Origin of the sequence: Mycolicibacter engbaekii (genome assembly GCF_002101585.1) — a bacterium.
Lineage (GTDB): Bacteria > Actinomycetota > Actinomycetes > Mycobacteriales > Mycobacteriaceae > Mycobacterium > Mycobacterium engbaekii.
The window spans coordinates 1-114,586 of sequence record NZ_LQOT01000076.1 but is presented as its reverse complement, the minus strand read 5'-3'; the positions used below and the strand labels follow the sequence as shown (position 1 = coordinate 114,586).

Genomic DNA, 114,586 nt, shown 5'->3' with positions numbered 1-114,586 from the left:
TCGACGTTGGCCACCAGGCGCTTGACGAAGGTCCCGTCCTGAATGTCGGCGAGGATCTCGCGCATCCGCTGCTTGGTGCCGGCGTCGATGACCCGCGGCCCGGACAGGTAGCCACCGAACTCCGCGGTGTCGCTCACCGAGTAGTTCATCCGCGCGATGCCGCCCTCATACATCAGGTCGACGATCAGCTTGAGCTCGTGCAGCACCTCGAAGTAGGCCATCTCCGGGGCATAGCCCGCCTCGACCATGACCTCGAAACCGGTCTTGACCAGCTCTTCGGTGCCACCGCACAGCACGGCCTGCTCTCCGAACAGGTCCGTCTCGGTCTCTTCCTTGAAGGTCGTCTTGATGACTCCGGCCCGGGTACCGCCGATGCCCTTGGCATACGACAGCGCCAACGCCTCGCCCTCGCCGGTGGGGTCCTGTGCTACCGCGATCAGGGAGGGCACCCCCTTGCCGTCGACGAACTGCCGGCGAACCAGGTGCCCCGGCCCCTTCGGTGCGACCATCCCGACGGTGATGTCGGCGGCGGGCTTGATCAGGCCGAAGTGGATGTTCAGGCCGTGGCCGAAGAACAGCGCATTGCCGGCCACCAGGTTGGGCTCGATGTCGTTGGCGAAGATCTCCGCCTGAGCGGTGTCGGGAGCCAGCAGCATGATCACATCCGCCCACTTGGCAACCTCGGCCGGGGTGTCGACCTCCAGGCCCTGCTCGGTGGCCTTCTCGCGCGACTTCGAGCCCTTCTTGAGGCCCACCTTCACCTGCACACCGGAGTCGCGCAGGCTCAGCGAGTGCGCGTGCCCCTGACTGCCGTAGCCGATCACGCCGACCTTGCGGCCCTGGATGATCGACAGGTCGGCGTCGTCGTCGTAGAACATCTCAACTGCCACTGTGTTGCTTCCTTACTATCTCTTCGTTGGGGAACTATGTCTTCGCTGGGACTATTTGGCCGCGCCGATGCCGCGCGGACCGCGAGACAACGATACGAGACCTGACTGGACGATCTCCCGAATGCCATAGGGCTCGAGCACCCGCAGCAGCGCATCGAACTTCGCCGGTGTACCGGTGGCCTCGATGATCAACGACTCCGGCGAGACATCGATCACCCTGGCCCGGAACAGGTTCACCGCCTCGACGATCTGTCCGCGAGTGCTGGCATCGGCACGGACTTTGATCAAGGCGATCTCGCGGGAGACGGAGTTGTCCTCCTCCTGCTCAACGATCTTGATGACGTTGATCAGTTTGTTGAGCTGCTTGGTGATCTGCTCCAGCGGAGTGTCCTCCACCGAGACGACGATCGTCATCCGCGACATGTTCTTGGTCTCGGTCGCGCCGACGGCCAGCGACTCGATGTTGAAGCCCCGCCGGGAGAACAGGGCCGCCACCCGCGCCAGGACGCCGGGCTTGTCCTCGACGAGCACCGAGAGCGTGTGGGTCTTCCAGCCGGTTGCCATCACGCGTGCCCCTCGTTGTTCTCGTCGTCGAACAGCGGCCGGATGCCGCGTGCGGCTTGGATCTCGTCGTTGCTGGTGCCGGCCGCCACCATGGGCCACACCTGGGCGTCGGCTCCGACGATGAAGTCGATCACCACCGGGCGGTCGGTGACAGCGCGGGCCTGGTTGATGACGTCTTCGACGTCTTCCTCGCGCTCGCAGCGCAACCCGACGCAGCCGAGCGCCTCGGCCAGCAGCACGAAGTCGGGAATGCGGCGTGAGTGGGTGGCCAGGTCGGTCTGCGAGTAGCGCTCCTCGTAGAACAGCGTCTGCCACTGCCGCACCATGCCGAGATTGCCGTTGTTGATCAGCGCCACCTTGATCGGCATACCTTCGATGGCACAGGTGGCAAGTTCCTGATTGGTCATCTGGAAGCAGCCGTCGCCGTCGATGGCCCAGACCTCGGCGTCCGGGCGGCCCATCTGGGCGCCCATCGCCGCGGGGATCGCGAAGCCCATGGTGCCCAGGCCACCGGAGTTCAGCCAGGTGCGCGGCTTCTCGTACTGCACGAACTGCGCGGCCCACATCTGGTGCTGGCCGACTCCGGCGACGTAGAGCGCGTCGGGTCCGGCGATGCGGCCCAGCGTCTCGATCACGTATTCCGGCGACAGGCTGCCGTCGCTCTGCGGCCCGTAGCTCAAGGGGTAGGTAGAGCGCACCTCATCGAGGTAGGTCCACCAGTCCGACAGGTCCAGTGCGAACTTCTCCCGGCGAAGCACCTCGAGCAGTTCGGTGATGACAGCCTTGACGTCACCGACGATCGGGACGTCGGCGTGGCGGTTCTTGCCGATCTCGGCGGGGTCGATGTCGGCGTGAATCACCTTGGCGTCCGGGGCGAACGAGTCCAGCTGGCCGGTGACCCGGTCGTCGAAACGGGCTCCCAGTGTGATCAGCAGATCCGAGCGCTGCAGCCCGGCCACCGCCGCCACCGTGCCGTGCATGCCGGGCATGCCCAGGTGCTGGCGGTGACTGTCCGGGAAAGCGCCGCGCGCCATCAGGGTGGTGACCACGGGGATGCCGGTCAACTCGGCCAGTTCGGCCAGCTCCTGGCAGGCGTCACCGCGGACGACCCCGCCGCCGACGTAGAGCACCGGCCGGCGTGCTGCGGCGATCAGCTTGGCGGCTTCCCGGACCTGCCGGCTGTGCGGCTTGGTGGTGGGCTTGTAACCGGGCAGATCCAGCCGGGGAGGCCAGGCGAAGGTGCACTGGCCCTGCAGCACATCCTTGGGGATATCGACGAGGACTGCTCCGGGCCGTCCGCTTGCCGCGATGTGGAATGCCTCGGCGAGCGCACGCGGGATGTCGTCACCGTTGCGGACCAGGAAGTTGTGCTTGGTGATCGGCATCGTGATGCCGGAGATGTCGGCCTCCTGGAAGGCATCGGTGCCGATCAGCTGGCGGCCGACCTGCCCGGTGATCGCGACCACCGGGATGGAGTCCATCTGGGCGTCGGCCAGCGGGGTGACCAGGTTGGTGGCCCCCGGCCCCGAGGTGGCCATCATGACGCCGACCCGCCCGGTGGCGTGCGCGTAGCCGCTGGCGGCGTGCCCGGCGCCCTGCTCATGGCGGACCAGCACGTGGCGCAGCTTCTTGGAGTCGAACAGCGGGTCATAAACCGGCAGGACCGCGCCACCGGGGATGCCGAAGATGACGTCCACGTCGAGTTCTTCCAGCGATCGGATGACCGACTGGGCACCGGTCATCTGCTCCGGCGCGACGCGCCTACCGGGCGATTTGGCTTTTTCTGAAGCTGCGTCCGGAGCCGAAGCCCCGTTTGCGGCGGGCGGCGGCGCCGACCGCTCCGACGATCGGCTGGTGGGTGCGCTCACGGTTTCCTCTTCAATTCCTCGGGTGCAGAACTGGTGGCAACAAAAAACCCCCGCCAGCTCAGCTGCTGCACGAGGGTTGCGCGTCGGTGGTTGGAAGTCAGGCAACAACCAACGCGCAGTGGGCTACTACGAGCATGCCGTTGTCCATAGCAGACGACGGTAGCCGCTGAACCGAGCGTGCGTCAAATGAGCAGCCGCTTAGCTGAGGTGGTCGACCAGCGATCCCTGCTCGCCGAACAGCTCCGCCTCCCAGTGCTCAAGCAGCGCGGTGTTGTCGTGGTCGTCGGGATGGAAGCCGGGGCGCAGGTATTCACCCAGCCGACTAAAGACGGTGCGGGTCAGAAACGGCGAATGCCGCAGGGCGGCGAAGCTGCGGACAAGCCGGACCGGGTTGTAAGCGGCCCGGTCGCCGAAGAGCGAGATCAGCGTGTTCGCCAAGACGGCGAGGGGGAAACTGAAGCGGATGATCCGCATTGTCCGGATGCGCCGGGTCTCATCGCCCCCGACCGCGCGATAGAGGTCGAAGGCCACCGAGCGGTGCTCGGATTCCTCGATGGCGTGCCACAGCAGCATGGACCGCACTTCGCTCGTGCCCAGCACAGCCTGCGCCCTCTCGTCCGAGAGCAGGGTCTCGGCGAACACGGCGGTGAAATGTTCGAGTGCGGCGGTGATGGCCAGGCAGGTCAGCGGTGAGAACCGTCGTTCGATGGCCTGCTGGCGGCGATCGACCAGCCGGTCGACCTTGCGGGTCGGATAACCCATCTCCTGCAGGCGCTCATTGAGTGCGCGGTGCTCGCGACCGTGGGTCACCTCCTGACCGATGAATCCCTTGACCTGTTCTTTGAGGTCGGGGTCGGTGATCTGGTCGGCGTAGCGACGCACCGAACGAATGAAGAAGTCCTCACCCGCGGGGAACACCGCCGACAGGTGCGCGATCACGTGGCTCATCACCAGGTCGCCCTGAACGAAGTGGCGGTCCAGGGCCGCCACCGGGTAATTGAACCGGATGCGACGCGGCTGTACCGCCGGGTGGCGGTTGTCGTTGGGGCTCATGGCTCTCTCTCGGGTTGAGGGTCTGCAAGGCCGGTCGCCAGAGGACGAACCAGCCGTTTGAAGGCGTCGAGGATGTCGGCGGCGGGCAGCGCCTCGTAGCCGGCGATCGACCGGGACATCGCCAGGCCGTTCATCAGCGCGAAGGTCATCTGCGGCCCGAGCCGCGACTGCGCGGTGTCGGCGGTGTCGGCCGTGGCGAGCAGTCCGGTGTAGATCCGGTCGCACGCGTCGGCGAACTGCCGATCGGTCTCGATCACCGCGGGCGCCAGGTCGGGGTCGGTTCGGGCCGCCACCCACAGTTCGTGGGTCGCGGTGAATGTCGGACCGCAATACATCGACCACAGCAGATCGATGGCTTCGTCGAGCTTGTCCGCAGCAGAATCCAGCCCCGCCATCAACACCTCGAACTCTTGAATACGGCGATTCAGGGCGAATTCGACGGCGGCGCTCAGCAGCCCCACCTTGGTGGGGAAATGCCCCTGCAACGCCCCTACCGAGACCCCGGCGCGGCGGGCAACCTCGGTGGTGGTGGTCCCTTTGAAACCGACGTCCACCAGCGCCTCGAGCGTCGCATCCAGCAGCGCGCGCCGGGTCTCGGCAGTACGCTCCGCCTGGGTTCGGCGGGGCTTGGTCGGTGGCACGCGACCATGATGCGACAGAAAAAATAAGTAGTCAATATTTTTTATCGCAGCGTCCGCCGCCCACCCCGCGTTACCGACGGTGACATCATGCGGTGGTGGCCTCTGCAGCATCCGACCCGCAGCCCGTGGTGATCCGCGTTTCGCCGATGGCGCATTTCGCCGTCGGCTTCCTGACGCTGGGGCTGCTGATCCCCGTGTTGACCTGGCCCGTCACCGCCCCGCTGTTGGCGCTGCCCGTGGTGGCATCGGCGCTGATCGTCCGGTGGCGAACCGTGGCCGACTCCCACCGGCTCACCGTGCGAACCCTGCTCGGCAGCCGCTCGGTGGACTGGGACGCCGTCGACGGCCTGGGCTTCACCCGGGGATCGTGGGCGCGGGCGCATCTGCGCGACGGCGAGTCGTTGCGGTTGCCCGCGGTCAGTTTTGCCACCCTGCCGTTACTGAGCCAAGCCAGCGGCGGCCGGGTGCCGAACCCGTATCGCTGAGCAGCCGGTCCGGTCAGCCCAGCGGGTTGGCCCCGTTGAGGAACACCCACATCGCGACGCCTCCGGCGATCCCCAGCACGAGCGCCACCACGGATCCGATGAAGGGCCGTCGCGCCCAGCCGCGGTCACCGTCGAGTCCGTACCGGCCCGGGCCGGCCAGCACGATCGCCACCGCCACCACGATCAACAGCAGGTGGAATTCGTGGCCGTCGGGCAGAAAGAGACTGAACCGGCCCTCGCCGTTGGAGGAGACACCCACGAGAACGGCGTTGATGAAGTAGGCCAGCGCCCCGGCCGCCGCAACGGGGGTGAACAGACCGAGCGCCAGCAGCAGGCCCGCGGCAATCTGACCACCGCCCGCCGCATAGGTCAGGATGTCGGCGTGCTGGTAGCCGGCTTCGGCGATGGAATTCTTGAACCCGCTCAGGCCCTGGCCACCCCACCAGCCGAACAGCTTGCGCAGCCCGTGAGCCACCAGCAGCACGCCCAGGCCCAGTCGCAGCACCAGCAGGCCCAGATCCTGGGTACCGCGCCGGTCCACCGCCCGGAACGGTTCGTCGGCGTCGGCGTCCGGGCCGACGGAGACTCCGACGCGGCCGGGGCCGGCGGGCGGCGCCGCATAGGGCAGCGGGTGGTAGCCCCCCGCCAGGGGACGTACGCCGGAGGGGTCATAGGCCGGGATGGCGGTGGTCTCGAAGTCACCGGTATAGGTCGGCGATGGCATGTCGTCCTCCGGATCTACCAGACGTGCCGACTTGGGACGTCCTTTGCCTGCGTCGGCAGTCTCACCCGGCCGACGCCAGTGTGAGCCCTCACCATGACTGGTCACCCTGCAAGAGTAAGGGCAAGCTCGGCGGGATTGGGGATTTGACCGGGTTCGTTAGCGAATCGAATCCGGCCCGGCCGCCGCCCTGCGGTGGGCATCGTGGCGAGATCGGGGCCGGTGTCCGTAACCTGACGGGCATGCAGATGCGCGGGGCAGTTCGCCGAGTGCCTGTCGTACTGGGCGCGGCATTGCTGATGCTGACCGGTTGTGCACACTTCGACGACGCCCAGTCACAGCCGTTCACCACTGTGCCGCGGCGCGGCATGGCGCCGTCCACGACTCCCCCGCCGCCGCCACCGCTGCCTGCCAACCCGTTCCCCAAGCAGTGCCCGGCTCCCGGGGTGATGCAAGGCTGCCTGGAGAGCACCAGCGGCCTGATCATGCACGGCGACAGCAAGTCGGCACTGGTCGCCGAACGGACCACCGGCGCCGTCAAGGAGGTGTCGCTGACCGCCGAACCCAAGGTGAAGACCGTGATCGGCGTCGACCCTGCCGGGGACGGCGGCTTGATGGACATCGTGTTGTCGCCGACCTACACCCAGGACCGGCTGATGTACGCCTACATCAGCACGCCCACCGACAACCGGGTGATCCGGATCGCCGACGGCGACGTCCCGAAGGACATCTTGACCGGAATCCCCAAAGGCCCGACCGGCAACACCGGGGCCCTGATCTTCACCAGCCCCACCACCCTGGTGGTGCTGACCGGCGATGCGGGCAATCCGGCTGCGGCCGCCGATCCCGGCTCCACCGCGGGCAAGGTCCTGCGCATCGAGCAGCCCACGACCATCGATCAGGCTGCGCCGACCACCGCCCTGAGCGGCATGGGCTCCGGCGGCGGACTGTGCACCGATCCCGTCGACGGCTCGCTCTATGTGACCGACCGGTCACCCAGTGGCGACCGCCTGCAGCGCATCACCAAAGACTCGCGGGTGTCGACGGTGTGGACGTGGCCCGACAAGCCCGGCGTCGCGGGGTGTGCAGCCATGGACGGCGTGGTGCTGGTCAATCTGGTCAACACCAAACAGACGGTGGCGGTCCGCCTGGCCGCCGGCACCGGTTCGGTCACCAGCGAACCGGAGGTCATGCGCCAGGACACCCACGGGCACGTCTGGGCCGTCAAGATGTCACCGGACGGCAACGTCTGGGGCGCGACGGTGAACAAGACCGCCGGAGATGCCGAGAAACTCGACGACGTGGTCTTCCCGCTGTTCCCGTCCGGTGGCGGGTTCCCCCGCGCCAACGACGACAAAGACTAGCGACCACCGCCCGCCAACCGCGGGAGTTCGCCGCCGAATTTCGGCACCCCACCTGCGACGATGTTAAGGGCGCTTCAGCGCAATGATTTCCTATGAAGACTCAGCTTAGCCTTAGCTTTGTCGGGCCGGCCGGGACTGCAGGACGCCCCGGCGCACCCTTTCCATGGACGCCTCGGCCATAGCCGCAACCCTGGGACACCTGGCCGTTTCCGCCGCAGGCTAAGACGTACTCGCCGGTAACCGCCATCCCGCCGCTCACGGCGCCAGCGCCTGCGCCGTGGGCCCGCACGCCCGTAGGCCCCGAGGGTCGGCCACGAAAAATATTGACGAAAACAAAGACTTCTCAGCATTAGCTAAGTTATGGTAGCTTCCTCGCAGCGGTATCGAGAGCCAACCAAAAGGAGAATCGCACTGTGCAGTCGCTAACCACCCGTCCCTGGATCACCTCCGGGATTGCCGTAGTCGGCGCGGGCTTGATCGCCGTCGCCCCGGTCGCACCCCACAGCACCACCGACCTGCACCTGCCGGACGTGCAACTCACCGCGTTCGACCCCTTCGGCGCCTGGATCGACGTGTTCAACACCTCGTCCGCCAACGCCGAGACCCTGGCGGACACCTACTTCCTGGCTCCGGGCGCCGTCCTGCAGCAGATCCTGGTCAACCAGTTCGGGTACCTCGGTGACATCCTCAACAACCCGGCCAGCATCTTCGACGTGTTCTCCAACATCGGCGACAACATCGGAAATGTGTTTGGCGATCTCACCCTGCTCGGGGTGGAATTCGACCTTGAGGACTGGAGCACCCTGACGCCGCTGGCACAGGCCAACGACGCCATGCACAGCCTGATGACCCTGGCATTCCCGGACATCATGGGCGCTGACATGGACCCGGAGACCCTCGCGATCGTCACCGAGGTCCTGAACTTCCTCGCCTCGCCGCTGACCGGCGCCCTGATCGGCGCGCTCGGTCCGGTGCTGAGCCCGCTGGTGGAGTTCGGCAACGTCGTCGGTGACATCGTCGCCGACCTGGGCGAAGACCCGTCCGCGGCGCTGCAGGACCTCTTCGACCTGCCGGCCCGGGTGATCGGTTCGTTCTTCAACGGCAGCGAACTCGACCTCAGCTTCCTGATCCCGCTCATCGCCGACGCGGGCATTCTGCCCGAGGGCATCACGATCGACGCGCTGGGCCTGTCGCTGGGCGGGCTGCTGACCCCCGGCCAGACCATCTTGCCGATCGGCGCCGACGTCCAGGAGGCTGTCGACTCGGGCGAGAACCTCTTCATCGGTGGCTCGCTGTGGAACGCCCTGAGCCTCAACGTCATCGGGCTCGACATCGTGGGCAATCCCGTAGGCCCGCTCGGTTCGCTGGTGGCGCTGCCGCAGATCATCGCCGGAGCAATCGGCTGGGAGGGTGGGGGCAACCCGCTCGCCGACCTGAGCTTCCCGATCCTGGACTGGTTCGGCGGCGAAGGCTAATCCAAGTCGGCCCATCCCGTTGGGCAGAACCGATGGCCCCCTTTCCTCGGAAAGGGGGCCATCGGCCTTTCATACCGAGTCGTCCCGTGTGGCCCTTCCGTCCCGAGGGCGGCCCCACCGACCCGCTGTATCAATCGCTCGACTCCACCGTCAACAGCACCGGAACCGGCCTGCCCGACCTCCTGGAGCCGCTTGGCCTCGACGCATCGGCCCTGCCCCTAGGCGAGCCACTGCTGCGCGCCGGCGGCATCCTCGCCGGACTGTTCTGACAGGCCCGATCCTCGCTCGCCACCGGGTGGTCCGCTTGGGGGCCACCCGGTTGTGGAAGTGCGCGATTCCGCCCGGCACGGCCCCGCCCTGCCGGGCCGAACAGCTGACCCCGTCCCGAAGAAAAAGGGGCGCGAGCCGGTCCCACCCTCTTGACGAATCTATATAACTTAGCTTACTTTTTTCTATGTTACTTTCAGGTAGGTTATCTGGGACCGCCCCTGACCACCACTTATACGTACTTAGGAGACCAATGCAGAACGCTGCCGCTCGCCCCTGGCTCATCACCGGCGTCGCCCTCCTCAGCGCCGGAGCCATCGCCTCGGGCCCCGTCACTGCGCCCGTGCCCGCGCTGGCCGGCCCGCAATCACTCGCCGTGCAGCTGACAGCTGGGTGGGATGACGTCTGGCAGACCGCGGAGGCCAACGCCACGGCGATCTGGAACCACTTCTCTGCCGTTCCGTTCCCGGCCCTGCAGCAGGTTCTGGCCAACCAGATCGGCTATGTCCACGGCGTCTTCGACGGTTCGAAGAGCTTCGGGGACATCGCGCAGGAGGTCCACACCCACCTGGGGGCCCTGTTCGGCACACCCGCCGACGGCGACACGCCCGCCTCCCCCGGCGCACTGTTCGGCCCGTTCCTGCCCGCGGGCGGCGCCACCGACACCCTGTACCAATCGCTCGACGATGTGGTCACCGGACCCGGGATGATCGGATCGGTCATGACCCACGCGGCCCTCTTCACGCTCCTCACCGACCCGGCCATCCTTCCCGACATCGCCGCCTCCCTCGGCTTCGACGAGAGCATGGTGCCCGTGTTGGGTTCGGTGCTGGAGTTCGCGGCGTCCCCGTTGAGCGGCATCCTGATCGGCCAGGTCTCCACCATGCTCAGTCCGGTGCTGCAGTTCAACGAGGACCTCGGCAACATCTGGGAATCGTTGTCCGCCGGCAGCCCCGACTGGAGTGCGGCGTTCGACTCTCTGATCAGCATGCCTGCCAATCTCGCCGATGCCTACCTCAACGGTTACGGGGAGGTCGACCTGATGCCGATCCTGGATCAGCTGGGGATCACGTTGCCCGCCTTGACCCTTCTGGACCTGCCCACCGAAATCACCGCCCTGAGCGTGAACCTGGGCGGCCTGCTCAGCCCGGCGGGCTCGATCTTCGACGCCATCGGCATGGGCACCACCACCGACGCACTGGGCGACCCGGAACTCCTGTTCGACCTGCCCGGCCTCGGAGTGGGTCCGATCGCCTCCATGGTCGCCATGAGCCAGGCCATCGCCGAAGCCTTCGGCTGGGACGGGAGCAGCGACCTCCTGGCAAGCCTGTTCTAGAACGCAGCGCCCCGCACCACCAAGTGGCCCCCTCCCCGGAGGGGGCCACTTTGGCGCGCGCCGGTTCTCACAGAAGTATTACTGACTCCGCCCGAGCTCCTTAAAAGTCCGGTCTAGGTTGGAAGTCGGGTCGAGAGGCCGCAGCAGGACCGTCGAACGAAGGGATGGCAGGCGATGTTGATCGATGTTCGATGGCTGAAGTTCGTGTTGGGCCGCTGGGCCAGTCGGCCCGTTCACGCCCTGCCGTAGATTCGCGGCGGCGCCGCGAACGCAGGGATGCGGCGGGGTCTACCCGCAGGCAGCCAGCACCAGTTCGCGCACCCGGGCCGCATCGGCTTGGCCTTTGGTGGCCTTCATCACCGCGCCGACGATGGCGCCGGCGGCCTGCACCTTGCCGCCCCGGATCTTCTCGGCCACATCGGGATTGGCAGCCAGAGCCTCGTCAATGGCGGCCTGGATCACCGAGTCGTCACGCACCACGACCAGGCCCCGGTCAGCCATCACCTGAGCGGGCTCGCCCTCACCGGCGAGCACCCCCTCCACCACCTGCCGGGCCAGCTTGTTGGACAGCTCACCCGAATCCACCAGTGCCACCACCTCGGCGACCTGGTTGGGCGTGATGCCCAGAGCGTCGAGCTCGACTCCGGCTTCGTTGGCCTTCTGCACCAGGAAGTTTCCCCACCAGGCCCGGGCCGCCTCACTGGACGCCCCGGCCGCAACGGTGGCTGCCACCAACTCCACCGCACCCGCGTTGACCAGGTCGCGCATCACCTCATCGGAGACGCCCCACTGCTCCTGGATTCGCCGGCGCGACAGCCACGGCAACTCAGGGATGGTGTCGCGCAGTTGCGCGACCAGCTCCGCCGACGGCGCGACCGGTTCCAGGTCCGGCTCGGGGAAGTACCGGTAGTCCTCCGCGGTCTCCTTGGCCCGGCCCGGACTGGTGTAGCCGGCTTCGTGGAAATGCCGAGTTTCCTGAACCACAGTGCCACCAGCGGAGAGCACCGCACCCTGGCGCCGCATCTCGTAGCTCACCGCCACCTCGACGCTCTTGAGCGAGTTGACGTTCTTGGTCTCGGTGCGGGTCCCGAATTCGGCTGCGCCGCTGGGCTTGAGAGACACGTTCGCGTCGCAGCGCATCGAACCCTGGTCCATCCGCACGTCGGAGACATCCAATGAGCGCAGCAGATCCCGCAGCGCGGTCACATAGGCCCGGGCGATCTGCGGGGCACGCTCTCCGGCGCCGACTATCGGCTTGGTGACGATCTCGATCAGCGGCACTCCGGCCCGGTTGTAGTCGACCAGCGATTCGCTGGCGCCCTCGATGCGTCCGGTGTCGCTGCCCACGTGGGTGAGCTTGCCGGTGTCTTCCTCCATGTGGGCGCGCTCGATGTCCACCCGCCACACCGAGCCGTCCTCGAGCGGCACGTCGAGGTAGCCGTTGAAGGCGATCGGCTCGTCGTACTGGGAGATCTGGTAGTTCTTCGGCTGGTCGGGATAAAAGTAGTTCTTCCGGGCGAACCGGCACCACGAGGCGATTTCGCAGTTGAGCGCCAGCCCGATCCGAATCGCCGATTCGACGGCGGCGCCGTTGAGCACCGGCAGCGAACCGGGCAACCCGAGACACACCGGACACACCTGGGTGTTCGGATCGGCGCCGAACACTGTCGCGCATCCGCAGAACATCTTGGTGGCCGTGGACAGCTCGACGTGCACTTCCAGGCCAAGAACCGGGTCGAAGCGGGAAATGACGTCGGCGTAGTCGAGCAGTTCGGCGACAGCAGCGGTCATGGCGCAAAGTCTAGGTGACCCGGCCGGCCCGCCTCGTCACACCGGCCAGTCCTCCATGCGGTAGGCGGCGTCGAAGAACATCCATTCATAGCGCGCGGCGGTCCGCAGATGCCGGCACATCAGATTCCACTCCGGACCCTGCGCTTGGGCGCCGATCCGTTCGGCGACGGCCAGCACCGCTTCGACCACCGCCGCGAAGTCCTGGCTCGCGTAGGTATCGATCCAGCGCTGGTACAGCGGCTCCGGGGACCCGTGACGCTGTAGGTGCTCACCCACCCGGGCGTAGATCCAGTAGCAGGGCAGCACGGCGGCGACGGCTTCGGCATAGGAACCCGACGCGGTGACGGCCAACAGGTAGCTGGCGTAGGCCTGGGTGGTGGGAGTGACCGGCAGCGCGGCAGCGGTCTCGACGTCGAGTCCAAGCTCCGCCAGCAGTCCCGCATGCAGCTCGGCTTCGGCCAACGCCGCGCCGGCGTGCTCGGCGAACATCGCCAGCTCCGCTTCGATCGGCGCCTTGGCCGCGCAGGCCGCCAAAGCCCGCGCATAGCTATGCAGGTAGTGCGCGTCCTGGACGAGGTAGTGGCGAAACCGGCTCGGCTCCAAGGAACCTTCGGTCAACCCGGTAACGAAGGGGTGCTCGCAGATCCGCCGGTAAATGCCGTCGATACTGGCCCACAACCGCTCCCGGTTCCGCTCGGTCATACCTCACGGTAGGCGACGCCGCCCTAGACTGTCCCCCATGCCCGACCGCAACGTACTCGGCGGCCCGCTGGAGCCGTGCGGCAGCGACCCGATCACCGGCTTCTACCGCGACGGCTGTTGTTCCTCGGGCCCGGAGGACATTGGGCTGCACACGATTTGCGCCGTCGTCACCGGCGAGTTCCTGGACCATCAGCGCTCGATCGGCAACGATCTGACCACCCCGATTCCGGCTTACCGGTTTCCTGGTCTGACGCCCGGCGATCGCTGGTGTGTGACCGCGCCGAACTGGCTACGGGCCCACCGCGACGGCTGTGCCGCTCCGGTGGTGCTCGCCGCCACCCATGAACGCACCCTGGAAGTGGTCAGCCTGGAGATACTGGCCGACTACGCCGTCGACGTACCCGACGATCCGGGTGATCTGTGACCGCTGACGGCGCCGACCGCGTGCATCAGGATCCGATCGCCCCGACACCGCCGCTGCTCTGCTGCCGGCGCCTCTCGTAATAGACGAATTCCTGGACCAGTTGCCCGTCTTCGGGGCAGTCCGCCATCACCGACCCGGCGAGCAGCCGACCGGTCTGGTCGGCGGGCAGACCACTGGTGGCCAGAATGTGTCCCACCGCGTTGCGCACACCGACCAGACTCGGCTGGTCCTGGATGAGCGCGCAGACATCGCGGCCGTGATCGGTGACGTAATCGCTGATCAGATCACCGGTGGCCTGGACCGGTGCGGACAGCACCAGCCCCATCGGCAGTCCACACAGCACTGCGGCAGACAACGCTAACTTCCCCATACCCCACCCCCAGCCGTCGACCGTCCGGCAACACAAACCACAACCTCACCATTGTGCGGCAACACACCTGCTGCTGTCACCTCAGCCCGGGGTTACCCGAAGAACGCCGCCGCGTCGTCGTAGCGGCTCTGCGGCACCACTTTGAGCTGTCGCACCGCGTCGGCCAACGCCACCCGGCCGATCTCCTGGCCCTGCAGCGCCACCATCATGCCGTATTCGCCGGCGTGGGCCGCATCGGCGGCGTTGACGCCGAACCGGGTCGCGAGCACCCGGTCATAGGCGGTCGGGGTGCCACCGCGCTGCACATGACCCAAGACGGTGGTCCGGACTTCCTTTTTGACGCGCCTTTCGATTTCCACGGCCAGCTGGGCGGCGACACCGGTGAATCTCTCGTGGCCGAACTCATCGACGCCGCCCGCCCGCAGCTCCATCGAACCGGCCGCGGGCTTGGCCCCTTCGGCGACCACACAGATGAAATGCGAGGAACCATGCTGGAAGCGCTGCTTGACCAAGCGGCACACCTCTTCGACGTCGAAGGGCTGCTCGGGGATCAGGGTCATGTGCGCCCCGGTGGCCAAGCCCGCGTTGAGCGCGATCCAGCCGGCGTGGCGGCCCATCACCTCGACCAGCATCACTCGCTGGTGAGATTCCGCGGTGGAGTGCAGCCGATCGATCGCGTCGGTGGCGACCTGCAAGGCGGTGTCGTGGCCGAACGTGACATCGGTGCAGTCGATGTCGTTGTCGATGGTCTTGGGCACCCCGACCACCGGAACGTTCTCCTGCGACAGCCAGTGCGCCGCAGTCAAAGTGCCCTCCCCGCCGATGGGAATGAGCACGTCGATGCCGTTGTCGTCGAGAGTCTGCTTCACCTGATCCAGGCCGGCGCGCAGCTTGTCCGGATTCACCCGGGCGGTGCCGAGCATGGTCCCGCCCTTGGCGAGCAGGCGGTCGTTGCGGTCGTCGTTGGCCAACTGGACGCGCCGATTCTCCAGCAGTCCGCGCCAGCCGTCCTGAAACCCGACCACCGTCGAGCCGTAGCGCGAGTCGCAGGTGCGCACCACCGCCCTGATCACCGCGTTCAATCCGGGGCAGTCACCGCCACCGGTCAGGAGTCCGATCCGCATGAGTCCATTTTGCCGGGTGCCGCGGGCGACTGGGGCGCAGACGCCGAATCATGGCCGTCCGCCGGCGCGGGCGCCGGCTAGATTGCGCTGGCCAGTTTCCCGCGGGCGGCTTCGTAGGCGGCACCCACCCGGTAGAGCCGGTCGTCGGCCAACGCGGGAGCCATGATCTGCAGGCCCACCGGAAGGCCGTCGTCGGCGGATGGCCCGCAGGGCACCGACATGCCGCAGTGCCCGGCCAGGTTCAGCGGCAGCGTGCACAAGTCGAACAGATACATCGCCAGCGGGTCGTCGACCTTCTCCCCCAACCGGAACGCCGTCGTGGGTGTCGTCGGCGAGATCAGTACGTCGACGGAGGTGTATGCCTCGTCCAGGTCGCGGGCGATCAGCGTGCGGACCTTCTGCGCCTGGTTGTAGTAGGCGTCGTAATAGCCCGCCGACAGCGCATAGGTCCCGAGCATGATGCGCCGCTTGACCTCCGGACCGAAACCGGCCGCGCGGGTGAGCGCCATCACCTCTTCGGCACTGTGGGTGCCGTCGTCGCCGACCCGCAGACCGAAGCGCATCGCGTCGAAGCGGGCCAGGTTGGACGAGACCTCGGACGGCAGGATCAGGTAATAGGCCGACAACGAGTAGTCCAGGTGCGGGCAGTCCACCTCGGAGATCTGCGCGCCTAACGCCTTCAACTGGTCGACGGCGGCGTGAAACGCTGCCAGCACACCCGGCTGGTAGCCCTCCCCGCTGTGCAGCTGGCGCACCACGCCGATGCGCACGCCCGACAGGTCGCCGTCGGCGCCGAAGCGTGCGGCGCCGACCACGTCCGGCACCGGCACATCCAGCGAGGTGGAGTCGCGCGGGTCATGCCCGGCGATCACCGAGTGCAGCAGCGCGGTGTCGAGCACCGTGCGGGCGCACGGTCCGCCCTGATCCAGCGACGACGCGCAGGCGACCAGTCCGTAGCGGCTCACCGTGCCGTAGGTGGGCTTGACGCCGACCGTGGCGGTCAGCGCGGCCGGCTGGCGGATCGAGCCGCCGGTGTCGGTACCGATGGCCAGCGGCGCCTGGAACGCCGCCAGGGCTGCGGCGCTGCCGCCGCCGGAGCCGCCCGGGACCCGCTCCACATCCCAGGGATTGCGGGTCGGCCCGAAGGCGGAGTTCTCCGTCGACGAACCCATGGCGAACTCGTCCATGTTGGTCTTGCCCAGGATCGGGATGCCGGCCGCGCGGAGCCGGGCGGTGACCGTCGCGTCGTAGGGCGCCCGCCACCCTTCCAGGATCTTGGAGCCGCAGGTGGTGGGTGCGTCGACGGTGGTGAACACGTCTTTGAGCGCCAGCGGCACACCGGCCAGCGCCGAGGGTGCGTCGCCGGCGGCGATGGCCTGGTCGGCGGCCTCCGCCGCGGCCAGCGCCGCGTCGGCGCCCACGTGCAGGAACGCCCCGTACCGGTCGTCGGTCGCCGCGATCTGCTCGAGGTGGGCACGGGTGACCTCGACCGAGGACACCTCGCGCGCGGCGATCTGGGCCGCCAGTGTGGCCGCGTCGGACCGGATCAGCTCGCTCACTGGCTCTCCCCCAGGATCTGCGGGACCGCGAAGCGGTTCTCGGCGGCCCGCGGTGCGGCGGCCAGGGCCTCGTCCTGGGACAATCCGGCGACCACCGTGTCGGGCCGCGTGACGTTGACGTCCTTGAGCGGGTTGTCGGTCGCCTCGACTCCGGTGACGTCAACCGCCTGAATCGCGCTGACATGGTTGAGGATCGCGTCGAGCTGGCCTGCGAAGCCGTCCAGTTCGGCGTCGGTGAGCGCCAACCGGGCCAGCCGGGCCAGGTGGGCTACGTCGTCACGGGAGATCTGGGACACGACTCGAAAGCCTAGTCGGCCCCTCGCGCCGACGGTAAAGGCAGCATCGCCTGCGGCAGCCCGGCAGGCACTGTGGGAAAGTTGCCCATGCCTTCCTATCTGCTGCGTGTCGAACTCGACGACCGCCCCGGCAGCCTGGGTTCGCTGGCCGTGGGTCTGGGCTCGGTGGGTGCTGACATCTTGTCGCTGGACGTCGTGGAACGCGGCAGCGGCTCGGCGATCGACGACTTGGTGGTCGAGCTGCCGCAGGGTTCGATGCCCGACGTGCTGATCACCGCCGCCGAGCGGCTACCCGGGGTGCGGGTGCACAGCGTCCGTCCGCACACCGGACTGCTGGACGCGCACCGCGAACTCGAACTCATCGATCACGTCGCAGCAGCCGGGGACCGCAGCGCCAAATTGCAGAAGCTGGCCGACGAAGCGCCGCGGGTGCTTCGGGTGAGCTGGTGCACCGTGCTGCGCAGCGAGGGAGACGATGGGGCGTTCCGCCGGCTCGCGGGCAGCCGTGGAACCCCGGAGACCGAGGTCGGCACGGTGCCGTGGTTGCCGATCGAGCGCGCCACCGCGTTGGACAACACCGCCGCCTGGGTGCCCGCGGTGTGGCGGGAGATGGACGTCGCTTTGGCGGCGGCACCGCTGGGCAACCCCAACACCGCGGTTGTCCTGGGCCGCACCGGGGGTCCGGCGTTTCTGCCCGCCGAGGTGGTCCGGCTGGGTTATCTGGCCGGCATCGTGGCGACCCTGCTGCGCTGATCGGGCCGGGTATGCGCTGACACACCGGCGAGCCCGCCCGGAGTCAGTCGCCGGCGGCAGTCAGCGCCTTGCGCAGTACGAGTCGGGTCTGCGCGATGGCGTCATCGGGCGCAACACCGCCGCGCGCGATCAAGGTGGCAGCGGCGATAACCTGCACACCGAAAGTGGTTGCCGCGACGATCGGCGATATCCGCCGGTCGACTTCGCCGCCCCGCTGGGCACGGTGCACCGCGGCGGCCAGCACCTCCACCGACTGCGCCTCGGCGACCAATCGGCTGGGGTCGGCGATCGGAGCCAGAATCAGCACCCGGTAACGGCTGGCGACTTCGACGGTGGGCCCCACCAGCTCTATCAGGCTCGGCAACACCGGGCCGGACTTCGGCAGGGACAGGTAGAGCTCGCGCATGTTGGTCACCGCAGCCTCGTGGATGGCACCCACGAGTTGCTCCCGGCTCGGAAAGTGCCGGTAGAGGGTCCCCCGGTTGAGGGCCGCGGCGTCGGCGATCTCCTGCATCGACGCGTTCGGGTCTCCCGCGAGGACCGCGGTGGCCGCCTCGATGATCCGCAGCCGGTTCTCGATCACGTCGGATCGCATCCGGGTCGTGTCGACCGACGAAGCCCCACGCGCCATGGTTGACAGGGTAATCGATGCATGCCAGACTTCCAGCACCGAAATGCGACACTATGTTGCACTTCAGCGATCTGGGGCCGCACGTCGGTCGTGCGTCATTCCCGAGCCGACACAGCGAGGAACTCATGGCCACAAGCGATCACGCCTTGTCCGCGCCGGGCACCGAGGCCGACGGCGCCGGGCCGGCGCAGCGCGGTGTCCCCGACCACGAGATCGTGATCGTCGGCGCCGGCTTCTCCGGTATCGGCTCGGCGATCAAGCTCGTCGAGGCGGGGTTCGCCGATTTCGTGATGCTCGACGATGGGAATGGCGTGGGTGGCACCTGGCATTGGAACAGGTATCCCGGGGTGGCGGTCGACATCCCGTCCTACAGCTATCAGTTCTCGTTCGAGAAGCGGGCCACCTGGTCGCGCACCTATGCCAACGGCGGGGAACTGGCGGACTACGCCCGGCACTGCGTGGACAAGTACGGCCTGCGCGGCCGGCTGCGGCTGAACACGAGCGTGCAGTCGGCCCGGTTCGACGAAACCCACGCGCTGTGGCGCCTGAGCACCGACCAGGGCGACATCAGCGCCCGCTTTGTCATCAACGCGTCCGGGGCGCTGACAACGCCCAAGATGCCCGACATCGAGGGCATCGAACTCTTCGCCGGATCGGTCATGCACAGCGCCCGCTGGGATGACTCGGTCGACTTCACCGACGCCCGGGTCGGGATCATCGGAACGGGCGCCTCTGCCGTCCAGATCATTCCGGCCATCGCGGCGCGAACCAGACACCTCACGGTGTTCCAACGCACCCCGATATGGTGCATGCCAAAGCTCGACCTCAAGATCCCCGGTGCCGTGCAGACCCTGATCGGCAAGATCCCCGCCCTGGAACTGGCGCTACGCGTCGCCAGCGAGGCGTTCGTCGAGATCACCTTCCCCATCGTGGCCCATTATCACAAGTTCTTCCCGGTCGGAAAGCTCGCCCAGCAGCAGGCGAAGCTCTATCTGTACAGCCAGGTGAAAGATCCCGGGCTACGCGAAAAGCTCTTGCCCTCCTACACGCTCGGTTGCAAACGCCCGAGTTTCCACAACAGCTACTACGCGGCCTACAACCGAGACAACGTGCACCTGGAGACCAACGCCATCTCCCACATCGATGAGCGCGGTGTCGTCACGGCCGACGGCGCGACCCACGAACTGGATGTCCTCATCCTGGCCACCGGTTTCAAAATCGCGGACCCCGATGCGAATCCGACCTACGAGCTGATCGGCAACTCCGGACAACGGTTGGCCGACTGGTGGGATGCGAACAGACTGCAGGCCTATGAGGGAGTCAGCGTTCCCGGTTTCCCCAACCACTTCTCCGTCTACGGACCCTACGGGTATAACGGCTCCTCGTATTTCAACCTCATCGAAGCGCAGGCGGGGCATATCGTGCGCTGCTTGACCCACGCGCGAGCCACGGCCAGCACGCTCGTCGAGATCAAACCCGAGGCCAATGCCCGCTTTTTCCAGGACATGCTCTCTCGCCGTTACCGTCAGATCTTTTGGCAGAAGGGCTGCGGCGGGTCGAACAGCTACTACTTCGACAAGCACGGCGATGTCCCCATCCGGCCCACCACGACGTGGAATACCGCCCGCCGCGCCAAGCGTTTCCCGCTGGACGACTACCGGTTCACCACCGCTCACGCGTCCGGCAATGACCGGCCGGCCAGCCCGGACGCCGCCGTTGCCGGTTCGGCCCGGCGACGCTGACCGCCCCTAGACTCCGGACATCGACCAACCCGAGACAGGCTGGAAAGATCGTGAAAGCAGTTGTTTGCCAGAACGGCGCATTGTCGGTTTCAGACCTCCCGGCACCCCGGCCCGGCCGCGGCCAAGTTCGGCTGAAAGTGCTGCGTTGCGGCATATGCGGTTCTGACCTGCACGCGCGCCACCACAGCGACGAACTCGCCGACGTGGCCGCCGACATGGGCTACCTGCAGTCGATGCGCTCGACCGAGCGCACGGTGTTCGGCCACGAGTTCTGCGGAGAAATCCTGGAATACGGCCCCCGATGCAAGCGGCGGGCTCCGGTCGGCAGCCGCGTCGTGGCGTTTCCGCTGCGGCGCGCGGAGGAAGGAATCCACCCGATCGGGCTGTCGGCCTCGGCGCCCGGCGCCTACGCCGAGGAAGTTCTCGTCGAAGAGTCGCTGATGGTGCCGGTGCCCGATGCCCTGCGCACCGATATCGCCGCGATGACCGAGCCCATGGCGGTGGGCCTGCATGCGGTGCGGCGGGCGAAGATTCGGCGGGGACAGATCGCTGTTGTCATCGGCGCCGGCCCCATCGGGCTCGCGGTGGTGCTGATGCTCAAGGCGCAGGGCGTTCGGACGGTGATCGCCAGCGACTACAGCGCGGCACGGCGTGCGTTGGCCAAGAGATGCGGGGCCGATATCGTCGTCGACCCGGCGACCGAATCGCCCATCGACTACGTCGAGCAACGGCGCGGATATTTCACCAGTTCGGTGGCCGCGATGAGCCTGCTGCTGCGCGCCACCGAAGCGGCGAACACTCTGCCGATCCCGCTGTGGCAGGCCTGGAGGGTGCTCGAGTCCATGGGGGTCGGCCCCAAGGCACCGGTGATCTTCGAATGCGTCGGGGTTCCCGGTGTGCTGAACTCGGTGATCACCTCCGCGCCGATCATGTCGCGCATCGTGGTCGCCGGGGTGTGCATGGGCGAGGACCGACTGCGCCTCGCGATGGCGATCAACAAGGAACTCGACATCCGCTTTGTCCTGGGATACACCCCGGTCGAGTTCCGCCGGACGCTGCGACTGCTCGCCAAAGGCAAGGTGGACCCGACGCCGTTGATCACCGCCACGGTGTCGCTGGCCGAGGTCGACGGGGCGTTCGAGGCGCTCGCCAGCCCCGACGACCACGCGAAGATTCTCATCGACCCGACTGCCTAGAGGGCACCCGGACCGGATCTGGCGCAGCGGCTACGCCTCGGCCCGGGTGACCGTGACGCTGATGGTGGTGGCCCCGGGGTCTGAGGCGATGACCAGCACCGAGGCGTTCGGCGCCGAGACCACTTGGCCGCCGGTGACGGTGACGTCGTAGCCGTTCGGGTAGATGACGGCCGGCACCGCGATGTTGGATTGCGCGCCGGCGGCGAAGACACCTTGGCCGTTGGCCATTTCGGTCGAGTAGCTGAGCTGGAACGTACCGTTGTCGAACGACCAGGCATTCGGGATACCTGACACCGCCTGCGGATAGGGCTCGGCCAACACCGCCAGCTTCGCGGCGTCGATATTGTCACCGGTCGGCGGCAAATTGGTGTTGTACACCAACGACGCCGCACGGGCGGGGACGGGGATGTCCATATTGTTGTTCTGGCCGGTGTAGGTCCATGTCGCCCAGCCGTACTGGTGCCGGTTGGCGGCATCTGTCAATGCGGTGTGCACCTCAGGGATGTTGCTGTTGCCGAACCCACCGATGTGGGACGGGATGTCGTGCTCGTCGGCGTACCGCGCGGCGGTGGCGAGTGCCATGTCAGCGAACACGTCACAGAACAGGTTGATACCCAACAGGTCTGAGGTCGGGCAGAAGTTCTGGAACGAGAAGATGGTCTTCTCGTCGTCGATCGCGCCCAGCTGGGTGGGGACTCCCAAGTTGAAGAGCACGTTGGGCTGCACGAAAATCGGAGTGTCGGGGTCCACCGACCGGATCGCAGCGATCGTCTGGTTGTAGAACGGGGTCAGCTGCTGCGAGTCGAAATACGGGCTGCCCAACAGACTCGGCAGCCAGTGCGATCCGGAGTGCGGCTCGGCTATCACACCGAAGGCGGCCACACCGGGTTCGTCTTTGAAGTAGTGCGCCACCACTTGAATCATCTGCGCGTAGTGATTCTCCAGACCGATACCGTCGGGAGCCTTTGCATTGCCCCAGAAGGCATCCCAGGCGTGGTTCCCAGCGGCGTTGACGAAATAGTTCCACGGGAAGCCCGCGTCGTTGTTGGGCAGCCCGCCGGTCTGCACCGCCCAGTCCGGCGCCCCCACCCCGCCGAACGCGGTGCCGTAGAGGTCCTGATGCATATAGATGTTGCTGGTGACGCCGTGCGCTGACAGCGTCTGCACGGTCTGGGCGACCGAGGCCAGATAGTCGTAGTCGTAGACCCCGGGCTCGGGTTCCACCGCCGCCCAGATCAGGCCCAGCTGGATGTTGTTGAACCCGTTGGCGGCCAGGAACGCCGCGTCGTCGGCACCGAAGCCGTCCACCGACAACTCATAGGGCGCCACCTTGTTCACGTGATCCAAGCCGTGCAGGATCCCCACCCGGCCGTCGCTGTCGATCAGCCAGGAGCCGGCCGTCGAGAACCCGCCGGTCCCACCGCTGAGCGGAACACCGGTGCCGAACTGCCCCACGTCACCATGGGCGCCGAACATGAACAGGCTGCCGTTGCCGCCGGTGCCGCCGAGTGCCGGCAACCGGGTGGGGCTGCCGCCTACCCCGCTGTCGCCACCGTCACCGCCGGCACCACCACTGCCGAACAGGCCGATCGCACTGCCGCCATCACCACCATGACCACCGTCGCCGCCATCACCGCCGGAACCGCCGGCACCACCGATGCCGAACAGCCAACCGCCGGCACCACCGGAACCACCGATACCGCCGACCACACCGTCGCCACCGTCACCGCCAACACCACCGACGCCCAGCAACCAGCCACCATTGCCCCCAGCACCACCGGCAGCACCCTCGCCCCCGTCCCCGCCTGCACCCCCGTTACCGAACCACCCCGCCGCGCCACCGGCACCACCGGCCACACCCTCAGCACTGCTCGAATACCCCGCGCCACCATCACCGAACAACCAGCCGCCGGCCCCACCATCAGGATTCTCCGCGGTACCGTCCGCACCGTCACCGATCGCATACGAACCCAACAGCTGATTGACCACCCCGCCAACCTGCTGACCGAAATCACTGTCGAGCAGATTGCCGACACCGGTATGAATCGGCGTGTAGATCCACTGGTCGAACAAGTCGGTCAGTCCGACCGGTGAAGCCAACGCCGCCAGCGGCTCACCCAAACCATCCAGATTCGCCCACGCGGCTTCCCAATGCGCCGGATCGAAGAACGTCTCCCACGCCGCCGAATCCGACAACGCACCCCAGTCCAGGGTGCTCGACGCCGCATCCACAAACGGCGCGAACAACTCGTCGAACACATCATCGAGATCCGCCCGCGCCGGTATCGCGGGAAGCAGCGCCGCCATGCCCATTCCGGTGCATGCCCCGGCGGGGGGGAGCCGCACCTGCCGCCGGGCCTGGCCGTTGGCCCTCACGCCGCGCCGCTTGCCCATGAAACCTCCTGTGACACCTTCTGATCGAGGCACCCGGACCGGATCCGGCGCAGCGGCTACGCGCCGACCCGGGTGACCGTGACGCTGATGGTGGTGGCCCCGGGATCGGAGGCGATGACCAGCACCGAGGCGTTCGGCGCCGAGACCACTTGGCCGCCGGTGACATTGACCTCATAGCCGTTCGGGTAGATGACCGGCGGCACCGAGATATTGGTCTGCGCACCGGCGGCGAAGACGCCCTGACCGTCGGCCATCTGCGTGGAGTAGCTGAGCTGGAACGTGCCGTCGTCGAACGACCACGCGTTGGGAATGCCCGCCACGGCCTGCGGATACGGCTCGGCGAGCACCTCCAGCTTCGCGGCGTCGATATTGTCGCCGGTCGGCGGCAGGTTGGTGTCATAGACCAGCGACTCGGCCTCGCGCGACGTAGCGGTGGTGGTGATGTCATTCATGCCGGTGTAGACCCATGTGGCCCAGCCGTATTGGTGCCGGGCGGCTGCATCGAGGACCGAGGTGTGGGCACCGAGAACGTTGCTGGCGCCGAACCCGCCGATGTGCGCGGGGATGCCGTAGGTGTCGGGGTACTTCGTCGCGTTGTCGATCGCGATGTCGGCGAATACGCTGCAGAAGAAGTCGACGCCGAACAGGTCGACCGATGGGCAGAAGTGCTGGAACGAGTAGATGACGTCCGGGTCGTCCACCTTGCCCAGCTGCGTCTGGACTCCCAGGTTGAAGAGCACGTTGGGCTGCACGAAAATCGGAGTGTCGGGATCCACCGACCGGATCGCTGCCACCGACTGGTTGTAGAACGGCGTCAGCTGCTGGGCGTCGAAGTAGGGATTGCCCAACAGGCTCCCCAGCCAGTGCGATCCGGAGTGCGGCTCGGCTATCACGCCGAAGGCGGCCACCCCCGGGTTGTCTTTGAAGTAGTGCGCCACCACCTGCAGCATCTGCGCGTGGTGGGTCTCCAGCCCGATTCCATCCGGCGCCTTGGCGTTGTTCCAGAAGGCATCCCAGGCGTGGTTCTGTGCGGGGTTGACGAAGTAGCTCCAGGGGAAGCCGACGTCGTTGTTGGGCAGCCCGCCGGTCTGCACCGCCCAGTCCGGCGCCCCTTCGCCGCCGAACGGGGTTCCGTAGAGGTCTTGGTGCATGTAGATGTTGCTGGTGATGCCGTGCGCTGACAGCGTCTGCACGGTCTGGGCGACCGAGGCCAGATAGTCGTAGTCGTAGACCCCGGGCTCGGGTTCCACCGCCGCCCAGATCAGGCCCAGCTGGATGTTGTTGAACCCGTTGGCGGCCAGGAACGCCGCGTCGTCGGCACCGAAGCCGTCCACCGACAACTCATAGGGCGCCACCTTGTTCACGTGATCCAAGCCGTGCAGGATCACCACCCGGCCGTCGCTGTCGATCAGCCAGGAGCCGGCCGTCGAGAACCCGCCGGTCCCACCGCTGAGCGGAACACCGGTGCCGAACTGCCCCACGTCACCATGGGCGCCGAACATGAACAGGCTGCCGTTGCCGCCGGTGCCGCCGAGTGCCGGCAACCGGGTGGGGCTGCCGCCTACCCCGCTGTCGCCACCGTCACCGCCGGCACCACCACTGCCGAACAGGCCGATCGCACTGCCGCCATCACCACCATGACCACCGTCGCCGCCATCACCGCCGGAACCGCCGGCACCACCGATGCCGAACAGCCAACCGCCGGCACCACCGGAACCACCGATACCGCCGACCACACCGTCGCCACCGTCACCGCCAACACCACCGACGCCCAGCAACCAGCCACCATTGCCCCCAGCACCACCGGCAGCACCCTCGCCCCCGTCCCCGCCTGCACCCCCGTTACCGAACCACCCCGCCGCGCCACCGGCACCACCGGCCACACCCTCAGCACTGCTCGAATACCCCGCGCCACCATCACCGAACAACCAGCCGCCGGCCCCACCATCAGGATTCTCCGCGGTACCGTCCGCACCGTCACCGATCGCATACGAACCCAACAGCTGATTGACCACCCCGCCAACCTGCTGACCGAAATCACTGTCGAGCAGATTGCCGACACCGGTATGAATCGGCGTGTAGATCCACTGGTCGAACAAGTCGGTCAGTCCGACCGGTGAAGCCAACGCCGCCAGCGGCTCACCCAAACCATCCAGATTCGCCCACGCGGCTTCCCAATGCGCCGGATCGAAGAACGTCTCCCACGCCGCCGAATCCGACAACGCACCCCAGTCCAGGGTGCTCGACGCCGCATCCACAAACGGCGCGAACAACTCGTCGAACACATCATCGAGATCCGCCCGCGCCGCCGGGGCGAACGCCAGCGGCATCATGCCGACGGTCACCAGCGCACCGAGTGCGCCCGCCGTGCCGACGCCCCGCTTGCGGGCGTCCCGGCCGGCGCGTCGCGAAGGACGCCTGTCGGTGCTGGTTGCGGAGACCCAGAAGGTGTCAGCACTGATGGTCATCGTGTCCCCGCTCCGTTGACGGCTACTCACTCACGACGAACTGCAACAGCATGTTGCACTTCATCATGGAGGCTGCCATACGTAGCTGACACTGTCAACCAGCTAAGAATTTCCTAATCCGCGCTGGCCACGGGGCCCTCGACGAGCAGCCGGACGAAGCCTTCCTCATCCAGAACGGGCACCCCGAGCTCGACTGCCTTGTCGTACTTGGAGCCGGGCGCGTCGCCTGCGACCAGGTAGGCGGTCTTCTTCGACACCGAGCCCGCCGCGCGGCCCCCGCGGGCGATGATCGCCTCCTTGGCCTGGTCCCGGGAGAACCCGGTCAGCGAGCCCGTCACCACGATGCTCAGCCCCTCCAGCGTGCGCTGAATGCTCTCGTCACGCTCGTCGGCCATCCGCACCCCGGCAGCCCGCCACTTGTCGACGATCGCGCGATGCCAGTCGACGTCGAACCATTCGGTGACCGCGGCAGCGATGGTGGGGCCGACCCCCTCGACAGCAGCCAATTGTTCGGTAGAGGCCGCGGTGATCGCGTCCAGGCTGCCGAATTCGGTGGCCAGGGCCCGGGCCGCGGTCGGCCCGACGTGCCGAATCGACAACGCCACCAGCACCCTCCACAGGGGCTGGGATTTGGCCTTGTCCAGGTTGGCCAGCAGCTGCCGCCCGTTCTTGGACAGCGCTCCGCCCTTGGTGGTGAACAGTTCGGTACGCAGCAGGTCTTCTTCGGTGAGGGTGAAAAGATCGCCTTCGTCGGTGATGACACCGGCACTGAGCAACGCGGTCGCCGCTTCGTAGCCCAGCGCCTCGATGTCGAAAGCCCCCCGCCCGGCCACATGGAAGACCCGCTCGCGCAACTGCGCCGGGCAGGACCGGGCATTGGGACAGCGGATGTCGACGTCGGCTTCCTTCGCCGGCGCGAGCAGCGTGCCGCATTCCGGGCAGTGGGTCGGCATGACGAATTCGCGCTCGTCGCCGTCACGCAGCTCGACCACCGGCCCCAGCACTTCGGGAATCACGTCGCCGGCCTTGCGGATCACCACGGTGTCGCCGATGAGCACGCCCTTGCGCTTGACTTCGGAGGCGTTGTGCAAGGTGGCAAGGCTGACCGTGGAGCCGGCGACCTTGACCGGGGTCATGTAGGCGAACGGGGTGACCCGCCCGGTGCGTCCCACACTCACCCGAATGTCGAGCAGCGTGGTCTGCGCCTCCTCGGGCGGGTATTTGTAGGCGACCGCCCAGCGCGGCACCCGGGAGGTGGCGCCGAGGCGGCGCTGCAGGGCCCGGTCGTCGACTTTGACCACCACACCGTCGATCTCGTGTTCGACGTCGTGGCGGTGTTCGCCCCAATAGCCGATGCGTTCGGCTACCGCGTCCATGCCCTCGACGCGGGCGGTGTGCGGCGAGACCGGCAGCCCCCAGGCCTTCATTGCGGTGTAGGCGCCGTGCAGCGTGTCGGGGTTGAACCCCTCGGCGTAGCCGAGGCCGTGGCAGACCATCCGCAGGTTGCGCCGGGCGGTGACCGCCGGGTTCTTCTGCCGCAGTGATCCGGCCGCGCTGTTGCGCGGGTTGGCGAAAGGCGGCTTGCCCTCGGCGACGAGTCCGGCGTTGAGAGTCTCGAAGTCCTCGAGCCGGAAGTACACCTCGCCCCGGACCTCCAGCACGGCCGGGATGGGGAATTCCGGGCTGTCGGTGAGGAATTCGGGGATGTCGGCGATGGTGCGCGCGTTGAGGGTCACGTCCTCGCCGACCCTGCCGTCGCCGCGGGTGGCCCCGCTGATCAAGCGACCGTTGCGGTAGACCAGCCCCAGTGCCACGCCGTCGACCTTGAGCTCGCACAGATACGTGGTGTCGCCGCCGATCTCGGCGGTGACCCGTCCCGCCCAGGCGGTCAGCTCGTCGGGTGAGAACACGTCTTCCAGGGACAGCATCCGCTCCAAGTGCTCGGCGGGCGCAAAATCGGTGGTGAAACCCGCACCGCCGACCAGCTGGGTCGGCGAGTCGGCGGTGCGCAGCTCCGGGTAGGCATCCTCCAACGCGAGCAGTCGGTTGAACAGCTCGTCGAAGGCGGCGTCGGTGATGATCGGCGCGTCCTTGACGTAGTAGCGGAACTGGTGTTCGCGCACCTCTTCGGCCAGGTCGTGCCACTGCCGCCGGAGTTCCGGGGTCACGCTGTCGGCCTGTGGACTCACCCCCGCAGGTTATCTGCTGGCTACCCTGGCGGCATGCCACACCCGATCATGTTCGCCGACGATGACCCCGGCCTGGCAGAGCTGCGCAGCATCGCGCTGGGCTTTCCCGAAGCGTTCGAGAAGGTCTCCTGGGGCCGCCCGGTGTTCTGCGCCCCCAAGATGTTCGCGATCTACGGGGGCACCAGCAAGGCCACCGGCACGGTGGTGGCTTATCCGCACGCGCTGCTGGTCAAGATCGACGAGTCGGAGCGGCGCGCGCTGGAGCAGGACCGGCGATTCTTCTTCCCGATGTACCTGGGTCCGTTCGGCTGGCTGGGAATGGATTTCGACGCCGCCGCGGTGGATTGGGACGAAGTCGGCGAACTGGTCGACGCCTCGTTTCGGCTGACTGCGCCGCAGCGGTTGATCCGGTGTCTGGACGGACCCTGACCGCGGCATGCGTTCGGGCACGGCGCGGCTAAATGGCGTCGGGGTCGTCCTTGAGCGCCTCGCCCACCTTGCGCACCAGCCCGACCGCGGTGCGCGCCCACGCCGCGCTGGCACCGGCCAGACCGCAGACCGGGCTGACCCCGACCCGCTCGGCCAGTATCGAGCGGCCGAATCCGATCCGGTCGGTGATCGCCGCCACCGCCGACGCCAGTTCCTCCACGGCGGGTGATCGCGCCGGGGCGAGCCCGGGTACCACCCCCATCACCACTGTGCGGCCGGAGTCGATGAATGCGCCGATCTGGTCGTAGTCAACCGATTCCAGCGCGGTGCAGTCCAGCGCCAGGGCCGTAATCGCGCTGCGCTGCAATACATTCCATGCAAGATCGGATGCGCAACTGTGCACCAGCACGTCCGCTTGCAGGGCTGCGGCGCAGCCGTCGAGCAGCGTGGTGGCCACCGATTCCTCGATGGCGGGCACCGGGCTCAGCGCGGTGACCCCGGCCAGCCGGCCGGCGACCGCTGCGGTCAGGGAAGGCTCATCGAGCTGGACGATTACCTCGGTGTCGAGCCGGCGGACCAGATCTGCCCGGTGCGCCGCCAGCCCCTCGGCCAGCGATGCGGCCAGATCCCGAACCGCGCCGGGGTCGGTGACCGCACGGTGCCCGTTGGCCAGCTCCAGCTGCGCCGCCAGGGTCAGCGGACCCGCCGCCTGAACCTTGACGGGGTGCCCGCTGCCGCGCAGCCCGGCCAGCTCCCAGGCCTCTTCGAGGGCGTCGATGTCCTCGCCCAGCAGGCTCACCGCACGCCGGCTCGCCGCGCCGGGGCGCGCCACCAGCCGATAACCGCGGGGCGCGGTGTCCAGTGCGATGTCGACCAGCAGCGCGCCGGTCCGGCCGATCATGTCGGCGCCGGCGCCGCGTTCCGGCAGCTCGACCAGGTGTGCCAGGCCGCCGCCCAGCTCCCCGACCACAACCTCGGCCGCCGAACGCGCCGAGGTTCCCGGCCACGACCCCAGTCCGGTACCGGTGGCGAAAGCACTCACTGGGCAACCGTATTGAAGGGCGGTGGCCCGGTCCACGGCGGGCTAGCCTTGACGGGGTGAAGACCTCGCGGTGGTTGCCGTTGTGCGCCGTTGCCGCCGTGCTGGTCGGCTGTACCCGGCTGGTGACCGGGACGGCGCTCCCCCCGCTGGCATTGCCGACGGTCGACGGCCCGGTGGACCTGAACCGCATCCTGCTCGAGACGTCCCGGATCAGAGCCCTCGTCGGCGTCGACGAGCAACTGACGGTCATCCCCACCATGGATTCGCGCACCCCGACCGACCTCGAAGGATTCGCCGCGTCCCTGCCTCCGCCGTGCCGGTTCATCTTCAACGAGACCGCGGTGTTCGGGTCCGCGCCGACCCGCTTCCACAAGACCACCTACCAATACCCGCCCCGGGCGGCGCTGCTCTCCGAGGGCGCGGCCGTCTACCCCGACGCCGAGTCGGCCCGTCACGCTCTCGACGCCCTGGTCGCCACGGTCGCCGAGTGCGCCGACAGTTCGGCCGGGCCGGGCTTGGTCAGAAACTGGGAAACCGACGGGCAGACCCTGCGTACCGGCGCCGGAGACTGCGGTCGGACTTACCGGATCAAGTCGGTGGTCTTGCTGGAGGTCACCTACTGCGGGTTTACCGAGTCCGACGCCGAACTGGTGGTGACGAACATGGCCTCCGGCATCCCGGGCTGACCGCGCCGGCGTTCGCCACGCCCGACGCCCACGCCTGGTGCTATGCGCTGGTGTCGGTGATGGTGGCGCTGGCGATCACCTCGTCGCCCGCGGGGTCGGGGCGATAGCAGGCCAGCGTCTGGCCGCGCGCGACACCGCGCAACGGCTCGCGCAACCGCACCCGCAGGTCGTCGCCGACCAGTTCGGCCACCGCGCCGACGGCGGCGCCGTGGGAGCGCACCTGCACCTCGCATTCGACGGGGCCGTGCCACGGCCTGCCCGCGGTGAACACCGGCGCCCGGCCGGTCAACTCCACCACGTCCAGGTCTGCGGCAGACCCCACGGTGACGGTTCCGGTCGCGGCGTCGATGCCGGTCACGTAGCGCGGCAGACCGTCCGGCCCCGGCCCGGCGATGCCCAGGCCCTTGCGCTGGCCGATGGTGAAGCCGTGCACCCCGTCGTGTTCGGCCAGCACCGATCCCCGGGTGTCCACCACCGCGCCGGGCCGCACGCCGATGTGGCCGCCCAGGAAGGTGCGGGTGTCGCCGGTCGGAATGAAGCAGATGTCGTGGCTGTCGGGCTTGCTCGCCACCGCCAGTCCGCGTTCGGCGGCTTCGGCCCGAATCTGCGGCTTGGGAGTGTCCCCGATGGGAAAGGCCGCGTGCCGGAGTTGTTCGGCGCTCAGCACCGCCAGCACATAAGACTGGTCCTTGTCGGGGTCCACCGCGCGCCGCAGCCGCCCGTTGTCGAGCCGGGCGTAGTGACCGGTGGCCACCATGTCGAAACCGAGTGCGAGCGCTCGGGCCGCCACCGCGGAGAACTTGATCTTCTCGTTGCAGCGCACGCACGGGTTGGGGGTCTCGCCGCGGGCGTAGGAGTCGACGAAGTCGTCGATCACCTCGTCTTGGAACTGCTCGGAGAAATCCCACACATAGAACGGGATTCCCAGGACGTCGGCGACCCTGCGGGCGTCGTCGGAGTCTTCGCGCGAGCAGCAGCCTCGGGAGCCCGTGCGCAGGGTGCCGGGGTTGCGCGACAGGGCCAGATGCACGCCGACCACCTCATGCCCGGCATCGACCATGCGCGCCGCCGCCACCGAGGAGTCCACGCCGCCGCTCATGGCGGCGACCACTTTCATCGCGGCGCTCCGGTGGCCGCGAGCATCGCCTGGCGGGCCCGCTCCACCGCGCCCGGCAGCACCTGCAGCACGGCATCCACATCGCCGTCGACGCTGGTGTGCCCCAGTGACAGTCGCAGCGATCCGCGGGCGGCGACCGCGTCGGCGCCCATAGCGGTCAGCACGTGCGACGGCTGCGGGACACCCGCGGTGCACGCCGATCCGGTGGAGCATTCGATGCCGTTGGCGTCCAGCAACATCAGCAGGGAGTCGCCTTCGCAGCCGGCGAAGGTGAAGTGCGCGTTACCGGGCAGCCGGTGGCTCCGGGACCCGTTGAGGCGGGTGTTGTCGATGCGGGAGAGCACCCCGTCGATGAGCCGATCGCGCAACGCGGCAAGCCGCGCCGCGGTGGCCTCCAGCGAGCCGACGGCTACATCGAGCGCCGCCGTCATGCCTACCGCTCCCGCCACATCGGGTGTGCCAGAACGGATGTCGCGCTCCTGTCCCCCGCCGTGCGTCAACGGGACGCAGCTCACGTCACGACGGATCAGCAATGCGCCGGTCCCACACGGTCCGCCGAACTTGTGGGCCGTCAGGCTCATGGCCGCCAAGCCGCTGGCACCGAAATCGACCGGAAGCTGCCCGACGGCCTGCACCGCGTCGGAGTGCATCGGCACCCCGAACTCGCCTGCGACCGATGCCAGTTCGGCGATCGGCAGCACCGTTCCGACTTCGTTGTTGGCCCACATCACCGATACCAGGGCGACGTCGTCGGCCCCTCCGGCGGCCAGTTCGGCGCGCAGCGCGTCCGGCGACACCGACCCGTCGCGATCAGTGGGCAACCAGGTGATCTCGGCGCCTTCATGATCGGCGAGCCACCCCACCGAATCCAGCACCGCGTGGTGCTCTACCTCGGTGGTGATGATGCGGCGCCGACGGGCGTCGGCATCGCGACGGGCCCAGTAGATGCCCTTGACGGCCAGGTTGTCGCCGTCGGTGCCACCTCCGGTGAACACCACCTCCGACGGGCGTGCGCCCAGCCGTGCGGCGACCGATTCGCGGGACTCCTCCATCCGGCGTCGCGCTGCGCGTCCCGCCGCGTGCAGCGACGAGGCGTTTCCCACCGTTGCCAGCGCAGCTGTCATCGCCTCGATGGCTTGCGGATGCATCGGGGTGGTGGCGGCGTGATCCAGATAGACCATGACCTGGCCAGGATACCGGGCACCAGCAGCCGCCCCGGCGCTGCGGCGGGCGGCTGCGCCGTTCAGCACACGATGCGGGATCGCCGGCAGTGCCGCACGGGCCAGTCCACCGCCGCCTGGCAACGGGCGGCCAGCTCACGCCGGTCGGTGCCCGGCAGTTGCAGGGCGGCGACGTGCACGCGGGCGACGGTGCGTCGTGCGGTGATCAACCGGCGCATCGAGGCCAGCAGGGTGTCGTCGCCGACGAAGGCCGGCACGCTCGACGGCGAGCCGTCGCGATGGTGGTAGCTCAGCTGCAGGGGCTGGACGGGCCGGGCCGCGTCGACGGCGGCCTGGAACATCGCCGGATAGAACCGGCCATGGGAGCGCCCGCACCAGGTGGTCCCCTCGGGGAAGGCCACCACCGTGCTCCCGGCGCGCAACCGGGCCGCCACCGCGGCCACCGCCACCGGTAACCGGCGCAGGTTGTCGCGCTCGATGGGGATGATTCGCATCAGCTGTGCCAGCGTCCCGATTCCGGGCCAGCCGATCAGGTCGGCGCGTGCGACGAAGTTCCCCGGCGACACCGCACCGATCACGAACACGTCCAGCCAGGACACGTGCGGGCTGACCACCAATATCCCGCGCAGGTTGCGTACCGGCCCACCGGTCGTGGTCACCCGCACCCCGAAGCAGCGCAACACCAACCGGCAGCAGCCCCGCTGCAGCCGGGCGCGCCCGGGCACCGGCAGCGCCAACAGCGGCAGCAGTGGCACCAGCAGCACCGCCAGCACCAGCCGCAGGACCACCACCGCCCATGCGCGCCGCTCACCCGCGCGGATGCACCGCGGCGTGCAGACCGCCCGGGGAGCCCAGGCGTTTCCGGCCGGCGGGTTCACGCCGGGACGGCCGCGTCGGCCCCGGATACCACCGATGCGGCGGCCACCGACCTCAGCCGCCGCAGGTAGCGGATGTCGGCGTCGGTGCGGCGCAGCAGGGCCGGGAAGTCACCGACCCCGAAGGCCGGGTCGTGGGCCGGCTCACCGCAGATGCGCGCCCCCAGGCGCAGGTAGCCGCGCAGCAGCGGGGGCAGGGTCGGGCGCGCCGGCGGCGCGATCTCGTCGAGGCTCTTGCCGTCGACCGTCACCGGCCGATACGGGGTGAGCCGGTAGGGACAGGCGTGCCGTCGCCGAACGAGGTCGCGCACACCGCGGATCGCAGAGCCGGGGGCGCCTTCGCCGCACACCGGAACCGAGACGCAACCGGTGATGTAGTCGTACTGGTAGCGGTCCAGGTAGGCCAGGATCCCGGCCCACATCAGCAGCACCACCGCGCCGCTGCGGTGGCCCGGCCGGACTACGGCGCGCCCCATCTCGACCAGGGAGGGACGTAGCGGGTCCAGCGCCGAGATGTCGAATTCCATTGCGCTGTAAAGGCCTCCAGCGGCGATGGCGCGGGTGGGCGGAAGCATCCGGTAGCAGCCCACGAGCTCACCGGAATCGTCGTCGCGTACCAGCAGGTGGTCGCAGTACTCATCGAAGTGGTCGGCGTCGCGGCCGGGGTGGGGCTGCCCGGAATCGCTCAGACAGAAGCCGGGCTCGGTGCTGAAGACCTCGTAGCGCAGTCGCTGCGCGGCGTCGATCATGTCGGGATCGGTGGACAACAGCAGCGAGTAACGCGGGCTGTTGGTACCAGAGGAAGGGGAATCGGTTGCGGGTTGGGGGGCGATGAGAACAGAACCAGTGCTCACACCGAGCACGGTCGCCTAGCCAAGCTGCGACCAGGCAATCACCGCATGACATCTCGGTGCACGCTTGGTGACGAATTGTGCGTCAGGCGGCGACTCCGCCGCCGTCGGCATGAAGTGTCGATCCGGTGATGAAGCTGGATCGCGGCGAGGCGAGGAACAGCACGGCTTCGGCGATCTCCGCAGCGCGCGCGGTGCGCCCCAGGGGCAGCGCCCGACCCAGTTCGTCATTGACGTCGCCCCACTGCGCGGCGACCCCCGCGGTGGCGGTGGGCCCCGGCGCAACGCTGTTGACCCGCACGCCGTGCGGGCCGAATTCGGCGGCCCAGGTGCGGGTCAGGGACTCCAACGCGGCTTTGGAGGCGCTGTAGCTCGACGCACCGGGCACGCCCTTGTGGGCGACCATGCTGGTGACGTTGACGATGCTGCCGCGCCCGCGGCGCAACATGCCCGGCGCCAGCGCGGCGACCAGGAAATAGGCACCGCGCACGTTGGTGTCGAACGTCGAGGTGAACGATGCGACGTCCTGCTCCACGGTCAGCGCGCCGGGAAAGCTGGCGGCGTTGTTCACCACGATGTCGACGACGTCGCCGCATTCGCGCACCAGGGATGCCACCGAGTCGAGGTCGGAGAGATCGGCGGCCACGAAACGCACCGCGCCGCCGAGTTCCTCCACGGCGGCGGCACCACGGGCAGCCGAACGGCCGGTGATGATCACCTCGGCGCCGTGGCGTGCCAGCAGCCGCGCGGCCTCCAGGCCGATGCCCGAGGTACCGCCGGTCACCAGCGCCGTCTGCCCCGCCAGTTCGCTCACCGGGACGCCTGCCAGTCGACCAGCCGGGTTGGGGCCAGGGTGGCGCCGTCGCCGGTGACCAGGCCGGTGTCACCGACCTTGGTGCCGAAGTAGACCGCGGACGAGTCGACCACGATCGGGAGCTGCTCGCCGCGGTGGTCCAGGACGAGGGCGGCCAGCTCGGCGAAGGTGAACTTCTCAGGACCGCCGATGTTGACGATCCCGTCCGTGGGCGCGGCTTGAGCGGCCCGGGCCACTTCGGCAGCCACCTCGGCACCGGCGATCGGCTGGATCAGGCCTTCGGGCGCCCGGATCTGTCCGTCCACCGTGATCGAGGAGACGATGCCGTCGGCGAACTCGTGGAACTGCGTGGCGCGAACAATGGTGTAGGGCAGGCCGGACTCGGCGACGATGCGTTCCTGGGCGACCTTGGCGCGCATGTAGCCGCTGTCGGGCAGGCCGTCGCAGTTGACGATGGACAGCACAACGTAGTGGCCGACGTCGGCCGCGGTGGCCGCGCCCACCAGGTTGGTGGTGGAGGTCGTGAAGAACTCCAGCACCGGGCCGTCGGCGTAGTCCGGCGAGTTCAGCACGTCCACCAGCACGTCGGCGCCCGACAAGGCCTCGGCGAGGCCGTCTCCGGTGACGACGTCGACCCCGCAGCTGCGGGCCGCGGCCACCGTCTCGTGGCCGGCGGCGCGCAGCAGGTCGACGACTTTGGTGCCGATCTGGCCGCTGGCACCCATCACAGTGATCTTCATCCCCACCACACCCCTTCCCGTACGGTTCGATACCTCGACCCTGGCACCGTGGGGCGGATGGGGGAACCCCGGAAAGTCCGTAGTCTGCGCTCAGCGGTGCGTGGCGGTGTCTCGCAGCTCCCGGCGTGAGCGGATGCCCAGCTTCGCGAAGACCTTGCGCAGGTGCCATTCGACGGTGTGCGCACTGATGAACAGCTGCGCGGCGATCTCGACGTTCGTCAGGCCCGCAGCCGCCAGGTCGGCGATCTGGCCTTCCTGCGGCGTCAGGACCTCTCCGGCGGCCGCGGTCCGGGGGCCGGCCTTGTCCCCCAGCGCAAGCAGTTCGCGGCGGCTGCGCTGCGCGAAGGCCTGGGCGCCGAACCCGCTGAACATGTCGTGGGCGATCCGCAGCGCAGCGCGAGCGTCGGTGCGCCGCTTCTCCCGGCGAAGCCATTCCCCGTACAGCAGGTGCGCGCGGGCCAGGTCCACGGCGATCCGGGTGCGCCCCAGCCGCTCGACGGCCTCGCGGTAATGCTCCTCGGCGGTCGGCCCGTCATGCACCAGCGCACAGGAGCGGGCCAGCACGCCCAGCCCCCAGTCCGTTCCGCTGACCGTGGCGCGGTCCTGCAGCTGCGCCAGGGCCTGGGCCGCCAGTTCCGGCTCGCCCGCCCGGACTGCCGCCTCCACCAGCTCGGCCAGGTTCATCCCGTAAAGGCCCAGATCTTCGTATTCCAGGGCATGACGCAGCTTCTCGCATGCCGGCCGATAGCGGCCCAGCCCGTTGTAGAGCACCGCGGACGCGTAGCCGATCAGCGCGATGATCCGGCCCTCCCCGCGCGCCGCCCCGCTGCGCGCCGCAGCCTCGATCAGCGCGGTGGCCTCCGCCTCGTCGCCCGTCCAGGCGGCCAGCACCAGCGCGTGATAGCGCACCGGCGTGTGGCCGGCGGCCGCCGAAAGCGCCTCGGCGTCGGCGATCAGCGCCCGCGCGGCAGCGAACTCACCGGACAGCACATGCACTCCGGCCCGGGTGGCCAACGCGGTGGGCAGCATGGCCAGTGCGCCGGTGTCGGTGGCCACGCGCACGGCGTCGGTGGCGATTCGATACCAGGACTCGTCGTCCCACAAGTCGTGCACCGCGGCTTCGTAGCCGACCGGAAACGCCTGCCAGGACCAGGTTTGCGGGGTGAGCGCCGCCACCGCCGCACGCAGCGGTGCGCGGCCGGCCTGGACACCTGCGCTGATTCTGGTGGTCAGGGCCCGCAGCAACAGATCGGCCGGCCGGTGCGGGAGATTCTGCGATCCGGCGGCCAGCGCCGCCGCGGTTTGCCCGCGTACGTGGTCGCCGAAAGCCCGGCCGGCGTACATCGCCGCGCTGACCGCCTCCAGGAGGGTCTGCTGGGCCATTTCGGCGTCCAGTGACTCCAAATGACTTGCTGCCCTGAAGAATTGGTGCACAGAGTCCAGAATGGTGGGAGCGTGCCCACTGCCCCGGCCCCGGGTGAACGCCAGTTGCGCGCGCATCCGCGCCAGCCGTGCGCGTTGCAACTCGTCCAGCGGCGCCAGCTCGGCGACGGCCAGCAGTTCGCCGGCGACATCGAATTCGGCCACCGCGATCTTGGCTTCGGCGGCATCGAGTGCGCGGGATCCGCGCCGCAGCGGTTCCGGGCTGAGTTCGGCGGCGCGGGCCAGGAAGGCCGCCGCGGCGGCGGCGCCGCCGCGCTGCGCCGCCCGGTCGGCGCAGCGGCCCAGCTCCACGGCGACCGCTTCGTCGGGGCCGGCTGCCGCAAGGGCGCGATGCCAGGCCCGCCGGTCGGGGTCGTGCTCGGGGTCGGTGGCCTGCGCCAGCGCGCGGTGGGCGTCGCGGCGGTCCTGCAGGCCTGCCGCACGGTAGATCGCCGAGCGCACCAAGGGATGCCGGAACCGCACCCGCGCACCCACCTCGATCAGGCCGGCTTCCTCGGCCGGGGCCATTGCCGTGGCAGCCAGGCCCAGCGCCCGGGCGGCCGCCGGCAGCAGGGTCGCATCCCCCAGCGGTTCGGCGGCGGCGATCAGCATCAGCCGTTGGGTGGCGTCGGGCAGCGCGCGAATCCGCGCCAGATAGTGGCTTTCGATCTGCCCGGCCACCGGCACCACGTCCGGGCGGTAGTACCCGCCGGCCAGCTCGGCTGCAGACAGTCCCCGTGGCAGTTCCACCAGCGCCAGCGGGTTGCCGTGCGTCTCGGCGACCATGCGGTCGGCGACCCGGGCGTCGATCCGGCCCGGCAGCGCTGATTCCAGCAGCGCACGGGCATCCGATTCGGCCAGGCCGCGCAACATCAGCTTGGGCAACCCCGTCAGGCCCTCGACGGGCTCCCGCAACGCGCACACCAGCACCACGGGTTCGGCCAGCAGTCGGCGCGCCACGAAGCCCAGCGCCTGCACCGAGACGCGGTCGAGCCACTGGGCGTCGTCGACCAGGCACAGCAGCGGCTTGCGGCCGGCGACTCCGGCGAGCAGCCCCAGCACCGCGAGCCCTACCAGAAACCGGTCGGGTGCGGCCCCACTGCTGGTGCCGAAGGCAATGGCCAGCGCCTCGCGCTGCGGTTCGGGCAGTAGGCCGGCCTGGTCGATCAGCGGGGCACACAGTTGCTGCAGCCCGGCGAACGCCAGCTCCATGTCGGACTCCACCCCGGCGGCGCGGATCACCTGGAAATCCGTCGCGGCGCCGGCCAGGTAGTCCATCAGGGCGGTCTTGCCGATCCCGGCCTCGCCCCGCAGGACCAGCACCTGGCTACGACCGGCGCGCGCGGCATCGAGCATCTCGCGCAGCTGCCGGCACTGGGCGTCGCGCCCTCGCAGAAACGGCAAAGCCCCCGACACGCCAGGCGTGCGGGGGCTCTGCCGACTGCTCACACAGAGGAAATCTAACCCTTGCGGGCCTTGACCGCCTCGGTCAGCTGCGGAGCGACCTTGAACAGGTCGCCGACGATGCCGTAGTCGGCGATCTCGAAGATCGGCGCTTCCTCGTCCTTGTTGACCACGACAATGGTCTTGGACGTCTGCATACCGGCCCGGTGCTGGATGGCACCGGAGATACCCAGGGCGATGTAGAGCTGCGGCGAAACCGTCTTACCGGTCTGACCGATCTGGAACTGACCCGGGTAGTAGCCCGAGTCGACCGCGGCACGCGAGGCGCCGACGGCGGCACCGAGCGAGTCGGCCAGCTCCTCGACCACCGAGAAGCTCTCCGCGCTGCCCACACCGCGACCACCGGCGACCACGATGGGGGCCTCGGTGAGCTCCGGCCGGTCACCGGCCACGGCCGGCTCCCGCGAGGTGATCTTGGTGGCGTTCTCGGCCGGCGCGGGAACCTCGACGTTGACCTGCTCGCCCGCACCGTCGGCCGGCACCGGCTCGACGGCACCCGCCCGCACGGTGATGACCGGGAGTTCGCCGGTGGGCTCGGCGTCGACGGTGTAGGCACCACCGAAGATCGAGTGCACCACCTTGGCGCCGGGCTTGACGTCGACCACGTCGACCAGCAGAGCCGAACCGATCCGGGCCGCCAGCCGTCCGCCGACCTCCTTGCCCTCGGCGTTGGCGGCGATCAGCACCGCCGCCGGGGCGGCCGACTCCGCCAGCCCGGCGAGCACGTCGACGATCGGGGTGACCAGGTAGCTGTCCACCACGTCGGACTCGGCGACGTAGATCTTGGCGGCGCCCGCCGCCTTCAGGCCGTCCACCAGCGGGGCGGCGGTGCCGGGGGCACCGACGACGACGGCAGACGGTTCGCCGAGCTCACGCGCGGCGGTGATCAGTTCGGAGCTGACCTTCTTCAGCGCTCCATCAGCGTGCTCAACGAGCACAAGTACTTCAGCCATGTCTATTTCTTCCGTCTTCTTCCAGGTCCGGGGAGCGCTTAGATGATCTTCTGGCCGACCAGGTACTCGGCGATCTTGCTGCCGCCGTCGCCCTCGTCGGTCACCTTCTCGCCGGCGGTCTTCGGCGGCTTCGGGGTCGAAGCGGTCACCTTGCAACCGGCGTTGGCCAGACCGACCTCGTCGGCTTCGACGCCGATCTCGGCCAGGGTGAGCACGGTGACTTCCTTCTTCTTGGCGGCCATGATGCCCTTGAAGGAGGGGAAGCGCGGCTCGTTGATCTTCTCGTTGACGCTCACCACGGCCGGCAGCGAGGCCTCCAGGGTGAACACGCCGTCGTCGGTCTCGCGCTCGCCGGTGATCTTGCCGCCCTCGACGGTCAGCTTGCGCAGGTGGGTCAGCTGGGGCAGGCCCAGGTACTCGGCGATGATCGCCGGAACCGCGCCACCGGCGCCGTCGGTCGACTCGTTACCGGCGATGACCAGCTCGGTGCCCTCGATGGCACCCAGGGCACGCGCCAGCGCCCAGCCGGTCTGGATGACGTCAGAACCCTTCATGCCGTCGTCAAGGATGTGCACAGCCTTGTCGGCGCCCATCGACAGCGCCTTACGGATCGCCTCGGTCGCCCGCTCGGGGCCGGCCGTCAGGACCGTGACCGTGCCTTCGGCGCCTTCGGCCTCCCGGATCTGCAACGCCTCTTCGACGGCGCGCTCGTTGATCTCGTCGAGTACGGCGTCGGCAGCCTCACGGTCCAGCGTGAAGTCACCGTCGCTGAGTTTGCGCTCCGACCAGGTGTCTGGGACCTGTTTGATCAGGACCACGATGTTCGTCATGAGTGTGGTTCGTCCTCCTCGAAGGGGTCCTGCGGCGGGCCACAAGACTTCGGTAGCGATTCACGCAGCCGCACGAGAAATGTTACTCACCGGTAACTTAATGCGGTTCGCGTGTACAGCGTAGCGGGTCGTGATAATGCCAGTGCGGGGTAGCCGGTTCGTAGACCGCGCCCTTCGCGTTAGCCTGCCTGTGCGATGAAATCTACGAATCCCGCCGGAGACCCCACCGGCACGCCGCTCAGCGACAGCACACTGACGCTGACCGGGGAACGCACCATCCCCGGACTCGACGTCGAGAACTACTGGTTCCGGCGACACGAGGTGGTGTACCAGCAGCTGGCGCCCCGGTGCCGCGGCCTTGAAGTCCTGGAGGCCGGCTTCGGCGAGGGCTACGGCGCCGACCTGATCGCGGGCGTGGCCCAGCGGGTGATCGGCGTGGATTACGACGACGCGGCGGTGGCCCACGTACGGGCCCGCTACCCGCGCGTAGAAGCCGTCCAGGGCAACCTCGCCGAGTTGCCGCTGCCCGATGCCGCCGTGGATGTCGTGGTCAACTTCCAGGTCATCGAGCACCTGTGGGACCAGGGGCAGTTCATCGCCGAATGCGCCCGGGTGCTGCGGCCCGGCGGCCTGCTGATGATCTCCACCCCCAACCGAATCACCTTCTCCCCCGGCCGCGACACCCCGATCAACCCCTTCCACACCCGCGAACTCAACGCCGCCGAGCTGACCGAACTGCTGCTCGAGGGAGGCTTCGTCATGGACGGCATGTACGGGGTCTTTCACGGACCGGCGCTAGCCGAGATGGACGCCCGCCACGGCGGCTCGATCATCGACGCCCAGATCGCCCGGGCGGTCGCCGACGCGCCGTGGCCGCCGGAGTTACTGGCCGATGTCGCCGCAGTCACCAGCGACGACTTCGACATCGTGAATGCTGCGGACCGCGACAGCCCGGATATCGATGACAGCCTGGATCTGGTGGCGATCGCGGTGCGCCCGTGAGCGAGGAATCGAGCGGTTCGGCAAGGCTCGCCGGAGTCGGCCCCACGGCCGGCGGAGGCGAGGCGAAGCCGGGACCGCGTCAGCAGCCCGGCGGCTCGGTACCGGGCCTGTTCACCCTGGTGCTGCACACCCATCTGCCCTGGCTGGCACACCACGGCCGCTGGCCGGTCGGCGAGGAATGGCTCTACCAGTCCTGGTCGGCGGCGTACCTGCCGTTGATCCGGGTCCTGCGGACCCTGGCCGCCGAAGGCCGGCGCAACCTCCTCACGCTCGGTGTGACACCGGTGGTCGCCGCCCAACTCGACGATCCCTACTGCCTGGACGGGATGCACCACTGGCTGGCGAACTGGCAGCTGCGCGCCACCCAGGCCACGACCCTGCCCGACATCCGCCCCTTCGGGCTGCGGGAATGCGCCGCCGCCGAGCAGGCCCTCGAGGAGTTCGGGTTGCTGTGGCGCCACGGCGCCAGCCCGCTGTTTCGCGAGTTGGTGCAGGCCGAAACGGTGGAACTGCTCGGCGGTCCGCTCGCCCACCCGTTCCAGCCGCTGCTGGCGCCCCGGCTGCGCCAGTTCGCGCTGCGGGAGGGCCTGGCCGACGCCCAGGCCCGGCTGGCCCATACGCCCACCGGCATCTGGGCTCCGGAGTGCGCCTACACCCCCGGCCTGGAGACCGAGTACGCGGCTGCAGGCGTCACGCACTTCATGGTCGACGGCCCGTCGCTGCACGGCGACACCACGCTGGGCCGGCCGGTGGGCGACTCCGGCGTGATCGCGTTCGGCCGTGACCTGTCGGTCAGCTACCGGGTGTGGTCGCCGAAGTCCGGCTATCCCGGACATGAGGCCTACCGCGATTTCCACACCTACGACCACCGCACCGGCCTGAAGCCGTCCCGCGTGACGGGCCGCAACGTCGCGCCCGAGCAGAAGGCACCGTATGACCCGCAGCGCGCCGACGCCGCGATCGACGCCCACGTCGCCGACTTCGTCTCGGTGGTCCGCAAGCGGCTGCAGGCGGAGTCGCAACGGATCGGACGGCCGGCGCATGTGGTCGCGGCCTTCGACACCGAGCTGTTCGGCCACTGGTGGTATGAGGGACCGACCTGGCTGGGCCGGGTGCTGCGAGCCCTGCCGGAAGCAGGCATCCGCGTCGGCACCCTCTCGGACGCGATCAGCGCCGGCTTCGTCGGTCAGCCGGTGGAACTGCCGCCCAGTTCGTGGGGCTCGGGCAAGGATTGGCGGGTGTGGGCCGGCGAGAAGGTCTCCGACTTGGTGCAGCTCAACGCCGAGGTGACCGAGACCGCCCTGGGCGCCGTAGACAAGGCACTGGCACAGTCGGCGACGCCGTCTGGACCCACTCCGCGCGACCGGGTCGCCGACCAGATCCTGCGTGAGGCCCTGCTGACGGTGTCCAGCGACTGGCCGTTCATGGTCAGCAAGGACTCCGCGGCCGACTACGCCCGCTACCGCGCGCAGTTGCATGCGCACGCCACCCGGGAGATCGCCGACGCCCTGGCCGGCGGGCACCGGGACACCGCCGCACGCCTGGCCGACGGCTGGAATCGGGCCGACGGCCTGTTCGGCGCCCTCGATGCCCGTAGGCTGCCACGGTGAGCCCCCGCGCCACCTACGGCGCGCGTATCTGCGCGCGCCCTAAACGCCGGGACTACGACCGCCGCTGCCTCCGCCCGACCCATAAGAACGGACCCGCCACGTGAAGATCCTGATGGTGTCGTGGGAATACCCGCCGGTGGTGATCGGCGGACTGGGTCGCCATGTTCATCACCTGTCGACCGCGCTGGCCGCAGCCGGACACGACGTGGTCGTGCTGTGCCGGCGCCCCGACGGCACCGACCCGAGCACGCACCCGTCCTCGGATGAGATCAGCGAGGGCGTGCGAGTGGTCGCCGCCGCGCAGGACCCCCACGAGTTCTCCTTCGGCACCGACATGATGGCCTGGACGCTGGCGATGGGCCATTCGATGGTCCGCCCCGGACTGGCGCTGAAGATCGACGGCGGCCAAAGCGTGTGGCGTCCCGATCTGGTGCACGCCCACGACTGGCTGGTGGCACATCCGGCGATCACCCTCGCCGAGTTCTATGACGTCCCGCTGGTTTCCACCATCCATGCCACCGAGGCCGGACGGCACTCCGGCTGGGTATCGGGAGCGTTGAGCCGCCAGGTGCACGCGGTGGAGTCGTGGCTGGTCCGCGAATCCGATTCGCTGATCACCTGTTCGGCGTCGATGCGTGATGAGATCACCGACCTGTTCGGTCCCGGGCTCGCCGAGACCACCGTGATCCGCAATGGAATCGACGCCGCGCGTTGGCCTTTCGCCCAACGACAGCCGCGCAACGGCCCCCCCGAGCTGTTGTTCGTCGGGCGTCTCGAATACGAGAAGGGCGTCCACGACATCATCGCGGCCCTGCCCCGGATCCGGCGCGCTCACCCGGGCACCACGTTGACCATCGCGGGCGACGGCACCCAGCAGGACTGGCTGGTCGAGTGCGCCCGAAAGAACCGGGTGCTCAAGGCAACCCGGTTCATCGGCCGGGTCGACCATGACGAGTTGCTGAAACTGCTGCACCGGGCCGATGTGGCCGCGCTGCCCAGCCACTACGAGCCGTTCGGCCTGGCGGCACTCGAGGCCGCCGCCGCCGGCACTCCCCTGGTGGTAGCCGACGTCGGCGGACTGGGCGAGGCGGTGATCGACGGCGAGACCGGCGTGTCCTGCCCGCCGCGCGACGTACCGGCCCTCGCCGCCGCGGTGTGCCGCGTGCTCGATGACCCCGCGGCGGCTCAACGTCGCGCCGTGGCGGCCCGGGAACGGCTCAGCTCCGACTTCGACTGGCACACCGTCGCCGAGGAGACGGCCCAGGTGTACCTGGCGGCCAAGCGCCGCGAACGCGAGCCGCAGCCCCGCCGGCCGATCATCGAACACGCGCTGCCCGACCGGTAGACCCACCAGCGCCGCAGCGTCGGCGTCACGGGCTGTGTCCCGCGACTACAGCGAACCCAGATACCTCAGCCGATGCGCGACAACGCGTTTCGACACGTCGGCATCGGGCGCCAGCAGGTCGAACGCGTGGGGGCAGCCGGGGTAGACATGCGCTTCGACTCCGACGCCCGCGACCAGCAACCGGTGGGCAAAGGCGAGGTCCTCAGCGGCGAAGATGTCCAGCCCGCCCACATCGATGTAGGTCGGCGGTAGGCCGCCCAGCTGGTCCGCACGGGCCGGTGCGGCATAGCCGTCGGCGGCGCGCTCGCCCAGCAGCGCCGCCCAGCCCGTGGCGTTGTCCTGGTAGCTCCAGGTGCACAGGGCTGGGCCCGGCGCGCCGCCATCACGGGTCCGGTCGTCGAGCATCGGGTAGACCAACAGCTGGGCGGCGATCGCCGGTCCGCCCCGGTCCCGGGCCAGCATGCTCACACCCGCGGCCAGTCCGCCGCCCGCGCTGTCCCCCATCACCGCCAGCCGGGCCGGGTCTACGCCCAGCTCGCGGGCGTGCTCGCGCAGCCAGCACAGTGCCGCGTAGCAGTCCTGCAGCGGAGTCGGATGCGGGAACTCCGGGGCGACACGGTAATCCACCACCAGCATCGGCACTCCGGAGGCAGCGACATAGCCGCGTACCGCCGCGTCGTACAACACACCCACATGCGCCCAGTCCAGGATCATCCCGCCGCCGTGCAGGTACAGCACCGCGCTGCCGGGTCCGGCCGTACCGGCCCTGCGATACCAGCGCAGGGCGAGCCTGTCGGCCCCGTTGCCGCACGAGAACTCGTCGACCTCAACGCCGGTGACCGGCGGCCGGGTGGCCAGCACCTGCCGGAACGTGTGGCCCGCGTTTGCCCGGCGCGTCACGACGTCGCCCACCGCGGGCTGCGGCGCGCCGGCGGCGCCGTCTCGCGTCGCCAGCAGTACAGCGGCCACCTGGGGGTCGGCTGCGCCGTGCAAAACCGTTCCGCTCGGCGGCGATTCAGCTGCCCACGTCGCACCTGCCGCCAGCGCGCCGACGCCGCGGGGCTGCCTCACCGGACCGGTCACAGGCCCTAGGCTAACCGCGGGGCACCGCGTTGATCCCCGATTCATCGTTTCGTTGTGCCCGCGCCCCAGGAGGTGACCTCAGCTCATGCCGCTACTGAGTGCACTGCGCCTGAACATGACCAACGTTCCCGGTGCCGGCAATGCCGAACGCTACCGGGCGGCACTGGACATGGCCGCCTACGCCGACGCCAACGGGGTGACCGCGATCGGCTGCGAAGAACATCATCTGGCCGCCACCGGCTGGCTGCCCGCGCCGCTGATGATGGCCGCCGCCGTCGCCGGAGCCACCCGCAACATCCGCATCAGCGTCAACGCGCTGTTGGTGCCGCTCTACCATCCGGTGCGCCTTGCCGAAGACATTGCGGTACTGGATCACCTGTCCGCGGGCCGGGTCAGCTACGTCGCCGGTATCGGTTACCGCCGGGCGGAGTACCACGCCGTCGGGAAAGACTTCCGGCGACGCGGCCGGCTGATGGACGAATGCCTCGAGGTGCTGCTCAAGGCGTGGGGCGACCAGCCGTTCGACTACCAGGGCCACCTGCTGGACGTGACGCCCAAGCCGTACACCAAGCCCCATCCCGTGTTGTTTCTCGGCGGGATGAGCGCCGCGGCCGCCCGCCGCGCCGCCCGGTTCGGCTTGCCGTTCTCCCCGCCCATGCCGATGCCCCAGATCGAAGCGGTGTATCGGGATGAACTGGCACGCTTGGGCAAACAGGGGTTTGTGTTCAGTCCCGAGAACGGCAACACCGTGACGCATCTGACCACCGACCCGGAGTCGGCGTGGGCCCGGTGCGGCAGATACTTCCTGCACGAGACGACCGAGTACAGCTCCTGGGCGGTGCCCGACGTGCCGCGTCCCAACGAAAGCCCGGCCGCCACCCTCGCTGAGCTGCGCGCGTCGGCTAAGGTGGAGCTGCTGACCCCCGAACAGCTCATCGCGCAGTGTCGCGCCGGCCGGACCGGGGTGACCGTGCATCCGCTGATCGGCGGGCTGCCCCTGGAGGAGGGCTGGGAGAGCCTGCGACTGCTGGCCGAACGGGTGCTGCCGGCACTGCAGCCTTAGATCGCCGCAGGCCCGACCCACCGTTTCTCCGATACCATGGGCGCGGTGGACCGCCCAGAATCCAGAGTCGACGCCAGCGCGCTGAACGGGGTTTCCGAGACCGCCCTGATGACGCTCAGCGGGCGCGCCTATCAGGCCGCGCACGCCGAGGCCATCATCGACGACCCCGAGGCGATACGACTCGTCGAGTCGATCGCCTTCGACTTCGACAAATTCGGGCGTCGCGGCCAGGAGATGGCGTTGCGGTCGCTGGCCGTCGACCGATGCGCGACCACATACCTGCGCCAACATCCCGACGCGACGGTTGTCGCGCTTGCCGAAGGCTTCCAAACCAGCTTCTGGCGGTTGAACGCTGCCATACCCGATGCGCGATTCAAGTGGGTGTCAGTGGATCTGGAGCCGGTGATGCGGCTACGCGAACAGTTGCTGCCGCCGTCGCCGCGCATCACCAACCTGGCGCAGTCGGCCCTGGACTACAGCTGGATGGACCAGGTCGACTCCAGCGCCGGTGTCTTCCTCACCGCCGAAGGTCTGCTGATGTATCTGCAGCCGAGTCAGGCCATCGACCTGATCTCCGCGTGCGCCGCTCGCTTCCCCGGCGGTCAGATGTTCTTCGATCTGCCGCCGACCCTGGTCAAGCGACTCGCTCCGCGCGGGATGCGTTCATCACGGCACTATCGCGTGCCCCCGATGCCGTTCAGCCTGTCGGCGCGTCAGCTCGCCGGGCTGACCCGCACGGTGCCGGGCATCAGCGCCGTGCACGATGTGCCGATGCCGAAAGGCCGGGGCCTGTTCTTCGCCACCGTGTTTCCGGCGTTGTGGCAGTGGGGGCCCATGAAGAACCTGCGGGGCGCCTACACACTGCTGGAGTTCGGCTGAGAACTCCGGGCGACCTCAGCTGCTCGCGGGTGCCGGAGTGATTTCCAGCCCGATGTGCACCTTGTCGATCCCACCGCGCACCAGCGAGTGCGGGACGAACCACCAGGCGTGCCACCAGTACCGTTTGACGACGGCGTCATAGACCCGCCGGGTCTCGGACTTGGGCAGCACCCGGGCGACCGCCTCCACGGGTTCGCCCTTGGGTTTGCCCAGGACCCCGCACTTTTGGATGGTGACCCGCGGCGTGTTCTTGATCCGCTTGGTTTTCCACGATCCGTCGTCGGTGATGACCCAGAGCCGGTCCCCGACGGGCGCGCCCCACACCGGGGTCGGTTTGGGCTTGCCGTCCTTGGTGAAGGTCGTGAGCAGCAGGTACTTTGCTCGGTACACATCGGAGAATGCCGGTGTCGTCATGCCCGGATTCTCGCAGGTTTCCCCCGGTCACGCGGGCACACGCCGGACTCAGGCGGCGGGCAGGCTCAGCTCTGGGCGGCCTTCTTGCGTTCGATGTCGGCCAGCGCGGCCGCCAACTCGGCCCGCTCGGCCGCCGAGGTCTCCCAGGCCAGTTTGCGGTTCTTGACCACCTTCGCCGGCGCCCCCACCGCGATCGAGTAGTCGGGGATGACGCCTTTGACCACGGCGTGGGCGCCCAGGACGCAACCACGGCCGACGCTGGTGTCGCGCAGAATGGTGACCTTGGCCGCGATCCAGGTGTCCGGCCCGATCCGCACCGGACTCTTGATGATGCCCTGGTCCTTGATCGGCACCGTGATGTCGTCCATCTTGTGGTCGAAGTCGCAGACGTAGCACCAGTCGGCCATCAGCACCGAATCCCCGAGCTCGATGTCGAGGTAGGTGTTGATGACGTTGTCGCGGCCCAGCACCACCTTGTCACCGAGCCGCAGCGACCCCTCGTGCGCCCGGATGGTGTTCTTGTCGCCGATGTGCACCCAGCGGCCGATCTCCATGTATGACATCTCCGGGGTGGCCTGGATCTCCACGCCCTTGCCCAGGAACACCATGCCGCGGGTGATGATGTGCGGGTTGGCCAGCTTGAACTTCAGCAGCCGCCAGTACCGCACCAGATACCACGGCGTGTAGGCCCGGTTGGCCAGTACCCAGCGCAGCGAGGCCAGGGTGAGGAATTTGGCCTGGCGCGGGTCCCGAAGCCGCGAACCCCGCCAGCGTTTGTGGATTGGAGCACCCCACATCGTCGTCATGGCCGGAAAGCCTACGCGAGCGAGTTCTCGCCACGCGCTACCCTCACCTGGACTCGTTCACTGACCGGCCGGGGATTGGGGTTTACCACTGTGTTGCGGCGACGTGGTGTCCTGGCCGGAATCGCACTCCTGGTGGTGGCGGCCGTGCTGGGAGGCTGCGCCAATACCGATTCCTGGGTGCAGGCCGCGCCCGCACCGGGCTGGCCGGCTCAATACGCCGACGCCGCCAACAGCAGCCATACCGCTACCGCGGGAGCCGGTGACCTGCAGTTGGACTGGATCCGCTCGGTCAAGGGCGAGCTGGGAGCGCAGCCCGCGCTGGGCGCGCACGGCTGGATGATGCTCAACGCTCAGACCGAGGCCGGGTGCTCGCTGATGCAGTGGGAGAACGCCGACCGCGGACGGCAACGCTGGTGCACCCGGCTGCATCAGGGCGGCGGCTTCTTCGGCCCGCTCATCGACGGCTTCGACAACGTCTACGTGGGCCAGCCGGGTGCCATGCTGTCGTTCCCGCCGACGCAGTGGATTCGCTGGCGCGCACCGGTGATCGGCATGCCCTCGACACCGCGGATCCTCGGTGACGGGCTGTTGCTGGTGGTGACCCACCTGGGCCAGGTGCTGATTTTCGACGCGCACAGCGGCAACGTCGTGGGAACACCGCTGGACCTCGTGGACGGCATCGACCCCACCGATTTCCGGCGCGGTCTGTCCGACTGCGCGAGCGCGCGGCCGGACTGCCCCGTCGCGGCGGCGCCGGCCTTCTCGCCGGCGAGCAACATGGCGGTGGTCAGCGTGTGGCAGCCCGGCGCCAGGGAGTCCGAGCTGGTCGGCCTGCGGTACCACCCGGGCGGCAGCCCGCTGCTCACGCAGGAGTGGAGCAGCGACGCCGTGGCGGCCGGGGTCCTGGCCAGCCCCGTCCTGTCTGCCGACGGCGCGACGGTGTACGTCAACGGGCGCGACCAGCGCCTGTGGGCGATCAACGCCGACGACGGCAAGGCGAAATGGTCCGTGCCGCTGAAGTTCCTGGCCCAGACCCCGCCGGCGGTGACCCCCGGTGGGCTGATCGTCTCCGGCGGCGGGCCCGATACCCAGCTGGTCGCCTTCGCCGACCGCGGTGACTACGCCGAGCAGGTGTGGCGCCGCGAGGACACCGTGCCACTGTCCTCGTCGAGCCTGGCCACCGACGTGGCCTACACCGTGACCGCCGGCACCAGTCTGGGCCCGGCGGGGTTGTCGCTGCTGGTGTTCGCCCCGACCGACGGCCACACGATCAACAGTTACCCGCTGCCGGAAGCACGCGGCTTCCCGGTGGGCGTGGCGGTCGGCAATGACCGGCGGGTTGCGGTGGCCACCAGCGCCGGCCAGGTGTTCAGCTTCGCCCCTGCCTAGACGGCCAGTGGCGGAATGGCCGTGCGCGGCACTTTGACCGAGGTGGCGCCGGCGCTCATCGGCAACAGTTCGCCGGGCGAGAAGTAGAAGATCACCTCGTCGTTGGTGATGGCGAAATTCTGGTAGTGCGCCGGGTCGAGCCCCGAGCCCGACGAGATCAGGATCGCCGGCACGCCGGTCTGGCGTTCGAGGTCGCGCTGCACGATGGGAAAGATCGTGTCCAGCGGCTTGCTGTTGGGCGCAAACAGGGTCTCGAAAGTGATCGGCTTGCGGGTCGTCAAGTCGTAGTTGAAGGCCTGATACCAGGTCGACGCCTGCGGGCCGCCGAGGTCCTGGAAGATCTTCAACACGACACTCTGGGTGCCTTTGGCGCCCTGGCCCGAGCGGTGCTGTTCGGACGTGGCGTCCATCTCGTAGGGCATGTCCCGCGAGCCGGTCGACTTTGCCACGGTCAAGAACCCGTCGCGGTTCTGAACCAGATAGTCGGTGAGGGTCTGCTGGTCGGGATAGTCGACCGGGAACCGCATGTCCAGGGTGTAGCTCGCGGTGGAGGCGTGCACGTGGCACTGCCCGGAGTCCAGCGTGCCGCCCAGTTCGGCGCAGGGCGACACCGCTCCCGCCGAGGGAAAGTTCGTCATACCCAGCCAGCCGCCTACTGCACCGCCCGCCACCAGGGCGGCCACCAGAATGCGCATTGTCGGATTGTCTCGCTTTGTCTCGCCTTGCCGCAGCAAGCTGGAATGGCCCCGAAGCCGTCAGCCTACCGGTCCGGTCACCTCGATGGGCGGCAGACGAACGCAATCGCCCGGGCGGCCGGCCCGGTCCCGATCCGGGTGATCACCACCGAAAGGGGCACGTCCCCGCGCAACCGCAAGCGGCGACGCAGACCGTCCGGATCGGCCTGCACGTCGCGCACACCGCGCACCAGAATCTCCAGCGCGCCGCAGCCGCGTGCCGCGAGCGCCTGCCGCAGCCGCTTCTCGCTGTAGGGCAACTCCTCGAGGACCTCGAATCCGCGCATGCCGTCCGGCAATTCGGCACCGGAGAGATAGGCGATGTCGGGGTCGAGCTGCCACAGCCGGTGGCGAGCGGCGTACTGGCGGACCAGGCCGGCCCGCACGACCGCTCCGTCGGGGTCGATGATCCAGCGTCCCGCCGGCCGCACGTCGCAGTCGGCTGCTTCGGTGTCGGTGATCTGCTCGCCCCGGTCGAGGAGCACGGCGCGGCGGCGGACGCCGGGTTCGGCCAGGCCGGGCGACCACAGGCAGGCTTCGCGTACCGACGCCCGCCACGAGGTGACTTCGATCTCGCCGTCGAATCCGAGTTGGTGGACCTGCGTGAAATCGATTCCGGGAGCAACCTTTACCACCAGGTGGCGTTCGCGGTAGACCTCGAGCAGCCGGTCCAGCGCGGGCTGGTAGTCGGCCGGGTCGAAGCGGCGTCGCCCGCCGCCCCGCCGGCCGGGGTCGGCCAGAACCACCGTGGCTCGGCTGACCGGCCGCAGTGCGTCGGCGCGCACCAACCCGACCCCGCCCACGTTGTGACGCGCCATCGCCAGCCGTACCGGATCGAGGTCGCTGCCCAGTACCCGATCGGTCGCCTCGGTCAACGCTGCCAGTTCGGTGCCGACCGAACAGGTGACGTCGTGCACGAGGGCCCCTGGCGCCGCGGCGCCGATCCGTTGCGCGCGGTGCCGTGCGACCGGGGCGGCGCTGGCCTGCTGCAGCGCCTCGTCGGTGAACAGCCAGTGGGCGGTCTGCGGCAGCTCTGCCAGTTTGGCGGCGGCCCGGCGGCGCAGCAGGATGGTCTCGACCAGCGCGGGTGTCCGGTCGCCGTAGCGGCGGCGCAGTGCGGCGATGTCGGCGATCCGGGTGGCGTCGCCGAGCTTAAGGCCCGCGATCTCGGCCTGGGCGGCGCCACCGGCCTCCGAGCACAGGTACCGGACGTCTTCCGGCGTGAAGCCGAAGCCGCCTGTCAGGACGGTTTGACCCCGGTGACCAGCAGGTTGTAGAACCAGCCCTTGGGCACCACCCGGCTGAGCACGTTGGCGTCCACCCAGCTCAGGGTGGTCCAACTGCCGAACGCGAACTTCGCCCACTTCCAGCCCAGCTTGCCCGGCGGGACGGTCGACTCGAAGGTGCGGACCGGCCACCCGAGCATGGCGGCGGTGAATTCCTCGCTCGCGGTGCGGACTTCGACGGCGCCGGCGTTGGTCGCCATGCGCTCGAGGTCACTCGGCTTGAAGGTGTGCAGGTCGACGATCCACTCCAGGGCAGCGGCCCGCGAGTTCTCGTCGAGCTCGGCCTGCGGCCGGCGCCACGAACCCATCCCGGGCAGCTTCATCGCCGCGACCGTGGTCTTCCATGTCAGATCGGCGAGCCGGCGGGCGTAGAAGTTGCCGACCGTGGTGGGCTCGCCGGCGAATACGAAGCGCCCGCCGGGCTTGAGCACCCGCAGCACCTCGCGCAGCGACAACTCGACGTCGGGGATGTGGTGCAACACCGCGTGGCCCACGACCAGGTCGAAGGTGTTGTCCTCATACGGGATGCCTTCGGCATCGGCGACCCGGCCGTCGACGTCCAGGCCCAGGTTCTTGCCGTTGCGGGTGGCGACCTTGACCATGCCGGGCGACAGGTCGGTGACCGATCCCTTGCGGGCCACCCCGGACTGCATGAGGTTGAGCAGGAAGAAGCCCGTGCCACAGCCCAGCTCCAGTGCCCGCTCGTAAGGCAGGGCCGCCCGCTCGGCTTCGGGCACGATCACATCGAAGCGGCCCCGCGCATAGTCGATACAGCGTTCGTCATAGGAGATCGACCACTTCTCGTCGTACTGCTCGGCTTCCCAGTCGTGGTAGAGCACCTGCGCGAGCTTGCTGTCGTGCCGAGCCGCCTCCACCTGTTCGGCGGTCGCGTGCGGGTTCGGCGTCGGGTCCGTACTCGTCATGGTCAGTCAGCCTAACGGCTGGCCGCTCCCCCGCTCAGATCGCTCCCATGAAGCTCGTGGAAAGTGCGTCGAAGGGCTCGGCGGCCACGGCGGTATCGCCGCCCAGCGCGCCGGCGATGGTGTCGAGCACCGCCTGGGGGAACGCTTCGAACGCGGCGAGCACATCGGTGAAGCCGGTCTGCAGCGCCGCGGTGATGTCGGCGGGGTCGCCGCCCTCGATGGCCTCCCAGATGTGCCAGGCGGCCACCTGCGGCGCGACGATCAGCTCACGGAAGTCGACAAACAGTCCGGTGAGCAGGTCGGGTGTCGCCGGTACGGGCGTCCCGTTCCAGCTGACCATCGTCCAGCCGTCGGCGGGGCTGCCCTGCAGGATGGCCTGGCCCGCATTCGGGGGCGGCCCGAGTGTTTCGAGCAACTGCTGCAACAGCAGCAGAAATGGCGGGTTCTCGACGTTCATCAGCGCCCAGATCGCGATCGGGCCGCCGCTGGAATAGGCCACGCTGGTCAGGGGGCCGTCGCCGGCAATGGTGTTCTGGTAGATGGTGTCGATGGCGCCGGTGACCCGCTCGTCGAACACCACCCCGTTCGGCGTGGCCGCAGAACCCAGCTGCGGCACCAGGACCAGCCCGAGCACCCACGCGGCCATGGGCGCGAAATAGCCGATCTGGGTCAGCAGATCGCGCGGCTGGCCCTCCCAGATCCCGGCGTCGATCTCGTTGAGCCCGCTGAGCACCTGCATCTGCATGCCCAGCGCCTCGGCCAGCGGCTCGGCGGTCTGCTGGGTACGCAGAAGCTCCGAGGCGTAGACCCCGCTGATGCCGTCGGGAAAGCTCGCCAGGATGGCCTGGGCGACGGCGTCGGCCTGCTGTAGGCCGGTCTCGGTGAGCCCGGCACCGGGTGGCAGCGTGCCGAGGATGCCCAGGAAGTCGTCGGTGGACTGACCGTGTCGCACCAGGTCCAGGGTGATCTGTTCGGCGGCCGCGGCGAGCGCGATACCGGCGGGGACGGCGGCGGCGGCGGGCGGCGGTGCCGTCGCCGATGCGCATCCGACCAGCACAGCCCCGGCCAGCACACCGGCTGACCACTGACGGGTTCCCCCTCGCCGCATGTCCGTCCTCCCCCAGTCAGGACGCGAGCTGTGTGACCCACCTCACACAGTAAATACACACGCTATACATCGCCGGCCGGACCGGCAATACCCGCGCGGGCCGGTCCGGGGCGAAATCCGTGCGCTAAGAGCCCAGCGCGTCGGCGAAGGACTCGAAGACCGCCTGAGGGAACGTGATGAACGCGTCGAGGACCTGATCGAAACCGGTCTGCAGGGCCGCGGCGATCTCCGCGAGGTCGCCGCCCTGGAGTGCTTCGATCACGTGCCAGGTCGCGATCTGGCCCGCCGTGGTGAAGTCGCGCCAGTCCACGAACAGGGCGGTGAACAGATCCGGGGTGGCCGACACCTCGTGACCGTCCCAGCTGACCAGGGTCCATCCATCGGTCGGGTTGCCCTCGATGACCACCTGGCCGACGTTGTCCAGCGGGCTGCGGGTGTCGAGCAGTTCGTTGAGCACCAGCCCGAAGTCGGGGTTGCGGACGTTCATCAACGTCCAGATCGAGATCGTCCCGGCGTGCGCGAAGGCCACGCTGTCGGTCGGGTTGTTCGGATCCGCGACAGTGTTGCCGTAGATCGACTCGATCGCGTCGGTGACGCGGTCGTTGAACGCCACCCCGTTCGGGTCGATGGTCGATCCGAGCTGCGGCACCCAGAAACTGCCCATCGCCCACATCAGGGGCGCGAAGGCGTAGAGCACCTGCGTCACCGTGCCGAGTTCCCAGCCCTCGTACCAGCCGGCGTTGACCTCGTTGAGCCCTCCGAGGATCTGGACCTCCATGTTCAGCAGGTCGGCAAGCGGCTGGGCGGTGTCCTGGGTGCGGATGAACTCCGAGGCGTAGATCCCAGCGATCCCGTCCGGGAACTCGGCGCTGATGAGCGGGGCGACGTCTTGCGCCTGCTGCTCTCCGAGCTCGGTCAGCGGCGCTCCGGGCGGCAGGGTGCCCAGAATGTGCTCCGCGTTGTCCACCGACTGGGCGTGGCGCACCAGGTCCAGGGTGATGTCCTGGGCGGCGAGCAGGAAGTCGATGGTGACGGCGCTCGTCACCGGCATCGCCACCGGTCCCGCCGCGATCGCGCCGGCACCGATCAGTGCGACGGCGGCGGTGGTCCAGGGTCGAATAACAGTTCGCTGCATGGCCTATTCCTCACGGGGTCACACGGGTGCCGGCGATGGCTTCGCCGCGAACTGTACGTTAGCTGATAAGAGTATGAAAATCGGCCGTAGTGGCCCTTATGACTCCGGTGTCGCCCGCTGATCTTCGCCCGGCGAGTTGCCGGCGCCGAACACCTCGGCGTACCGGCGCTGGTCTGCCAACGCCCGCTCCATCGGTGCGCCCACCGCATCGACTGAGGCCTTGACCGCGGCGAGCGCGCGTGCCGGAGCGCCCACGAACTGGCGCGCCCAGGCCATCGCCGCCTCGTAGACCCCGTCCGGAGCGACCATCTGTTCCACCAGACCCAGGGCCAGCGCCTCTTCGGCGTCGAAGAACCGCCCGCTGTACGCCAGCTCCTTGGCACGGCTCGCCCCGATGGTGCCGGCCAGGCGCGCCAGGCCGCCGCCGTCGGGAACGAGCCCGGCCAGAATCTCGGTCGCCCCGAACTTGACGTTGTCGCCGCAGACGCGCCAATCGGCGGCCAGCGCCAGCGCCAGACCACTTCCCAGCGCATAGCCGGTGATGGCCGCCACCGTCGGCTTTCCGATGGCCGCCACGGCCTGCACCGCATCGTGGCGCACCCGGGCGAACACCTCGGCCTCCGTGGCGATCAACGTGCGCAGCTCCGGGACATCGTCGCCGGCGCAGAAGATCTCGTGGCCCCCGTAGAGCACCACCGCGGCAATGTCGTCGCGTTCGGATACCTCGGCTGCCGCCGCGGCGATCTCCCGGTAGACCTGCCGGGTCATGGCGTTGGTCGGCGCCCGGGACACCAGCAGGGTGGCCACCCCGGGTTCCTCGGCGCCACTGTGCACCGTGACGAATTCGCTCACCCGGGCCACCTCTTCCCGCGAGCCGCGTTGTACCGCTCGGAATTGAAGAATTCGATCTCCCAGTTATCGCCGCGGCGAGCCAGGTCCGGCTGCACCACCACGATCTGGCGCTCCACCGTCATCACCGCCTCGACGCTGCGGCCCACCAGCGAATCCAGCTGCGTCCAGGTCGGCGGCAGCAAAAAGCTGTTTCCCGCGGCGAAGTCTTCGATCGCCGCCTCCGGGGTGAGCCAACCCGCCCGGTCGGCCTCGGTGTTCTCCCCGTCCGCGCGCTGACCGACCGGCAGAGCGCCCACGAAAAAGTAGGTGTCGTAGCGTCGGGTGCGTTCCGCCTCCGGGGTCACCCAGTTCGCCCAGGGCCGCAGCAACTCGGCATGCAGGATCAGCTTCTCGGCGTTCAGGAAATCGGCGAACGAGAGCTCCCCGGCGGTCAGCGCTCGACGGGCGTCGGCGTAGACCGAAGCGTCGCAGACAACGCGCCCGGAATCATCGGCGGGACCGGCGAACAGCACCCCGGATTCCTCGAAGGTCTCGCGTGCGGCAGCACATACCAGGGCGGCCGCCAGGTCGGTGTCCACCCCGAAGCGCTGCGCCCACCAGTCCGGACCCGGTCCGTGCCAGGCGATTTCGGCACTGCGGTCGCGGTCGTCGACTCCCCCGCCGGGAAACACCATCACCCCGGCGGCAAAATGCATCGCGGCATGGCGGCGCATCAGGAACACCTCGAGAGCGCTCCCGCCGGCGGCCGCCGCGCCCTCACGCACCAACATCACCGTCGCGGCAGGCCGCGCGGGTAACGGTGGTGGCGGGTGTTGGGTCATGCGCGCCTCCGGTGGGCTGCTCGGCTGCGGGTCCGGCGCGCGAAGTAACGCCCGTCGATGACGTCGAGCGAGATCGACTGCCCGTAAGTGGCCGACAGGTTTTCGGCGGTGAGCACCTCGTCGAGCAGACCGGATGCCACGGCGCGGCCCTCGGCCAGCAACAGGCAGTGGGTGAAGCCGACCGGGATCTCCTCGACGTGGTGGGTTACCAGCACGATCGCGGGCGCGTCGGGATCAGCGGCCAGATCCGCCAGGCGGGCCACCAGCTCTTCCCGACCACCCAGATCCAGGCCCGCCGCGGGCTCGTCGAGCAGCAGCAGCTCGGGGTCGGTCATCAGCGCCCGGGCGATCAGCACCCGCTTGCGCTCGCCTTCGGACAGCGTGCCGTACGTGCGATCGGCCAGGTGCTCGGCGCCCAGGCTCTCCAGCATGTCGACCGCCCGCTCATGATCGACGGCGTCGTAGCGCTCCCGCCACCGCCCGAGCACCGCGTAGCCGGCCGAAATGACCAAGTCGCTGACCGTCTCCCCACCCGGTATCCGCTGCGCCAGGGCTGCCGAGCTCAGGCCGACCCGGGCCCGCAGCTCGGTGGTGTCGACCCGGCCGAGCCGCTCACCCAACACGTAAGCCACGCCCGAGGAGGGGTGCTCGCTGGCAGCAGCGATCCGCAGCAACGAGGTCTTGCCCGCGCCGTTGGGGCCGATGATCACCCAGCGCTCGTCGAGCTCGACCGACCAGTCCAGCGGGCCCACCAGGGTACGTCCGTCACGGCACAGCGAAACGCCCTCGAACTGGATCAACAGATCCTGGTCGGCCCCGGTTGCGGGAGCGGAAGATCCGGTATCGGGCACGGCCCTATCGTGCCGTATGCCGGCTGCGTGCCGACCGACCGGGGTACGACAGCCACGGTGCATTTTCGATCGATGTTCTTGCCGGTAACCCCCCGTGGCCCTGTTGTAACGTGTTACATGGATCGCACTCATCAATGCTTAGGGTTAATTCCAGGGAGCTTCGATGGTCCGTATTTCCAGTGCTCTCGCGGTCGGGCTTATCAGCGCCGGTCTCATCGTCTGCCCCTCCCCTGCGGGCGCCGCCGCGCCGGCGGTCCAGCTCACCGGCGCCGGGTCGCCGCTGGGCGGCGGGAACGCGCTGATCATGGGCGGCAGCGGCATGCCCACGCCCGGCCCCGGCTACGCGGACCTGGTCAACGAGCTCTACCTGGCGCCCCTCGGCTTCACCGGCACCACCCAGATTCTGACCACCCCCGAAACGCTGTACCCGTTCCTGGGTGCGTTCACCGGGACTTTCGACAGTTCGGTGGAAGAAGGCAGCCAGATCCTGCAGGCAGCGATCCTCGACCAGATCGCCGGCGGTCAGGTCGACGCCGACAACCCCGTCGTGGTGTTCGGGTGGTCGCAAAGCGCGGTGATCTCGTCGCTACTCATGCAACAACTCGCCGACCAGGGTGTGCCCAGCGAATACGTGCACTTCGTGCTGATCGGCAACGAGAGCCTTCCCAACGGCGGCATGCTGGCCCGCTTCGACGTTCCGACAGGGACGTACCCGGAAATACCCAGCCTCGGAATGACATTCAGTGGCGCAGCGCCCGCCAATCTCTTCCCCACCACCGTCTACACCAACGAGTACGACGGTTTCGCCAATTTTCCGCAGTATCCGATCAACTTCTTGTCCACCATCAACGCCGTGATGGGCATCATCTTCGCGCACACGACCTATCTGGGGCTCAGTCCCGAGGACATCGCAAACGCGGTACCACTTCCCACTTCGAGCCCGGATCTCTTGACCGACTACTACATGATCCCCTCCAGCACGTTGCCGCTGCTGGCTCCGCTGCAGCTGCTGCCCTACATCGGCAACCCGCTGGTCGATCTACTTGATCCGGCACTGCGAGTGCTGGTGAATCTGGGATACGGCAACATCGAGCACGGCTGGAGCCCGGGATTCGCCGACACCCCCACCGGCATCGGAGTCCTGCCCGACTTCAGTGTCCTGCAGCAGGTTCCGCAAGCACTGTTCGACGGCGTGCAAAAGGGCATCACCGACGCCTTCAACACCTTGATGGATCCCGCCAACTACGTCTATTCATTGCCGGAGTGGGCCGAACAGTTGGCGAGCCTGGGCGGCGTCCTGGACGGCGGAGAGACCTCTTTCGGAGTCACGGTGCCCACCACGTGGGACGACCTCTTCGGATCCTTCCCGCCGCATACGGGCTACCCGCCGCTGGACGTTCTCAGCGCCTTGCTGTTCACGCTGCCCGAGTACAGCTACAACGTCTTCATGTCCGAGATCGCCGACGGCGACCTCCTCGACGCCATCGGGTTACCGCTCGCCGCCACCGCCGGGCTCCTGCCGTTGGCGTTGATCGGGGCGTTGCTGTAACGCGCCAGGCTAGGCCGGCGGGATCTCGACCCGGCGCAGCACGCCGTCGTGGGCGTCGGCTGCCTCGATCTCTGCCCGGGTGACCCCGAGCAGGAACAGCACGGTGTCCAGGTACGGGTAACTCAGGGACGCGTCGGCGATCTCACGCAACGCCGGCTTGGCGTTGAAGGCCACGCCCAGCCCCGCGGTGGACAGCATGTCGATGTCGTTGGCGCCATCGCCGACGGCCACGGTCTGCTCCAGCGGCACGCCCATCTGGGCGGCGAACTCGCGCAGCGCCTCGGCCTTGCCGGCCCGGTCCACCACGGCGCCGGTGACCCGTCCGGTGAGTTTGCCGTCCACGATCTCAAGCTCGTTGGCCGCCACAAAGTCCAGCTGAAGGTCGGCGGCCAGCGGCTCGATCACCTGGCGGAAACCACCGGAGACCACCCCGCATTTGAAGCCAAGCCGGCGCAGGGTGCGCACGGTGGTGCGCGCCCCGGGCGTCAGCTCGATCTGCGCGGCCACCTCGTCGACGACACTGGCGGGCAGGCCGGCCAGCGTCGACACCCGGTGGTGCAGCGACTCGGCGAAGTCGAGCTCGCCGCGCATGGCGGCCTCGGTGATCGCGGCCACTGCGTCCCCGGCGCCGGCCCGCTCGGCCAGCATCTCGATGACCTCGCCCTGGATCAGGGTGGAGTCGACGTCGAACACGATCAGCCGCTTGGTCCGGCGCGACAGGCTGGCGTCCTGGAACGCCACGTCGACCTGCTGTTGGGCGGCGACTTTGCTCAGCGCGGTCTGCAACCGCCCGGCGCTGCCGTCGGGAACCGAGATCCGCAGTTCCAGGCCGGTCACCGGGTAGTCGGAAACGCCCCGGATCATGTCGATGTTCGCATCGATCTCGGCGATCTCGTGGGCCAGCGCCCCCAGCGCGGTGGCAGCCACCGGCCGGCCCAGCACGACGATGCGATGTGTGGACGGCGCGGCGATGATCGGCGCGTCGTCGCCGCGCTGGATGGTGACGTCGAGGCCGACGCCGTGAATCGCCGCGGTGACGTCGTCGGCCAGCGCCGTCCCGTCCGCCACGTCCGGCGTCACCGAGACCAGCACGCCCAGGGTCAGCCGACCGCGGACCACCACCTGCTCGACGTTGAGCAACTCCACCTGGTAACGCGACAGCACCTCGAAGAGGGCCGATGTCACGCCAGGCTGATCGACACCGGTGACGGTGATCAGCACCGGCACCTTGGGCGCGCTCACCCCTGGCGGGCGCCCGGCTGAGCCGGGCGCCGCCTCTGCCCGAGGATCATCAAGCGTTCGCGGGTTCGTACACTTCGTCGCCGGGGTGACGGCCGACGTGTGCCTCGGCCCGCAGCCGATCGATCATGTGCGGGTAGTGCAGCTCGAACGCGGGACGCTCCGAACGGATCCGGGGCAGCTCGGTGAAGTTGTGCCGAGGCGGCGGGCAACTGGTCGCCCACTCCAGGGAGTTGCCGTAGCCCCACGGGTCGTCGACGGTGACGACCTCGCCGTAACGCCAGCTCTTGAACACGTTCCAGGTGAAGGCGATCATCGACGAGCCCAGGATGAACGCGCCGACGGTCGACACGATGTTCAACGAGGTGAAGCCGTCGGTGGGCAGGTAGTCCGCGTAGCGGCGCGGCATGCCCATGTTGCCCAGCCAGTGCTGGATCAGGAACGTGGTGTGGAAGCCGATGAAGGTCAGCCAGAAGTGCAGCTTCCCGAGCCGTTCGTCGAGCAGCCGGCCGGTCATCTTCGGGAACCAGAAGTAAATCCCGGAGAAGGTCGCGAACACGATGGTGCCGAACAGCACGTAGTGGAAGTGCGCGATCAGGAAGTAGCTGTCGCTGACGTGGAAGTCCAGCGGCGGGCTGGCCAGCATCACGCCGGTCAGACCACCGGCCAGGAACGTGATGATGAAGCCCAGCGCGAACAGCATCGGCGTCTCGAAGGTCAACTGGCCCCGCCACATGGTGCCGATCCAGTTGAAGAACTTCAGGCCGGTCGGGATGGCGATCATCAGGGTCAGCAGCGAGAAGAACGGCAGCAGCACCGCACCGGTGGCGTACATGTGGTGCGCCCACACCGCGACAGACAACCCGGCGATGCTCAGCGTCGCGTACACGAGGGTGACGTAGCCGAAGATCGGCTTGCGGGAGAAGACCGGGAACACTTCACTGACGATGCCGAAGAACGGCAGCGCGATGATGTACACCTCGGGGTGGCCGAAGAACCAGAACAGGTGCTGCCACAACAGCACGCCGCCGTTGGCGGAGTCGTAGACGTGCCCACCCAGGTGCCGATCGACGGCGAGGCCGAACAGTGCCGCGGTCAGCAGCGGGAAGACGATCAGCACCAGGATCGAGGTGACCAGGATGTTCCAGGTGAAGATCGGCAGCCGGAACATCGTCATGCCGGGGGCGCGCATGCACGCCACCGTGGTGATCATGTTCACCCCACCCAGGATGGTGCCCAGACCACCGACGGCCAGACCCATGATCCACAGGTCGCCGCCGGCGCCCGGTGAGTGCACCGCGTCGCTCAGCGGGGTGTAGGCCGTCCAGCCGAAGTCAGCGGCGCCGCCCGGGGTGATGAAGCCGGCCAGCGCGATGGTGGCGCCGAACAGGAACAGCCAGAACGAGAACGCGTTCAGACGCGGGAAGGCCACGTCCGGGGCGCCGATCTGCAGCGGCAGGACCAGGTTGGCGAATCCGAACACGATCGGGGTGGCGTAGAACAGCAGCATTACCGTGCCGTGCATGGTGAACAGCTGGTTGAACTGCTCGTTGGACAGGAACTGCAGGCCCGGCACCGCCAACTCGGTACGCATCAGCAGCGCCAGCAGGCCGCCGATGAAGAAGAAGGCCATGCAGGCGACGCAGTACATGATGCCGATCAGCTTGTGATCGGTGGTGGTGATCAGCTTGTAGATCAGACTGCCCTTGGGGCCCATCCGCGCAGGGAAGGGCCGACTGGCCTCGAGTTCTGCGCGCGGGGGTGCTTCGGCGGTCAAGATTCCTCCAAACATGGGCAACCCGGGAAACTTGTTCGAATCCTAACCCCGGTCGCCATCGGGCCGGTATAGGCCTCCTACAAACTGTCGTATTCGTCTGCCCTGGGGGCGCCGCGCCCTGGGTGTTAACGTCACCGCGTGACCAGGGTGGACCGGCGGGCGACGTCCGCATCAGCACTGATCGTGACCTTGCTCACGGCCGCCGGCTGCGGCGGCGACGGGACGCAGACCGCCCCGAGCTCGACGGCGACCACCACCACGATGGTCGCCGGGGCCGGCGTGCTCGGCAATGATCGCCGTCCTGACGAGGCCTGCGCGGCAGACCCGGCCCGCCCCGACCCCGGGCCGTCGCTGCGCTGGGTCCACAACGCCGCCGGGGTGGAACCGCCCAGCGTCGAAGTTCCCGAGGACGCGGAGCGCATCGTGGTGCTCGCCGCGGGCCAGCTCGACACGCTGTGCGCGCTGGGTCTGCAGTCCCGGGTCGTCGGCGCAGCCGTGGCCGACGGCGCGGACGGCCAGCCCTCCTATTTGGGCGCGCTGCTGCACGCTGTGCCGGCGGTGGGCTCGGACAGCAAGCCGGACACCGACGCGATCGCCGCCCTGCGCCCGGATCTGATCCTGGGCGCCGAGGGCCGCACGCCCGGCTACGCCGAACTCGCCGCGATCGCCCCCACCGTGTTCACCGGGACGCCGGGCGCGGCCTGGGAGGACGATGTCCGCGGTGTCGGCGCTGCGACCGCGCGCGCCGGCGCCGCCGAGGAGGTGCTCGAGAGGTTTGGCGCGGACGCCGCCGAGACCCGCGAGGTCAGCGACGCCACCCACTTCCAGGTCTCGGTGGTTGCGCTCACCGACGACAGCGTGCGGGTGTACGGGGCGTCGGGTTTCGCCGCCAGCGTGCTCAAGGCCGTCGGAGTGGATCGGCCGCCGCTGCAGCGGTTCACCGACCGTCCCTACCTCGACCTCTCCGCCGGCGAGGGCGATCTGGCCGGCCGGGCCGACTTCTCCGCGGCAGACGGCGACATCGTCTACGTGTCGTTCACCTCACCGGCGGCCAAGGCCCGCGCCGCCACGGTGTTCGACAGTGTCGCCTGGCGGCGGCTGGGCGCCACCCGCGACAGCCGGGTGTTCGTGGTCAACAACGAGGTGTGGCAGACCGGGCAGGGACCGATCGCCGCGCGTGGCGTGGTCGAGGATCTGCGTTGGGCGAATGCGCCGATCAACTAGCAGCCACTGCGGGCGGTGACCGGACTCACCCGGGGCGCCCAGAAAACTTCGTTAGACTATTTTTTTCGATACCCGCACAGATGTGAAGAGGGTTTTTCGGCTATGCCCACCGTTTCCGCCTACGCCGCCACCGCGCCGGATACACCGCTGACCAGGACCACCATTACCCGCCGGGATCCCGGACCGCACGACGTGGCGTTCGACATCGCCTTCGCCGGCATCTGCCACTCCGACATCCACACCGTCAAAGGCGAGTGGGGCCTTCCGCAATATCCGGTGGTTCCGGGCCACGAGATCGCCGGGATCGTCACCGCCGTCGGGCCGGAAGTCACGAAGTTCCGGGTGGGCGACCGGGTCGGCGTCGGCTGCTTCGTCGACTCCTGCCGCGAGTGCGCCAACTGCCAAGCCGGACTTGAGCAATACTGCACCGGCGGCGGGATGATCGGCACCTACGCCGGCGTCGGCCGCGATGGTCAGCCCACGCAGGGCGGCTACAGCGGCTCGATCGTCGTCGACGAGAACTACGTGTTGAGCATCCCGGACGAGATTCCCCTGGACGCCGCCGCCCCGCTGCTCTGCGCGGGAGTGACCACGTATTCGCCGCTGCGGCACTGGAATGTGGGGCCCGGCAAGCGAATCGCTGTCATCGGACTCGGCGGGCTCGGGCACATGGCCGTCAAACTCGGCGCCGCGATGGGAGCCGAGGTCACGGTGCTGTCGCAGTCGCTGAAGAAGATGGAGGACGGTCTGCGATTGGGCGCGCGGCACTACCACGCCACAAGCGACCGGCAGACGTTCAAGGACCTGCGCAACCGGTTCGACGTCATCTTGAACACCGTCTCGGCCAGCCTCGACCTGGGCGCCTACCTGAATCTGCTGACCCTGGACGGCACGCTGGTCGAACTGGGCATGCCCGAGCAGGCGCTGACGGTGCCGCCCAGTCCGCTGGTCAGAATGCGGCGCAGCGTGACGGGGTCGTTGATCGGCGGCATCGCCGAGACCCAGGAGATGCTGAACTTCTGCGCCCAGCACGGCGTGCAGCCCGAGATCGAGGTGATCGAACCGGACTACATCAACACCGCCTACGAGCGGGTGCTGGCGTCCGACGTGCGCTACCGCTTCGTCATCGACACGGCGTCGTTACGGCAGCCCTGAACGCATCCAACGTTTCGCCGAGCGTGTACTCAGACCGAAAAATTCGCCGAATCCTCAGTCTCAGTGCACGTTCGGCGAAAGCCGTCCGGTCGGTCGCTCAGACATAGCGATTGCGGCCGGCCAGCGCGCCGGCCACGGTCTGCACCAGGTAGACCGCGAGCATCATCAGCCACGGCACGGTCCACCCGCCGCTCACCTGGTGCAGCAGCCCGAACAGAAACGGGCCGGCGCCGGCCAGCAGATAGCCGAAACCCTGGGCCATGCCCGACAGGCGCACCGTGTCGGCGGCGTCGCGGGCGCGCAGCGCGATCACGGTGAGCGCCAGGGAGAAAACACTCATCCCCAGTCCCACCAGCACGCTCCACAGCAGTGGCGCGGCCGCGGGCGCCACCAGCAGGCCGAGCATGCCCGTGATGCCGAGAACACCCAGTGCGACGATCCAGCCGCTTTGGCTGTCGCGCCGGGCGGCCAGCGGCGAGACGATCAGGCTGATCGGCACGGCGATCAGCGAGATCAGACCCAGCAACAGACCCGCATGTGCGCCGCTGAGCCCGTTGTCGATCAGGACCTCGGGCAACCAGCCCATCACCACATAGGCGAGGAACGACTGGGTGCCGAAGAACAGGGTGACGATCCAGGCGAGCTTGTTACCCAACAGCGACCGGCCTCTTGCGGTTGTCTCGCGGTCGCGGGGACGGGCCCGCTCGAAGCCCCCGGCCACCACCAGCCAGGCCGCCAGCGCCAGCAGCGCCAGCGCGCTCCACGCCCCCAGTGCGCCACGCCAGCCACCCAGCGCGTCGTCGAGCACCGGGGTCACCGCGGAGCCCAGCGCTCCCCCGCCTTGCAGTGCGGCGGTGTAGATCCCGGTCATCAATCCGATCCGCGCCGGGAACGATCCTGCGATGACCACCGGGATCAGCACGTTGATCAAGGCGATGCCGGCGGTGGCGACCAGGGTGCCGCCCAGCACGACGGCGGACCCATCGCACACCCGGATCAGCAGTCCCGCAACGAGGGTCAGCAGCGCCACCGAGATGGTGCGGCCCAATCCGATCCGCCGCGACAACCACGGCGCGGCCAGCCCGGCGCCGGCGAAGCACAGGCCCGGCAGGGTGGTCAGCACGCCGGCCCAGGTGTCGGAGGCCCCCAGGGCGCCGCGCATCTCCGGCAGCAACGGCCCCACGCTGGTGATCGCCGGGCGCAGGTTCAGCGCGGTCAGCACCACCGCCACGGTGAGCAATACCCCGCCGGCGGCCATAGCCGTCGGATGCAGGCCGGCGGCGCCCTCGAGTTCGGGTTCTCGATCGTGCTCGCGCCGGCCGCGTGTCGTGGTGCGCACTGCGGGGTTCACCTACCGTAGGATTCCATACATCCGATGATTGGATGACAGGAGGTACCTGTGCCGTTGATCACTGCGCGCCGCACGGGCCTGGTGGACCAGGTGATCGAGCAGATTCGCGCCGCGGTGGCCGCCGGGGAATGGCCGGTCGATTCGCGGATCCCCCCGGAACCCGAGCTGGCCGAGGCGCTCGGCGTGGGCCGCAATACGGTGCGGGAGGCGGTCCGGGCGCTCGCCCACAGCGGCATTCTGGAGGTCCGCCAGGGCGACGGAACCTATGTGCGTGCCACCAGCGAGGTGTCCGGCGCGCTGCGCCGGCTGTGCGGGTCCGAGCTGCGCGACGTACTGCAGGTGCGGCGGTGCCTGGAGGTCGAAGGGGCACGGCTGGCAGCGGCCGCCCGGACCGAGGAGGATGTCGCCGAACTGCGCACCCTGCTGGATCGCCGCGACAGCCTCCAAGAACAGGGCCGAGATGACGATTTCGCGCGGGCCGACACCGATTTCCACCTCGCGGTGGTCCGTTGCTCACACAACCCGGTGTTGACCGAGCTGTACTGCGGGCTGACCGAGGTGGTCATGGCCAGTGTGGCGACGACGACCACCAAACCGGTGCAGGCGGACCAGATCCGGCACCGCGGCCTCCTGGAGGCAATTGCCGCCGCCGACGTCGAGGCGGCCGGGCGTGAGGCGGGCGGATTCCTCGACGAGCTGCTGGAACAGCTGCCGCCGCGTTGAGGCGCTCAGTCGCGCCGAAGCCCCAGCACCCGCAACAGTTCCGGCCGGCGCGCGATCAGCCCGATCCACATCAACACCCCGACATAGACCCCGGACAACACGAACCCGGCCAGCGGCTTGTCGGCGTGCAGGTTCACCGTGACCGCCCCACCCAGGTACGCGGTCAGCCCGAGTGCGCCCAGCACCGCGGTGCGCGGGATCAGGAAGACGACCAGGCACACCAGCAGGACCCAGCCGATCACGGCGGTCTTGTCCGGGGAGAACCCGAGGGCCTCGGTGCCTTCGCGGGCAAACGACATGCCCAGGATCTTCGGGATGGCGTCGAAGGCGAAGAACACCCCCAGCAGGGCCGTTATGGCGGCACCGAAGTACCACGCCCGAGGGCGTGCGGTGCGGTCGGTGTCTGTGGTCATCGGTCACTCCCTCGGCTGGACGGTACGGCTGCAGCGATCACCGCTCCTCACGGGTTCATGCAAACATCCGCGCGCGCGATCGGCTCGTCATTGGCCGAATAGGGTCCGGCAGACCGATCATGTCTCGATCTGAGGTTTCGACGGCGCAAATGCCATACGCCGGCGGGCAGCGCCGGGCGCAGGATGGTCGCCAGTCGAGCAGCCAAGGAGCCGGACATGGCCATTCGGGGGATCGAAAGCATCGCGGACATCGTTGTGCCCGACACGCCGTTGGCACGCGAGGCCACCGAGTTGATTCGCAGCGCCGAAGACGACGTGCTTTTTCACCACTCGCGGCGCGTGTTCCTGTTCGGCGCGCTGCACGGTCGCCGGCTGGGCACCCACGTCGATCTGGAGCTGCTCTACGTGGCGGCGATGTTCCACGATCTCGGACTGACGACGCACTATCGGAGTTCGGCGCAGCGCTTCGAATTGGACGGTGCCGACGCCGCGCGGCAGTTCCTGTTGGAACGGGGCGCCGATCGCGCCGCAGCCGACAAGGTGTGGCTCGGCATAGCCCTGCACACCACGCCGGGGATCACCGCGCGTCTGGACGCCGAAACCCGTTTGCTGGCAGCCGGTGTCACCACCGATGTGGTCGGAGTGGGCCGCTCCGACCTCGCCGCGGCCGACATCGATGCGGTGGTGGCCGCTCATCCGCGCCCGGACTTCAAACGCCGCATTCTGCGGGCTTTCAACGACGGCATGAAGCATCGCCCCGAGACCACCTTCGGGACGATGAACGCCGACGTTCTGGCGCACTTCGACGCCGCCTTCCAGCGCAGCGACCTGGTCGAGCGAATCCGCAACAGCCAATGGCCCGAGTAGCAGACAGGAGCAGGCACATGGATATTCACGAGGCGCTCTACACGACCCGAATGATGCGGCGGTTGCGGCCCGATCCGATCCCCCTGGACACCCAGGCCCGCATCCTCGACGCGGCCGTGCGCGCTCCCAACGGCGGCAACACTCAGCGGTGGCATTTCCTGGCCGTCGACGATCCCGGGGTCAAGCGCGAGCTGGGGCCCCTGTTCCGCCAGGGCCGCGCACTCGAATACCAGAAGTTCGCGGCCGGCGCGGGCCCGATGGCAGCACCGGGCCCCGGCGGCGATCTGCACCGGCATGCCGAGACGATGCGCCGAATGAAAAGCTCGGGTGACTATCTTGCCGAGAACTTCGAGGAAGTCCCGCTGCTGCTGTTCGTCTTCGCCATCGACGACCTCGGCGGGGCGAACATCTACCCGGCGATCTGGAGCGCACTGCTGGCCGCCCGCGCTGAAGGCGTCGGCGGTGTGATGACCATGGTGCTCCGCAATGTCGCGGACCAGGTCAACGAACTACTGGGTGTTCCCGCGGCCGAGGGCTGGACGATGGCGGCCATGCTGGCGCTCGGGTATCCCCGCGGCAACTGGGGCGTCGCCGCCAATCGCCGTCCGGTGCAGGAGGTTTCGTCCCGCAACCGCTGGGGCGCTGCCTTCGGGGTGCAGGTACCCCGGCCGCTGTGGCCGCATGACTACCTGGCTCCCGGTCTGGGCACGCCAGCGGCGGCTGCGCCGGCGATCGCCGACGGGACGGCCTGCCGGGTGTGAGACCCGGCCCGCCGGCCGTCGGTGAAAACCGTCAGAAGTCCCAGTCGTCGTCTTCGGTGATGACGGCCTTGCCGATCACGTACGACGAACCCGACCCGGAGAAGAAGTCGTGGTTCTCGTCGCCGTTGGGGCTCAGCGCCGACAGGATCGCGGGGTTGACGTCGGTCTCGTCACGCGGGAACAACGCCTCGTAACCCAGGTTCATCAGCGCCTTATTGGCGTTGTAGCGCAAGAACTTCTTGACGTCCTCAGTCAGGCCCACCCCATCGTAGAGATCCTGGGTGTACTCGACCTCGTTGTCGTAGAGCTCGAAGAGCAGCTCGTAGGTGTAGTCCTTGAGCTCTTGGCGCTTCGCCTCGTCAACCAGGGCCAGGCCGCGCTGGTACTTGTACCCGATGAAGTAGCCGTGCACGGCCTCATCGCGGATGATCAGCCGGATCACGTCGGCGGTGTTGGTCAGCTTGCCCCGGCTCGACCAGTACATCGGCAGGTAGAAGCCGGAGTAGAACAAGAAGCTCTCCAGCAGGGTGGAGGCCACCTTGCGCTTGAGCGGCTCGTCACCGCGGTAGTACTGCATCACGATGGAGGCTTTGCGCTGCAGGTTGACGTTCTCCTCCGACCAGCGGAACGCCTCGTCGATCTCGCTGGTCGAGCACAGCGTGGAGAAGATTTGGCTGTAGCTCTTGGCGTGCACCGACTCCATGAACGCGATGTTGGTGTAGACCGCCTGCTCGTGGGGGGTCAGCGCGTCGGGGATCAGGCTGACCGCGCCGACGGTGCCCTGGATGGTGTCCAGCAGCGTCAGGCCGGTGAAGACCCGCATGGTGAGCTGCTTCTCCTGATCGGTGAGAGTCCCCCACGACGGCAAGTCATTGGAGACCGGCACCTTTTCCGGCAGCCAGAAGTTGCCGGTCAAACGGTCCCAGACCTCGAGGTCCTTCTCGTCTTGCACACGGTTCCAGTTGATCGCCGAAGTGCGGTCGATCAGCTTCACTTGTTCGCCCACCAGAACCCCATTTCACCTACGCCAAAGCTAGACCTTCGACACTACCGCTGGGGGGCGACATCAGACGCCAACACAAGTTCTTGTGTTGGCGTGTCGCTTCTACGACACGCCGCCGATGGCCCGCCGCCCCCCGGACGCACCGAGGTTACCGCCCGCTTGGCCGGAAATATCGCGGGCATCGGCGATACGCTCGCCCTCACCATCAATGTCGAGGCGGTTCCCTTGTTGATACCCCGACGCCGCATCCCGGCGGCACTGGCCGCGGCCCTTCTGGCCGTCTCAACCCTGACCGGGGCCGCCGGCGTTCAGCCGTCCCATCCCGTCGCCACCTCGCCGATCACAGCTCCATCAGTGATCCGCCTCGAGACGATCACCCTCGTCAACGCCGATACCAGCGACGTCGCGACTCAGGTCTTCGGAGTGGCGGACTCCAACCTGTACACCCTGAGCCCGTCCGAGCTCGTCGCCCAGCTCAGCGAGATCCGGGACCTCGGAGTCACCGACTTGCGCCTGGGTGTGCCGTGGATCTACATCCAACCCACGGTCGCCACCTATGACTGGGCCCAGATGGACAACGTGATCAACACGGCGCATGGCATGGGATTCGGCATCACCGCCGCCATCACCGGGAATCCCACCTGGAACGGCTTACCGCTGGCAGGGGCACCGGACCCGACGGCATACGCCGCGTTCGCCGCCGAGGTCGCCCAACGCTATGGCAATGAGATCGCGGCTTATGAGATCTGGAACGAACCGAATGGCGTGATCTTCTACGCCCCAGTCAGCGCCGAGACATACACCACCGTGCTCCAAGCCGCCTATACCGCGATCAAAGCGGTGGATCCCGACGCCACCGTACTGGCGGGCGCGTTGGGCGCGACTACCACCATTGCCGGGGTCAGCGTCAGTCCCCAAGAGTTCCTCGAGCAGATGTATGCCAGTGGGGCGCAGGGCTATTTCGACGCAGTGAGCTATCACCCGTATCACTACACGCTGCCGTTCTCGGCCGGTCTGGGCCTGACCAACTCACCCTGGGAGCAGGTCCATGCACTCAACGCCATCATGGCCGCCAACGGTGACGGCGACCTGAAGATCTGGGCCACCGAGTACGGCAATCCCACCACCCCGGTCTTCGGTGTGAGCGAGACCGTACAGGCCAGTTTCCTCGAAGACTTCCTGGTCGCCTGGTCCAAGCTCTCGTTCTCCGGGCCGGCCTTCATCTACAGCGGCCAGGACGTGGCCACCGGAATGCTCAACCACGAGGCGAATTTCGGTCTGTTCACCGACGACGGCACCCCCAAGTCGGCTGCCGAGGTGTTGGCCGGCCTGATCGCGGCCAAGGACAACGGCGCCCTGCCCGACTACAGCGCGCCGCTGCTACCCGAAGCCGAGGAGGCGTACATACAGCTGGCCTCGATCGCCGCCGGCCTGATCAATCAGGCCCTGATCATCCCCAACGCGATCGTCGCGGCCCTCTACGAAGTGTTGCCGGAGCCCTTGCAACAGGTGTTCACCGCGGTGTCAGACTTCATCACGGCGGCCACGACCGAATTCCTGGAGGCCACCAAACCGCTGGCCCTGGACGCCATAAGCGTGTTGCTGGACCTCGGGTTCTAACGTCGCAGCCTCAGGCGGGTTGCTCCTTTGAGGCCACCGCGCGAATCGGCTGATCCGGGTCCATCTCGATGCCGAGATTCTGGGCGGTGCCGCTGACGACACTGATCATGATCGTCGTCAGGTAGTCCACGAACGTGTCGCGGGGCATCCGCCGCGGGCTGTCCAGCTCCGGCCCCAGCCACCAGTCGGTAGCCGAGGTCGCCGTGCCGAAGGCCGCGAACGCGGCCAGTTCCATGGCGCCACGGTTGAGGTCCAGGTCCGCCAGTTCGTTACTGAACATCTCGGCCATCGCCAAAGTGATGGTCCGCCCTTCGTTGAGGGCCCGAACCCGTGACTCGGACTGCGCCCGCGCCCGGCCCTGGATGAAGAACCGCAGCACATTGGGGTGATCGTCGACCAGGGTCACGTACTCTTCGACGCTGCGCCGGACGACGTCACGCAACGAATTGGTGGCGACATCGATGGAGGCGAAGATCGCCGCCCACAGGTCATCGCGCAGCCGCGCGCCGACCGCCTCGAACAGATCGTCCTTGTCGGCGAAATGCCGGTAGATCTTGGGCTTGGCGGTACCGGCTTCCGCGGCGATCTCCCGCACACTCACCTCGGGCCCAAGCCGGTCGATGGAGCGGAAGGCGGCGTCGACGATCTCTCTGCGCACCTTCTTGCGGTGTTCGCGCCAACGCTCACTGCGCGCGTCCACCTTCGGCCCACCATTTTCGGCAGCCGTGGTTTTAGTCGTTCCGCGCACGTCAAGCACCTTACAGCGTCGTCGCCGTGACCTGGGGAGACCGGCCGTCGGCTACCATCGCCGCTGTGGTGCAGCGATTCGACCTTGCAGTTGTCGGCGGGGGTCCAGCAGGGTCAGCGGCGGCCTGGCAGGCAAGGCAGGCCGGCGCGAGTGTCGTCGTCGTGGACAAGGCCGAGTTCCCGCGGGACAAGCCGTGCGGTGACGGCCTGACCGCGCGGGCGGTCAGCTACCTGCAGAAAATGGGACTGGCCGAGCAGGTGGCGAAATTTCACCGCGTCAACCGGGTGAAGGTCTTCAGCCCCAGCGAATGGGAGCTGTCGTTTCCGCGCCGGCCCGGAATGCCCGACCACGGCCATGTCGCGCGTCGCCCGGAACTGGACACGTTGCTGCTCAAACACGCCGAGTCCGCCGGCGCAGTGGTACGGCAGTCCGCGGAGGCCACCGGCCCGGTCCTCGACGACACGGGCCGCGTGACCGGCGTGCTGCTCAAGGGCGGGGAGAAGATCCTGGCGGACGCGGTGATCGCCGCCGACGGCGCCTACTCTCCGATCAAGCGGGCACTCAAGCTGGACTCGGCCTACAACGGCTACTCCGCGATCGCGATCCGGGCGGAGATGCCCGCCGTGCGGCCGGACGTCGATTCACTCGACATCTATCTGAAGCTGGTCTTCCAGGGCGACCAGTTGCCCGGCTACGGGTGGGTCTTCCCGCTGGGCGACGGCCGGGTCAACATCGGTTTGGGCTATGTCAACAGCTACAAGAACTGGCAGGCCATCAACGCCACCAATTTCCTGGGCGAGTTCCTCGAAACGCTGCCGCGAGAATGGGAATTGCCGTCGATCACCGAGCTCAAGCAGTCCAAGACCGTCCGGGCCTGGCGACTGCCGATGGGCTTCACCGCGTGGCCCCCGTGGCGCCCCGGAGTGCTGTTCGCCGGGGACTCACTGGGGGCTGGCCGACCGACCTCGGGGGCCGGCATCTCCAAGGCGCTGGAATCGGGACTGGCCGCCGGTGAGTGTGCAGTCGCTGCGCTGACCAACGGCGGACCCGACGACTTCACCAACTACGCCCAGCGGATGGAAGCCGCCTGGGGCCGGGAGTACCGGCGCGGCCGGTTCTTTCACAAGCTGGCCGGCAAGCCCCGGGTGGCCGAGGCCGGGCTCAAGTTGCTCGACAACGCGCGATTCCGCAATATGCTGCTCACCCGCCTCTACAAGGGCCAGGAGGGCCCGGCGCACACCTACTGAGAAGCACCGATCGCCCTGTCCTAATCCCCCGCCGCCCCGCGGCAATGCGGCCTCCCGAATCGGTGTATTCGGGCACACGAACTTGCGCTACGGTGTGAGCGCGCGACGCCCGAACCGAGGAGGATCCCCGATGCCCGTCTACGACAACCGGTTGTGGTCGCTGACCGACTGGACCGACGCCGGCGAGGGATAGCCGTGGCCGCCGACCCGATCGAAGCGATCAACTGGAACGACATCGCCGACCAGCGCGACCTGGATGTGTGGAACCGGCTGACAGCGAACTTCTGGCTGCCGGAGAAGGTTCCACTGTCCAACGACCTGCCCAGCTGGCACACCCTGACTCCCGAGCAACAGACCCTGACCATCCGGGTATTCACCGGCCTCACCCTGCTGGACACCATGCAGGGCACCGTCGGCTGCGTAGAGATGCTGGCCGACTCCACCACGCCGCACGAGGAGGCGGTTTACACCAACATGGCGTTCATGGAGTCGGTCCACGCCAAGAGCTACAGCTCGATCTTCTCCACCTTGTGCTCGACACCCGAGATCACCGCAGCCTTCGCCTGGTCACGCGAAAACGTGTTCCTGCAACGCAAGGCCCGCATCGTGCACGACTACTACCGGGGCGACGACCCGCTCAAGAAGAAGATCAGCTCGGTGATGCTGGAGTCGTTCATGTTCTACAGCGGCTTCTATCTGCCGCTGTACTGGGCGTCGCGATCGATTCTGACCAACACCGCCGACATCATCCGGCTCATCATCCGCGACGAGGCGGTGCACGGTTTCTACGTCGGCTACAAGTTCCAGCAGGGCATGCACACCGCGGACGCGCAGCGCCGCACCGAGCTGGCGGACTTCGCCTACTCGATGCTCACCGACCTCTACGACAACGAGATCGACTACGCGCGAGACCTTTACGACCCGCTCGGCATGACAGAGCCGGTCTTGCCGTACATGCGCTACAACGCCAACAAGGCGCTGTCCAACCTCGGCCTGGACCCCCTGTTCCCCGCCGATGACTGCCGGGTGCCGGCCGAGATCATGTCCGCCCTGGACCCCGGAGCTGCCGAGAACCACGACTTCTTCTCCGGCTCCGGTAGCTCGTATGTCATCGGTGCACAGCAGCCCACCACCGACGACGACTGGGACTTCTGAAGCCGCAGCCTCAACGCCGACCGCGGCCGGCCCCGCCGGATTTGCGTGCGACCTTGCCGGCGGCGGCTCGGGCGGCCTGCTTGGCGAGGGTCTTCTGCCGCGCGGTGCGCTTGGGCTCCGGCGGCGCTGCGCCTCGTGACGAACCGGGCCGGCGGCCCCGCACAATGCCCACGAAGTCCTCGACGAGTGCCGACTGCGGGTCTTCGGGGAAAGCCAGCGCCACCGGGCACGTGGGCGCGCCGGCGATCGGCCGGTAGGTGAGGTCCTTACGGTGGTACAGCCGCGCCAGAGACTGCGGAACGATCAGGGATCCGATCCCTGCGGCCACCAATTCCATTGCCTCTTGGGTGGTTTCGGGACGGTAGTCGACGCGGTCTCCGGGCGCATCAGCCCAGGCGACCACGTCGTCGGCCGGTAACAGCATGGGCTCATCGCGCAGCTCTGCGGCGGTGATCGTGTCGTAGGCGCTCACCACGTGGTCGGTGGGCACCACCACCACGGTGGTCTCCTGGTAGAGCGGGATGACCGACAGCCCGGATACGTCGGCCGGTGGCCGCAGCAGCGCCACCTCGACGGTGCCCGCTCGCACCGCCGCGACCGCGTCGGCGGCGGCAACGGGGTGCAGCACCAGCGGGACTTCGGGATGACGCTGCGCCCAGATCCGAGCCCATTTCTGCGGCGTCCCGCCGGGGACATAGCCCAGGGTCAAGGAGAGCGGCGCCACCGCATCAGGCTACCGATAGGCCGACTTCATCAGCAGGCCCAACGCCGGAGTCCATGCGGCAAGCCGAGCAGGCCCGCGAGGTACTCAGCGCTTGCGCGCGGTCACCAGCAGGTACTCCCAGTCCATCGCACCGCCTTGCAGGAAGCGATCACCCAGTGCCGCGATGTCGACGTCGAGCGCCGCCACCCGATCCGGGTCCCCGGCGATGCCCTGGTAGGCCGCGATCGTGGGCCCGTAGTTGGCCTTGAAGTAGTCCCGGAACGCTGCGCCGTCGGCGAAGGCCCGCACCGGCAGACCGCTCCGCTCGGTGGCGACATCGATGACAGCATCACCGAACAGGGTGCGGACATACGGTTCGCTGCCCCACAACGGCGGTGCGGACACGCCCGGCGGCGGCGCCGGCACGTAGGGCTTCATGGTGGCGAACAGCTGGCCGATGAAGCCCTCCGGCGTCCAGCTGAGCACACCGATGCGCCCGCCCGGCCGGCACACTCGGATCATTTCGTCGGCCGACGACTGGTGGTGCGGCGCGAACATCACGCCGATGCACGACATCACCACGTCGAACTCGTCGTCGGCAAACGGCAGCGCCTCCGCGTTGGCCTCGCGCCAGTCCACCGTGACACCGTGTTCCGCGCCGCGGGCACGGCCCTGCCGCAACAGTTCCGGGCACAGATCGCTGGCCACCACGCTGGCTCCGGTGGCTGCGGCAGGGATCGCCGCATTCCCGGTTCCCGCTGCGACGTCGAGCACCCGGTGGTGCGGCGCGATGCCACAGGCATGGGCCAGTGCCGGCCCCAGCGGGGCCACCACCTGGCTGGCGATGGCCGCATAGTCGCCGAGCGCCCACAGCGCACGGTGCTTGGCCTCGATGTCGTTGATTACCGCGTTCATCCATTCTTCCTTTCGCCCTGGTCAACTCATGATCGAATCGGCCGCAGGCGATATCCAGTTCTGGTTCTGTAGCGGCCTCGGTACTGAATCTGTACTGGTCAGGCCGGTCCGCGAGACCTTAGATTGAGACAGCGATCCACGGAAGGTACGCAGATGTCGGGATACGGTCAGTTCTGTCCGATGGCCAAAGCCATGGAGTTGCTGGACGAACGCTGGACATTGCTGGTGGTCAGAGAGCTGTTGCTGGGCAGCGCCCACTTCAACGATCTGCGCCGCGGCGTGCCCAAGATGTCACCGGCCCTGCTGTCCAAGCGACTTAAGTCGCTTACCCGCGCCGGCGTCGTCGAACGCACCGAGATCGACGGCCGTGCAACGTATTCGCTGACCCCGTGCGGGCAGGATCTGGCTGGCGTGGTGAACGCGCTGACGGTGTGGGGAATGCGCTGGATCGGCGACGTCGGCGATGCCGACCTCGACCCCCATCTGTTGTTCTGGGACATCCGCCGCACCATCGAGATCGACGACTGGCCGAGGTCGCGCACCACGCTGGCATTCGTGCTCGACGGAGTGTCGGCCAAGGCGTCGCGGTGGTGGCTGGTGGTGTCCAATGGGCAGGCCGACGTGTGCGACTTCGACCCCGGTTACGAGGTGACCGCAACCGTGGACACCAGCCTTCGGGTCCTGACCCAGATCTGGCGCGGCGACGTCGACTGGTCGCACGCGATCCTCGAGGGCAGCGTCACCGTCTTCGGCCCGACCGAAATCCGGCGGGCTGTCCCGAAATGGCTGGGGCAGGGCCGAGGGACCCGGATCGCCACCCCGGCGTGAATGCGTTCTGTTCGGCTCAGGGCAGGCTGAGCTGCCAGGACACCCCGAACCGGTCGTTGACCCAGGCGAACGCAGACGAAAAGCCGTAGTCGCCAAGCGGCATCAGGGTGGCGCCGCCCTCCCCCAGCGCGGCCACCAGACGCTCCAGCTCAGCACGGTCGGCGACTTCCACGAACAGCGAACTCGACGGGGTGAAGTCAAAGCCGTGCTCGACAGCGCTGTCGCTGACCAGCACCCGCAGGCCGGCCAGGTCGAGCTCAGCGAGCATGATGCCGGTTGCCGGCTCGGGGTGCGGGGTCGAGGACACCAGCGAGGCACCCGGGATGACGGCCAGGTAGGTCTCGACCGCAGCGGCGGCGGTACCACCCTGGAACATCAGGAATGGTCTGATCCGGCTCATACCGCCCACCCTAGCCACGCCGTCCCGTCCGCTGCCGTCCGCTGCCGGCAAGGCGAACCGCCGGCTCTTGCCCCGCCGCCAAAAGAGAAGCAGGCCAGGGGGCTAGCCCCCTGGCCTGCAAACCGGTCCGCATGCCCTAGAGCATGCAGGACACGCAGCCCTCGACCTCGGTACCCTCCAGCGCCATCTGCCGCAGGCGGATGTAGTACAGCGTCTTGATTCCCTTGCGCCAGGCGTAGATCTGCGCCTTGTTCACGTCGCGGGTGGTCGCGGTGTCCTTGAAGAACAGCGTCAGGCTCAACCCCTGGTCCACGTGCTGGGTGGCCGCGGCGTAGGTGTCGATGATCTTCTCGTAGCCGATCTCGTAGGCGTCCTGGTAGTACTCCAGGTTGTCGTTGGTCATATACGGCGCCGGGTAGTAGACCCGGCCGATCTTGCCTTCCTTGCGGATCTCGATGCGCGCCACGATCGGGTGGATCGACGACGTCGAGTGGTTGATGTAGGAGATCGACCCGGTCGGCGGCACGGCCTGCAGGTTCTGGTTATAGATGCCGTGGGTTTGCACCGACTCTTTGAGCCGGCGCCAATCGTCCTGGTTGGGAATCCGGATCCCCGCGTCGGCGAACAGCTCACGCACCCGCGCCGTCTTGGGCTCCCACACCTGCTCGGTGTATTTGTCGAAGAACTCGCCGGAGGCGTACTTGGACTGTTCGAAGCCGACGAACGCCTTACCCCGTTCCAGCGCCAGCCGATTCGACGCGCGCAACGCGTGATACAGCACGGTGTAGAAGTAGATGTTGGTGAAGTCGATGCCCTCTTCGGAACCGTAGAAGATACGTTCCCGGGCCAGGTATCCGTGCAGGTTCATCTGCCCCAGCCCGATGGCGTGCGACTCGTTGTTGCCGTGCTCGATCGAGGGCACCGACCAGATGTGGGTCTGGTCCGACACCGCGGTCAGCGCCCGGATCGCGACCTCGATGGTCTGACCGAAGTCGGGCGAGTCCATCGCCTTGGCGATGTTGAGCGAGCCCAGGTTGCAGGAGATGTCCTTGCCCACCTTGGCATACGACAGGTCATCGTTGTACTGCGAGGCGGTGGAGACCTGCAGGATCTCCGAGCACAGGTTCGAGTGGGTGATCTTGCCGGCGATCGGGTTCGCCCGGTTCACCGTGTCCTCGAACATGACGTAGGGGTAGCCGGACTCGAACTGCAGCTCGGCCAGCGTCTGGAAGAACTCGCGCGCCTTGATCTTGGTCTTGCGGATCGCCGCGTTGTCCACCATCTCGTAGTACTTCTCGCTGACCGAGATGTCGGCGAACGGCACCCCGTAGAACTTTTCGACGTCGTAGGGCGAGAACAGGTACATGTCCTCGTTCTTCTTCGCCAGTTCGAAGGTGATGTCGGGGATCACCACGCCCAGGCTCAGCGTCTTGATCCGGATCTTCTCGTCGGCGTTCTCCCGCTTGGTGTCCAGGAAGCGATAGATGTCCGGGTGGTGGGCGTGCAGATACACCGCCCCGGCACCCTGACGGGCCCCGAGCTGGTTGGCGTAGGAGAACGAGTCCTCCAGCAGCTTCATGATCGGGATGACCCCGGAAGACTGGTTCTCGATGTTTTTGATCGGGGCGCCGTGCTCGCGAATGTTGGTCAGCAGCAGCGCCACTCCCCCGCCGCGCTTGGACAGCTGAAGGGCGGAGTTGATCGACCGGCCGATCGATTCCATGTTGTCTTCGATGCGCAGCAGAAAGCAGCTGACCGCCTCGCCGCGCTGCTTCTTGCCGGAGTTCAGGAAAGTCGGGGTGGCGGGCTGGAAGCGCCCGTCGATGATCTCGTCGACGAGTTGCTCGGCCAGCCTGGTGTCACCGGCGGCCAGCGTCAGCGCCACCATGCACACGCGGTCCTCGAAACGCTCCAGGTAGCGCTTGCCGTCGAAGGTCTTCAGCGTGTAGGAGGTGTAGTACTTGAACGCCCCGAGGAACGTCGGGAAGCGAAACTTCTTGGCGTACGCCCGGTCCAGCAGCGACTTGACGAAGTTGCGGGAGTACTGGTCGAGCACCTCGCGCTCGTAGTACTCCTTCTGGATCAGGTAGTCGAGCTTCTCGTCCTGATTGTGGAAGAACACCGTGTTCTGGTTGACGTGCTCCAGGAAGTACTGGCGGGCGGCCAGCACGTCCTTGTCGAACTGGATGTTGCCGTCGCTGTCGTACAGGTTGAGCATCGCGTTGAGCGCGTGGAAGTCCAGCTCGCCCACCGGAGCGCTGCGGGTGGTAGTGGTTACCTGCTCTGCAGTTGCAGCGGTAGGTGACATGCCTCGTCCTTCCAGAAGTCGTCCAAGCCCGCGCGGACGGCTTGGACGTCCTCGTCGGTTCCCATCAATTCGAATCGGTACAGGTACGGCACGGCGCACTTGCGGGCGATGACGTTGCCCGCGTAGCAGAATTCCGCACCGAAGTTGGTGTTGCCGGCCGCGATCACGCCGCGTATCAGCCGCCGGTTGTGTTCGTTGTTCAAAAACGCGATGACCTGCTTGGGCACGTAGCCGCCCTCATTGCCGTCGGGCTGCTGACGTCCACCGCCGTAGGTCGGCAGGACCAACACATAGGGGTGGTCCACCTCGATGCGTCCGTGCAGCGGGATTCGGATGGCCGGCAGGTGCAGCTTCTGCACAAAGCGGTGGGTGTTCTCCGACACCGAGGAGAAATACACCAGGCTGCATTGTGAATCCGCAGGCATGGCGACCCCCCTTCAGCTCTCAGTCAGACTCCACCCGCACCAGACCCGGCATCCGGGCTATGCGCTGAGCGCGGTCTGGGCCAGCGCCTTGATGCGGTCCGGACGGAAGCCCGACCAGTGCTCGCCACCGGCCACCACCACCGGGGCCTGCAGGTAGCCCAGCGCCATCACGTAGTCGCGGGCGTCGGAGTCCAGCGAGATGTCGACCTTCTCGTAGGCGAGGCCCTGGTTGTCCAACGCCTTGTACGTCGCGTTGCACTGCACGCAAGCGGGCTTGGTGTAGACGGTGATGCTCATGGGCGACAGGCTCCTCAGCGAATTGTCGACGACAAACGGATGACGGGTCAGGTACTACTCTCAGCGGGCCGCCAAGGCCTTGGACTTTCGGCTTCCGCCGCAGCTCGGGACACCGATTCGGTGCCTGGGGCCGCGGTCCGGACAGCCGTGCGATCCGGGGTCTGTCGGTGCTTGAAACACTACACCTAGTGGCTGCTTGTGAGAAGCAATACTAGATGTTCCGAACGACATTCTTGAAATTCGCTGGTTGTAAGCCTGCAGCGGCATGCGCCCCGGCGTGTCGAACATCACAAAACGGTCTTTGATCTCTCATGCCGACAGGTCTATCACCGCCCACCGACAACAACACCCGTCAGCAGCACCGCCTCCACCGGTCCAGCAAATGCCGGTAGTCTCCCAGCCATGCTGTCCACCGTCGCGGTACGCGGGTACCGCTCGCTTCGCGAGGTGGTCCTGCCGCTGCACCGGCTCACCGTCGTCACGGGGGCCAACGGCACCGGCAAATCGTCGCTCTACCGCTCGCTGCGGTTACTGGCCGATTGCGGCCGGGGCGAGGTGATCGGCTCCCTGGCCCGCGAGGGCGGCCTGGAGTCGGTGCTGTGGGCCGGTCCGGAGCAACTCGGCGAAGCGCGACGCAGCGGAGTCGAGCAGGGCACCCGCCGAACCCGGCCTGTCTCGTTGGAGCTGGGCTTTGCCTCCGACGACTTCGGCTACCTGGTCGATCTGGGTCTACCGCAGTCGGGCGCCGATTCGGCGTTCGCCCATGATCCGGAGATCAAGCGTGAGGTGGTCTTCGCCGGTCCGGTGCCACGGCGCGGCGCCACGTTGGTGAGCCGTACCCGGGCCTATGCCCACGCCAGCACCGACTCCGGTGACCAGGAACTCTCCCGGATCCTGCCCGCCTATCGCAGCGTGCTCGCCGAATTCGCCCACCCCGCCGCACATCCAGAGCTGGCCGCGGTCCGCGACCGCCTGCGGGATTGGCGCTTTTATGACGGCTTCCGGGTGGACGCCGGCGCGCCGGTGCGCCGGCCACAGGTGGGGACCCGCACCCCGGTCCTCGCCGGCGACGGCGTCGACCTGGCCGCGGCGGTGCAGACCATCATCGAATCCGGCGACGACGCCCTGGCCCGCGCGGTGGCGACGGCCTTCGACGGCGCGACACTCGCGGTGAGCTCGCACGACGGCCTGTTCGACCTGCAGCTGCGGCAACGGGGCATGCTGCGGCCGCTGCGGGCCGCGGAGCTCTCCGACGGCACCCTGCGCTTCCTGCTGTGGGCCGCCGCGCTGCTGAGTCCGCAGCCACCGTCGCTGATGGTGCTCAACGAGCCGGAGACCTCCCTGCATCCCGACCTGGTGGCACCGCTGACCGAGCTCATCCGGGCCGCAGCGGGACGAACCCAGGTCGTGGTGGTCACCCACGCGCGCACCATGCCTGAGCTGCTCGGGGCGGTGCCCGTAGCCGAGGCCGACCGCCACGACACCGCCGAGATCGAGGTGTACAAGGACTTCGGCGAGACGCGGGTCGCCGGGTTGGGCCTGCTCAACACCCCGGCGTGGGACTGGGGCAGCCGCTGAGGTTCCTGGGCGCAGGTTGCGCGGATCAGGAACCGGGCAGGGCCGGCCGCGACGGCCGCAGCGCCCGGCTGAACAGGGCGTTCGCCTGGCGCATGGCCACGCTGTAGGGCAGCCAGGCCAGCCGTTTGAAGGCATACAGCGCCCGGATGTCGCCGGAGGTGTAGACCAGGTAGCGATTGCGCGCCACCCCGGCCAGTATCTTGTCCGCCGCCTTCTCCGGTGACACGGCATGACCGGCAAAACGGCCCACCCACTTCTCCACGTGCGGGTCCTCGCGGTCCACGCCGGCGATCTCGACGGTGTTGACCAGCCCGGTCTTGACCGCGCCGGGAACCACCACCGACACCCCGATCTTGTGACGGGCCAGGTCAAAGCGCAGTACCTCCGACACTCCGCGCAGGCCGTACTTGCTGGCGGAATAGGCGGCGTGCCAGGGCAAGGCCACGATTCCGGCCGCTGAGGACACATTGACCAGATGGCCGCCGCGGCCGCCGGCGACCATCTGCGGCAAGAATGACTCGATGACGTGGATCGGGCCCATCAGGTTGATGTCGACCATCTTTCGCCACTGCTGGTGAGTCAACCGGTCGACGGTCCCCCACGCCGACACCCCGGCAATGTTCATCACGACGTCCATGGCGGGGTGCCGCGCATGGATGTCTTCGGCGAAGGCGGCGACAGCGTCGTAGTCGGCGACGTCGATCGCCCGGTGCTCGGGCACCAGCGCGCCCAGGGCCCGGGCGTCGGCGACGGTCTCCGCCAGGCCTTCGGCGTTGCGGTCGGTCAGGTACAGCTCCGCGCCGTACTCCGCCAGCCGCAGCGCGGTGGCCCGGCCGATCCCGCTCGCCGCGCCGGTGATGAAGCACCGCTTTCCCCGATAGTACTGCCCTAGGCGTGTCATGGTTGCAGACGATACCGGCGGTATCGCGCACGACTGCCCCGATCCCCCGGGGACACGGCGGCACGCTTGGGCGGCGGCGCCTAATCCTCGCGGCCGCCCCACAGGGCGTTGCGCCACAGTGCCTCGAGCACCTCCACCCCACGACCCACATCCCCGGAGGGACCCAGGAACGCGCTGTCGCCGGAGAGCATGTAGCCGGTGGTGGCCGCCAGGGTGCGCACCAGCGCCGGGATGTCGGTACTGATCGGATTCGCCGTCCCGGCGGCCATCTCGTCGGTGATCACCGCGACGACCTGGTCGATCACCGCGTCGATCTGGGCGTCGAGCAACTCGCGGATCTCGGCGTCGCTGTTGCGCGCGGTGTTGCACGCCGACATCACCGGGTCGTTGTGGGCATAGACCGCTGCCGCACTGCCCACCATGCGCCGCGCGAACTCCGCCGGTGACTCGTCAGCGCCCCGCGGCGCGAAGTAGTGCGTCAGTTCTTCGAGCTCATGGGTGGCCTCGGCCAGGATCTGCGCCAGTACCGCGTACTTGGAGTCGAAGTAGAAGTAGAACCCCGAGCGGGCCACCCCGGCCCGGTCGCTGATGGTGCTCACGGACAGTTCCGCGAAGGGCTTTTCCTCCAGCAGTTCCCGTACCGCCTGAACTATCGCCTGACGTTGCTTGTCGCCCCGCCGCATCGGCTGATCGTCGGAAGACCGCCCGCCCACGTCATCCTCAGTGTTCACCTTTGCACCTTGCATCACGCCGCACCGGATTCAAACTTGACAGGCGTCAATTTTAATCCAAGGATGGGGGCCAAGTGACGGTTACCACAATTCCGTCCGGGCTGTTAAGGAGCGTTTGTGACCACGATCAGCACGCCGCGTTACCTGCTGGACCAGGCTAAGCGTCGCTTCGTCCCCACAGTCAACACCATCCCCGGGATGGGGTTGCTGGAAAAGCGGCTGATGTCGGTCGACTGGCCGCAGAAGACGTTGGCGGCTCCGCCGGCGGGCAGCGGCCTCAAGCCCATCGTCGGCGACTCCGGTCTGCCGCTGCTGGGCCACATCGTCGAGATGTTCCGCCAGGGCCCGGACTTCCCGCTGCACCTGTACAACACGCGCGGACCGATCACCTTCGCCGACTCGCCCATCCTGCCGTCGATCGTCGCGCTGGGGCCTGACGCCACCCAGACCATCTTCACCAACAAGAACAAGGACTTTTCGCAGAAGGGCTGGCTCCCGGTGATCGGGCCGTTCTTCAACCGCGGCCTGATGATGCTGGAGTTCGACGAGCACATGGCGCACCGGCGGATCATGCAGTCCGCCTTCACCCGGCCCCGGCTGGCCAGCTACGTCGAGGACATCGACCGGGTGGCCTCGGCGATCGTGGCCGACTGGCCCACCGACGACAACCGCTTCCTGGTGTACCCGGCCATGAAGGAACTGACCCTCGACGTCGCGTCGGTGGTGTTCATGGGCCACGAGCCGGGCAGCGATCACCAGCTGGTCACCAAGGTCAACCGCGCCTTCGAGCAGACCACCCGGGCCGGCGGCGCGATCATCCGCACCGGGCTGCCGCCGTTCAAATGGTGGCAGGGTCTGCAGGGCCGCAAGCTGCTCGAGGAGTACTTCGTCGAGCGGGTCAAGGAGCGCCGTAACGCCGAGGGCACCGACATGCTGACGGTGCTCTGTCACACCGCGGATGAGGACGGCAACAGCTTCTCCGACGAAGACATCGTCAACCACATGATCTTCCTGATGATGGCTGCTCACGACACCACCACCTCGACCGTGACCACCATGATCTACCACCTGGCCGCCCACCAGGACTGGCAGGACCGGGCTCGGGACGAATCGGCGCGGCACGGCGACGCGCCGCTGGACATCGAGGCCCTGGAAAAGCTGGAGACCCTCGACCTGGTGATGGACGAGTCGCTGCGGCTGGTGACCCCGCTGCCGTTCAACATGCGCCAAACCGTGCGCGACACCGACCTGCTGGGCTACTACGTGCCGGCCGGCACCAACGTGGTCACCTGGCCCGGGATGAACCACTGGCTGCCCGAGCTCTACACCAACCCGCGGCAGTTCGACCCCGAGCGGTTCCTCGAGCCGCGCTCAGAGCACAAGAAGCACCGCTACGCCTGGGCCCCGTTCGGCGGCGGTGCCCACAAGTGCATCGGGATGGTGTTCGGCCGCCTCGAGATCAAGACGGTGCTGCACCGGTTGCTGCGCCAGTACCGGATCGAGCTGGCCCACCCGGGCTACCAGCCGCGCTGGGACTACGGCGGCATGCCCATCCCGATGGACGGGATGCCGATCGTGCTGCGCCGGCTCTAGCTCCCGCACCTGGCACATCAGCTCCTGACACGCCCGCGCCACGTGACACGGGACGTCGCGCATCGCCACGCTGCGATCAGCCTTGACAGTCGTCAACTTTGACCCAAAGATTGGCGAAAGTGACGGGCGCCACAGCCTGTCGGGCGCGTCAAAGGAGCGTCAGTGACGACGATCAGCACGCCGCAGTATCTGATCGACCAGGCCAAGCGCCGGTTCACGCCGTCGTTCAACAACTTCCCCGGCATGGGGGCGCTGGAAAAGCGGCTGTTGAATACGGAGTTCCCGGAGAAGAAGCTCGCCGAGCCTCCCCCGGGCAGTGGCCTCAAGCCGGTCGTCGGCGACGCCGGGCTGCCGATCTTGGGGCACATGGTTGAGTGGCTGCGCGGCGGCCCGGACTACCTCATGCGCCAGTACCACATTCACGGCCCAGTGTTGTTCGGTGACTCGCCCGTCTTGCCCACCGTCGCAGCGCTGGGACCCGATGCGGCACAGGTCATCTACTCCAACCGCAACAAGGACTATTCGCAAAAGGGATGGGTCCCGGTGATCGGGCCGTTCTTCAGGCGGGGGCTGATGCTGCTGGACTTCGAGGAACACCTGTTCCATCGGAGGATCATGCAGGAGGCATTCGTACGCCCCCGCCTCGTCAACTACGTCGAACAGATCGACCGGGTCGCCTCCAAGGTGATTGCCGACGATTGGGTCACCGATGACTCGCGCTTCCTGCTCCACCCAGCGATGAAGGAACTCACCCTCGACATCGCCGCGCTGGTGTTCATGGGGCACGAGCCGGGCACCGACCATGAGCTGGTCACGAAGGTCAACAAGGCCTTCACCACGACCACCCGCTCCGGCAACGCAGTGATCCGAACCAGCGTGCCGCCCTTCGCCTGGTGGCGTGGCCTCAGGGCCCGTGCCCTCCTGGAGGACTACTTCACCGCCCGGGTCCAGGAGCACCGCGGCAAAGAGGGCGACGACCTGCTCACGGCGCTGTGCTACGCCGAAGACGAGGCAGGCAACCGGTTCTCCGACACCGACATCGTCAACCACATGATTTTTTTGATGATGGCAGCCCACGACACGTCGACGTCGGCAGCGACCTCCATGGTCTATAACCTCGCCCGCAACCCGGAATGGCAGCAACGCTGCCGCGACGAATCGGATCGCCTGGGCGACGGACCACTCGACATCGAGTCTCTGGAGAAGCTGGAATCGCTGGATTTGGTGATGGACGAGTCGATCCGCCTGGTGACGCCGGTGCAGTGGGCTATGCGCCAGACCGTCCGCGACACCGAACTCCTGGGCTACTTCCTGCCTCAAGGCACCCATGTCATCGCCTACCCCGGGGTGAACCACCGTCTTCCTGAGTTGTGGACGGATCCAATGAAATTCGACCCAGACAGGTTCACCGAACCCCGTAGCGAGCACAAGCGGCACCGCTACGCGTTCAGTCCGTTCGGCGGCGGTGCGCACAAGTGCATCGGCATGACCTTCGGCCGCCTCGAAGTCAAGGCGATCCTGCACCGGTTGCTACGACGGTACCGGCTGGAGTTGCCGCGTCCCGGCTATGAGACACGCTGGGACTACAGCGGCATGCCCGTTCCGGCGGATGGGATGCCGATCGTCTTGCGCCGACTGTAGTTCCGGACGCGGCCCGCCACGCAGACGTCGTTCACGCTGCTGTCAACAGCCGATTGACGCACGTCACGACGGCCTCCACGGCCGAACGCCCGGCGTCGGGTGCGAAGCCCACCGCCCAGGCCGCCTCTCGGCCGTTGGAGCCGTGGATGAACGTCGCCGTATCGCTACCACAGCCGAGCTGGTGAAATCCGAGGATCTCCAAGGTGATTCCGCGCTCGTACAGCATCTCTGTGAGCGCGGCCAGCGGGCCGTGCGCCGCCGCGGTGCAGGTGCCGGTTCGGTCTCCCAGGGCGATCGTCGCCTGGTACGTGCGGCCCCGCAGCCCTAGCCGTGCCGCGGGCCGGTCGGCGTCCAGGCAGCGCCAGCGGCCCAGCCGCAGCGGCCCGGCGCAGCGGCCATAGGTCGCCACGAAACCGTCCCAGCTGAGCTGGGCGGCCGGATCCTGCAGCTCGCGCGGGAGCCGGGTCTGGAATTGGTCCGCAAAGGATGTGCTGGTCATGGTGCGGTCTTTTCTTCTCGGGAGAGGGACCGACGGGTAGTAGCTTCCGACCCACAGCGGGGGTCGGTCTTGGATCAGACCCCGCTGCGGGTGCCGGCTACTACGAGAAGATGACGCATGATCACACCAGGCTAGTGGCCGCTGCGACCGGTGTGCAAGAGATTTATGGCCGACGCCCGGATCGGCTCAGCTCAAGATGCGACGCGCCACGTTGGTGCTCACCAAATCCAGCAGTTCGTCGCCGCGACCGGCCAAAACGGTGCGGATCGCATAGAGCGAGAACCCTTTGGCCTGTTCGGCGGTGATGGCCGGGGGGATCGTCAGCTCCTGGCGGGCGGTCACCACGTCGACGACAGCCGGACCGTCGTAGGCGAAGGCGTCGGTCAGTGCCGCCTCGAGGTCGGCCGGCTGCTCCACCCGCCGCCCGAACATGCCCAGTGCCGCGGCGACGGCGCTGAAATCCGGATTGGTCAACTCTGTTCCGAAAGTGACGATGCCGGCGGCCTTCATCTCCAGCTCGACGAAGTTCAGCGACGAGTTGTTGAACACGATCACCTTGACCGGTAAGCGATTCTGCATCAGCGTGAGCAGCTCACCGAACCCCATCGCCAGTCCCCCATCGCCGGCCAACGCGACAACCTGACGCTGTTTGTCCACCGACTGGGCGCCGATCGCATGCGGTAGTGCGCACGCCATGGTGCCGTGGTTGAACGACCCGATGAGCCGTCGTGGCCCGTTCATGGTGAGGTAGCGCGCCGCCCACACCACCGGAGAGCCGACGTCGACGGTGAACACCGCGTCGTCGGCAGCCAGCCGATTGGCCACCGCCGCAACGTATTCCGGACGTATCGGGGTGCGGTCCCGATCGTTGGACGCCAGCGCGTCGAGCCGTCGGCGAGTCTTGCGGTAGTGCTTGAGCGATTTCTCCAGGTGAGCGGAATCGATCTTGGCCACCAGCAGCGGCCGTAACGCGTCCACGGTGTCGGCGACCCGGCCGCGTAACCCGAGGTCGATCGGAGTGCGCCGGCCGAGGTTGCGGCCACGGATATCGACTTGGATGATCTGCGCGCGGTCGGGATAGAACTGCTGGTAGGGGAAGTCGGTGCCGAGCATCAGCAGCACATCGGCTTCCCGGATCGCCTTGTAGCCGGAGGCGAATCCGAGCAGCCCGGTCATGCCGACGTCATAGGGATTGTCGTATTCGATGTACTCCTTGCCGCGCAGGGCGTGCACTATCGGTGCCTGTAGCGTGCGCGCCAGCTCGATCACCTGGTCGTGGGCGCCGGCCACCCCGGCGCCGGCCAGGATGGTCACGTTGCCGGCCGCGTTGAGCATCGCGGCGGCTGCTCGCAGCGCCTGCTCGTCGGGGTGGCACACCGACGCGGTGGGCAGCACCGGGCGCACTCCCCAGGCGGTCGGGTCGAGCCGGTGGCCGAGGATCTCGCCCGGTACCACCACGACGGCGACGTCGTTCTCCTCGACCGCGGCACGCATCGCCAGTTCCAGGATGCGCGGCGCCTGCTGGGGGCCGCCGATCAGCTCGCAGTAGACGCTGCATTCCCGAAACAGGTCCTGCGGGTGGGTTTCCTGGAAGTAGTCGGAGCCGATCTCGGCCAGCGGGATGTGAGCGGCGATCGCCAGCACCGGCACCCTGCTGCGATGAGCGTCGAACAGGCCGTTGATCAGGTGCAGGTTGCCGGGCCCGCAACTGCCGGCGCACACCGACAGCCGACCGCGAAGCGCCGCCTCCGCGGCTGCGGCCAAAGCAGCGGACTCCTCGTGGCGCACCTGTTCCCAGGCGACGTCGCCGGCCCGGCGGATCGCGTCGGTCAGCCCGTTGAGGCTGTCGCCGGGAATCCCGAAGATGCGTTGCACCCCGCTGCGGTGGAGCGTGGCGACGACATGGTCTGCGACGGTTGCCATGTCCGTCCTCCTCAAGCGAGGCTGCAACGGTGTGCGTGCCGAAGGGTGATACCCCCGGCACGCACACCGGCAAACGCTACTTGATCAGCGGATCGCGGGGCATGCCCAGAATGCGCTCCGCGATCTGGTTGCGCGTCACCTCCGAGGTGCCGCCGGCGATCGCGATACCGCGCGCTCCCATCACCATCCGGCCGGCCAGCGCACCCGGGCCGTCGTCCAGGGCCACGTCGGGACCGAGCAACGCCGCTCCGATCGCCGCCCCGTCCCCCATGTGCTCGGCCAGCTTCAGCTTGGTCACGTTGCCCTCCGGGCCCGGCCCGGCGCCGGCGATGCTGCGCGCCACCCGGCGCAGATTCAGCAGCCGCAGCGCGTGCTCGTCGGCGACGAACCGGCCGATTCGCACCTCCGCGTCGGCCACCGCCTGCCGGTGCTGCTGGGCCAGCGCGATCAGCTGCTGGTCGATCCCGGCGGTGAAGGACCCGCCCCCACCGATGCTCACCCGCTCGTTGCCCAACGTGGCCCGGGCCACCTTCCAGCCTTCGTTGACCTGTCCCACGACGTCCTCATCGGGGACGAAGACGTCGTTGAAGAACACCTCGTTGAATTCTGAGCCGCCGGTGATCTGACGCAGCGGCCGCACCTCCACACCGGGGGCGTGCATGTCGATGATCACCATGGTGATTCCGGCATGCTTGGGCACCTCGAAGTCGGTACGCACCGTGGCCAGGCCGCGCCGGCACAAGTGCGCCCCGGAGGTCCACACCTTCTGGCCGGTGATCTTCCAGCCGCCCTCGACCCGGGTCGCCTTGGTCTTGACCGCGGCGGCATCCGAGCCGGCGCCGGGCTCGGAGAACAGCTGGCACCAGATCTCCTCCTGGCGCAGCGCCTTCTCCACGAATCGCTCGATCTGCCAGTCGGTGCCCTGCTGGATCAGGGTCAGGATCACCCAACCGGTGATCGAGTAGTCGGGCCGCGTAATACCGGCGGCGCTGAACTCCTGCTCGATCACCAGCTGCTCGATGGCGTCGGCTGCCCTGCCCCACGGCTTGGGCCAGTGCGGCATCACGTAGCCGGTCGCGATCAGCCGATCCAGCTGCTCGTCGGCGCTCAGCGCCGCGATCTCGGCGGCGTCGGCCTGGATGCGCGTGCGCAGCTCCTCGGCCTCGGGCGGCAGGTCCAGGCTGTTGGAACGGGTGATGCCGGCTGCGGCGCTGTCGAAGACCGCCTGGGCCGGGGCATCGCCGCCGAACAGCGCCTGCACGGTCAGGGCGCGGCGCAACTGCAGGTGGGCGTCGTGCTCCCAGGTGTATCCGATACCACCGTGCACCTGGATGTTGAGTTCGGCGTTGCGCACGTAGGCGGGGAACGCCAGCGTGGCGGCGACCGCGGCGGCCAACCGGAAGGCGAACTCGTCCTCGCCGTCGGCACGCGCGGCATCCCACACCGCGGCGGTCGCCGACTCTGCGGCGACCAGCATGTTGGCGCAATGGTGCTTGATCGCCTGGAAGGTGGCGATGGTGCGACCGAACTGCTCGCGCACCTTGGCGTACTCGACGGCCGAGTCGGTGCAGTCGCCGGCGCCGCCGACCGCCTCAGCCGCCAACAGCAGCCGGGCTCGCGCGAGCGCAGACTCGCGCCCACCGGCGAGCGTGTCATCGGCACTGACCCCCACACCGGTCAGCGTCACCCGTCCGGACCGGCGGGTCGGGTCCAGGTTGCCCGGCACGTCGACGTTGACTCCCGCCCGATCCCGCTCGAGCACCAGCACGTCCTCGCCGGCCGCGACCAGCAGCAGGTCGGCCAGGCCCGCGCCCAGCACGACCCCCGCGTCACCGGAGGCCACCCCGCCGTCCAGGACGACGTCACCGGCCAGCCCCACCCCGGCGGTGACGGAGCCGTCGATCAGCCCCGGGAGCAGACGCGCCTGCTGCTCGGGGGTACCGGCCGCGGCGATCACCGCCGACGCGATGACGGTCGGGACGAATGGTCCCGGAGCCACCGCGCGGCCGAGCTCCTCGATCACCACCACCAATTCGGGCAGCCCGAAGCCCGAGCCGCCGTACTCCTCACCGATGTGCAGGCCCAGCCAGCCCAGCGCGGCAAGTTCGCTCCAGAACGGCGGCAGTGCCTCGTCGTCGGCGTCCAACAGTGCACGCGCGGCCGAGCGGGCCTTCTGCGCGGTCAAGAAACCGCGGGCCACCTCGGCCAGTTCGCGGTGGTCGTCGGTTACTCCAATTCCCATGGGAAGTCTCCTGGTCTTCGTTTACTTGGGGGCGAAACGCTGGCCGGCGTCCAGGCGCAGGCACTGGCCGTTGAGCATCGGGTTGTCGACGACAGCGGCAACCAGCTTCGCGAACTCCTCCGGGCGGCCCAGGCGCTTGGGGAACGCCGCGTCCTTGGTCAGGGCCGTGGCGAACTCCTCCGGAATGCCCTTGGTCAGGCCGGTGGCGAACAGGCTCGGCGCGATCGCCAGTGCCCGAATGCCCACCGAACCGAGGTCGCGCGCCATGGTCAGGGCCATACCGGCGACGCCCGCCTTGGCGGCGGTGTAGGCGACCTGGCCGATCTGCCCCTCGAAGGCGGCGATGGACGCCGTGTTGATGATGACGCCGCGTTCGTCGTCTTCGGGTTCGTTGGTGCTCATGTGTGCCGCGGCCAGCCGGTTGATGTTGAAGGTGGCGATCAGGTTCAGGTCGATCACCGCGCGGAAGGACTCCAGGTCGTGCGGGCCGGACTTGGACAAGGTGCGCTTGGCAATACCGCCGCCGGCGGTGGTGACGATGACGTGCAGCCCGCCCAGGCCCTCGACCGCCGCGGCCAGGGTCTGCTCGGTGCCGTCGAAGTCGGTGATGTCCACCGGGTAGAAGGTCCCACCGAACCCGTCCGCGACCTGTTTGCCCTCCGAGCCCTCGCGGTCGAGGATCGCCACGTCGGCTCCCCGGGAGGCCAGCAGCTCCGCGGAGGCACGCCCCATGCCGGAGGCGCCGCCGACGATGATGGCCTTCTTGCCGTTGATGTCCATGTACACCCCTTCAGACGGTTACCGAAAATCTAGTAGTTGAGAATCTAGGACAAGCTATCGTTCCGCTCGGAAACCGCTGCCCCTCGGGCATCGCTAGAAGGCCCCCAGGAGGTACAAGTGGCCGCACCGACCGCGCCGGAGATTGTGGAACGACGCGACGGGCCGGTCACCTATGTGCATACCGACCCGGAGCTGCCCCCGGTCGCGGTCATCGACCGCTCACCGATCTCGGCACGCCACAAACTGGTGTTCGGCGGGCTCGCCGTCGCAGGAGCCGTGGCGTGGGCAACGATCGCGTTCGCCCGGGGCGAGCAGGTGAACGCCGTGTGGTTCGTGGTCGCCGCGGTGTGCACCTATATCATCGGATTCCGTTTCTACGCAAGGCTTATCGAACACCGCATCGTGCGCCCGCGCGATGACCACGCCACCCCCGCTGAGATATTCGAGGACGGCACCGACTATCTGCCGACCGACCGCCGGGTGCTCTTCGGCCATCATTTCGCCGCAATCGCCGGGGCGGGCCCCCTGGTGGGCCCGGTGCTGGCCACCCAGATGGGCTACCTTCCGGGCGCCATCTGGATCGTGATCGGCGCGGTGGTGGCCGGCTGTGTGCAGGACTACCTGGTGTTGTGGTGCTCGGTGCGCAGACGGGGCCGGTCACTGGGCCAGATGGCCCGCGAGGAACTCGGCCCGGTCGGCGGCGCCGCCGCAATCATCGGGGTGCTGGTCATCATGGTGATCCTGATCGCGGTCCTGGCCCTGATCGTGGTCCGGGCATTGGCGGTCAGTCCCTGGGGCGTGTTCTCCATCGCCATGACGATTCCCATCGCCCTGTTCATGGGGTTCTACCTGCGGTTCCTGCGACCAGGCCGGGTTTCCGAAGTCTCCGTGATCGGGATCGTCGCCCTGCTGGGCGCTGTCGCCGCGGGCAAGTGGGTCGCCGACACCTCCTGGGGCACAGCATGGTTCACGTTGTCGCCGGTGACGTTGTCCTGGTGCATCATCGGCTACGGCTTCGCCGCCTCGGTGCTGCCGGTGTGGATGCTCCTCGCCCCGCGCGACTACCTGTCGACCTTCATGAAGGTCGGCACGATCGCGCTGCTGGCGGTCGGCATCGTGATCGCCCACCCGGTGATGGCCGCTCCGGCCATCTCCGAGTTCGCCCGCACCGGCGACGGGCCGGTGTTCGCCGGTTCGCTGTTTCCGTTCCTGTTCATCACCATCGCCTGCGGCGCGTTGTCCGGATTCCACTCGCTGATCGCCTCCGGCACCACCCCCAAGCTGCTGGAAAAAGAGAGCCAGATGCGCCTGATCGGCTACGGCGGCATGCTCACCGAGTCTTTCGTGGCGGTGATGGCGCTGATCACCGCGTCGGTTCTGGACCAGCATCTGTTCTTCACCCTCAACGCACCGGTCGCCGCAACCGGCGGTACCGCCTCGAGCGCGGCCGCCTACGTCAACGGGCTGGGTCTGAGCGGGGCGCCGGTGACCGGCGAACAGATCGCCGATGCCGCCGCCGCCGTCGGTGAACAGTCCGTCGTCTCGCGCACCGGTGGTGCCCCGACCCTGGCCCTGGGGATGGCCGACGTGCTGGGTCGGGTGTTCGGCGGGCCGGGCCTCAAGGCCTTCTGGTACCACTTCGCGATCATGTTCGAGGCCCTGTTCATCCTGACCACCGTCGACGCCGGAACCCGGGTGGCACGGTTCATGCTCGCCGACGCGCTGAGCAACCTGGGCGGACCCCTGCGCCGGCTGGCGAACCCGAGTTGGCGGATCGGGGCGTGGGCGTGCAGCCTGGCCGTGGTCGCCGGCTGGGGTTCGATCCTGTTGATGGGCGTTACCGACCCGCTCGGCGGGATCAACACCCTGTTCCCGCTGTTCGGTATCGCCAATCAGTTGCTGGCGGCCATCGCGCTGACCGTCGTCACCGTGATCGTGATCAAGAAGAGCCGGGGCAGCTTTAGTCTGAAATGGGCTCTGGTGCCGGGCATTCCACTGCTGTGGGATCTGACGGTAACCATGACGGCATCGTGGCAGAAGATCTTCTCCGGAGACCCCCGAGTGGGTTACTGGACGCAGCACTTCGCCTACCGGGCCGCCGAGCGGGCCGGCGAGACATCGTTCGGATCGGCGGCCAACCCCGAACAACTCCATGACGTGGTGCGCAACACCTTCATCCAGGGCACGTTGTCGATTGTGTTCGCCGTCCTGGTGGCAGTGGTGGTGATCGCTGCAATCGTGGTGTCGCTGCGGGCGATTCGCGGTGCAGCGTCGACCGCCGAACCGCCACCGGTGCCGTCGCAGCGGTTCGCCCCGGCCGGACTGATCCCCACGGCCGCCGAGCGGGAGGTGCAGGCGCAATGGGACGCCCGTTCCGCGGGTTAGTGCGTGCCGCCCGCCACATCGGCTGGTACTGGTCATCGCTGTTGGGCGACGACCATTACCGTCGCTACCTGGAGTACCGGCACCGCGCGCATCCCGGCGAACCGGTGCTCTCCGAGCGCGACTACTGGCGGCGCCGCCACGACGCCAGTCCCGAGGCGCGTTGCTGCTGATCCCACCGTGTCCAAACCTTAATGAAGCCTTGACCGTCTCGTGGGCATGTGCTCACGGACTATCGGCACGAACCTCCCTAGCATCAACGGCGATAACCCAAGTCAGAAGATGGGGAAGGTATGCCGACGATGTGGACATCCGTGCGCTCTGCAATGGTGGTGATCGGGGTTGCGGTCACAACGCTCGTGACGCCCGGACTGAGTTCAGCGGCCGCCACGCAGCCCCCCGTCACCGGGATTGCCTCGATCCAGCCGGCGTCGGGTGCTGTCGTCGGCGTCGCGCACCCGGTCGTGGTGACGTTCTCCGCACCGGTGAGCGACCGAAGCGCCGCCGAGCGCAGCATCGCGGTGCGGTCCAACCCGCCGATGACCGGAAGCTTCGACTGGGTCGATGACACCGAGGTGCAGTGGATCCCCGACCGCTACTGGCCGGCGCACAGCACCGTGGCGCTGTCGGTGGGCAAGCGATCCGTCGACTTCAGCACGCGCGCAAAGGTGGTGGGGGTGGCCAGCATCTCGGCACACACCTTCACCGTGACCGTCGACGGCGAGGACGCCGGCCCGCTGCCCACCCCGCACCACCGCCCGCACTGGGGCGAGGACGGGGTGCTGCCCGCCACCATGGGCAAGACCGAATACGAGACGCCGACAGGCAACTACACCGTGCTGGCCAAGGACCGCAAGGTCGTGATGGACTCCAGCAGCGTCGGCATCCCGATCGACTCCGCCGAGGGCTACCGCTTCGAGGTCGAGCACGCGGTACGGATCACCCGGCGTGGGCTCTATGTCCACTCCGCGCCCTGGGCACTGCGTTCGCTGGGACTGGAGAACGTCAGCCACGGCTGCATCGGGCTGAGCCCCACCGACGCGGAGTGGTACTTCGACCGGGTCAACATCGGCGACCCGGTGATCATCACGGAGTGATCCCGCCGAATGCCACCGGCATGACATCGATCCCGTTGATCCACGGCAGAACCGACCGGGACGGGCGACCAAGCCGGCGGATGTCGGGAACGATGTCGGCCAGGGCGCCGAAGATCAGGTCGATCTGCATCCGGGCGAGGTTCGCACCAATACAGTAGTGCGCGCCCGGTGCCCCGAAACCCAAGTGGGGGTTGGGGCTTCGCAGGATGTCGAAGGTGAACGGGTGGTCGAAGACCTCCTCGTCGTAGTTGGCCGAGCCGTAGAACATGCCGACCCGCTGCCCCTTGCCGATGAGTACCCCGCCGAGTTCGGCGTGGCGCAGTGCGGTGCGCTGAAAGGAGATGACGGGCGTCGCCCAGCGGACCACTTCGTCGGCCATGGTGGCGGGCCGCTGCTCCACGAACAGCCGCCATTGATCCGGGTGGTCGAAGAATGCCAGCATCCCCTGCGAGGTGGCGTTGCGGGTGGTCTCGTTACCGGCCACCATCAGCATCATCACGTAATAGCCGAATTCCAGCGGGGTCAGCTGTTCACCGTCGATGGTCGCGGTCACCAGGGCGGTCGCGATGTCGTCCCGCGGGTGAGCCTTGCGATCTTCGGCCATCTGGTAGGCGTATCCCAAAAGTTCGGCGGAGGCCTGGATTCCGTCGTCCCCGGCGTCCGCGTCGCCGTTGCCGCCTCCCACCAGACGATTGCTCCAGTCGAAGACCTGCTGGCGCTCGGCGGAGGGAACGCCGATCAGCTCGCAGATGGTCGCCAGTGGCAGTTGCGAGGCGACGTCGGTGACGAAGTCGCCGGTGCTGCGCTCAGCGGCCGCCGAAACGATTTCGCGGGCCTGCCGGTCCAGTGCGGACCGCATACCGGCGACCACCCGGGGCGTGAACCCGCGCGAGACGATCCTGCGCAGCTTGGCGTGCTTGGGTCCGTCCAGGAACAACATGATGTTGTCGCGGCTTGCGTCGTGCAGTTCTTGATTGGTGGTGGTGTTGGTGCGGATCAGGGAGCTGTTCTCGTGCGAGGAGAAGACCTCGTCCTGCAGCGATACCGCCCGAACATCGGCGTGCCTGGTGACCACCCAGTAGCCCTCGTCGGGGTAGCCGGAGGCGCCGAACGGCTGCGCGTTCCACCAGATCGGTTCACAACGGCGCAGCAGCGCGAACTCCTCATGCGGAACCCGCTCGCCGATGAGGCCGGGATCGGTGAAGTCGAACCCCTCCGGCAACAGGCCCTGGGTCTCGGTCATCGCGCTCCCTCTCGCTCTCGCCTACCGGCGTCTGGCCGGCCCGAACGTTCACCGCCGGTGACGCAGCCCGGTGCGGGGGTACCGAAAAAGACCGGCGCACAGTGCCCGCCGCTCGGGCTGGTCACGGTGGCAGCCGCCGCTCAGCGGCGCGCGAGCACAGAGGCGTGGCGCACAGACGCGCTCACGCGACAGCCCCGTGGGCGGGACCGGGACGACGCCCTGCAGCGCAATGTCAACGCCGCCGACGGTCGGGTGCTGCACGCCATGGCCCCCTTCCCGCAGAGGCGATCGTATGCCACCGATCATGGGGAGGTAGCTGATTCAGGCAAGCCGTGGCATGGCTGCTCTGGCACACTCAGGGCGATGCGTTCTGACCTGCCCGCCGGGACACCGCCGCTGCGCATCGCGGTGCTCGATGACTACCAGGGCATCGCCGAAACCGTGGACTGGTCGCCCATCCCGCGTCCCGTCACGCTGCTGGCGATCCGGGAGCACATCAGCTCCGATGCCGAACTCGCCGCCCGCCTGGCCGACTGCGAGGTGGTGGTGGCGATGCGGGAACGGACGCCGATCGGAGCCGGGCTGCTGGCCCGGCTGCCCACGTTGAAGTTGCTGATGACCACCGGCGCATTCAACGCCGCCATCGACGTGGCCGCCGCCCACCGCCTGGGGGTCACCGTGTGCGGCACCGGCGGCACCATCGCGCCGACAGTGGAACTCACCTGGGCATTGATCCACGCCCTGCAGCGTCATCTGATCGTCGAGGACGCGGCACTGCGGGCCGGGCGGTGGCAGCAGACCGTCGGCGCCGATCTCGCCGGCGCGACGCTGGGGCTGGTGGGCCTGGGCCGTATCGGCCGGCGGGTCGCGGCGGTGGGCCGCGCCTATGGCATGCGCGTGACGGCGTGGAGCCCGCACCTGACGCCCGAGCGCGCCGCCGCGGCGCAGGCGGAGCTGGTCAGCCGGCGCACCCTGTTCGAGACCGCCGACGTGGTGTCGCTGCACCTGGTGCTCTCCGATTCGACCCGCCGGCTGGTGGGCCGGAGGGAACTGGCCGCGATGAAGCCCAGCGCAATCCTGATCAACACGTCCCGGGGCGGGTTGGTCGATGAGGATGCGCTGATCGACGCGCTGCGCACGGCCCGCATCCGTGGTGCCGGCCTCGACGTCTACGACCGGGAGCCGCTGCCGGCCGATCACCCGCTGACCGGCCTGGGCAACACCGTGCTGACGCCGCATCTGGGTTATGTGACCGAGAACTGCATGGACATCTTCTATCGCGATATCGTCGATGGAATCGCCGGTTATTGCCTAGGCGAACCGCGGCGGCTGATAAATCCGTGATGCCCGCCGCACCAAATTCGATTAAGGCCATTCGGTAACATTTCAGCGGCACTCGGATAACTTTTGCACAAAGAGCCGGCTTCGCGCCTGCTCTCACCTTTCCGCAAAATGAAAAAAGGTCCGCGAGCAGTTGCTCGCGGACCTTTATCCAGTCGTGCTATTTCGTGCCGCCCGCCAAACCGATGGGAGCGCTGATGGCATCCGTCATCAGACCCGCGATGGGACTGGCCGCGGCCGCTCCAGCCGGGCCCGGCGCCACCAGCGGCACGGGCGCAGGCAATCCGGGCACCACCGGTATCGGGGCGATCGGAATCGGGGCCACCGGCCCGGGCAGCCCCATCGGCACAGGCCCGGCCAGATGGGTCAGGTCGGCCGCAGACGGCCCACAGGGCACCTCCGTGCCGGACACCAGCGTCGTATCCGCGGGCCCGGGCGCTGCGCCCGCGATACCCGGCGCCGCGCCGACCGGGCCGGCAATGGGAACCGCGCCCGCGACCGGGGCCGCAACAGGGGCCGCGCCGTCAGCCGAAGACAGAGCGACGACACCGCCCGCACACACCGGTCCCCCCAGAGGCAGGGACCTGACGGGAACAGCCCCCGCCTGACCACTGACAATTACTGCGCCCGCATAAAAGCCGATTCCGGCGAATATCGCCTTGCTGAGTCTCCCGAGGCTCTTCACGCAAAACTCCGATGATTAGTATCCAGCCCCCCCGGACACGCAATCTGATGATTGCAAAAAGAACCGTATCACACGCGTGTAAGTAGCCGGGCCGGCCAATGAATTCGTTACCGATCCGATGCGGACCGACCACCGGGACTCTCGTCTGCCGGATATGGCGTCGCAATTTCTGCGCTAACGGCGCACAGCGACCGGAAAACCCCTCAAAATGAGTGGAGCTAAGGGGACTCGAACCCCTGACCCCCACACTGCCAGTGTGGTGCGCTACCAGCTGCGCCATAGCCCCGCGTTGTCGTGCTCATCGAAGCTACACCACAGCCGCACCAAGGTTCAAAACGCCCACCCTTCCGGCCTGATTTCAGGCCGGATGCTGGGTCTGATGCAGCCCGTAGGGCACCGCGTCGAGCAGCGTCACCGTCACGCTGGCACCGCTGGGCACCTGATAGGTGCGCTGCTCCCCCGGCCGGGCGCCGGTGATCGCCATGCCCAGCGGCGACTGCGGCGAATAGACCTCAAGCCCATCCTGGTCGTCGTCGCGCACCCCCAGCAGGAAGGTCTCGGTTTCGCCGTCGCTGTAGCGGACCGTCAGCACCATGCCCGGCTCGGCGACCCCGTCATCGGGCGGGTCCTCACCGACGACCGCCACCGCCAGCAGGTCGTGGATCTGGTGGATCCGGGCCTGGCGGGCCTGCTGTTCGTCGATGTCGACGTTGCCCGAATCCCCTTGCAGGGCGGACAGTTCCGCCAACTCGGCCAGCAGCCGTTCCTTGGTCTGCGGTGTCATCCAGACACCGTTCGAATCAGTCATCGACAGTTCTCCTTTACCACAGCATTTGATTTCCGAGCCCGCCAACCCCGACTGGGTCAGCGCAACGGATCCAGGTCACGCAACACGGCGGACTGTTTGCCGGTTGTGATCTGCTCAGCCAACAGCCGGCCCGTCACCGGGCCGTGCGTCATGCCCCACATACCGTGCCCACCGGCGACGTAGACGCTGCGCGGGCACACCTCCCCGACCACCGGCCGCCCGTCGGGGCTGACCGGCCGGGGCCCCACCCACACGTCGGTGCGTTCGTCCCAGCGGACGCCGTCGAGCAGGGGTCCGGCGGCAGCGACGATCGCTTCGACGCGGGCCGGCACGACCGGGGAGTCGGGATCGCCGAACTCCATGGTGCCGGCAACCCGAAGACGGGCGTTCAACGGCGTGCAGGCCACCCGCGCATCGGGCAGATAGATCGGCCCGGTGACCGGCTTGTCGACCGGCACGGAAAACGAGTAGCCGCGTCCAGCCCGCACGGGCACCCGGACCCATCGCGCCGCCAGCCGTGACAGCCACGCCCCGCTCGCGATCACCGCGGCCCCGGCCGTCAGCGTCGTGCCGTCCCGGGCGGTCACGGTCACGGCGTCACCGCTGGGCGACACGTCGGTGACGTCGAGCACATGCAGGGCAGCGCCGCGTTCGACCACCGCGCGGCCCAGAGCGGACACGAATCGCCCCGGGTCGAGGAAGCGCTGACCGTCGATCTGCACCCCGGCGGCGACCGCCGAGGAGGCCAGCGGCACCCGTTCAGCCAGCGCCGCACCGGTCAGTTCGGTGCTGAACACCGGCTGACCGGCCTCGGAGAACCGGCGCAGTTCGTCCAGCCACCGCTCGGCATCTGCCGAGGTACGGAATATCGCGGTGAACGGCGCATCGGTGACCGGTGCGTCGACCCCGTTGGCCAGCAGGACGTCGTAGGCCTCGATGCACTCCGCGCTCAGCGGCGCGTTCGCCCGCACCGCTCGGCGCCACGCCGCCGGGCGGCTGTTCATGGCGAAGCGCCCCAAAAACGCCCACAGTGCCGGTCCGGAGTTCAGCGGTACCTGCAGCGCCGCGGTCCGACTGAACAGGGACCGCAGCCCGAAGCGCAGGTTGGCCGGTTCGTTGAGCGGAATGGCCAGTGCCGGGGAGATCCAGCCGGCGTTGCCCCACGAGGAGCCGGCCGCAACGCCGACCCGATCCACCAGGGTGACCTCGACGCCGCGTTCCTGCAGAAACCAGGCGACGGACAACCCGACGATGCCGGCACCCACCACGATCACCGACCGTGGCGCACCGTCGATCCGGTTGGCCGCATCCATTACTCCATGATGCGACGGCCATCACCCGCCCGGTTTGACCGATTCGCACAACAGCGGTCTTAGAGTTTGTCGAATTCCGACATGCCACCGGCGGCGAGCTCGATCATCGCCGCGAACCGCGTGCGGGGATTCTCCAGGCCCAGCGGCGTGACTTCCGCCATCTTGCGCAGCCGGTAGCGCACCGTGTTTTCGTGCACACCCAGCTGTTCGGCGGCCCGCGCCGAATCACCCTGGGCGTCCAGCCAGGCCCGCAGCGTTGCCACGTACGGGGTGTTGTGGGTGGCGTCGTGCTGGCCCAGCGCCGCGACCGGCCCGCGGGTCGGCACCCGCCCGGCCCGTGCCGCGGTGTGCAGGCGGCGCAGCACGATCTCGTCCCAGGATTCGTCGTAGGCCGGCGGCACGCCCTGCGGCGGCCCCGCTTCGTGCAGCGCCAGGCATTCCTGCGCCTCGCGGCGAGCAGCGGCCAGCTCGGCGGCCGTGGCGACCGCACTGATACCGGCCAGCACCCTGGCATTGGGCGGCAGGACCCCGGCCAGGCCACGCACCCACTGGCGGGCCACCTCGGCGTCTTCGGCCGGCAGCAGCGTGTAGACGGTGTCGGCGGCCAGGGCGCTACGCCCCGGACGCGACCAGCCGAATCCGGTGGTGACCGCCTCGAACGCCAAGAGCAGCCCGGCGTGCGGTTGCGTGGCGAGGCGCGTGTGCACGGCGATCACCCGCAGCGGCGCCTGCGGCAGCCCCAGTCTGGCCACCAGGGCAACCGCATCGGCGGGGTCGGTTCCGCCGTCGAGGAGCCGGGACACCCAGTCCGATTCGACCTGCCGCTCCAGATCCGCGCTGGCGCGCGACCGCAGCAGGTGCAGGGCGACGGTACGGGCGCCGTCGGACAGGGCGATCAGGCGCTCACCGCACAGGGGAGCCGGAGTGGCCACCCAGACCGCACCCAGCAGTTCCCGGCCGGCGCGCACCGCCACCACCATCCGGCCGGTCAAACCGTGCGAGGGATCGGCAGCGACGAACAGCGGCTCGTCGTGCATTTCCAGATGCGTCAGAACGCCACGCTGCGCGAACAACGCGCGCACCGCCTCGGACTCCTGGCGGTTCAAGATGGTCGCCGAGCGCGCGGGGTCGGCATGCCGCTGGCCGCGGGAGTAGGCCAGCAGCCGGCCCGACTCGTCCTCGATGGTGACGGCACCGGCCACCGCTTCGGCGAGGCTGTCGGCGACGGCGAACAGGTCGGTGGGGCCGCGACCCGATTCGGTCTCCCGGCCTTCGAGCACCAGCCCGTAGACCACCGCGGCCAGCTCGCTCCAGGACACCGCCGCGTCGACCACCAGCACCGCCAGCGCTTCGCCCTCCGCGACGAAGGCGGTCTTGTCCTCGACGTCGCGCACCAGCACCGCGGAGGACTTGGCCGCCACCGCCCAGCGCACCGCCTCTTTTACCGAGCGGGCACCGACGGCCAGCAGGACGTCACCGACGACGACCCGCTCACCGCTCACCTCGTGCATCACCACACTGCTCAGCGATGTCGTCCTCGGAATGGAGCAGAACCTCAGCCGAACCCCGTAGCTGCCCACCACGTTGACCAGCCGGTCCAGTGTCACCATCAGCCGAGCCTAGCCACGCGGCGTCCGCGACCCCGCCGATCGGCTCGCTGGCCCGGGTCTCGGGCGCCCACACCCACGTCACCGCCGCCACCAGCAGCACCCCACCGCTGATCGCGAAACCCCATTCGAAGGACAGCCGCTCGGCGATCTGGCCGACCGCGAGCGAACCCACGATCGAGCCGAGGTCGGCCATCATCTGATAGGTCGCCACCGCGGTGCCCGCCCGGGCCTGGTTGCCGACGAGGTCGGAGATGACCGCCTGCTGCGGGGAGCCGTAGATGCCCGACGCCACCCCGGTCAGGTATGCCACCACCAGGAACACCGCCAGCGACGCGCTGGCGCCCAGCAGGACAGTCGTCACGCCGGACGCCGCCAGCCCGATCATCAGCAGGCCCCGACGCCCGATCCGGTCGGAGAGCTGACCGCTGGGAAGCACCGCACAAACGTTGCCGACGCCCACCGTGGCCAGCGCCAGACCCGCGAAGGCCGGTCCCCGGTCCAAGACCTCGGTGATGAACAACGGCAGCAGCGCGACCCGTAAACCGAACACCGACCAGCCGGTGGCGAAGTTCGACAACAGCGCAGAACGGTAGGCACGGTTGCCCAGCGCCGCCCGCACCGACACCGTGGGCCCGGTGGACTCCGCCGGTTCGGCCAGATGCGAGTGGCGCAGGCTGACGAACACGCCGGTGGCCGTCACCAGCAGCACCGAACCGTAGAACAGGAATGGGGCGTTGAGGCCGAATCCCGCGGTCAGGCTGCCCAGCACCGGCCCGCCCACGGTGCCGAGCAGAAATGCGGTGGCGAACATGCCAGCGACCCGGCCGCGCGCGTCCTCGGGACTGATCCGGATCATCAGACCCACCGCGGCGATGAAGAACATGGTCGATCCGACGCCGCCGAGCGCGCGGAAGAACAGCAGCTGCCAGTAGGTCTGGACGAAGGCGCAGGCCATGGTGGAGACCGACACGATCAGCAGGCCGGCCACGTAGACCTCGCGCTCGCCGCGGCGTTGCACCAACAGACCGCTGACCGGGGCGAAGATCAGGCGCGTCAGCGCGAACGCCGTGATGAGGAAGGTCGTCGCGGAGATGCTCACCCCGAAATGACGGGCATAGACCGGCAATACCGGCGACACCACCCCGTAGCCCAGCGCGATCAGCACGTTGGCGCCGAGCAGCACCCAGATCTCCCGCTGCAGCCGCGCATCAGCGGCCGGAGAGTCGGAAGTCACCCGCTAACTTTAGTCACCCGGCTCATCGCGGCCCCGGGAGGCCGAAGATCGGCAACGCCCGCACGAGCGGGCACCCTGGTCGTTGGGTCCGGCATCACTGCCGGGACAGCACCTTGGCCAGGACGGCGGCCTGGCTGCCGTCGAGGTCTCGGGTAGCCGTCACCAGGGTCGCGGTCTTATGCCCGCGGGCCAATGCGCGCAGGCCGGCCAGCGCGGTGGCGCCGGCCTCGGTCTGCAGTTCGGCCTCATAACGGGTGACGAACTCCTCGAAGCGCTCGGGCCGGTGGTCGTACCACTTGCGCAACGCGGTTGACGGCGCGACATCTTTGAACCAGTGCCCCACCCGCGGATCGTCCCTGCGCAGCCCGCGGGGCCACACCCGGTCCACGAGAATCCGTTGACCGTCCTCAGCGTGGACGTCGTCGTAGACCCGGGCAACCCGGAATGTGGTGGAACCCATACCCCAGGCTATCGCCGCCGGCGGCGCAGGTCAGCCGCCTTTTCCACCACCCACGAGTCGCATCAAAGTTAGGTTAGCCATTACTATCCCCTCGATACTGATCAGTCTGCTCGTCGAAGTTGGTCTGCCGTGCACAGTTGGATCGCGTCTCCACCGGAGACGCATTCCGCGCTGCTGAGCGCCGGGCCCGGCCCCGCTGCCCTGCTGGCAGCCGCTGGCGCCTGGTCCGCACTGAGCACCGAGTACGCTGCCGCCGCCACCGAACTGATCGCCGTGCTCAGCGGCGTCCGGTCAACGGCCTGGCAGGGCCCCAGCGCAGACAGCTATGCCTCGGCCCACGCGCCCTATCTGCAGTGGCTGACGCGGGCCAGCATCGACAGTGCGCGCGCCGCAGCCCAACACGAGGTCGCCGCTGCCGCCTACAGCACCGCCCTGGCCGCCATGCCCACCTTGGCGGAACTGGCGCTCAACCACACCGTCCACGGCATGCTGACCGCCACGAACTTCTTTGGCATCAACACCATCCCGATCGCACTCAATGAGGCCGACTACGCCCGCATGTGGGTGCAGGCCGCCACCGTCATGGGAACCTATGAAGCGGTGTCCGACGCCGCCCTGTCATCGCTACCGCAAACGAGCCCGGCACCGCCGATATTGGTCGCCGACACCAGCGCAGGCGGCGGAGACGACGAGCCGACAGATCCGATCGACGAAGCCAATCGCTGGTTCTGGTTCTGGTTCTGGAACATCGTCATCTGGTCGAGCGTCCTGCATCTGATAACGATTGCGGTGCGGATCCCGATCTTCCTCCCGCTGTTCATCTCCGCCATCAACGACTACATCGCGTCGATGCAGGCAGAACCCGAGCCGGTCATCGAGGAGCCGGCCCGCCAGCCCACCGCTGTGCCGCCCCCGATCGTGGCACGGCCTGCCCACAAGCCGGCTGCCGTCGCCGTCGGCATGGGGCCTGGTATCGCCGGCTCGGCGGGAACCTCCACCGGCCCGGCCGGTGCGACGACCAGCGGGCCCGCAGTACCGGTAAGCGGCGCCGAAGCGTTGGGCTATCTGGTGAGCGGGGGCCACGCCGAGGGCTTCGGCCCCACGCTGACCGACCGAGACCAGTCTTCCGCTGCGGCCGGCGTGTCGGCGGCGGTGTCAGCGCGCGCACCGGCGGCTCGCGCGCCGCTCCGGGCGCGGCGGCGCCGCCGCGCTCAGATGACGGAATTCGCCGATGCCACCATGACACTGGATGGCGCCGACGGCGGAGCGCCCGACGATGCGACGGCACCCGCCTGCTCGGCATCCGGTGCCGGACCGCTGGGGTTCACCGGGACAGCGCAACGACGCGACGCCCAGGCAACGGGGCTGGCCCGGTTGACGGGCAACACGTTCGACGCCGGCCCTGAAATGCCGCTACTTCCCGAGACCTGGGATCACCGACCCGATCAGCGGTAGCCGCGGCTAACTGTTGCGCGGCCGCAGCCCGAACCGCCGCCGCCCACGCGCCGAGAACGCACGCATGACGGCCAGCGCAATCCCCATCCGGCGCTTGGAAGCCGGGTACCACAACAGTTCGGACTTCTGAGTGGGAACCCGTGGCGCCGTAATCGCCTGCTGCCGGCAGTATTTGATGATCCCGGCGGCGCCCCCAGCCCGGTAGCCGATACCGGACTGTTTCCAGCCGCCCATCGGCAGCCCGGGGCAGAACACGTTGACCAAGGCATCGTTGATGTTGACCGCGCCGACTTCCAGCCGGCGCGCCAACCGCTGCCCGCGGCGTTTGTCTGCCGTCCACACCGTGGCCGACAGTCCGTACGGCGAGTCATTGGCCAACCGGACGGCCTCGTTCTCGTCGGCGACCTTGATCACCGGCAGGGTCGGGCCGAACGTCTCCTCGGCCATGCACGACATCTGCGGGTCCACGTCGGCGAGCACGGTCGGGGCGAAGTAGGTGCCCACTCCGGTGGGCTTGCCGCCGGCGAGCACCCGCGCGCCGGCCGCGGTCGCCTCCTCGACGTGCCGCGACACGATGTCGCGCTGCGCCGCGGTGGCCATGGCACCGGTGTCGCCGTCGTGGCCCTGCTGCATCCCGCCTACCCGGGCGGCCAGCTTGGCGACGAACTCGTCATAGACGGGCGCTTCGACGTACACCCGCTCCACCGACACGCATACCTGTCCGGAGTTGAACATGCCGCCCCAGGCAATGCCGTTGGCGGCGCGTTCGAGATCGGCGTCGGACAGCACGATCGCCGGGTCCTTGCCGCCGAGCTCGAGGCCGTAGGGAATCAGCCGCTCGGCGCACGCCACCGCTACCTTGCGTCCGGTGGCCGTCGACCCGGTGAACTGCAGGAAGTCGGCATGCTCGATCAGCGCCTGGCCGGTCTCCCCGTAACCGGTGGCCAGGCCCAGCACCGGCGGGGCACCGATCTCGGTCCAGCCGCGCACGAACTCGACCGCCGACAGCGGTGTCACCTCGGAGGGCTTGAGCAGCACCGCCGCACCGGCGGCCAGCGCCGGCGGCACGTCAAGGCCGGGCATGGCGAACGGGAAGTTCCACGGCGTGATGACGCCGACCAACGGATACGGGCGGTAGGCGGTGGTGAAGCGCTTCACCTGATAGACCGGGCTGTGCGCCTTGGGGTGCCGGTCGGCGAGAAACTCCTTGGCGTGGGTGGCCCAGTAGTTGATGGCGTCGCTGGTGGCCACGGCCTCCAGGCTGGCGTCGACGTAGGACTTTCCGGTCTCCGAGATCAGCACATCGGTGATGTGGTCGGCGTGGTCGAGAATCCATTCCTGCCACGCCAGCATCCAGCGCTTGCGGCCCGCCGGACCGAGTTCCTCCCATTCCGGTTGCGCCGCAACGAGTTGGGCGGCCTTGGCTGCCACCGTCTCGGGGCCATCGACAGGCACCGTGCCCGCTACCGCGCCGGTGGCGGGGTTGTGCACGGTGATCAGCGACTCATTCCTGGACTGCACGGCGGTCATTTGGGGCTCCCGATCTCGGTCCTGCGAGGAAGCTGTGACCTCGCCGTAGGTGATGGTCAGTTGCTGCCTGGGAATTGTCAAGGTCAATCAGCGGCGGACGTTGCCCGAGGGCCGGCGGGCACTGTCGCTATTGCGCGAGGTATCCCCCGTCGACGGGCAGCACGGCGCCGGTGATGAAGGAGGCGTCGTCGGAAGCGAGGAAGACGATGGCACTGGCAACTTCGGCCGGTTCGCCGATACGGCCCATCGGGTGCATGCGTTCGACTGCCGCCAAATAGGCTGAGCCCCCCGGCTCCTCCGGGAAGCACCTGACCCGTTCGGTGCGAATCGTCCCGGGGGCAACGGCGTTGACTCTGATCCCCCGGTCGGCCCACTCGACCGCCAAATGCTTGGTCAACCCGCTGGCGATGAACTTGGCGGGTCCGTAGGCCGCCTGCCGCTTCTGCCCGGCCAGTCCCGAGATCGACGAGAGACAGACGATCGCGCCACCACCGGTCGGCAGCATCGCCTCGATTGCGAATTTGCACGTGAGGAACATGCCGCGGCCATCGATGGCCATGACACTGTCCCAGTCGGCGGCGCTCACCTCCTGCGCATCGCCGAGCGGGATGATGCCGGCGTTGGCGACCAGCACGTCGAGCCGTCCGAAGCGGTCGACCGCCGCCCTGATCATCGCCTCCGCGTCGGTCTGGACCGAGACGTCGCCGATGACTGTCTCCACCTCCGCACCGGATTGCCGCAGTTCCTCGGCGAGCGCCCGCAGCGGCTCGGCTTGGATGTCGGTCAGGACCAGACGCGCACCTTCGCGGGCGAAGAGCACGGCGGTGGCCCGGCCGATGCCGAAGGCTGCCCCGGTGATCACCGCCGACTTTCCGGGGAGCCGCCCTTGGGGGCTTTGGGATCCTGGGGGTCCGCTTTCCGTCATCTGCGCATCATCGGCGGTCGCCCCTGCCCCTACTTGTCTGTGCGCCGCGCAGTTCAACGCGACAGCTCGCGATCGAGGTCTCGCCACCGGGCGCGACGCGAACAGGATAAGTCTGAGCGGGTGATTTCCCGGCGCATTCGCCACTGAAGGAAGCAAGCGCCCGGTACCCCGGGTTGAAGTCCCGCTGAAACGGGGACGGGCCAGGACTTGTTGGTCCTGGCCCGTTCCGTTTGGGTGGAGCTGCCGGGAATCGAACCCGGGTCCTACGGCATTCCCTCAAGACTTCTCCGTGCGCAGTTCGCTATGCCTCTACTTGGATCTCCCGGTCACGCGAACAAGCCGAGATGACGATCCCAGTCGCTGTTGGTGTCCCGATACATCCCGCGACCGGACGTATCGGTGGATCCCTCTAGTCGATGCCAGGGTCCGGGCCGAGGGAGCTCCCGGTCTGACAGGCCCGCCTCGCTTAGGCAGCGAGGGCGAAGTCGCTCTGAAGAGCGACCTTAGCCGGCGTAAGTGCCTTGGCGCTTACTTGTTTACAGCGACGCTTAACGGTGGTCTCCTGCCTGCACCGGCACGCTTCCCTTGATTCGACACACGCAGTCGAAACCTTTCAGCCCCCTGTCCCTATCTCTGACGCCCCACCACTTCAGTGGGACAACCCATCGTACCGGCCTACAACGACAGGACACGACCATTTCTTCCCGGTGCCGGGGCGCCGTGGCGCAGGCCCCCTGGGAGCGGCCGACCGACCCGTGGCCGAAGGGGCCATGGGTCCATCGGACGGGGGCTGGCCGGCACCGACTGGGACTACCGGAACCCTCGCCGAGCCCGCATAACGGTGCACGGCGGTAGACAACATCTGTACTTTTGACCCGGATCATCAAAACTTGTCAACCAGAAAGTTGATAACTATTCTCGGAGTGTCGACGCGCGAAGCGGACGCGCGTCCACTGAAGTGTTCATCAGCTCGCCCAGTGGGCGGAGAAACCAGGGGGGCCAGGCAGGCTTGACCGGGGAACTCGAGGCCAACGCGACCGATTCCTGCGTCGGCTCATCCGCTATCACGGTCGCCGTCATCGACAGCCATGATGTCGTCCACGCCGGCATCGGTGCGTGGTGCGCACAGGCCGATCCGGCGATCGACATCCTGGGTAGTTTTCACAGCACCACGGAGATGCTCGCGCGCTACCCCAACATTCCCAACGAGATCGACGTCGTGATTTTCGACGTGTTCATCGACGGCGATCGGCCGGCCTTCGAGGCCCTGCGCGCCATGTGCCAGGCGGGACAGCGGGTGATCGTCTACTCCCAGCTGTCGACCGATGAAGTGATCCTGACCTGCCTGGACGTCGGTGCGGTCACTTATCTGGTGAAGACCGAAGGGCAGCGGCACCTCATCGACGCCATCCAGGCGGCACACACGTCCGAGCCCTACGTCGGGCCCCAGATGGCCAAGGCACTGGCGAGCGACCAGACCTCAGGACGCACCAACCTCTCCGACCGCGAGAAGGAGGTGCTGATCACCTGGTTCCAGACCGAGAGCAAGGAACTGGTCGCCAGCCGGCTACACATCGCTCCGACCACGGTCCGCACCCACCTCCAGCGGGCCCGGGCCAAGTACGCGGCGGTGGGCAGGCCCGCACCCACCAAAGCGGCGTTGCTGGCCCGAGCCGTCGAAGACGGCGTCTTGAGCCTGGGCGACCTGTGATCCGGCCGGCTCAGGCGCCCGCGGCGGCCAGCGCCCGGGTCAGCGGGCCGCGGTCCCATGATTCGCGATCGCTGCTGTTAGCCAACACCACGGTTTGCTGATCCGTCCCGTCTCCGTAGACGATCACGCATGCATACGACGATGCGTCGTCGATGCCGGACAGCAGGCGCCCGTCGCGCGTCTGTTCGGCGAGCTCGGTGATGGTCCCGAGCACATCGTCGCCCTCAGCCTGCCGGAACCCGTGCACGCCGTCGGCTGTCGCCGAGTCGATCCACCAGATGCCCGCCACCGGCACCGCCGTGATCGACGCTCCGGCCATGGTCTGGACCGCCTCAACTGGGGCCAGATAGGCGCCGATCCGGCGAGGTGCACGCAGAAACGTCTGGATGACGGCGGCCACGCCCGGATGGGCCCGGTAACCGAGCTCGGGGTCTGCGGCAATGATTCCGCGGGCGGCCAGCGATCGAAGCCCCCGTACCGCGGCCTTGGTGAGTTCGTCGGACGTCGCGGCCACGGTGGCCAGTCCCGTCGGCCAGGCCCGCCCCAGCATGGCGGCCAGCGCGACGACCTCGTCGTCGGTGAGCATCATCGCCTGGGCGCCAAGCATCAGCTGCCCGTCGCGGGGAAACAGAATTTCGAGATCAATTTGGGCAGACGCCGCCGCATCCCATCGCCCGAGATCGGGAACGCGGCGTCGGCCGCGGCGGCGGCAAGAATGAAGTCGGCGTTGGCGAAATCGCTGACAACGCCGCCCCACCGAGTGGCCGCCTCACGGTCGAGGTAGCTGCTCGTGGTACCGAATGCCGCCGCACCGATCGCCGTACCGATGCCGATCGGCCACAGCGACGTCTGCCCGCCGGGATCCTGATATGCATCAAACGGACTCGGGAACTCCCAGGACGCTGAGGCACCGCTGCGGTCGCTACACAGTGCCGCCGTACCGCTGGCCTTGCGGCCCGGACCCCGCCTGCCGGGGACCGGCGGGGCGCCCGACGGTGTAACACGGCGCCGCAAAGCACGCAGCTGATCGACACCTGCGCCGACGGGCCCGAGCATAGGTCCCCTCCGGTCATCCGCTCCATGCTCGCCGCAGTTGGCGATCACGTCTGACGCTAACAACCCAAGCCGATCTGGCCCGTCACCCGAACGTATGAATCTGTGCGCGCTTTCGCTATCGGGCCGTGATCATCGCTATCGAGACCACTGCTGCTGCCATGCCCAGCAGCTGGCCGTAGTGCACCCGCTCGCGCAGCACCACAATGGCCAGTACCACGGTCACGGCCGGGAACAGCGCTATCAGCACGCTGACCGACGACAGCTCCGATCCCCGCAGCGCCAGCAGCATCGCGATATTGGCCGCCGCGTCCGACAGACCTGCCAGCAGCGCCAATCGCAGCGGCCTGCCGGTGGGCAATCCCCATTCGCCCGCTCCGCCCGCCGCGGTGAGCACCAGCACCGCGGCCGCCACCCGCGCAAACGCCAGCGGCCACAGGCCGGAATCCGCTGGAGCCTGGTGGATGAACACGAAGTCCAGTCCGAACATCACGCCGGCGCCAACGGTGAGCCAGGCCACCTTGCGGGTGAACCGGTGCGGCCGGACGTCCTCATCGGTGGCCTGCCGGCTCACCAGGGCCACCGCCACCAGCGCCAGCGCGATACCGCCGTAGGCCACCGGCCCGGGCCGCTCCCCCAGCGTCAAGCCGACCACGACCGGAACCGCGGCGGTGAGGACCGCCGAGATCGGCGACACCACCGAGATAGGTCCCGCGCCCAAAGCGGCGTAGAACCACCAGCCGCCCAGCCCCAGCGCGATGCCCGAAGCCGTGCCCCAGCCGACCGCACCCGGGGGAATCGGGCCGCCCACCGCGACGGCGAGCGTGCCCAGGACCACCAGCGCCACCGGGTAGGACACCAGGACCACCCGCAGGGCGGGGACGCGACGTGCGGCGAGGCCGCCGGCGAAATCGCTGACCCCGAAACCGGCCGCTGACATCAGCGCCAGGACGGCGCCGGTCACATGCCCTTGGCCCGCCGGCCCAGCGCCCGGGTGACCTCGCGTTGCGCATCACGACGGGCGAGGTCCTGGCGCTTGTCGTGGGCCTGCTTACCGCGGGCCAGCGCCAGTTCGACCTTGACTTTGCCCTCGTTGAAGTACACCGACAAGGGCACCAGGGTGAGATTGCCGTCGCGGATCTTGCCGATCAGCATGTCGATCTGACGCCGGTGCAGCAGCAGTTTGCGGGTGCGGCGCGGATCGTGGTTGGTCCAGGTGCCGTGCTGGTACTCGGGTATGTGCATATTGCGCAGCCACACCTCGCCGTCGTCGACGGTGGCGAACGCGTCGACCAGGGAGGCCTGACCGGCCCGCAGGCTCTTCACCTCCGTGCCGACCAGCGCTACTCCGGCCTCGTACACGTCGAGGATCGCATAGTTGTGCCGCGCCTTGCGATTCGACGCGACAATCTGCTTCCCCGGCTGCTTCTTGCGGCCCTTGTCCGCCGACTTCTTCGCCACCGCTACCGCCGGACGTACAGCCGAAGCGTCACGTATGCCGTCGCTCCGGCCATCGCCGCGCCCAGTACCAACAGAATCGGCGAGATGTAAAGGATGTCGGCGTAGTCGATACGCGCGATCAGATGCGCTTGATAGAACTGGCTGAGCGCATTGTCGAGGAACAGTGCGCGCACCACTATCAGGCCCACGATCGCAATGATGACGCCCACCGTGGCAGCCAATACCGCCTCGACCAGGAATGGCAGCTGGGTGTACCAGCGGCTGGCACCGACCAGGCGCATGATGGAAACCTCGGTGCGGCGGGTGTAGGCGGCCACTTGAACCATGTTGGCGATCAACAACACGGCCCCCACCGCCTGCACCAGGGCAACCGCAAACGCGACACTGCTCAGGCCGTCGAGCACGGCAAACAGTCGATCGATCAGTTTCTTCTGGTTCAAGACGCTGAGCACACCCGGCTGGCCCAGCATCGCGGCGTCGAAATCCTTGCTCTGCTCCGGGTTTTCGAGCTTGACGATGAACGAGGCCGGGAAGGAGTCCTTGCTGGCCACGTCCTTGAACTCGGGAAACTTGCGGATCGCGTCGGCGTAGGCGTCGTCGGAGTTCAGATACCGCACCGACTTCACCTCGTCGCGTTGCTCGATCTGCTCCCGCAGCGCCTTGCATGCCTGGCCGTCGCAGTTGGGGTCGTCGGCAGCGACGTCAGGGTCGAGGAACACCTGCGACTCCACCCGGTCTAGGTAGATGGCGCGCGACTGGTCGGCCAGGCGCACCACCAGCAGGCCGCCGCCGAACAGGCCGATCGAGATCGCGGTGGTGAGGATCATCGCCACCGTCATGGTGATATTGCGGCGCAGGCCGGTGACGACCTCGTTGAACAGAAAGCCGAAGCGCACGTCAGCGGTCCATCCCGTAGACGCCGCGCTGTTCGTCGCGCACCAGACGCCCCAGCGAGAGCTCGACCACCCGCTGGCGCATCGAGTCGACGATGTGGTGGTCGTGAGTCGCCATCAGCACCGTCGTTCCCGTGCGGTTGATCCGCTCCAGCAGGTCCATGATGTCCTCACTTGTCTCCGGGTCCAGGTTGCCCGTCGGCTCATCGGCCAACAGCACCAGCGGCCGGTTGACGAAGGCCCGCGCGATCGCGACGCGCTGCTGCTCACCGCCGGACAACTCACCGGGCAGCCGGTTGGCCTTTCCGGACAGCCCGACCATCTCCAGGACCTCCGGGACGACCCGGTTGATCATCTCCGGCTTCTTGCCGATGACCTCCAGCGCGAACGCGACGTTTTCGAACACCGTCTTTTGCTGCAACAACCGGAAGTCCTGGAAAACGCATCCGAGAACCTGGCGCAGGCTGGGGATATGGCGGCCGGCCAGCTTGTTGACGTGAAATTTCGAGACCTGAATGTCGCCCGACGTGGGCGTCTCCTCGGCCAGCAGCAGTCGCATGAACGTGGACTTGCCCGAGCCGGACGGGCCGATCAGGAACACGAACTCGCCCTTGTCGATCTTGACGTTGATGTCATCGAGCGCCGGACGGGCCGACGCTTTGTACTGCTTGGTGACATGGTCGAGCGTGATCATCACGGCACGCAGTTTAGCCCTGCGGAGCGACCGGACCGGGCGGGGACGCGGGTATGGCCGGGCCGGGCGCTCCGCAGGGCTAAACTG

106 protein-coding genes, 1 tRNA gene and 1 other RNA gene (1 of these 108 cut by a window edge) are annotated in these 114,586 nt (G+C 68.1%); 36 read left to right on the top strand and 72 right to left on the bottom strand.

Going from position 1 to position 114,586, the window contains the following annotated elements:
- The 5 genes from ilvC to AWC02_RS19885 all read right to left on the bottom strand — a co-directional run.
- A protein-coding gene (ilvC, locus tag AWC02_RS19905; protein ID WP_207568098.1) for a ketol-acid reductoisomerase crosses the window boundary here: on the bottom strand, window positions 1–878 show its 5' portion. The gene continues 124 nt to the left of window position 1, outside the view; the window shows 878 of its 1,002 coding nt (coding positions 1–878); it begins with the start codon at window positions 876–878; its stop codon lies off the left edge, out of view.
- A gap of 63 nt (window positions 879–941) precedes the next feature.
- On the bottom strand, window positions 942–1,454 hold the full coding sequence (gene ilvN, locus AWC02_RS19900) for an acetolactate synthase small subunit (RefSeq protein ID WP_085130464.1): 513 nt from the start codon (window positions 1,452–1,454) through the stop codon (window positions 942–944).
- A complete protein-coding gene (locus AWC02_RS19895; RefSeq protein WP_085130462.1) occupies window positions 1,454–3,322 on the bottom strand; it encodes an acetolactate synthase large subunit in 1,869 nt (622 codons plus the stop codon). The genes ilvN and AWC02_RS19895 overlap by 1 nt, the downstream gene beginning before the upstream one ends.
- 198 nt (window positions 3,323–3,520) lie before the next feature.
- Window positions 3,521–4,375 (bottom strand): metal-dependent hydrolase, encoded by an 855-nt coding sequence (locus AWC02_RS19890; protein WP_085130460.1) that lies wholly within the window; start codon window positions 4,373–4,375, stop codon window positions 3,521–3,523.
- A complete protein-coding gene (locus tag AWC02_RS19885) occupies window positions 4,372–5,016 on the bottom strand; it encodes a TetR/AcrR family transcriptional regulator (protein ID WP_085130458.1) in 645 nt (214 codons plus the stop codon). The genes AWC02_RS19890 and AWC02_RS19885 overlap by 4 nt, the downstream gene beginning before the upstream one ends.
- A gap of 146 nt (window positions 5,017–5,162) precedes the next feature.
- Between AWC02_RS19885 and AWC02_RS19880 the strand changes: the two genes are divergently transcribed.
- A complete protein-coding gene (locus tag AWC02_RS19880; protein WP_085130791.1) occupies window positions 5,163–5,501 on the top strand; it encodes a PH domain-containing protein in 339 nt (112 codons plus the stop codon).
- Window positions 5,502–5,514: 13 nt separating this feature from the next.
- On the opposite strand, the gene AWC02_RS19875 is transcribed toward AWC02_RS19880, so the two are convergent.
- Window positions 5,515–6,330 (bottom strand): DoxX family protein, encoded by an 816-nt coding sequence (locus AWC02_RS19875; RefSeq protein ID WP_085130456.1) that lies wholly within the window; start codon window positions 6,328–6,330, stop codon window positions 5,515–5,517.
- A gap of 134 nt (window positions 6,331–6,464) precedes the next feature.
- Here AWC02_RS19875 and AWC02_RS19870 point away from each other — a divergent pair, with 134 nt between their 5' ends.
- The 4 genes from AWC02_RS19870 to gjpA (AWC02_RS19855) all read left to right on the top strand — a co-directional run bounded on the left by AWC02_RS19870 (window position 6,465) and on the right by gjpA (AWC02_RS19855) (window position 10,664).
- Window positions 6,465–7,586, top strand: a complete 1,122-nt coding sequence (locus tag AWC02_RS19870) for a PQQ-dependent sugar dehydrogenase (protein ID WP_085130454.1) — start codon at window positions 6,465–6,467, stop codon at window positions 7,584–7,586.
- 413 nt (window positions 7,587–7,999) lie between these two features.
- Entirely contained in the window at window positions 8,000–9,061 is a 1,062-nt protein-coding gene (gjpA, locus tag AWC02_RS19865) for an outer membrane porin GjpA (protein WP_085130452.1), read from the top strand.
- 86 nt (window positions 9,062–9,147) lie between these two features.
- Complete coding sequence (locus AWC02_RS19860; protein ID WP_085130451.1) at window positions 9,148–9,330, top strand: hypothetical protein; 183 nt, start codon at window positions 9,148–9,150, stop codon at window positions 9,328–9,330.
- 251 nt (window positions 9,331–9,581) lie between these two features.
- Entirely contained in the window at window positions 9,582–10,664 is a 1,083-nt protein-coding gene (gjpA, locus tag AWC02_RS19855) for an outer membrane porin GjpA (RefSeq protein ID WP_085130449.1), read from the top strand.
- 288 nt (window positions 10,665–10,952) lie between these two features.
- Here the strand turns inward: gjpA (AWC02_RS19855) and gatB are convergent, their stop codons facing one another.
- Together gatB and tenA are read right to left on the bottom strand one after the other, a co-directional pair.
- Complete coding sequence (gene gatB, locus AWC02_RS19850; RefSeq protein WP_085130447.1) at window positions 10,953–12,455, bottom strand: Asp-tRNA(Asn)/Glu-tRNA(Gln) amidotransferase subunit GatB; 1,503 nt, start codon at window positions 12,453–12,455, stop codon at window positions 10,953–10,955.
- 36 nt (window positions 12,456–12,491) lie between these two features.
- Window positions 12,492–13,157 carry a thiaminase II gene (gene tenA, locus AWC02_RS19845; protein WP_085130445.1) on the bottom strand — a complete coding sequence of 222 codons (666 nt, stop codon included), beginning with the start codon at window positions 13,155–13,157 and terminating at the stop codon, window positions 12,492–12,494.
- A 37-nt stretch (window positions 13,158–13,194) separates the two neighbouring features.
- On the opposite strand from tenA, the gene AWC02_RS19840 reads away from it, so the two are divergent.
- Window positions 13,195–13,581, top strand: a complete 387-nt coding sequence (locus AWC02_RS19840) for a DUF2237 family protein (protein ID WP_085130443.1) — start codon at window positions 13,195–13,197, stop codon at window positions 13,579–13,581.
- Window positions 13,582–13,606: 25 nt separating this feature from the next.
- Here AWC02_RS19840 and AWC02_RS19835 read toward each other — a convergent pair whose 3' ends face one another.
- The 4 genes from AWC02_RS19835 to gatC all read right to left on the bottom strand — a co-directional run bounded on the left by AWC02_RS19835 (window position 13,607) and on the right by gatC (window position 16,930).
- Complete coding sequence (locus AWC02_RS19835) at window positions 13,607–13,951, bottom strand: hypothetical protein (RefSeq protein WP_085130441.1); 345 nt, start codon at window positions 13,949–13,951, stop codon at window positions 13,607–13,609.
- A gap of 92 nt (window positions 13,952–14,043) precedes the next feature.
- A complete protein-coding gene (locus AWC02_RS19830) occupies window positions 14,044–15,075 on the bottom strand; it encodes an ATP-dependent 6-phosphofructokinase (protein ID WP_085130439.1) in 1,032 nt (343 codons plus the stop codon).
- Between the two features lie 77 nt (window positions 15,076–15,152).
- On the bottom strand, window positions 15,153–16,634 hold the full coding sequence (gatA, locus tag AWC02_RS19825; protein ID WP_085130437.1) for an Asp-tRNA(Asn)/Glu-tRNA(Gln) amidotransferase subunit GatA: 1,482 nt from the start codon (window positions 16,632–16,634) through the stop codon (window positions 15,153–15,155).
- Window positions 16,631–16,930 (bottom strand): Asp-tRNA(Asn)/Glu-tRNA(Gln) amidotransferase subunit GatC, encoded by a 300-nt coding sequence (gene gatC / locus AWC02_RS19820; RefSeq protein WP_085130435.1) that lies wholly within the window; start codon window positions 16,928–16,930, stop codon window positions 16,631–16,633. Before gatC ends, gatA begins: the two co-directional genes overlap by 4 nt.
- Before the next feature lie 87 nt (window positions 16,931–17,017).
- Here gatC and AWC02_RS19815 point away from each other — a divergent pair, with 87 nt between their 5' ends.
- Entirely contained in the window at window positions 17,018–17,683 is a 666-nt protein-coding gene (locus tag AWC02_RS19815; protein ID WP_085130789.1) for an ACT domain-containing protein, read from the top strand.
- Between the two features lie 43 nt (window positions 17,684–17,726).
- Here AWC02_RS19815 and AWC02_RS19810 read toward each other — a convergent pair whose 3' ends face one another.
- Complete coding sequence (locus AWC02_RS19810; RefSeq protein ID WP_085130433.1) at window positions 17,727–18,314, bottom strand: TetR/AcrR family transcriptional regulator; 588 nt, start codon at window positions 18,312–18,314, stop codon at window positions 17,727–17,729.
- Between the two features lie 125 nt (window positions 18,315–18,439).
- Here AWC02_RS19810 and AWC02_RS19805 point away from each other — a divergent pair, with 125 nt between their 5' ends.
- Window positions 18,440–20,056: a flavin-containing monooxygenase gene (locus AWC02_RS19805; protein WP_085130787.1), complete on the top strand. Its 1,617-nt coding sequence runs from the start codon at window positions 18,440–18,442 to the stop codon at window positions 20,054–20,056.
- 50 nt (window positions 20,057–20,106) lie between these two features.
- The gene (locus AWC02_RS19800) at window positions 20,107–21,252 is read left to right on the top strand and encodes a zinc-binding dehydrogenase (RefSeq protein WP_085130431.1); all 1,146 of its coding nucleotides are present in this window, start codon (window positions 20,107–20,109) and stop codon (window positions 21,250–21,252) included.
- A gap of 30 nt (window positions 21,253–21,282) precedes the next feature.
- Here the strand turns inward: AWC02_RS19800 and AWC02_RS22945 are convergent, their stop codons facing one another.
- The 3 genes from AWC02_RS22945 to ligA form a co-directional block, all read right to left on the bottom strand.
- Window positions 21,283–23,646, bottom strand: coding sequence for a PGRS repeat-containing protein (locus AWC02_RS22945; protein WP_133055668.1), 2,364 nt, complete (start codon window positions 23,644–23,646; stop codon window positions 21,283–21,285).
- 56 nt (window positions 23,647–23,702) lie between these two features.
- Window positions 23,703–26,114: a PGRS repeat-containing protein gene (locus AWC02_RS22940; RefSeq protein WP_085130425.1), complete on the bottom strand. Its 2,412-nt coding sequence runs from the start codon at window positions 26,112–26,114 to the stop codon at window positions 23,703–23,705.
- A 113-nt stretch (window positions 26,115–26,227) separates the two neighbouring features.
- Entirely contained in the window at window positions 26,228–28,303 is a 2,076-nt protein-coding gene (gene ligA, locus AWC02_RS19780; RefSeq protein ID WP_085130423.1) for an NAD-dependent DNA ligase LigA, read from the bottom strand.
- Window positions 28,304–28,336: 33 nt separating this feature from the next.
- Between ligA and AWC02_RS19775 the strand changes: the two genes are divergently transcribed.
- Window positions 28,337–28,732, top strand: coding sequence for an MmcQ/YjbR family DNA-binding protein (locus AWC02_RS19775; RefSeq protein WP_085130421.1), 396 nt, complete (start codon window positions 28,337–28,339; stop codon window positions 28,730–28,732).
- Between the two features lie 28 nt (window positions 28,733–28,760).
- Here AWC02_RS19775 and AWC02_RS19770 read toward each other — a convergent pair whose 3' ends face one another.
- On the bottom strand, window positions 28,761–29,774 hold the full coding sequence (locus AWC02_RS19770; RefSeq protein WP_085130419.1) for a uroporphyrinogen decarboxylase/cobalamine-independent methonine synthase family protein: 1,014 nt from the start codon (window positions 29,772–29,774) through the stop codon (window positions 28,761–28,763).
- Between the two features lie 56 nt (window positions 29,775–29,830).
- Here AWC02_RS19770 and AWC02_RS19765 point away from each other — a divergent pair, with 56 nt between their 5' ends.
- A complete protein-coding gene (locus AWC02_RS19765; RefSeq protein WP_085130417.1) occupies window positions 29,831–30,460 on the top strand; it encodes a sensor domain-containing protein in 630 nt (209 codons plus the stop codon).
- A gap of 40 nt (window positions 30,461–30,500) precedes the next feature.
- Here the strand turns inward: AWC02_RS19765 and mnmA are convergent, their stop codons facing one another.
- From mnmA to AWC02_RS19720, 9 genes are all read right to left on the bottom strand, one after another.
- Entirely contained in the window at window positions 30,501–31,577 is a 1,077-nt protein-coding gene (mnmA, locus tag AWC02_RS19760; RefSeq protein WP_085130416.1) for a tRNA 2-thiouridine(34) synthase MnmA, read from the bottom strand.
- Window positions 31,574–32,758, bottom strand: coding sequence for a cysteine desulfurase family protein (locus AWC02_RS19755; RefSeq protein WP_085130785.1), 1,185 nt, complete (start codon window positions 32,756–32,758; stop codon window positions 31,574–31,576). The genes mnmA and AWC02_RS19755 overlap by 4 nt, the downstream gene beginning before the upstream one ends.
- A gap of 62 nt (window positions 32,759–32,820) precedes the next feature.
- Window positions 32,821–33,636 (bottom strand): lysophospholipid acyltransferase family protein, encoded by an 816-nt coding sequence (locus AWC02_RS19750; protein ID WP_085130414.1) that lies wholly within the window; start codon window positions 33,634–33,636, stop codon window positions 32,821–32,823.
- Window positions 33,633–34,487 carry a GNAT family N-acetyltransferase gene (locus AWC02_RS19745; protein WP_085130412.1) on the bottom strand — a complete coding sequence of 285 codons (855 nt, stop codon included), beginning with the start codon at window positions 34,485–34,487 and terminating at the stop codon, window positions 33,633–33,635. The genes AWC02_RS19750 and AWC02_RS19745 overlap by 4 nt, the downstream gene beginning before the upstream one ends.
- 82 nt (window positions 34,488–34,569) lie before the next feature.
- Window positions 34,570–35,298, bottom strand: a complete 729-nt coding sequence (locus tag AWC02_RS19740; protein WP_085130410.1) for an SDR family NAD(P)-dependent oxidoreductase — start codon at window positions 35,296–35,298, stop codon at window positions 34,570–34,572.
- Complete coding sequence (locus AWC02_RS19735) at window positions 35,295–36,038, bottom strand: SDR family oxidoreductase (protein WP_085130408.1); 744 nt, start codon at window positions 36,036–36,038, stop codon at window positions 35,295–35,297. Before AWC02_RS19735 ends, AWC02_RS19740 begins: the two co-directional genes overlap by 4 nt.
- Window positions 36,039–36,128: 90 nt before the next feature.
- Entirely contained in the window at window positions 36,129–38,909 is a 2,781-nt protein-coding gene (locus AWC02_RS19730) for an ATP-binding protein (RefSeq protein WP_272818994.1), read from the bottom strand.
- 11 nt (window positions 38,910–38,920) lie between these two features.
- On the bottom strand, window positions 38,921–39,877 hold the full coding sequence (locus AWC02_RS19725; protein ID WP_085130406.1) for an electron transfer flavoprotein subunit alpha/FixB family protein: 957 nt from the start codon (window positions 39,875–39,877) through the stop codon (window positions 38,921–38,923).
- 38 nt (window positions 39,878–39,915) lie between these two features.
- Window positions 39,916–40,707, bottom strand: a complete 792-nt coding sequence (locus AWC02_RS19720) for an electron transfer flavoprotein subunit beta/FixA family protein (protein ID WP_085130404.1) — start codon at window positions 40,705–40,707, stop codon at window positions 39,916–39,918.
- 195 nt (window positions 40,708–40,902) lie between these two features.
- On the opposite strand from AWC02_RS19720, the gene AWC02_RS19715 reads away from it, so the two are divergent.
- The 3 genes from AWC02_RS19715 (at window position 40,903) to AWC02_RS19705 (ending at window position 44,664) form a co-directional block, all read left to right on the top strand.
- Complete coding sequence (locus AWC02_RS19715) at window positions 40,903–41,709, top strand: methyltransferase domain-containing protein (protein WP_085130402.1); 807 nt, start codon at window positions 40,903–40,905, stop codon at window positions 41,707–41,709.
- A 107-nt stretch (window positions 41,710–41,816) separates the two neighbouring features.
- Window positions 41,817–43,319 (top strand): 1,4-alpha-glucan branching protein domain-containing protein, encoded by a 1,503-nt coding sequence (locus AWC02_RS19710; RefSeq protein WP_085130781.1) that lies wholly within the window; start codon window positions 41,817–41,819, stop codon window positions 43,317–43,319.
- 100 nt (window positions 43,320–43,419) lie between these two features.
- Window positions 43,420–44,664 (top strand): glycosyltransferase family 4 protein, encoded by a 1,245-nt coding sequence (locus tag AWC02_RS19705; RefSeq protein WP_085130400.1) that lies wholly within the window; start codon window positions 43,420–43,422, stop codon window positions 44,662–44,664.
- A 45-nt stretch (window positions 44,665–44,709) separates the two neighbouring features.
- Here AWC02_RS19705 and AWC02_RS19700 read toward each other — a convergent pair whose 3' ends face one another.
- Window positions 44,710–45,747, bottom strand: coding sequence for an alpha/beta hydrolase (locus AWC02_RS19700; RefSeq protein WP_336385682.1), 1,038 nt, complete (start codon window positions 45,745–45,747; stop codon window positions 44,710–44,712).
- 85 nt (window positions 45,748–45,832) lie between these two features.
- Between AWC02_RS19700 and AWC02_RS19695 the strand changes: the two genes are divergently transcribed.
- Window positions 45,833–46,810, top strand: coding sequence for an LLM class flavin-dependent oxidoreductase (locus AWC02_RS19695; protein ID WP_085130396.1), 978 nt, complete (start codon window positions 45,833–45,835; stop codon window positions 46,808–46,810).
- A gap of 36 nt (window positions 46,811–46,846) precedes the next feature.
- Window positions 46,847–47,689 carry a class I SAM-dependent methyltransferase gene (locus AWC02_RS19690; RefSeq protein WP_085130394.1) on the top strand — a complete coding sequence of 281 codons (843 nt, stop codon included), beginning with the start codon at window positions 46,847–46,849 and terminating at the stop codon, window positions 47,687–47,689.
- Between the two features lie 15 nt (window positions 47,690–47,704).
- On the opposite strand, the gene AWC02_RS19685 is transcribed toward AWC02_RS19690, so the two are convergent.
- Together AWC02_RS19685 and AWC02_RS19680 are read right to left on the bottom strand one after the other, a co-directional pair.
- A complete protein-coding gene (locus AWC02_RS19685; RefSeq protein WP_085130392.1) occupies window positions 47,705–48,103 on the bottom strand; it encodes a PPOX class F420-dependent oxidoreductase in 399 nt (132 codons plus the stop codon).
- 65 nt (window positions 48,104–48,168) lie between these two features.
- The gene (locus tag AWC02_RS19680) at window positions 48,169–48,909 is read right to left on the bottom strand and encodes an acyltransferase (protein WP_046318352.1); all 741 of its coding nucleotides are present in this window, start codon (window positions 48,907–48,909) and stop codon (window positions 48,169–48,171) included.
- A gap of 129 nt (window positions 48,910–49,038) precedes the next feature.
- On the opposite strand from AWC02_RS19680, the gene AWC02_RS19675 reads away from it, so the two are divergent.
- Window positions 49,039–50,298: an outer membrane protein assembly factor BamB gene (locus tag AWC02_RS19675; protein ID WP_085130779.1), complete on the top strand. Its 1,260-nt coding sequence runs from the start codon at window positions 49,039–49,041 to the stop codon at window positions 50,296–50,298.
- On the opposite strand, the gene AWC02_RS19670 is transcribed toward AWC02_RS19675, so the two are convergent.
- The 8 genes from AWC02_RS19670 to AWC02_RS19635 form a co-directional block, all read right to left on the bottom strand.
- Window positions 50,295–50,993: an esterase gene (locus AWC02_RS19670; protein WP_085130390.1), complete on the bottom strand. Its 699-nt coding sequence runs from the start codon at window positions 50,991–50,993 to the stop codon at window positions 50,295–50,297. The two genes, AWC02_RS19675 and AWC02_RS19670, sit on opposite strands and share 4 nt — an antisense overlap.
- Window positions 50,994–51,070: 77 nt before the next feature.
- Complete coding sequence (locus AWC02_RS19665; RefSeq protein WP_165757945.1) at window positions 51,071–52,276, bottom strand: THUMP-like domain-containing protein; 1,206 nt, start codon at window positions 52,274–52,276, stop codon at window positions 51,071–51,073.
- Entirely contained in the window at window positions 52,273–53,241 is a 969-nt protein-coding gene (locus AWC02_RS19660; protein ID WP_085130388.1) for a class I SAM-dependent methyltransferase, read from the bottom strand. The genes AWC02_RS19665 and AWC02_RS19660 overlap by 4 nt, the downstream gene beginning before the upstream one ends.
- A gap of 34 nt (window positions 53,242–53,275) precedes the next feature.
- A complete protein-coding gene (locus tag AWC02_RS19655) occupies window positions 53,276–54,349 on the bottom strand; it encodes a histidine phosphatase family protein (protein WP_085130386.1) in 1,074 nt (357 codons plus the stop codon).
- 124 nt (window positions 54,350–54,473) lie between these two features.
- Window positions 54,474–55,484: a histidine phosphatase family protein gene (locus tag AWC02_RS19650; RefSeq protein WP_085130384.1), complete on the bottom strand. Its 1,011-nt coding sequence runs from the start codon at window positions 55,482–55,484 to the stop codon at window positions 54,474–54,476.
- A gap of 96 nt (window positions 55,485–55,580) precedes the next feature.
- Window positions 55,581–56,345 carry an enoyl-CoA hydratase gene (locus AWC02_RS19645; RefSeq protein WP_085130382.1) on the bottom strand — a complete coding sequence of 255 codons (765 nt, stop codon included), beginning with the start codon at window positions 56,343–56,345 and terminating at the stop codon, window positions 55,581–55,583.
- Window positions 56,333–57,157 carry an NUDIX hydrolase gene (locus AWC02_RS19640; protein ID WP_085130380.1) on the bottom strand — a complete coding sequence of 275 codons (825 nt, stop codon included), beginning with the start codon at window positions 57,155–57,157 and terminating at the stop codon, window positions 56,333–56,335. The genes AWC02_RS19645 and AWC02_RS19640 overlap by 13 nt, the downstream gene beginning before the upstream one ends.
- Complete coding sequence (locus AWC02_RS19635) at window positions 57,154–58,026, bottom strand: ABC transporter ATP-binding protein (RefSeq protein ID WP_419179302.1); 873 nt, start codon at window positions 58,024–58,026, stop codon at window positions 57,154–57,156. Before AWC02_RS19635 ends, AWC02_RS19640 begins: the two co-directional genes overlap by 4 nt.
- A 145-nt stretch (window positions 58,027–58,171) precedes the next feature.
- Here AWC02_RS19635 and AWC02_RS19630 point away from each other — a divergent pair, with 145 nt between their 5' ends.
- Window positions 58,172–59,557 (top strand): PE-PPE domain-containing protein, encoded by a 1,386-nt coding sequence (locus AWC02_RS19630; RefSeq protein WP_085130376.1) that lies wholly within the window; start codon window positions 58,172–58,174, stop codon window positions 59,555–59,557.
- A 9-nt stretch (window positions 59,558–59,566) separates the two neighbouring features.
- On the opposite strand, the gene serB is transcribed toward AWC02_RS19630, so the two are convergent.
- The gene (gene serB, locus AWC02_RS19625) at window positions 59,567–60,799 is read right to left on the bottom strand and encodes a phosphoserine phosphatase SerB (protein WP_085130374.1); all 1,233 of its coding nucleotides are present in this window, start codon (window positions 60,797–60,799) and stop codon (window positions 59,567–59,569) included.
- A 49-nt stretch (window positions 60,800–60,848) separates the two neighbouring features.
- On the bottom strand, window positions 60,849–62,573 hold the full coding sequence (ctaD, locus tag AWC02_RS19620) for an aa3-type cytochrome oxidase subunit I (RefSeq protein WP_085130775.1): 1,725 nt from the start codon (window positions 62,571–62,573) through the stop codon (window positions 60,849–60,851).
- Between the two features lie 138 nt (window positions 62,574–62,711).
- On the opposite strand from ctaD, the gene AWC02_RS19615 reads away from it, so the two are divergent.
- Together AWC02_RS19615 and AWC02_RS19610 are read left to right on the top strand one after the other, a co-directional pair.
- On the top strand, window positions 62,712–63,797 hold the full coding sequence (locus tag AWC02_RS19615; protein WP_085130372.1) for an ABC transporter substrate-binding protein: 1,086 nt from the start codon (window positions 62,712–62,714) through the stop codon (window positions 63,795–63,797).
- 102 nt (window positions 63,798–63,899) lie between these two features.
- A complete protein-coding gene (locus AWC02_RS19610; protein ID WP_085130370.1) occupies window positions 63,900–64,952 on the top strand; it encodes an NAD(P)-dependent alcohol dehydrogenase in 1,053 nt (350 codons plus the stop codon).
- 97 nt (window positions 64,953–65,049) lie between these two features.
- Here AWC02_RS19610 and AWC02_RS19605 read toward each other — a convergent pair whose 3' ends face one another.
- Window positions 65,050–66,210, bottom strand: coding sequence for a CynX/NimT family MFS transporter (locus AWC02_RS19605; RefSeq protein ID WP_085130773.1), 1,161 nt, complete (start codon window positions 66,208–66,210; stop codon window positions 65,050–65,052).
- Window positions 66,211–66,351: 141 nt separating this feature from the next.
- Between AWC02_RS19605 and AWC02_RS19600 the strand changes: the two genes are divergently transcribed.
- On the top strand, window positions 66,352–67,026 hold the full coding sequence (locus tag AWC02_RS19600) for a FadR/GntR family transcriptional regulator (protein ID WP_085130368.1): 675 nt from the start codon (window positions 66,352–66,354) through the stop codon (window positions 67,024–67,026).
- A gap of 5 nt (window positions 67,027–67,031) precedes the next feature.
- On the opposite strand, the gene AWC02_RS19595 is transcribed toward AWC02_RS19600, so the two are convergent.
- On the bottom strand, window positions 67,032–67,439 hold the full coding sequence (locus tag AWC02_RS19595; protein WP_085130366.1) for a DoxX family protein: 408 nt from the start codon (window positions 67,437–67,439) through the stop codon (window positions 67,032–67,034).
- A gap of 216 nt (window positions 67,440–67,655) precedes the next feature.
- Here AWC02_RS19595 and AWC02_RS19590 point away from each other — a divergent pair, with 216 nt between their 5' ends.
- Window positions 67,656–68,306, top strand: coding sequence for an HD domain-containing protein (locus tag AWC02_RS19590; RefSeq protein ID WP_085130771.1), 651 nt, complete (start codon window positions 67,656–67,658; stop codon window positions 68,304–68,306).
- Window positions 68,307–68,323: 17 nt separating this feature from the next.
- The gene (locus AWC02_RS19585; RefSeq protein WP_085130364.1) at window positions 68,324–69,067 is read left to right on the top strand and encodes a nitroreductase family protein; all 744 of its coding nucleotides are present in this window, start codon (window positions 68,324–68,326) and stop codon (window positions 69,065–69,067) included.
- Between the two features lie 31 nt (window positions 69,068–69,098).
- Here the strand turns inward: AWC02_RS19585 and nrdF (AWC02_RS19580) are convergent, their stop codons facing one another.
- Window positions 69,099–70,073, bottom strand: a complete 975-nt coding sequence (gene nrdF, locus AWC02_RS19580) for a class 1b ribonucleoside-diphosphate reductase subunit beta (RefSeq protein WP_192830021.1) — start codon at window positions 70,071–70,073, stop codon at window positions 69,099–69,101.
- Window positions 70,074–70,163: 90 nt separating this feature from the next.
- Here nrdF (AWC02_RS19580) and AWC02_RS19575 point away from each other — a divergent pair, with 90 nt between their 5' ends.
- Window positions 70,164–71,690, top strand: a complete 1,527-nt coding sequence (locus AWC02_RS19575; protein ID WP_165757941.1) for a cellulase family glycosylhydrolase — start codon at window positions 70,164–70,166, stop codon at window positions 71,688–71,690.
- A 10-nt stretch (window positions 71,691–71,700) separates the two neighbouring features.
- Here AWC02_RS19575 and AWC02_RS19570 read toward each other — a convergent pair whose 3' ends face one another.
- Window positions 71,701–72,438, bottom strand: a complete 738-nt coding sequence (locus AWC02_RS19570) for a TetR/AcrR family transcriptional regulator (RefSeq protein ID WP_085130360.1) — start codon at window positions 72,436–72,438, stop codon at window positions 71,701–71,703.
- A gap of 65 nt (window positions 72,439–72,503) precedes the next feature.
- Here AWC02_RS19570 and AWC02_RS19565 point away from each other — a divergent pair, with 65 nt between their 5' ends.
- Entirely contained in the window at window positions 72,504–73,685 is a 1,182-nt protein-coding gene (locus AWC02_RS19565) for an NAD(P)/FAD-dependent oxidoreductase (RefSeq protein WP_085130769.1), read from the top strand.
- A gap of 168 nt (window positions 73,686–73,853) precedes the next feature.
- Window positions 73,854–74,840 carry a class 1b ribonucleoside-diphosphate reductase subunit beta gene (gene nrdF, locus AWC02_RS19560; RefSeq protein ID WP_419179301.1) on the top strand — a complete coding sequence of 329 codons (987 nt, stop codon included), beginning with the start codon at window positions 73,854–73,856 and terminating at the stop codon, window positions 74,838–74,840.
- Window positions 74,841–74,850: 10 nt separating this feature from the next.
- Here nrdF (AWC02_RS19560) and AWC02_RS19555 read toward each other — a convergent pair whose 3' ends face one another.
- Both AWC02_RS19555 and AWC02_RS19550 read right to left on the bottom strand, forming a co-directional pair.
- Entirely contained in the window at window positions 74,851–75,564 is a 714-nt protein-coding gene (locus AWC02_RS19555) for a LysR substrate-binding domain-containing protein (RefSeq protein WP_085130358.1), read from the bottom strand.
- Between the two features lie 84 nt (window positions 75,565–75,648).
- Complete coding sequence (locus AWC02_RS19550; RefSeq protein ID WP_085130357.1) at window positions 75,649–76,458, bottom strand: class I SAM-dependent methyltransferase; 810 nt, start codon at window positions 76,456–76,458, stop codon at window positions 75,649–75,651.
- A gap of 153 nt (window positions 76,459–76,611) precedes the next feature.
- Here AWC02_RS19550 and AWC02_RS19545 point away from each other — a divergent pair, with 153 nt between their 5' ends.
- Entirely contained in the window at window positions 76,612–77,286 is a 675-nt protein-coding gene (locus AWC02_RS19545; RefSeq protein WP_085130355.1) for a winged helix-turn-helix transcriptional regulator, read from the top strand.
- A gap of 16 nt (window positions 77,287–77,302) precedes the next feature.
- Here AWC02_RS19545 and AWC02_RS19540 read toward each other — a convergent pair whose 3' ends face one another.
- The 4 genes from AWC02_RS19540 to AWC02_RS19525 form a co-directional block, all read right to left on the bottom strand.
- Entirely contained in the window at window positions 77,303–77,686 is a 384-nt protein-coding gene (locus AWC02_RS19540; RefSeq protein WP_085130353.1) for a VOC family protein, read from the bottom strand.
- A gap of 136 nt (window positions 77,687–77,822) precedes the next feature.
- Complete coding sequence (nrdE, locus tag AWC02_RS19535; protein ID WP_085130352.1) at window positions 77,823–79,994, bottom strand: class 1b ribonucleoside-diphosphate reductase subunit alpha; 2,172 nt, start codon at window positions 79,992–79,994, stop codon at window positions 77,823–77,825.
- Window positions 79,961–80,419, bottom strand: a complete 459-nt coding sequence (gene nrdI, locus AWC02_RS19530; RefSeq protein WP_085130351.1) for a class Ib ribonucleoside-diphosphate reductase assembly flavoprotein NrdI — start codon at window positions 80,417–80,419, stop codon at window positions 79,961–79,963. Before nrdI ends, nrdE begins: the two co-directional genes overlap by 34 nt.
- A gap of 57 nt (window positions 80,420–80,476) precedes the next feature.
- Entirely contained in the window at window positions 80,477–80,716 is a 240-nt protein-coding gene (locus tag AWC02_RS19525; protein ID WP_085130350.1) for a redoxin NrdH, read from the bottom strand.
- Window positions 80,717–81,118: 402 nt separating this feature from the next.
- On the opposite strand from AWC02_RS19525, the gene AWC02_RS19520 reads away from it, so the two are divergent.
- Window positions 81,119–82,294 (top strand): AAA family ATPase, encoded by a 1,176-nt coding sequence (locus tag AWC02_RS19520; protein ID WP_085130349.1) that lies wholly within the window; start codon window positions 81,119–81,121, stop codon window positions 82,292–82,294.
- 25 nt (window positions 82,295–82,319) lie between these two features.
- Here the strand turns inward: AWC02_RS19520 and AWC02_RS19515 are convergent, their stop codons facing one another.
- Both AWC02_RS19515 and AWC02_RS19510 read right to left on the bottom strand, forming a co-directional pair.
- Window positions 82,320–83,195 (bottom strand): SDR family oxidoreductase, encoded by an 876-nt coding sequence (locus AWC02_RS19515; protein ID WP_085130348.1) that lies wholly within the window; start codon window positions 83,193–83,195, stop codon window positions 82,320–82,322.
- 80 nt (window positions 83,196–83,275) lie between these two features.
- On the bottom strand, window positions 83,276–83,878 hold the full coding sequence (locus AWC02_RS19510; protein WP_237160556.1) for a TetR/AcrR family transcriptional regulator: 603 nt from the start codon (window positions 83,876–83,878) through the stop codon (window positions 83,276–83,278).
- Between the two features lie 165 nt (window positions 83,879–84,043).
- Here AWC02_RS19510 and AWC02_RS19505 point away from each other — a divergent pair, with 165 nt between their 5' ends.
- On the top strand, window positions 84,044–85,519 hold the full coding sequence (locus tag AWC02_RS19505) for a cytochrome P450 (RefSeq protein WP_085130346.1): 1,476 nt from the start codon (window positions 84,044–84,046) through the stop codon (window positions 85,517–85,519).
- A gap of 162 nt (window positions 85,520–85,681) precedes the next feature.
- Window positions 85,682–87,160 carry a cytochrome P450 gene (locus AWC02_RS19500; protein ID WP_085130345.1) on the top strand — a complete coding sequence of 493 codons (1,479 nt, stop codon included), beginning with the start codon at window positions 85,682–85,684 and terminating at the stop codon, window positions 87,158–87,160.
- Between the two features lie 31 nt (window positions 87,161–87,191).
- On the opposite strand, the gene AWC02_RS19495 is transcribed toward AWC02_RS19500, so the two are convergent.
- From AWC02_RS19495 to AWC02_RS19480, 4 genes are all read right to left on the bottom strand, one after another.
- On the bottom strand, window positions 87,192–87,659 hold the full coding sequence (locus tag AWC02_RS19495; RefSeq protein ID WP_085130344.1) for a 2-isopropylmalate synthase: 468 nt from the start codon (window positions 87,657–87,659) through the stop codon (window positions 87,192–87,194).
- A gap of 186 nt (window positions 87,660–87,845) precedes the next feature.
- Complete coding sequence (gene poxB / locus AWC02_RS19490; protein ID WP_085130343.1) at window positions 87,846–89,582, bottom strand: ubiquinone-dependent pyruvate dehydrogenase; 1,737 nt, start codon at window positions 89,580–89,582, stop codon at window positions 87,846–87,848.
- Between the two features lie 76 nt (window positions 89,583–89,658).
- Entirely contained in the window at window positions 89,659–91,824 is a 2,166-nt protein-coding gene (locus AWC02_RS19485) for an acyl-CoA dehydrogenase family protein (protein WP_085130342.1), read from the bottom strand.
- A gap of 21 nt (window positions 91,825–91,845) precedes the next feature.
- The gene (locus tag AWC02_RS19480; RefSeq protein ID WP_085130765.1) at window positions 91,846–92,604 is read right to left on the bottom strand and encodes an SDR family NAD(P)-dependent oxidoreductase; all 759 of its coding nucleotides are present in this window, start codon (window positions 92,602–92,604) and stop codon (window positions 91,846–91,848) included.
- Window positions 92,605–92,721: 117 nt separating this feature from the next.
- Between AWC02_RS19480 and AWC02_RS19475 the strand changes: the two genes are divergently transcribed.
- The 3 genes from AWC02_RS19475 to AWC02_RS19465 all read left to right on the top strand — a co-directional run bounded on the left by AWC02_RS19475 (window position 92,722) and on the right by AWC02_RS19465 (window position 96,083).
- Entirely contained in the window at window positions 92,722–94,989 is a 2,268-nt protein-coding gene (locus AWC02_RS19475; RefSeq protein ID WP_085130341.1) for a carbon starvation CstA family protein, read from the top strand.
- A complete protein-coding gene (locus AWC02_RS19470) occupies window positions 94,965–95,159 on the top strand; it encodes a CstA-like transporter-associated (seleno)protein (RefSeq protein WP_085130340.1) in 195 nt (64 codons plus the stop codon). The genes AWC02_RS19475 and AWC02_RS19470 overlap by 25 nt, the downstream gene beginning before the upstream one ends.
- A 129-nt stretch (window positions 95,160–95,288) precedes the next feature.
- Window positions 95,289–96,083 carry a L,D-transpeptidase gene (locus tag AWC02_RS19465; protein WP_109561100.1) on the top strand — a complete coding sequence of 265 codons (795 nt, stop codon included), beginning with the start codon at window positions 95,289–95,291 and terminating at the stop codon, window positions 96,081–96,083.
- Here the strand turns inward: AWC02_RS19465 and AWC02_RS19460 are convergent.
- On the bottom strand, window positions 96,073–97,326 hold the full coding sequence (locus AWC02_RS19460; protein WP_085130338.1) for a cytochrome P450: 1,254 nt from the start codon (window positions 97,324–97,326) through the stop codon (window positions 96,073–96,075). The two genes, AWC02_RS19465 and AWC02_RS19460, sit on opposite strands and share 11 nt — an antisense overlap.
- Window positions 97,327–97,689: 363 nt before the next feature.
- Between AWC02_RS19460 and AWC02_RS19455 the strand changes: the two genes are divergently transcribed.
- Entirely contained in the window at window positions 97,690–98,670 is a 981-nt protein-coding gene (locus tag AWC02_RS19455; protein WP_207568095.1) for a D-2-hydroxyacid dehydrogenase family protein, read from the top strand.
- Between the two features lie 157 nt (window positions 98,671–98,827).
- Here the strand turns inward: AWC02_RS19455 and AWC02_RS21430 are convergent, their stop codons facing one another.
- The 7 genes from AWC02_RS21430 to AWC02_RS19420 form a co-directional block, all read right to left on the bottom strand.
- Window positions 98,828–99,079: a hypothetical protein gene (locus AWC02_RS21430; RefSeq protein WP_133055667.1), complete on the bottom strand. Its 252-nt coding sequence runs from the start codon at window positions 99,077–99,079 to the stop codon at window positions 98,828–98,830.
- A 486-nt stretch (window positions 99,080–99,565) separates the two neighbouring features.
- A tRNA-Ala gene (locus AWC02_RS19445) sits at window positions 99,566–99,638 on the bottom strand.
- 72 nt (window positions 99,639–99,710) lie between these two features.
- Window positions 99,711–100,160, bottom strand: a complete 450-nt coding sequence (locus AWC02_RS19440; RefSeq protein WP_085130336.1) for a GreA/GreB family elongation factor — start codon at window positions 100,158–100,160, stop codon at window positions 99,711–99,713.
- 56 nt (window positions 100,161–100,216) lie between these two features.
- The gene (locus AWC02_RS19435) at window positions 100,217–101,473 is read right to left on the bottom strand and encodes an NAD(P)/FAD-dependent oxidoreductase (protein ID WP_085130335.1); all 1,257 of its coding nucleotides are present in this window, start codon (window positions 101,471–101,473) and stop codon (window positions 100,217–100,219) included.
- A gap of 59 nt (window positions 101,474–101,532) precedes the next feature.
- Window positions 101,533–103,083, bottom strand: coding sequence for a PucR family transcriptional regulator (locus AWC02_RS19430; RefSeq protein WP_085130334.1), 1,551 nt, complete (start codon window positions 103,081–103,083; stop codon window positions 101,533–101,535).
- A complete protein-coding gene (locus AWC02_RS19425; protein ID WP_109561087.1) occupies window positions 102,965–104,317 on the bottom strand; it encodes an MFS transporter in 1,353 nt (450 codons plus the stop codon). Before AWC02_RS19425 ends, AWC02_RS19430 begins: the two co-directional genes overlap by 119 nt.
- 94 nt (window positions 104,318–104,411) lie before the next feature.
- Window positions 104,412–104,777, bottom strand: a complete 366-nt coding sequence (locus tag AWC02_RS19420; RefSeq protein WP_085130333.1) for a DUF488 domain-containing protein — start codon at window positions 104,775–104,777, stop codon at window positions 104,412–104,414.
- Window positions 104,778–104,906: 129 nt separating this feature from the next.
- Between AWC02_RS19420 and AWC02_RS19415 the strand changes: the two genes are divergently transcribed.
- Window positions 104,907–106,232, top strand: a complete 1,326-nt coding sequence (locus AWC02_RS19415) for a PPE family protein (protein ID WP_237160547.1) — start codon at window positions 104,907–104,909, stop codon at window positions 106,230–106,232.
- Window positions 106,233–106,238: 6 nt separating this feature from the next.
- Here the strand turns inward: AWC02_RS19415 and AWC02_RS19410 are convergent, their stop codons facing one another.
- The 3 genes from AWC02_RS19410 to ssrA form a co-directional block, all read right to left on the bottom strand.
- Complete coding sequence (locus AWC02_RS19410) at window positions 106,239–107,762, bottom strand: aldehyde dehydrogenase family protein (protein ID WP_085130332.1); 1,524 nt, start codon at window positions 107,760–107,762, stop codon at window positions 106,239–106,241.
- 127 nt (window positions 107,763–107,889) lie between these two features.
- The gene (locus AWC02_RS19405; protein WP_085130331.1) at window positions 107,890–108,687 is read right to left on the bottom strand and encodes an SDR family NAD(P)-dependent oxidoreductase; all 798 of its coding nucleotides are present in this window, start codon (window positions 108,685–108,687) and stop codon (window positions 107,890–107,892) included.
- A 232-nt stretch (window positions 108,688–108,919) separates the two neighbouring features.
- Window positions 108,920–109,308, bottom strand: a transfer-messenger RNA (tmRNA) gene (ssrA, locus tag AWC02_RS19400).
- A 388-nt stretch (window positions 109,309–109,696) separates the two neighbouring features.
- Between ssrA and AWC02_RS19395 the strand changes: the two genes are divergently transcribed.
- Window positions 109,697–110,398, top strand: a complete 702-nt coding sequence (locus AWC02_RS19395) for a DNA-binding response regulator (RefSeq protein WP_237160545.1) — start codon at window positions 109,697–109,699, stop codon at window positions 110,396–110,398.
- Window positions 110,399–110,408: 10 nt separating this feature from the next.
- On the opposite strand, the gene AWC02_RS19390 is transcribed toward AWC02_RS19395, so the two are convergent.
- The 6 genes from AWC02_RS19390 to ftsE form a co-directional block, all read right to left on the bottom strand.
- On the bottom strand, window positions 110,409–111,005 hold the full coding sequence (locus tag AWC02_RS19390; RefSeq protein WP_085130330.1) for a hypothetical protein: 597 nt from the start codon (window positions 111,003–111,005) through the stop codon (window positions 110,409–110,411).
- Entirely contained in the window at window positions 111,005–111,454 is a 450-nt protein-coding gene (locus AWC02_RS19385) for a hypothetical protein (protein ID WP_085130329.1), read from the bottom strand. The genes AWC02_RS19390 and AWC02_RS19385 overlap by 1 nt, the downstream gene beginning before the upstream one ends.
- A 115-nt stretch (window positions 111,455–111,569) precedes the next feature.
- The gene (locus AWC02_RS19380; protein ID WP_109561086.1) at window positions 111,570–112,415 is read right to left on the bottom strand and encodes a DMT family transporter; all 846 of its coding nucleotides are present in this window, start codon (window positions 112,413–112,415) and stop codon (window positions 111,570–111,572) included.
- On the bottom strand, window positions 112,412–112,912 hold the full coding sequence (smpB, locus tag AWC02_RS19375; protein ID WP_046318240.1) for an SsrA-binding protein SmpB: 501 nt from the start codon (window positions 112,910–112,912) through the stop codon (window positions 112,412–112,414). The genes AWC02_RS19380 and smpB overlap by 4 nt, the downstream gene beginning before the upstream one ends.
- Window positions 112,913–112,914: 2 nt before the next feature.
- Entirely contained in the window at window positions 112,915–113,808 is an 894-nt protein-coding gene (ftsX, locus tag AWC02_RS19370) for a permease-like cell division protein FtsX (RefSeq protein ID WP_085130328.1), read from the bottom strand.
- 1 nt (window position 113,809) lies between these two features.
- The gene (gene ftsE / locus AWC02_RS19365) at window positions 113,810–114,499 is read right to left on the bottom strand and encodes a cell division ATP-binding protein FtsE (RefSeq protein ID WP_085130327.1); all 690 of its coding nucleotides are present in this window, start codon (window positions 114,497–114,499) and stop codon (window positions 113,810–113,812) included.
- Window positions 114,500–114,586 lie beyond the last annotated feature (87 nt).

What these genes read in the sequence shown, in the direction of transcription:
- ftsE (WP_085130327.1), bottom strand. Translation starts at nt 114,499, where the DNA reads ATGATCACGCTCGACCATGTCACCAAGCAGTACAAAGCGTCGGCCCGT.
- AWC02_RS19435 (WP_085130335.1), bottom strand. Translation starts at nt 101,473, where the DNA reads ATGGATGCGGCCAACCGGATCGACGGTGCGCCACGGTCGGTGATCGTG.
- AWC02_RS19870 (WP_085130454.1), top strand. Translation starts at nt 6,465, where the DNA reads ATGCAGATGCGCGGGGCAGTTCGCCGAGTGCCTGTCGTACTGGGCGCG.
- AWC02_RS19545 (WP_085130355.1), top strand. Translation starts at nt 76,612, where the DNA reads ATGTCGGGATACGGTCAGTTCTGTCCGATGGCCAAAGCCATGGAGTTG.
- AWC02_RS19840 (WP_085130443.1), top strand. Translation starts at nt 13,195, where the DNA reads ATGCCCGACCGCAACGTACTCGGCGGCCCGCTGGAGCCGTGCGGCAGC.
- AWC02_RS19465 (WP_109561100.1), top strand. Translation starts at nt 95,289, where the DNA reads ATGTGGACATCCGTGCGCTCTGCAATGGTGGTGATCGGGGTTGCGGTC.
- AWC02_RS19460 (WP_085130338.1), bottom strand. Translation starts at nt 97,326, where the DNA reads ATGACCGAGACCCAGGGCCTGTTGCCGGAGGGGTTCGACTTCACCGAT.
- AWC02_RS22945 (WP_133055668.1), bottom strand. Translation starts at nt 23,646, where the DNA reads ATGGGCAAGCGGCGCGGCGTGAGGGCCAACGGCCAGGCCCGGCGGCAG.
- AWC02_RS19550 (WP_085130357.1), bottom strand. Translation starts at nt 76,458, where the DNA reads ATGAACGCGGTAATCAACGACATCGAGGCCAAGCACCGTGCGCTGTGG.
- AWC02_RS19755 (WP_085130785.1), bottom strand. Translation starts at nt 32,758, where the DNA reads ATGGTCTATCTGGATCACGCCGCCACCACCCCGATGCATCCGCAAGCC.
- gjpA (WP_085130449.1), top strand. Translation starts at nt 9,582, where the DNA reads ATGCAGAACGCTGCCGCTCGCCCCTGGCTCATCACCGGCGTCGCCCTC.
- AWC02_RS19830 (WP_085130439.1), bottom strand. Translation starts at nt 15,075, where the DNA reads ATGCGGATCGGACTCCTGACCGGTGGCGGTGACTGCCCCGGATTGAAC.
- AWC02_RS19715 (WP_085130402.1), top strand. Translation starts at nt 40,903, where the DNA reads ATGAAATCTACGAATCCCGCCGGAGACCCCACCGGCACGCCGCTCAGC.
- AWC02_RS19495 (WP_085130344.1), bottom strand. Translation starts at nt 87,659, where the DNA reads ATGACCAGCACATCCTTTGCGGACCAATTCCAGACCCGGCTCCCGCGC.
- AWC02_RS19485 (WP_085130342.1), bottom strand. Translation starts at nt 91,824, where the DNA reads ATGGGAATTGGAGTAACCGACGACCACCGCGAACTGGCCGAGGTGGCC.
- AWC02_RS19515 (WP_085130348.1), bottom strand. Translation starts at nt 83,195, where the DNA reads ATGACACGCCTAGGGCAGTACTATCGGGGAAAGCGGTGCTTCATCACC.
- AWC02_RS19660 (WP_085130388.1), bottom strand. Translation starts at nt 53,241, where the DNA reads ATGACGAGTACGGACCCGACGCCGAACCCGCACGCGACCGCCGAACAG.
- AWC02_RS19605 (WP_085130773.1), bottom strand. Translation starts at nt 66,210, where the DNA reads ATGGCCGCCGGCGGGGTATTGCTCACCGTGGCGGTGGTGCTGACCGCG.
- AWC02_RS19520 (WP_085130349.1), top strand. Translation starts at nt 81,119, where the DNA reads ATGCTGTCCACCGTCGCGGTACGCGGGTACCGCTCGCTTCGCGAGGTG.
- nrdE (WP_085130352.1), bottom strand. Translation starts at nt 79,994, where the DNA reads ATGTCACCTACCGCTGCAACTGCAGAGCAGGTAACCACTACCACCCGC.
- AWC02_RS19685 (WP_085130392.1), bottom strand. Translation starts at nt 48,103, where the DNA reads ATGACGACACCGGCATTCTCCGATGTGTACCGAGCAAAGTACCTGCTG.
- AWC02_RS19680 (WP_046318352.1), bottom strand. Translation starts at nt 48,909, where the DNA reads ATGACGACGATGTGGGGTGCTCCAATCCACAAACGCTGGCGGGGTTCG.
- AWC02_RS19595 (WP_085130366.1), bottom strand. Translation starts at nt 67,439, where the DNA reads ATGACCACAGACACCGACCGCACCGCACGCCCTCGGGCGTGGTACTTC.
- AWC02_RS19815 (WP_085130789.1), top strand. Translation starts at nt 17,018, where the DNA reads ATGCCTTCCTATCTGCTGCGTGTCGAACTCGACGACCGCCCCGGCAGC.
- poxB (WP_085130343.1), bottom strand. Translation starts at nt 89,582, where the DNA reads ATGGCAACCGTCGCAGACCATGTCGTCGCCACGCTCCACCGCAGCGGG.
- AWC02_RS22940 (WP_085130425.1), bottom strand. Translation starts at nt 26,114, where the DNA reads ATGACCATCAGTGCTGACACCTTCTGGGTCTCCGCAACCAGCACCGAC.
- AWC02_RS19420 (WP_085130333.1), bottom strand. Translation starts at nt 104,777, where the DNA reads ATGGGTTCCACCACATTCCGGGTTGCCCGGGTCTACGACGACGTCCAC.
- AWC02_RS19510 (WP_237160556.1), bottom strand. Translation starts at nt 83,878, where the DNA reads ATGCGGCGGGGCGACAAGCAACGTCAGGCGATAGTTCAGGCGGTACGG.
- AWC02_RS19410 (WP_085130332.1), bottom strand. Translation starts at nt 107,762, where the DNA reads ATGACCGCCGTGCAGTCCAGGAATGAGTCGCTGATCACCGTGCACAAC.
- AWC02_RS19590 (WP_085130771.1), top strand. Translation starts at nt 67,656, where the DNA reads ATGGCCATTCGGGGGATCGAAAGCATCGCGGACATCGTTGTGCCCGAC.
- ilvN (WP_085130464.1), bottom strand. Translation starts at nt 1,454, where the DNA reads ATGGCAACCGGCTGGAAGACCCACACGCTCTCGGTGCTCGTCGAGGAC.
- AWC02_RS19440 (WP_085130336.1), bottom strand. Translation starts at nt 100,160, where the DNA reads ATGACTGATTCGAACGGTGTCTGGATGACACCGCAGACCAAGGAACGG.
- AWC02_RS19650 (WP_085130384.1), bottom strand. Translation starts at nt 55,484, where the DNA reads ATGCAGCGAACTGTTATTCGACCCTGGACCACCGCCGCCGTCGCACTG.
- AWC02_RS19455 (WP_207568095.1), top strand. Translation starts at nt 97,690, where the DNA reads ATGCGTTCTGACCTGCCCGCCGGGACACCGCCGCTGCGCATCGCGGTG.
- AWC02_RS19695 (WP_085130396.1), top strand. Translation starts at nt 45,833, where the DNA reads ATGCCGCTACTGAGTGCACTGCGCCTGAACATGACCAACGTTCCCGGT.
- AWC02_RS19670 (WP_085130390.1), bottom strand. Translation starts at nt 50,993, where the DNA reads ATGCGCATTCTGGTGGCCGCCCTGGTGGCGGGCGGTGCAGTAGGCGGC.
- AWC02_RS19610 (WP_085130370.1), top strand. Translation starts at nt 63,900, where the DNA reads ATGCCCACCGTTTCCGCCTACGCCGCCACCGCGCCGGATACACCGCTG.
- AWC02_RS19655 (WP_085130386.1), bottom strand. Translation starts at nt 54,349, where the DNA reads ATGCGGCGAGGGGGAACCCGTCAGTGGTCAGCCGGTGTGCTGGCCGGG.
- nrdI (WP_085130351.1), bottom strand. Translation starts at nt 80,419, where the DNA reads ATGCCTGCGGATTCACAATGCAGCCTGGTGTATTTCTCCTCGGTGTCG.
- AWC02_RS19880 (WP_085130791.1), top strand. Translation starts at nt 5,163, where the DNA reads ATGGCGCATTTCGCCGTCGGCTTCCTGACGCTGGGGCTGCTGATCCCC.
- AWC02_RS19385 (WP_085130329.1), bottom strand. Translation starts at nt 111,454, where the DNA reads ATGCTCGGGCCCGTCGGCGCAGGTGTCGATCAGCTGCGTGCTTTGCGG.
- AWC02_RS19630 (WP_085130376.1), top strand. Translation starts at nt 58,172, where the DNA reads ATGGTCCGTATTTCCAGTGCTCTCGCGGTCGGGCTTATCAGCGCCGGT.
- AWC02_RS19810 (WP_085130433.1), bottom strand. Translation starts at nt 18,314, where the DNA reads ATGGCGCGTGGGGCTTCGTCGGTCGACACGACCCGGATGCGATCCGAC.
- AWC02_RS19540 (WP_085130353.1), bottom strand. Translation starts at nt 77,686, where the DNA reads ATGAGCCGGATCAGACCATTCCTGATGTTCCAGGGTGGTACCGCCGCC.
- AWC02_RS19585 (WP_085130364.1), top strand. Translation starts at nt 68,324, where the DNA reads ATGGATATTCACGAGGCGCTCTACACGACCCGAATGATGCGGCGGTTG.
- gatB (WP_085130447.1), bottom strand. Translation starts at nt 12,455, where the DNA reads ATGACCGCTGCTGTCGCCGAACTGCTCGACTACGCCGACGTCATTTCC.
- AWC02_RS19720 (WP_085130404.1), bottom strand. Translation starts at nt 40,707, where the DNA reads ATGACGAACATCGTGGTCCTGATCAAACAGGTCCCAGACACCTGGTCG.
- AWC02_RS19470 (WP_085130340.1), top strand. Translation starts at nt 94,965, where the DNA reads ATGGGACGCCCGTTCCGCGGGTTAGTGCGTGCCGCCCGCCACATCGGC.
- AWC02_RS19690 (WP_085130394.1), top strand. Translation starts at nt 46,847, where the DNA reads ATGGGCGCGGTGGACCGCCCAGAATCCAGAGTCGACGCCAGCGCGCTG.
- tenA (WP_085130445.1), bottom strand. Translation starts at nt 13,157, where the DNA reads ATGACCGAGCGGAACCGGGAGCGGTTGTGGGCCAGTATCGACGGCATT.
- AWC02_RS19805 (WP_085130787.1), top strand. Translation starts at nt 18,440, where the DNA reads ATGGCCACAAGCGATCACGCCTTGTCCGCGCCGGGCACCGAGGCCGAC.
- AWC02_RS19835 (WP_085130441.1), bottom strand. Translation starts at nt 13,951, where the DNA reads ATGGGGAAGTTAGCGTTGTCTGCCGCAGTGCTGTGTGGACTGCCGATG.
- AWC02_RS19735 (WP_085130408.1), bottom strand. Translation starts at nt 36,038, where the DNA reads ATGAAGATCACTGTGATGGGTGCCAGCGGCCAGATCGGCACCAAAGTC.
- AWC02_RS19640 (WP_085130380.1), bottom strand. Translation starts at nt 57,157, where the DNA reads ATGACCCAACACCCGCCACCACCGTTACCCGCGCGGCCTGCCGCGACG.
- AWC02_RS19775 (WP_085130421.1), top strand. Translation starts at nt 28,337, where the DNA reads ATGCCACACCCGATCATGTTCGCCGACGATGACCCCGGCCTGGCAGAG.
- AWC02_RS19430 (WP_085130334.1), bottom strand. Translation starts at nt 103,083, where the DNA reads ATGGTGACACTGGACCGGCTGGTCAACGTGGTGGGCAGCTACGGGGTT.
- AWC02_RS19390 (WP_085130330.1), bottom strand. Translation starts at nt 111,005, where the DNA reads ATGCTTGGCGCCCAGGCGATGATGCTCACCGACGACGAGGTCGTCGCG.
- AWC02_RS19890 (WP_085130460.1), bottom strand. Translation starts at nt 4,375, where the DNA reads ATGAGCCCCAACGACAACCGCCACCCGGCGGTACAGCCGCGTCGCATC.
- mnmA (WP_085130416.1), bottom strand. Translation starts at nt 31,577, where the DNA reads ATGAAAGTGGTCGCCGCCATGAGCGGCGGCGTGGACTCCTCGGTGGCG.
- AWC02_RS19480 (WP_085130765.1), bottom strand. Translation starts at nt 92,604, where the DNA reads ATGGACATCAACGGCAAGAAGGCCATCATCGTCGGCGGCGCCTCCGGC.
- AWC02_RS19525 (WP_085130350.1), bottom strand. Translation starts at nt 80,716, where the DNA reads ATGAGCATCACCGTCTACACCAAGCCCGCTTGCGTGCAGTGCAACGCG.
- AWC02_RS19725 (WP_085130406.1), bottom strand. Translation starts at nt 39,877, where the DNA reads ATGGCTGAAGTACTTGTGCTCGTTGAGCACGCTGATGGAGCGCTGAAG.
- AWC02_RS19405 (WP_085130331.1), bottom strand. Translation starts at nt 108,687, where the DNA reads ATGACGGAAAGCGGACCCCCAGGATCCCAAAGCCCCCAAGGGCGGCTC.